The 115343-nt window shown below is 64.2% G+C and carries 97 protein-coding genes, 1 tRNA gene and 2 pseudogenes (2 of these 100 running past the window's edge); 49 read left to right on the forward strand and 51 right to left on the reverse strand.

Features of this window, described 5'->3' with window-relative positions:
• The 11 genes from dapB to LV28_RS27505 all read left to right on the forward strand — a co-directional run.
• A protein-coding gene (gene dapB / locus LV28_RS27455; RefSeq protein WP_031627068.1) for a 4-hydroxy-tetrahydrodipicolinate reductase crosses the window boundary here: on the forward strand, positions 1-773 show its 3' portion. Its footprint begins 25 nt before the window's first position; 773 of the gene's 798 nt are visible here — the last part of the coding sequence; the start codon falls outside the window, past its left edge; the stop codon is at positions 771-773.
• Between the two features lie 316 nt (positions 774-1089).
• On the forward strand, positions 1090-3681 hold the full coding sequence (leuS, locus tag LV28_RS27460) for a leucine--tRNA ligase (RefSeq protein WP_038621626.1): 2592 nt from the start codon (positions 1090-1092) through the stop codon (positions 3679-3681).
• A gap of 95 nt (positions 3682-3776) precedes the next feature.
• Entirely contained in the window at positions 3777-4292 is a 516-nt protein-coding gene (locus LV28_RS27465; RefSeq protein WP_023872334.1) for an LPS-assembly lipoprotein LptE, read from the forward strand.
• A gap of 19 nt (positions 4293-4311) precedes the next feature.
• Positions 4312-5391, forward strand: a complete 1080-nt coding sequence (holA, locus tag LV28_RS27470) for a DNA polymerase III subunit delta (RefSeq protein ID WP_038618827.1) — start codon at positions 4312-4314, stop codon at positions 5389-5391.
• Positions 5392-5589: 198 nt separating this feature from the next.
• Complete coding sequence (locus tag LV28_RS27475) at positions 5590-6858, forward strand: glutamate-5-semialdehyde dehydrogenase (protein ID WP_038618824.1); 1269 nt, start codon at positions 5590-5592, stop codon at positions 6856-6858.
• A gap of 59 nt (positions 6859-6917) precedes the next feature.
• Complete coding sequence (locus tag LV28_RS27480; RefSeq protein WP_052408616.1) at positions 6918-7562, forward strand: HutD/Ves family protein; 645 nt, start codon at positions 6918-6920, stop codon at positions 7560-7562.
• 267 nt (positions 7563-7829) lie between these two features.
• A complete protein-coding gene (locus tag LV28_RS27485; protein ID WP_023872331.1) occupies positions 7830-8771 on the forward strand; it encodes an AraC family transcriptional regulator in 942 nt (313 codons plus the stop codon).
• A 206-nt stretch (positions 8772-8977) separates the two neighbouring features.
• Complete coding sequence (locus LV28_RS27490) at positions 8978-9421, forward strand: (2Fe-2S)-binding protein (RefSeq protein ID WP_023594202.1); 444 nt, start codon at positions 8978-8980, stop codon at positions 9419-9421.
• A gap of 100 nt (positions 9422-9521) precedes the next feature.
• The gene (locus LV28_RS27495; RefSeq protein WP_169834583.1) at positions 9522-11717 is read left to right on the forward strand and encodes a xanthine dehydrogenase family protein molybdopterin-binding subunit; all 2196 of its coding nucleotides are present in this window, start codon (positions 9522-9524) and stop codon (positions 11715-11717) included.
• Positions 11717-12748, forward strand: coding sequence for an XdhC family protein (locus LV28_RS27500; RefSeq protein WP_069106814.1), 1032 nt, complete (start codon positions 11717-11719; stop codon positions 12746-12748). Before LV28_RS27495 ends, LV28_RS27500 begins: the two co-directional genes overlap by 1 nt.
• Positions 12749-12873: 125 nt before the next feature.
• On the forward strand, positions 12874-13929 hold the full coding sequence (locus LV28_RS27505; protein WP_025250253.1) for a porin: 1056 nt from the start codon (positions 12874-12876) through the stop codon (positions 13927-13929).
• Between the two features lie 129 nt (positions 13930-14058).
• Here the strand turns inward: LV28_RS27505 and purH are convergent, their stop codons facing one another.
• The 7 genes from purH to LV28_RS27540 all read right to left on the reverse strand — a co-directional run bounded on the left by purH (position 14059) and on the right by LV28_RS27540 (position 21618).
• Positions 14059-15624 carry a bifunctional phosphoribosylaminoimidazolecarboxamide formyltransferase/IMP cyclohydrolase gene (gene purH / locus LV28_RS27510; protein WP_025250254.1) on the reverse strand — a complete coding sequence of 522 codons (1566 nt, stop codon included), beginning with the start codon at positions 15622-15624 and terminating at the stop codon, positions 14059-14061.
• A 72-nt stretch (positions 15625-15696) separates the two neighbouring features.
• Positions 15697-15930, reverse strand: coding sequence for a Fis family transcriptional regulator (locus tag LV28_RS27515; RefSeq protein WP_023594207.1), 234 nt, complete (start codon positions 15928-15930; stop codon positions 15697-15699).
• A complete protein-coding gene (gene dusB, locus LV28_RS27520; protein ID WP_023594208.1) occupies positions 15927-16955 on the reverse strand; it encodes a tRNA dihydrouridine synthase DusB in 1029 nt (342 codons plus the stop codon). The genes LV28_RS27515 and dusB overlap by 4 nt, the downstream gene beginning before the upstream one ends.
• Before the next feature lie 107 nt (positions 16956-17062).
• Positions 17063-18400, reverse strand: coding sequence for a UbiH/UbiF/VisC/COQ6 family ubiquinone biosynthesis hydroxylase (locus tag LV28_RS27525; protein WP_081326805.1), 1338 nt, complete (start codon positions 18398-18400; stop codon positions 17063-17065).
• Complete coding sequence (locus LV28_RS27530; RefSeq protein WP_115344581.1) at positions 18400-19731, reverse strand: aminopeptidase P N-terminal domain-containing protein; 1332 nt, start codon at positions 19729-19731, stop codon at positions 18400-18402. The genes LV28_RS27525 and LV28_RS27530 overlap by 1 nt, the downstream gene beginning before the upstream one ends.
• Positions 19732-19772: 41 nt before the next feature.
• Complete coding sequence (murU, locus tag LV28_RS27535; protein WP_023872324.1) at positions 19773-20513, reverse strand: N-acetylmuramate alpha-1-phosphate uridylyltransferase MurU; 741 nt, start codon at positions 20511-20513, stop codon at positions 19773-19775.
• Between the two features lie 19 nt (positions 20514-20532).
• Positions 20533-21618: an aminoglycoside phosphotransferase family protein gene (locus tag LV28_RS27540; protein WP_023872323.1), complete on the reverse strand. Its 1086-nt coding sequence runs from the start codon at positions 21616-21618 to the stop codon at positions 20533-20535.
• Positions 21619-21781: 163 nt separating this feature from the next.
• Between LV28_RS27540 and LV28_RS27545 the strand changes: the two genes are divergently transcribed.
• Genes LV28_RS27545 through rsmA form a run of 4 tightly spaced genes read left to right on the forward strand, consistent with a single transcriptional unit; the run spans position 21782 to position 27495 of the window.
• Positions 21782-24142 carry an LPS-assembly protein LptD gene (locus LV28_RS27545; RefSeq protein ID WP_023872322.1) on the forward strand — a complete coding sequence of 787 codons (2361 nt, stop codon included), beginning with the start codon at positions 21782-21784 and terminating at the stop codon, positions 24140-24142.
• A complete protein-coding gene (locus LV28_RS27550) occupies positions 24135-25502 on the forward strand; it encodes a peptidylprolyl isomerase (protein WP_023594214.1) in 1368 nt (455 codons plus the stop codon). The genes LV28_RS27545 and LV28_RS27550 overlap by 8 nt, the downstream gene beginning before the upstream one ends.
• Before the next feature lie 42 nt (positions 25503-25544).
• Positions 25545-26651 carry a 4-hydroxythreonine-4-phosphate dehydrogenase PdxA gene (pdxA, locus tag LV28_RS27555; protein WP_038618815.1) on the forward strand — a complete coding sequence of 369 codons (1107 nt, stop codon included), beginning with the start codon at positions 25545-25547 and terminating at the stop codon, positions 26649-26651.
• Positions 26652-26661: 10 nt separating this feature from the next.
• The gene (gene rsmA / locus LV28_RS27560; RefSeq protein WP_023594216.1) at positions 26662-27495 is read left to right on the forward strand and encodes a 16S rRNA (adenine(1518)-N(6)/adenine(1519)-N(6))-dimethyltransferase RsmA; all 834 of its coding nucleotides are present in this window, start codon (positions 26662-26664) and stop codon (positions 27493-27495) included.
• Here the strand turns inward: rsmA and LV28_RS27565 are convergent.
• Entirely contained in the window at positions 27470-28360 is an 891-nt protein-coding gene (locus tag LV28_RS27565; RefSeq protein WP_023594217.1) for a DMT family transporter, read from the reverse strand. The genes rsmA and LV28_RS27565 overlap by 26 nt on opposite strands.
• A 299-nt stretch (positions 28361-28659) precedes the next feature.
• Between LV28_RS27565 and LV28_RS49460 the strand changes: the two genes are divergently transcribed.
• Positions 28660-29085 carry a rubredoxin gene (locus LV28_RS49460; RefSeq protein ID WP_081326806.1) on the forward strand — a complete coding sequence of 142 codons (426 nt, stop codon included), beginning with the start codon at positions 28660-28662 and terminating at the stop codon, positions 29083-29085.
• 49 nt (positions 29086-29134) lie between these two features.
• On the opposite strand, the gene gloA is transcribed toward LV28_RS49460, so the two are convergent.
• From gloA to LV28_RS49245, 16 genes and pseudogenes are all read right to left on the reverse strand, one after another.
• Positions 29135-29536: a lactoylglutathione lyase gene (gloA, locus tag LV28_RS27575; protein ID WP_023594219.1), complete on the reverse strand. Its 402-nt coding sequence runs from the start codon at positions 29534-29536 to the stop codon at positions 29135-29137.
• Positions 29537-29689: 153 nt separating this feature from the next.
• Positions 29690-30553: a M48 family metallopeptidase gene (locus LV28_RS27580; RefSeq protein WP_023872318.1), complete on the reverse strand. Its 864-nt coding sequence runs from the start codon at positions 30551-30553 to the stop codon at positions 29690-29692.
• An 84-nt stretch (positions 30554-30637) separates the two neighbouring features.
• On the reverse strand, positions 30638-31408 hold the full coding sequence (locus LV28_RS27585) for a lysophospholipid acyltransferase family protein (RefSeq protein ID WP_023594221.1): 771 nt from the start codon (positions 31406-31408) through the stop codon (positions 30638-30640).
• Positions 31409-31507: 99 nt separating this feature from the next.
• Positions 31508-32101 carry a D-glycero-beta-D-manno-heptose 1,7-bisphosphate 7-phosphatase gene (gene gmhB, locus LV28_RS27590; RefSeq protein WP_048806746.1) on the reverse strand — a complete coding sequence of 198 codons (594 nt, stop codon included), beginning with the start codon at positions 32099-32101 and terminating at the stop codon, positions 31508-31510.
• A 53-nt stretch (positions 32102-32154) separates the two neighbouring features.
• Complete coding sequence (gene glyS / locus LV28_RS27595; RefSeq protein ID WP_023594223.1) at positions 32155-34266, reverse strand: glycine--tRNA ligase subunit beta; 2112 nt, start codon at positions 34264-34266, stop codon at positions 32155-32157.
• Complete coding sequence (gene glyQ / locus LV28_RS27600; RefSeq protein WP_023594224.1) at positions 34263-35201, reverse strand: glycine--tRNA ligase subunit alpha; 939 nt, start codon at positions 35199-35201, stop codon at positions 34263-34265. The genes glyS and glyQ overlap by 4 nt, the downstream gene beginning before the upstream one ends.
• 213 nt (positions 35202-35414) lie before the next feature.
• The gene (lnt, locus tag LV28_RS27605; protein ID WP_048806745.1) at positions 35415-36962 is read right to left on the reverse strand and encodes an apolipoprotein N-acyltransferase; all 1548 of its coding nucleotides are present in this window, start codon (positions 36960-36962) and stop codon (positions 35415-35417) included.
• 49 nt (positions 36963-37011) lie between these two features.
• Entirely contained in the window at positions 37012-37887 is an 876-nt protein-coding gene (locus tag LV28_RS27610) for a CorC family transporter (protein WP_023872316.1), read from the reverse strand.
• 165 nt (positions 37888-38052) lie between these two features.
• A complete protein-coding gene (locus LV28_RS27615) occupies positions 38053-38706 on the reverse strand; it encodes a gamma-glutamylcyclotransferase (RefSeq protein WP_028731047.1) in 654 nt (217 codons plus the stop codon).
• A 189-nt stretch (positions 38707-38895) separates the two neighbouring features.
• Positions 38896-39354: pseudogene (ybeY, locus tag LV28_RS27620) on the reverse strand (rRNA maturation RNase YbeY); the annotation flags it as partial.
• Positions 39351-40451, reverse strand: coding sequence for a PhoH family protein (locus LV28_RS27625; protein WP_080685183.1), 1101 nt, complete (start codon positions 40449-40451; stop codon positions 39351-39353). The pseudogene ybeY and the gene LV28_RS27625, both read right to left, overlap by 4 nt.
• A 67-nt stretch (positions 40452-40518) precedes the next feature.
• Positions 40519-41862: a tRNA (N6-isopentenyl adenosine(37)-C2)-methylthiotransferase MiaB gene (gene miaB, locus LV28_RS27630; protein WP_023594229.1), complete on the reverse strand. Its 1344-nt coding sequence runs from the start codon at positions 41860-41862 to the stop codon at positions 40519-40521.
• A 206-nt stretch (positions 41863-42068) separates the two neighbouring features.
• Positions 42069-42998, reverse strand: coding sequence for a metal ABC transporter solute-binding protein, Zn/Mn family (locus tag LV28_RS27635; RefSeq protein ID WP_023594230.1), 930 nt, complete (start codon positions 42996-42998; stop codon positions 42069-42071).
• 11 nt (positions 42999-43009) lie between these two features.
• Positions 43010-43822: a metal ABC transporter permease gene (locus LV28_RS27640; protein ID WP_048806744.1), complete on the reverse strand. Its 813-nt coding sequence runs from the start codon at positions 43820-43822 to the stop codon at positions 43010-43012.
• 47 nt (positions 43823-43869) lie between these two features.
• On the reverse strand, positions 43870-44649 hold the full coding sequence (locus tag LV28_RS48980; protein ID WP_048806449.1) for a metal ABC transporter ATP-binding protein: 780 nt from the start codon (positions 44647-44649) through the stop codon (positions 43870-43872).
• The gene (locus LV28_RS49245) at positions 44646-44768 is read right to left on the reverse strand and encodes a hypothetical protein (protein ID WP_255315185.1); all 123 of its coding nucleotides are present in this window, start codon (positions 44766-44768) and stop codon (positions 44646-44648) included. Before LV28_RS49245 ends, LV28_RS48980 begins: the two co-directional genes overlap by 4 nt.
• 1015 nt (positions 44769-45783) lie before the next feature.
• Here LV28_RS49245 and LV28_RS27650 point away from each other — a divergent pair.
• The 4 genes from LV28_RS27650 to LV28_RS27665 are packed head-to-tail and all read left to right on the forward strand — an operon-like array spanning position 45784 to position 50995.
• The gene (locus tag LV28_RS27650) at positions 45784-47706 is read left to right on the forward strand and encodes a PrkA family serine protein kinase (protein WP_023594235.1); all 1923 of its coding nucleotides are present in this window, start codon (positions 45784-45786) and stop codon (positions 47704-47706) included.
• 15 nt (positions 47707-47721) lie between these two features.
• A complete protein-coding gene (locus tag LV28_RS27655; protein ID WP_023594236.1) occupies positions 47722-48984 on the forward strand; it encodes a YeaH/YhbH family protein in 1263 nt (420 codons plus the stop codon).
• A 47-nt stretch (positions 48985-49031) separates the two neighbouring features.
• The gene (locus tag LV28_RS27660) at positions 49032-50576 is read left to right on the forward strand and encodes a SpoVR family protein (protein WP_023594237.1); all 1545 of its coding nucleotides are present in this window, start codon (positions 49032-49034) and stop codon (positions 50574-50576) included.
• The gene (locus LV28_RS27665; protein ID WP_023594238.1) at positions 50576-50995 is read left to right on the forward strand and encodes a VOC family protein; all 420 of its coding nucleotides are present in this window, start codon (positions 50576-50578) and stop codon (positions 50993-50995) included. The genes LV28_RS27660 and LV28_RS27665 overlap by 1 nt, the downstream gene beginning before the upstream one ends.
• 124 nt (positions 50996-51119) lie before the next feature.
• On the opposite strand, the gene LV28_RS27670 is transcribed toward LV28_RS27665, so the two are convergent.
• A complete protein-coding gene (locus tag LV28_RS27670) occupies positions 51120-52490 on the reverse strand; it encodes a GGDEF domain-containing protein (protein WP_023594239.1) in 1371 nt (456 codons plus the stop codon).
• Between the two features lie 891 nt (positions 52491-53381).
• On the opposite strand from LV28_RS27670, the gene LV28_RS27675 reads away from it, so the two are divergent.
• The 5 genes from LV28_RS27675 to LV28_RS27695 all read left to right on the forward strand — a co-directional run bounded on the left by LV28_RS27675 (position 53382) and on the right by LV28_RS27695 (position 58406).
• Positions 53382-54116, forward strand: coding sequence for an ABC transporter permease (locus tag LV28_RS27675; RefSeq protein WP_023872309.1), 735 nt, complete (start codon positions 53382-53384; stop codon positions 54114-54116).
• Between the two features lie 80 nt (positions 54117-54196).
• Positions 54197-55081, forward strand: a complete 885-nt coding sequence (locus LV28_RS27680) for a glycine betaine ABC transporter substrate-binding protein (protein ID WP_023872308.1) — start codon at positions 54197-54199, stop codon at positions 55079-55081.
• Between the two features lie 34 nt (positions 55082-55115).
• Positions 55116-55763, forward strand: coding sequence for an ABC transporter permease (locus LV28_RS27685; RefSeq protein WP_023594242.1), 648 nt, complete (start codon positions 55116-55118; stop codon positions 55761-55763).
• Positions 55760-56959: an osmoprotectant ABC transporter ATP-binding protein OsmV gene (locus LV28_RS27690; protein WP_038618808.1), complete on the forward strand. Its 1200-nt coding sequence runs from the start codon at positions 55760-55762 to the stop codon at positions 56957-56959. The genes LV28_RS27685 and LV28_RS27690 overlap by 4 nt, the downstream gene beginning before the upstream one ends.
• Positions 56960-57167: 208 nt before the next feature.
• The gene (locus LV28_RS27695) at positions 57168-58406 is read left to right on the forward strand and encodes a mechanosensitive ion channel family protein (RefSeq protein WP_024788623.1); all 1239 of its coding nucleotides are present in this window, start codon (positions 57168-57170) and stop codon (positions 58404-58406) included.
• A 64-nt stretch (positions 58407-58470) separates the two neighbouring features.
• Here LV28_RS27695 and LV28_RS27700 read toward each other — a convergent pair whose 3' ends face one another.
• The gene (locus tag LV28_RS27700) at positions 58471-59604 is read right to left on the reverse strand and encodes an alkene reductase (protein ID WP_023594245.1); all 1134 of its coding nucleotides are present in this window, start codon (positions 59602-59604) and stop codon (positions 58471-58473) included.
• A 209-nt stretch (positions 59605-59813) separates the two neighbouring features.
• Positions 59814-61100: an MFS transporter gene (locus LV28_RS27705; RefSeq protein ID WP_023594246.1), complete on the reverse strand. Its 1287-nt coding sequence runs from the start codon at positions 61098-61100 to the stop codon at positions 59814-59816.
• 236 nt (positions 61101-61336) lie between these two features.
• Here LV28_RS27705 and LV28_RS27710 point away from each other — a divergent pair, with 236 nt between their 5' ends.
• Entirely contained in the window at positions 61337-62020 is a 684-nt protein-coding gene (locus LV28_RS27710; RefSeq protein WP_048806743.1) for a TetR/AcrR family transcriptional regulator, read from the forward strand.
• 38 nt (positions 62021-62058) lie between these two features.
• Here LV28_RS27710 and LV28_RS27715 read toward each other — a convergent pair whose 3' ends face one another.
• Complete coding sequence (locus LV28_RS27715; protein ID WP_023594248.1) at positions 62059-63678, reverse strand: methyl-accepting chemotaxis protein; 1620 nt, start codon at positions 63676-63678, stop codon at positions 62059-62061.
• A gap of 267 nt (positions 63679-63945) precedes the next feature.
• Positions 63946-64533, reverse strand: coding sequence for a helix-turn-helix domain-containing protein (locus tag LV28_RS27720; protein WP_023594249.1), 588 nt, complete (start codon positions 64531-64533; stop codon positions 63946-63948).
• 259 nt (positions 64534-64792) lie between these two features.
• Between LV28_RS27720 and kbl the strand changes: the two genes are divergently transcribed.
• Entirely contained in the window at positions 64793-66010 is a 1218-nt protein-coding gene (gene kbl, locus LV28_RS27725; protein ID WP_023594250.1) for a glycine C-acetyltransferase, read from the forward strand.
• Positions 66011-66012: 2 nt separating this feature from the next.
• Positions 66013-66975, forward strand: a complete 963-nt coding sequence (locus LV28_RS27730) for an NAD-dependent epimerase/dehydratase family protein (protein WP_023594251.1) — start codon at positions 66013-66015, stop codon at positions 66973-66975.
• Positions 66976-67129: 154 nt separating this feature from the next.
• Here the strand turns inward: LV28_RS27730 and LV28_RS48630 are convergent, their stop codons facing one another.
• Complete coding sequence (locus LV28_RS48630; RefSeq protein WP_023594252.1) at positions 67130-67273, reverse strand: hypothetical protein; 144 nt, start codon at positions 67271-67273, stop codon at positions 67130-67132.
• Between the two features lie 445 nt (positions 67274-67718).
• Between LV28_RS48630 and LV28_RS27735 the strand changes: the two genes are divergently transcribed.
• Positions 67719-68603 carry an outer membrane protein gene (locus LV28_RS27735; RefSeq protein WP_141572444.1) on the forward strand — a complete coding sequence of 295 codons (885 nt, stop codon included), beginning with the start codon at positions 67719-67721 and terminating at the stop codon, positions 68601-68603.
• Positions 68604-68646: 43 nt separating this feature from the next.
• Here LV28_RS27735 and LV28_RS27740 read toward each other — a convergent pair whose 3' ends face one another.
• Positions 68647-69963 carry an ABC transporter ATP-binding protein gene (locus LV28_RS27740; protein ID WP_023594254.1) on the reverse strand — a complete coding sequence of 439 codons (1317 nt, stop codon included), beginning with the start codon at positions 69961-69963 and terminating at the stop codon, positions 68647-68649.
• A gap of 10 nt (positions 69964-69973) precedes the next feature.
• Positions 69974-71713: an ABC transporter permease gene (locus LV28_RS27745; RefSeq protein ID WP_023594255.1), complete on the reverse strand. Its 1740-nt coding sequence runs from the start codon at positions 71711-71713 to the stop codon at positions 69974-69976.
• A 500-nt stretch (positions 71714-72213) separates the two neighbouring features.
• Here LV28_RS27745 and LV28_RS27750 point away from each other — a divergent pair, with 500 nt between their 5' ends.
• Positions 72214-73785 carry a tetratricopeptide repeat protein gene (locus tag LV28_RS27750; RefSeq protein WP_025250269.1) on the forward strand — a complete coding sequence of 524 codons (1572 nt, stop codon included), beginning with the start codon at positions 72214-72216 and terminating at the stop codon, positions 73783-73785.
• Between the two features lie 110 nt (positions 73786-73895).
• Here the strand turns inward: LV28_RS27750 and LV28_RS27755 are convergent, their stop codons facing one another.
• Together LV28_RS27755 and LV28_RS27760 are read right to left on the reverse strand one after the other, a co-directional pair.
• Positions 73896-74969 (reverse strand): AI-2E family transporter, encoded by a 1074-nt coding sequence (locus LV28_RS27755; RefSeq protein ID WP_023872302.1) that lies wholly within the window; start codon positions 74967-74969, stop codon positions 73896-73898.
• Positions 74956-75915 carry a LysR substrate-binding domain-containing protein gene (locus LV28_RS27760; RefSeq protein WP_038618803.1) on the reverse strand — a complete coding sequence of 320 codons (960 nt, stop codon included), beginning with the start codon at positions 75913-75915 and terminating at the stop codon, positions 74956-74958. The genes LV28_RS27755 and LV28_RS27760 overlap by 14 nt, the downstream gene beginning before the upstream one ends.
• A 193-nt stretch (positions 75916-76108) precedes the next feature.
• Between LV28_RS27760 and LV28_RS27765 the strand changes: the two genes are divergently transcribed.
• Positions 76109-76897 carry a TerC family protein gene (locus tag LV28_RS27765; protein ID WP_023594259.1) on the forward strand — a complete coding sequence of 263 codons (789 nt, stop codon included), beginning with the start codon at positions 76109-76111 and terminating at the stop codon, positions 76895-76897.
• A 227-nt stretch (positions 76898-77124) separates the two neighbouring features.
• Entirely contained in the window at positions 77125-77460 is a 336-nt protein-coding gene (locus tag LV28_RS27770) for a TFIIB-type zinc ribbon-containing protein (protein ID WP_023594260.1), read from the forward strand.
• Positions 77461-78131: 671 nt separating this feature from the next.
• On the opposite strand, the gene LV28_RS27775 is transcribed toward LV28_RS27770, so the two are convergent.
• Both LV28_RS27775 and LV28_RS48635 read right to left on the reverse strand, forming a co-directional pair.
• On the reverse strand, positions 78132-78860 hold the full coding sequence (locus LV28_RS27775; RefSeq protein WP_048806446.1) for an Nmad2 family putative nucleotide modification protein: 729 nt from the start codon (positions 78858-78860) through the stop codon (positions 78132-78134).
• Positions 78857-79720 (reverse strand): Nmad3 family putative nucleotide modification protein, encoded by an 864-nt coding sequence (locus tag LV28_RS48635; RefSeq protein ID WP_147291582.1) that lies wholly within the window; start codon positions 79718-79720, stop codon positions 78857-78859. Before LV28_RS48635 ends, LV28_RS27775 begins: the two co-directional genes overlap by 4 nt.
• 1012 nt (positions 79721-80732) lie before the next feature.
• Here LV28_RS48635 and LV28_RS27785 point away from each other — a divergent pair.
• Entirely contained in the window at positions 80733-81470 is a 738-nt protein-coding gene (locus LV28_RS27785; RefSeq protein WP_038618797.1) for an FRG domain-containing protein, read from the forward strand.
• Positions 81467-82528: a DUF262 domain-containing protein gene (locus tag LV28_RS27790; RefSeq protein WP_038618794.1), complete on the forward strand. Its 1062-nt coding sequence runs from the start codon at positions 81467-81469 to the stop codon at positions 82526-82528. Before LV28_RS27785 ends, LV28_RS27790 begins: the two co-directional genes overlap by 4 nt.
• 671 nt (positions 82529-83199) lie before the next feature.
• Here the strand turns inward: LV28_RS27790 and qatD are convergent.
• The 11 genes and pseudogenes from qatD to LV28_RS27845 form a co-directional block, all read right to left on the reverse strand.
• The gene (qatD, locus tag LV28_RS27795) at positions 83200-83934 is read right to left on the reverse strand and encodes a Qat anti-phage system TatD family nuclease QatD (protein WP_038618791.1); all 735 of its coding nucleotides are present in this window, start codon (positions 83932-83934) and stop codon (positions 83200-83202) included.
• The gene (gene qatC, locus LV28_RS27800) at positions 83931-85217 is read right to left on the reverse strand and encodes a Qat anti-phage system QueC-like protein QatC (RefSeq protein ID WP_038618788.1); all 1287 of its coding nucleotides are present in this window, start codon (positions 85215-85217) and stop codon (positions 83931-83933) included. Before qatC ends, qatD begins: the two co-directional genes overlap by 4 nt.
• On the reverse strand, positions 85214-86035 hold the full coding sequence (gene qatB, locus LV28_RS49465) for a Qat anti-phage system associated protein QatB (protein WP_038618785.1): 822 nt from the start codon (positions 86033-86035) through the stop codon (positions 85214-85216). The genes qatC and qatB overlap by 4 nt, the downstream gene beginning before the upstream one ends.
• The gene (locus tag LV28_RS27810; protein ID WP_038618782.1) at positions 86035-87921 is read right to left on the reverse strand and encodes a KAP family P-loop NTPase fold protein; all 1887 of its coding nucleotides are present in this window, start codon (positions 87919-87921) and stop codon (positions 86035-86037) included. The genes qatB and LV28_RS27810 overlap by 1 nt, the downstream gene beginning before the upstream one ends.
• Before the next feature lie 419 nt (positions 87922-88340).
• Positions 88341-90224: a DEAD/DEAH box helicase gene (locus LV28_RS27820; RefSeq protein ID WP_169834575.1), complete on the reverse strand. Its 1884-nt coding sequence runs from the start codon at positions 90222-90224 to the stop codon at positions 88341-88343.
• Positions 90225-90237: 13 nt separating this feature from the next.
• The gene (locus tag LV28_RS27825; RefSeq protein WP_038618779.1) at positions 90238-91488 is read right to left on the reverse strand and encodes an IS256 family transposase; all 1251 of its coding nucleotides are present in this window, start codon (positions 91486-91488) and stop codon (positions 90238-90240) included.
• 48 nt (positions 91489-91536) lie between these two features.
• Positions 91537-91770 (reverse strand): annotated as a pseudogene (locus LV28_RS49255) (site-specific integrase); the annotation flags it as partial.
• A gap of 144 nt (positions 91771-91914) precedes the next feature.
• A tRNA-Met gene (locus LV28_RS27830) sits at positions 91915-91991 on the reverse strand.
• A 225-nt stretch (positions 91992-92216) separates the two neighbouring features.
• A complete protein-coding gene (locus LV28_RS27835) occupies positions 92217-93875 on the reverse strand; it encodes an MFS transporter (protein ID WP_023594261.1) in 1659 nt (552 codons plus the stop codon).
• Between the two features lie 171 nt (positions 93876-94046).
• Positions 94047-95690: a sensor histidine kinase gene (locus LV28_RS27840; protein ID WP_023872301.1), complete on the reverse strand. Its 1644-nt coding sequence runs from the start codon at positions 95688-95690 to the stop codon at positions 94047-94049.
• Positions 95691-95844: 154 nt separating this feature from the next.
• Entirely contained in the window at positions 95845-96534 is a 690-nt protein-coding gene (locus LV28_RS27845) for a response regulator transcription factor (RefSeq protein ID WP_023594262.1), read from the reverse strand.
• A 202-nt stretch (positions 96535-96736) separates the two neighbouring features.
• Here LV28_RS27845 and recA point away from each other — a divergent pair, with 202 nt between their 5' ends.
• From recA to LV28_RS27885, 8 genes are all read left to right on the forward strand, one after another.
• Positions 96737-97798, forward strand: coding sequence for a recombinase RecA (gene recA / locus LV28_RS27850; RefSeq protein WP_023594263.1), 1062 nt, complete (start codon positions 96737-96739; stop codon positions 97796-97798).
• A gap of 97 nt (positions 97799-97895) precedes the next feature.
• Positions 97896-98441: a recombination regulator RecX gene (recX, locus tag LV28_RS27855; protein ID WP_023594264.1), complete on the forward strand. Its 546-nt coding sequence runs from the start codon at positions 97896-97898 to the stop codon at positions 98439-98441.
• Positions 98442-98760: 319 nt separating this feature from the next.
• A complete protein-coding gene (locus LV28_RS27860; protein ID WP_023594265.1) occupies positions 98761-99447 on the forward strand; it encodes a DUF2889 domain-containing protein in 687 nt (228 codons plus the stop codon).
• Positions 99444-100610 (forward strand): ADP-forming succinate--CoA ligase subunit beta, encoded by a 1167-nt coding sequence (sucC, locus tag LV28_RS27865; protein ID WP_023594266.1) that lies wholly within the window; start codon positions 99444-99446, stop codon positions 100608-100610. The genes LV28_RS27860 and sucC overlap by 4 nt, the downstream gene beginning before the upstream one ends.
• Before the next feature lie 81 nt (positions 100611-100691).
• On the forward strand, positions 100692-101573 hold the full coding sequence (sucD, locus tag LV28_RS27870) for a succinate--CoA ligase subunit alpha (RefSeq protein WP_023594267.1): 882 nt from the start codon (positions 100692-100694) through the stop codon (positions 101571-101573).
• Between the two features lie 202 nt (positions 101574-101775).
• Positions 101776-102504, forward strand: coding sequence for a TerC family protein (locus tag LV28_RS27875; RefSeq protein WP_023594268.1), 729 nt, complete (start codon positions 101776-101778; stop codon positions 102502-102504).
• A 235-nt stretch (positions 102505-102739) separates the two neighbouring features.
• Entirely contained in the window at positions 102740-103261 is a 522-nt protein-coding gene (locus LV28_RS27880; RefSeq protein WP_023594269.1) for a pilin, read from the forward strand.
• Between the two features lie 84 nt (positions 103262-103345).
• Positions 103346-105115: an O-antigen ligase family protein gene (locus LV28_RS27885; protein ID WP_147291581.1), complete on the forward strand. Its 1770-nt coding sequence runs from the start codon at positions 103346-103348 to the stop codon at positions 105113-105115.
• A 69-nt stretch (positions 105116-105184) separates the two neighbouring features.
• On the opposite strand, the gene thiD is transcribed toward LV28_RS27885, so the two are convergent.
• Positions 105185-106024 carry a bifunctional hydroxymethylpyrimidine kinase/phosphomethylpyrimidine kinase gene (gene thiD, locus LV28_RS27890; protein WP_023872296.1) on the reverse strand — a complete coding sequence of 280 codons (840 nt, stop codon included), beginning with the start codon at positions 106022-106024 and terminating at the stop codon, positions 105185-105187.
• 210 nt (positions 106025-106234) lie between these two features.
• Between thiD and LV28_RS27895 the strand changes: the two genes are divergently transcribed.
• The 7 genes from LV28_RS27895 to LV28_RS27925 all read left to right on the forward strand — a co-directional run bounded on the left by LV28_RS27895 (position 106235) and on the right by LV28_RS27925 (position 112253).
• A complete protein-coding gene (locus tag LV28_RS27895; protein ID WP_006400971.1) occupies positions 106235-106405 on the forward strand; it encodes a rubredoxin in 171 nt (56 codons plus the stop codon).
• Positions 106406-106444: 39 nt separating this feature from the next.
• Positions 106445-107995 (forward strand): hypothetical protein, encoded by a 1551-nt coding sequence (locus LV28_RS27900; protein ID WP_038618771.1) that lies wholly within the window; start codon positions 106445-106447, stop codon positions 107993-107995.
• Positions 107996-108129: 134 nt separating this feature from the next.
• On the forward strand, positions 108130-108699 hold the full coding sequence (locus LV28_RS27905; protein WP_023594273.1) for a YqgE/AlgH family protein: 570 nt from the start codon (positions 108130-108132) through the stop codon (positions 108697-108699).
• Positions 108696-109124: a Holliday junction resolvase RuvX gene (gene ruvX, locus LV28_RS27910; protein ID WP_023594274.1), complete on the forward strand. Its 429-nt coding sequence runs from the start codon at positions 108696-108698 to the stop codon at positions 109122-109124. The genes LV28_RS27905 and ruvX overlap by 4 nt, the downstream gene beginning before the upstream one ends.
• Positions 109125-109144: 20 nt before the next feature.
• Positions 109145-110122 carry an aspartate carbamoyltransferase catalytic subunit gene (locus LV28_RS27915; RefSeq protein ID WP_023594275.1) on the forward strand — a complete coding sequence of 326 codons (978 nt, stop codon included), beginning with the start codon at positions 109145-109147 and terminating at the stop codon, positions 110120-110122.
• Positions 110123-110129: 7 nt separating this feature from the next.
• The gene (locus tag LV28_RS27920; RefSeq protein ID WP_023872291.1) at positions 110130-111410 is read left to right on the forward strand and encodes a dihydroorotase; all 1281 of its coding nucleotides are present in this window, start codon (positions 110130-110132) and stop codon (positions 111408-111410) included.
• Positions 111411-111422: 12 nt separating this feature from the next.
• A complete protein-coding gene (locus tag LV28_RS27925) occupies positions 111423-112253 on the forward strand; it encodes a lysophospholipid acyltransferase family protein (protein WP_038618768.1) in 831 nt (276 codons plus the stop codon).
• 5 nt (positions 112254-112258) lie between these two features.
• Here the strand turns inward: LV28_RS27925 and LV28_RS27930 are convergent, their stop codons facing one another.
• The 3 genes from LV28_RS27930 to LV28_RS27940 form a co-directional block, all read right to left on the reverse strand.
• Positions 112259-113377 (reverse strand): symmetrical bis(5'-nucleosyl)-tetraphosphatase, encoded by a 1119-nt coding sequence (locus LV28_RS27930; RefSeq protein ID WP_081326809.1) that lies wholly within the window; start codon positions 113375-113377, stop codon positions 112259-112261.
• A gap of 100 nt (positions 113378-113477) precedes the next feature.
• Entirely contained in the window at positions 113478-114569 is a 1092-nt protein-coding gene (locus LV28_RS27935; RefSeq protein ID WP_023594279.1) for an MraY family glycosyltransferase, read from the reverse strand.
• A protein-coding gene (locus LV28_RS27940; RefSeq protein WP_038618765.1) for a glycosyltransferase family 4 protein crosses the window boundary here: on the reverse strand, positions 114563-115343 show its 3' portion. 377 nt of this gene lie beyond the right edge of the window; only the last 781 of its 1158 coding nucleotides appear in the window; the start codon falls outside the window, past its right edge; the stop codon is at positions 114563-114565. Before LV28_RS27940 ends, LV28_RS27935 begins: the two co-directional genes overlap by 7 nt.

Genomic DNA, 115343 nt, shown 5'->3' on the forward strand with positions numbered 1-115343 from the left:
CTGGCCGTATGGGCCGGATGCTGATCGAAACCGTGCTTGCCGCCGACGACGCCAAACTGGTTGGCGCGCTCGACCGTGCGCAAAGCCCGGCGCTGGGCCACGATGCCGGAGCATTCCTCGGCCGCGAAACCGGGGTGAAGATCACGGACGATCTGGACGCCGCGCTCGCCAACGCCGAGTATCTGATCGACTTCACGCGCCCTGAAGGGACGCTCGCCCACCTGGCGGCCGCCGAGAAGCATGGCGTGAAGATGATCATCGGCACGACCGGTTTCTCCGAGGCGGACAAGGCGCGTCTGGCCAAGGGGGCTGAGCGCGTCGCCGTGGTGTTCGCGCCGAACATGAGCGTGGGCGTGAACGCGACGTTCAAGCTGCTCGAAGTGGCCGCGAAGATTCTGAACACCGGCTACGACATCGAAATCATCGAGGCACACCACCGCTACAAGGTCGATGCGCCTTCGGGTACGGCGTTGCGCATGGGCGAAGTGGTTGCCGAGGCGCTGGGGCGCGATCTGAAGGAGTGCGCGATCTACGGCCGTGAGGGGGTGACCGGGGAGCGCGATCCGTCGACGATCGGTTTCGCGACCGTGCGCGGCGGTGACATCGTGGGCGATCACACGGTGCTGTTCGCCGGTATCGGCGAGCGCATCGAGATCACGCACAAGTCGTCGAGCCGGTTGTCCTATGCCCAGGGCTCGCTGCGCGCGGCCCGCTTCCTCGCGAAACACAAGACCGGCCTGTTCGACATGCAGGACGTGCTGGGTCTGCGCTGATCCCATCGGACCCGCCGGCCCCGCCGGGGCGGCCAGTGCGCCGCACCGCTCGCACCGCTCGCACGGGTCGCCGCACGTCCGGGTGCCTTCACGGCGGGGAGTACTCCGCGCCCCGCCATCGAGACGGCGCCTCCCGCGCCGGGCGCCATGGTGCTTCCTTCGCGCCTCCCTCGCCGCCGTGACGCCGAATCGGCACCCGGCGGCGTTATAATCATCGTTTTCCCCGGATTCACCCCGAAACACCTGCATGCCGCGCCTCGATCGCCGCGCGCCGGGCGGGAGCGAAGCCGAGCCGAATCCTATCCGCCGACCCATCATGCAAGAAAAATACGTTCCCGCCGACGTCGAAGCCTCCGCCCAGTCGCACTGGCAGGCGATCGACGCCTACAAGACCACCGAGCGCGAGGACAAACAGAAATTCTATTGCGTCTCGATGCTGCCGTATCCGTCGGGCAAGCTGCATATGGGGCACGTGCGCAATTACACCATCAACGATGTGATGTACCGCCAGATGCGCATGCGCGGGTACAACGTGCTGATGCCGATGGGCTGGGACGCTTTCGGCATGCCGGCGGAAAACGCGGCCATGGCCAACGGCGTGCCGCCGGCCAAGTGGACGTACGACAACATCGAGTACATGAAGAAGCAGATGCAGGCGATGGGCCTGGCGATCGACTGGTCGCGCGAAGTCGCCACCTGCAAGCCCGAGTACTACCGCTGGAACCAGTGGCTGTTCCTGAAGATGCTCGAGAAGGGCGTCGTCTACCTGAAGACCGGGACCGTGAACTGGGATCCGGTCGATCAGACCGTGCTCGCCAACGAGCAGGTGATCGACGGCCGCGGCTGGCGCTCGGGGGCGCTCGTCGAAAAGCGCGAAATCCCGATGTACTACATGCGTATCACCGAGTACGCCGACGAATTGCTCGGCGACCTGGACGACCTCGGCTGGCCCGAGCGCGTGAAGGTGATGCAGCAGAACTGGATCGGCAAGAGCTTCGGCGTGAACTTCGGCTTCCCGTACGAGCTCGACGGCGAGCGGAAGCTCCTGCGCGTGTTCACCACGCGTGCCGACACGATCATGGGCGTGACCTTCTGCGCCGTCGCGGCCGAGCATCCGCTTGCCACGCGTCTGGCCGAAGGCCGTGCCGATCTGCAGGCGTTCATCGCCGAGTGCAAGCAGGGCGGCGTGGCCGAGGCGGACATCGCCACGATGGAAAAGAAGGGCATGCCGACGGGCTTCTTCGTCACGCATCCGCTCACTGGCGACAAGGTCGAAGTGTGGATCGGCAACTACGTGCTGATGGGCTACGGCGAAGGCGCCGTGATGGGCGTGCCGGCGCACGACGAACGTGACTTCGCATTCGCGCGCAAGTACAACCTGCCGATCAGGCAGGTCGTCGCCGTCGAGGGCGAGACGTATTCGACCGAAGCGTGGCAAGCCTGGTACGGCGAGAAGGATGGCACGCTGATCAACAGCGGCAAGTACGATGGCCTGGGCTTTGCGGCCGCCGTCGACGCCATCGCGGCGGATCTGAAAGCACAGGGCGCGGGCGACAAGCAGGTCACGTTCCGTCTGCGCGACTGGGGGATCTCGCGTCAGCGTTACTGGGGTACGCCGATCCCGATCATCCATTGCGAATCGTGCGGTGCCGTGCCGGTGCCCGAGAAGGACCTGCCGGTGGTGCTGCCCGAAGACCTCGTGCCGGACGGCACCGGCAATCCGCTGGCCAAGTCCGAAGCGTTCCTGAAGTGCGATTGCCCGAAGTGCGGCAAGCCGGCGCGCCGCGAGACCGACACGATGGACACGTTCGTCGATTCGTCCTGGTACTTCTCGCGCTACGCCTGCCCGGACGCCGACACCATGGTCGACGCCCGCACCGATTACTGGATGCCGATGGACCAATACATCGGCGGTATCGAGCACGCGATCCTGCACTTGCTGTACTCGCGCTTCTGGACCAAGGTCATGCGCGATCTGGGCCTGGTGAGCTTCAAGGAACCGGCGCAGAACCTGCTCACGCAGGGCATGGTGCTCAACGAGACGTTCTATCGCGAAGACGCCACCGGCAAGAAGACGTGGTTCAACCCGCTCGACGTGCAGGTGCAGTTCGACGACAAGGGACGCCCGGTCGGCGCCACGTCGAAGGCCGACGGCGCCGATGTGGCGCTCGGCGGCATCGAGAAGATGTCGAAGTCGAAGAACAACGGGGTGGATCCGCAGTCGCTCATCGATCAGTACGGTGCCGACACCGCACGCCTGTTCGTGATGTTCGCGGCGCCGCCCGAGCAGCAGCTCGAATGGTCGGGGGCGGGGGTGGAGGGCGCAAGCCGCTTCCTGCGTCGCCTGTGGGGATTCGGCCAATCGCAGGCGGCGTTGCTGCGCCAGGCCGATGCGGCGATCGACACGTCGAGCGCAGCCGCGAAGGCGCTGCGTCTCGAGATCCACGGCGTGCTCAAGCAGGCCAATTACGACTATCAGCGTGTGCAGTACAACACGGTCGTGTCGGCGGCGATGAAGATGCTCAACGCCATCGAAAGCGACAAGGGTGCCGCTGGCGCCGGCGCGGTGCGCGAATGCTACGGAATTTTGCTGCGCGTGCTCTACCCGGTGGTGCCGCACGTCACGCACGGCCTGTGGGACGCATTGGGTTACGCCGCGCAGATGGGCGACCTGCTCGACGCACCGTGGCCGGAAGTCGACGAGGCGGCACTGGTGCAGGACGAGATCGAACTCGTACTCCAGGTGGCGGGCAAGGTGCGTGGTGCGGTACGCGTGGCGAAGGATGCATCGCGCGAAGCCATCGAGCAGGCCGCACTGGCGCATGAAATGACCGCCAAGTTCGGCGAAGGCAAGCCGGTGAAGAAAGTCATCGTCGTGCCGGGTCGATTGGTGAACGTGGTGGTGTGAGGCGGCGTGGATTGCCGCCGCTCGACGAATTGATGACGTTTGGTGACAAGAGGGCACATCACGTGCAAATGACATCCGGGCAACGAGGCGTCGGCATGACGCGCAGGATCTTCGGTTGGATGGCCTTGCTGGGCTGCGCGCTGGCATTGTCCGCCTGCGGCTTCCAGCTGCGCGGCGCCAGCGAATACGCGTTCAAGCGGCTGTACATCTCGGGCGGTGGCCTGATGGCCATCGACATCTCGCGTTACGTGCGCTACGGCAGCAAGGGCACCGTGGTGGTGACCGAACCCAAGGATGCCGACGCTCGCCTCGAGATTCTGAACACGACCTCGTCACGTACGGCGGTCAGTCTCGATGCCAACGGCCAGGCGCGCGAATACGAGATTCGCAACTCCTACACGTTCCAGCTGGTCACGCCTGACGGCCGGCCGATCATTCCGCTGAGCACCATTCGTCTGACGCGCAATCTGCCCTATAGCGACAGCGAAGCGACGGCGCGCGACACGGAAGCGGCGCTGCTGGCCCGCGACATGCAGAAGGATGCGGTCGATCAGATCATCCGGCGCATGGAAGCGGTGAAGTCCATGCCGGCCCCGAAGCCGGAAGAATAACGCCCCCCGAATCCCGTTCATGCAACTGCGTCCCGACGCGCTCGACGCGCACCTTGCCAAGTCGCTCTCGCCGATCTATACGATCCACGGCGACGAGGGCCTGCTCGTGCAGGAGGCGGTCGATCGCGTGCGGGCAGCGGCGCGTGCGGGCGGTTTCACCGAACGCGACGTGCTCAGCGTTGAACGCAGCTTCGATTGGGGGGCGCTCGCGAACGCCGGCCAATCGATGTCGCTGTTCGGCGATCGCAAGCTCATCGAATTGCGCATTCCGGGCGGCAAGCCGGGCAAGGAGGGCGGCGCGGCGCTCAAGGCGCATGCCGAAGCCGCGAACGGCGACGTGCTGACCATCATCACGCTGCCCCGGCTCGATGCCGCGGCCAGCAAGTCCGACTGGTTCACGGCGCTCGATCGCGCCGGTGTGACTGTCAAGGTCGACCCGGTCGATCGGGCGCGTCTGCCGGACTGGATCGCCCAGCGTCTGGCTGCGCAGGGCCAGCGCGTCGAAGCCGGCGAGCCGGGTCGGCGCGTGCTCCAGTTCATTGCCGATCGCGTCGAGGGTAACCTGCTCGCCGCGCATCAGGAAATTCAGAAGCTCGGTCTGTTGTACCCCGAAGGTGTGCTCACCTTCGAACAGGTGCAGGATGCCGTGCTCAACGTGGCGCGCTACGACGTCTTCAAACTGAGCGAAGCCGTTCTCGCGGGCGATGCCGCCCGACTGGTCCGCATGCTCGACGGCTTGCGCGGCGAGGGTGAAGCGGCGCCGCTCGTGCTCTGGGCACTGACCGAGGAAGTCCGCACGCTCGCGAAGATCACGCGAGGCATGGCGGCGGGCAAGCCGCTTGCCGTGTTGCTGCGGGAGTTCCGCGTGTGGGGGCCGCGTGAGCGCTTGATGGAGCAGGCTGCGGGCCGCGCCACGCCGGCCATGCTGGCGCAGGCGCTGCAACTGGCCGCACGTCTGGACCGACAGGTCAAGGGGTTGCGCGCCGAAGGCCTGCCCGGCGATCCGTGGGACGGCATGCTGCAACTTGGCCTGCTGCTCGCGGGCGAGCGACCGCCGGTGGCGCGCTCCGCCCGCGCACCACGCCCGGTGCCCGCGTAGACCGCGCCCGACGCCGCTCAAGCCACGAACACCACGAAAGCCGCCAATGCCGGTATTGCGCCTCCCGGGGAACGGGAGCCGCAGCAGCAAGATCCCCGCAATTAACGGACAATCTGTCACATGACCGGCGAGCCTTCGCGGCAGCCAACCCGAATTCAAGGGCAACACAGCCGCCCATCGAAACCGCCGAACGACGATATGGATATCAAAGCCTACATGCAATCGCTGGGTCAGCGCGCCCGCGAGGCATCGCGCGCCATGGCGCGTGCCGACACCGCCGCCAAGAATCGCGCGCTGCTCGCGATCGCCGACGCCATCGAGCGCCAGGGCGCGACGCTGCAGGACGTGAATCGCCGTGATCTTGAGCGCGCGCGCACCAACGGCCAGGATGCCGCGTTCATCGACCGGCTCACGCTGTCCGACAAGGCGTTGCGAACCATGATCGAAGGGTTGCGCCAGATTGCGGGGCTGTCCGATCCTATCGGGGAGATCAGCAACGTGCGCGTGCAGCCGAGTGGTATTCAGGTCGGCCAGATGCGCGTGCCGCTGGGCGTGATCGGCATCATTTACGAGTCGCGCCCGAACGTGACGATCGACGCGGCGGCGCTTTGCCTGAAGTCGGGAAATGCGACGATCCTGCGCGGCGGTTCGGAGGCTATCGAGAGCAACACGGCATTGGCGGCGCTGATCGCGGACGCGCTGGCGGCCAGCGGCTTGCCCGGCGATGCCGTTCAGGTCGTGAACACGCCTGATCGCGCCGCCGTGGGAGAACTCATCACGATGACCGACTATGTCGACGTGATCGTGCCGCGCGGTGGGAAGAGCCTGATCGCACGTCTGATGCAGGACGCGCGCGTCCCGATGATCAAGCATCTGGATGGCATCTGCCATGTCTACGTCGACGCTCGCGCAGACGCGTCGAAAGCGCTGGCGATTTGCGAGAACGCCAAGACGCACCGCTACGGCACCTGCAACACGATGGAGACGCTGCTGGTCGATCAGCGGGCCATCGATCAGTTGCCTGCCATCGCGCGCATGTTCCAGAGCAGGCAGGTCGAGCTGCGCGGCTGCGAACGTACGCTTGCGGCACTCGCCGAAGCCGGCGTTGACGGCGCCATCGCGGCGACCGAGGAAGACTGGTCGACCGAGTATCTGGCACCCGTGCTGGCCGTGAAAATCGTGGACGGCCTTGCGCCCGCCATCGCGCACATCAATCGATACGGTTCGCATCACACCGACGCCATTGTGACCGAGGACTACACCGCCGCCATGCAATTCCTGCGCGAGGTGGACTCGGCAAGTGTGATGATCAACGCGAGCACGCGATTCGCCGACGGCTTCGAATTCGGCCTGGGCGCGGAAATCGGTATCTCGAACGACAAGCTTCACGCGCGCGGTCCGGTGGGACTCGAGGGGCTGACGAGTCTGAAGTACGTCGTGTTCGGTCACGGCGAAGTTCGCAAGTAACGCCGCATTCCGATCGATCCTGCATTTTCGCCAACGTCTCACTCGCCTCGACAGTGCTCATGCAATTGCAAGTCCTCGGCCCGGCCGATTTCGTGAAGATGCCGTGGAAAAACGGTCAGGGTGTGACGACCGAACTCGCCGTGGCGCGACGCCCTGGCGAGGACGGATTCGATTGGCGCATCAGCACCGCGACGGTGGCGAACCCGGGGCCGTTTTCGGTCTTTGCCGGCATCGATCGGTCGTTGGCTATCGTGAGGGGCGGCGCGTTGACGCTCAATGTCGAAGGGCGTCCTGACGTGACGCTCACCCCGCGCACGCCCCCCTATGCCTTTGGCGGCGAACTGGCCGTGAGCTGCACGCCCGCGTTGGACGCGGCCGGCGTGCCCATCGACGACTTCAACGTCATGACGCGCCGCGTCGGTTGGCAACACGCGCTCACGCAACATCGTCTCGAGAGCGCGCCGTTGAGGTGGTCGCTGCCGGCGAACGATGGCGCGATCGGTTTTCTCTACTGCGCCGAGGGGCAAGTGACGACCGCCTTGCACGATGGCCAGACCGTGACGGTGCCGGCGGGCCATGCCCTGCGCATCGAAGGAATGGACGGAAAAGAGAGGGCCGACGGCGCGGTGGCCAGCGTGATGTGTGAATTGCGCGCGAATGGCGGTCCGGCAGACGTGTTCCTGGCGTCGATCTCGCGTCGCTGATCGCCGAGGTTCCCGCCCGCCGAACCCTGGCCCTCGATGTCGCCAGGACCTCCACGCCGGCCTGCATTTCTGTCTGCACTTCGGCCTGCACTTCGGCCGTATACCGAGTGTTTCGCGCCCGTCCCACCCACCGCCTCCCGGTATTTTCCCTAAGCGGAAGTCGATTCTTTTCCAGCCTGCGAAACGGCATACTGTGAATATTCATAGATAAATCGACGTTTCACATATGGAACATTTGCCGAGTTACGTCGAACCGGGCAGGGCGCCGTGGATCCGCTGAGCGATGTGCTTGGCGATCTGCGCGCGGACGCGGTCGTCACCGGACGATTCACCTTCGGTGCCCCATGGTCGCTGCGCAAGCCGGCGCTCGACGGCGCGCCCTTTCGCACGGCGATGGGGGAACCGTTCTGGCTCGTTGTGGCGGGCATGGCGCCGGTGCGCATCGAGCCCGGCGACTGCGTGCTGCTGCCGCACGGGCACGAGCATGTGATGTGCTCGTCACTGGACGAACCGCCGGTGTTGTTCGAGGACATGATGTCCGCGCAGGGCATCGAGCCCAAGCTGGATACACCACTCGCGTTTCGCGCGGGTGGGCCCGGCGCCGTAAGCGATCTCTACACCGGCGTGGTGATGTTCCGCGAGCGGGCGCGTAATCCGCTGCTCGCTGCGCTGCCGCCACTGATCCATATCCGCGCCGGCGACCCGGCCGTGCCGGCCTTGCTCACGACCACCATCGCGGGGTTCATCGAAGAGTCGATGCAGCGCGGCTCGGGATGGCGCGTGGCGGTGGCGCGTCTGGCCGACGTGCTGTTCGTGCAGATTCTGCGCGCGTATCTCGGCGCGCACGGCGGCGCGAGCACGCACTGGCTGCGCGGCATGTCGGACCCGCAACTGGGGCGTGCCATCGCGTCGATGCACGAAATGCCACAACGCGCGTGGACGGTCGAGCAACTGGCCGACATCGCCGGCATGTCCCGTTCGAAGTTCTGTCTGCGCTTTCGCGAACTGGTCGGCGAGTCGCCGATGTCGTATCTCACCGCGCATCGCATGTACCTCGCGGCCGACCGGCTCGCGGGCGCGGGCGCACGCGTCTCCGACGTGGCCGACGCCGTGGGCTACGCCTCGGAGAAGGCGTTCACGCGCGCCTTCCGTCGTTGTTACGGCCTGCCGCCGCGCGAATACCTCCGAAGCTGCGAGCCGGGCAACTGACGCCCGCCCCTCGCCCCCTCGCTCCCCTCGCTCCCCTCGCTCGTCCGATCCTTCCTGAGGGTTTTCCCGTCTCTGGACGAACGGCATCCTTTTCGGGCCGCCCGGCCGTTGTTCGCCAATTTTCTCGTGGTGAGAATTCAATCGCCATCTGCCGGCCACCGTGAAGGTGTTTGTGCAGAGGGCAGCCAGTCACAACGGGAGAGTCAATGGAATTCCAACTCAACGGGCGCCCCTTCGTCTTCGACGGCGATGACGACACGCCTTTGCTGTGGGTCATCCGCGATGCGGCGGGACTGACCGGGACCAAGTACGGCTGCGGCATCGGGGCGTGCGGCGCCTGCACGGTGCACGTCGACGGCGAAGCCACGCGTACCTGCGTTCTGCCGGTTTCGGCCGTGGCAGGCAAGCGCATCACCACCGTGGAGGCGCTCTCGCCCACGCGCTCGCATCCGATTCAGCAAGCCTGGATCGCGAAGGACGTGCCGCAGTGCGGCTACTGTCAGTCCGGCATGGTCATGGCGGCGGCAGCGCTGCTGCGCAAGCATCCGCGGCCGACCGACGCCCAGATCGACGAGGCCATGACCAACCTGTGCCGTTGCGCGACCTATCACCGCATCCGGGAGGCGATCCATGACGCAGCAAAACGCTGAGCCGACGGTGCGTCCGGCGCATCCGCAAGATCCCGCCTGCGGCACCGCACCGCACGCGAACGCGCCGACCTCGCCCGCGCGACGCCACTGGCTCAAGGGCATGTCGCTTGCGGCGGGCAGCCTGCTGATTCCGGTCACGGCGACGTGGGTGGGCAGCCCGTCGGCGCGCGCGGCCGGCGCGAATCTCGTCGAGGTCAACGACTGGATCCGTATCGACGCCGACGGCACCACGGTGCTCGGCCTGTCGCAATGCGAGGTGGGGCAGGGGGTGTACACCGGCCTGCCGCAGGTACTGGCCGACGAACTCGATGCCGACTGGCGCCGGGTGCGCGTCGAGTTCGTGACCGCTCGCGACGCCTATCGCACCGCCGCCGCCAACGAAGCCCTGCAGCAGTTCGTGGGCGCATCGATGTCGGCGACACTGTTCTACGAACGGCTTCGCGTCGCGGGGGCGCAGGCGCGTGAGGCGCTCGTCGCGGTCGGGGCAAAGCGACTCGGCGTGCGTACGTCGAATTGCGTGACGCGCGACGGCCGTGTCATCCACCCGCAGTCGGGCCGCTCGATCGGTTACGGCGAGCTGGTCGCCGACGCCGCGAAGCAACCGCTCAATCCGCATCCGCATCTGAAGAACGACGCGGCACACCGCCTGATCGGACAATCGCTGGCGCGTCTCGACACGCCTTCGAAGGTCGACGGCTCTGCCATCTTCGGCATCGACGTGAAGGTGCCCGACATGCTCGTGGGCGCCGTGCGCATGGCGCCCACGTCGGGCGGCGCGCCGCGCTCGGTGCGCAATCGCGACGCGATCAGGGCGCGCAAGGGCGTGCACGACGTCGTGCTGGCGAAAGACGCCGTGATCGTCGTGGCCGACGATTACTGGCGCGCGAAAACCGCGTGCGACGCGCTCGACGTCGAATGGAAGGCGGGTCCGGCCGCCGACAGCGCGACGATCCTCGCCGAGCGTCGCGCGGCCCTCGTCGGCGGCAAGGCGGGCGTGGCCACCGATATCGGCGACGCCACCGGGGTCATTGCAGCCGGGGGCAAGGTTGTCACGAGCGAGTATCACACCCCGTACATCGTCCACGCGACGATGGAGCCGGTGAACGCCACCGTGCACGTGCGCAAGGACAAGGGGGAAATCGAGGTCTGGGGACCGATTCAGGGGCAGGACAAGGTGCGTTGGGCGCTCGGTGGCATCTTCAAGCTGCCGCCCGAGAAGGTCACGGTGCACACGACGTTCCTTGGTGGCAGCTTCGGCCGCAAGTACGTGCCTGATTTCGTGATTCATGCGGCGGTGGCCTCGGCGGCCGTGGGGCGTCCCGTGAAAGTGATCCGCTCGCGCGAAGACGATATCCGTCATGGGTTCTACCGTCCGTGCGCCTCCGCGCGCTTCCAGGCCGCGCTGGGCAGCGACGGATTGCCGGTCGCCCTGCACATGCGGGTGGCGGGACAGTCGCTGTACAACGTCATCAAGAAGGATCACTTCGAGAAAGCGGGCTACGACGAGACGATGCTCGACGGGCTTTACGATCTGGCGTACGCGGTGCCGAACCTGCGCGTGGAAGGCGTCGATGTGCCACAGCCGAATATTCCCGTGAGCTTCATGCGCTCGGTCGGCTCGACATCAAGCGTATTTTTCCTCGAAAGCTTCATCGACGAGATGGCCGAGGTCGCGGGCATCGATCCGGTGGACTATCGCAAGCGCATGCTCCGGCACGACCCGCTCGCCACGCGCGTGATCGAGACGACGTTCGCCTCGGCCGGCTGGCAGCGCAAGGCGAAGCCCGACGTGCATCGCGGCTTCGGCTATTGCACGTACACGGGACGTGGCACGGCGTTTTCGACGTACGTGGCCGTGGCGGTGGAGCTGCGGGTCGTGAACGATCGCTTCAAGATCGAGCGCGTCGTCTGTGGTGTCGATTGCGGGCGCGCGATCAATCCGAACCTCATTCGCGCCAACATCGAGGGCGGAATCGGGTTCGCGCTCACCAACACGTTCAAGAGCCGCATCACCTTCGCCAACGGCGGCGTGGCGCAGAGCAACTTCGGTGACTATCCGCTGTTGTATCTGGTCGAGATGCCGAAGATCGAAACGGTGATCCTGCCGAGCGATCGTCCGCCACAGGGCTGCGGTGAAGTGTCGTTGCCACCGATGGCGCCGGCCGTGGCGCAGGCCATCCGGCGTGCGACGGGCGTGCGTGCGCGCACGATGCCGCTGCCGCAGACGGTCGCCGAGGCGCGTGCGCTGGTGCACGCCGGGACGCCGGGCGCAACGCCGGTGCCGGGAGCCGCCTGATGGACGGGGTCGACGCCGAAGTGCTCGAAGCGGTTGCGCGCTGGCAGGCACAGGGCGACGAAGTGTTGCTCGCCACGGTCGCCCGCACCTGGGGCTCGGCGCCGCGCCCCGTGGGCGCGATGATGGCGCTGGCGTCGCGCGGACGCGTTGCCGGCTCCGTGTCGGGGGGCTGTATCGAGGACGACCTGCTCGCCAAGGTCGCCGCGGGCTTTCGCCCCGGTTTGCGCCCGCATGTGCAGGTCTACGGTTTGAGCGCCGACGAGGCGCACCGTTTCGGCCTGCCGTGCGGCGGCACGCTGGAACTGGTCATCGAGCGCGTGACGCCACGCAGCGCGCTCGATGCCATGCGCGACGCCATCGACGGCGGCAGGCTCGGGGTGCGAGAACTCAACTTGCGTACCGGACTCGCCCGCGTGCGCACCGTGCGCCAACCCGAGGCGTTCGCCTATTCGCCGACACGCCTGGCGGTGCCGTTCGGGCCGCGCTGGCGAATCGTCGTGATCGGCGACGGCCAGCTCACGCGCCACCTCGTGAGCATGGCGGTGCCGCTGGGCTACCGGGTCGTGATCTGCGATCCGCGCGACATTCACGACACCATGCATGACGGCGATCTCGCCGCACACATCACCCGCACGAGGGAAATGCCCGACGACCTGATCGCGCGGCTGCGTCCCGACGGGAACACCGCCATCGTGGCGCTCACCCACGATCCGAAGCTCGACGACATGGCATTGCTCGAGGCGCTCAGGTCGGATGCCTTCTATGTCGGCGCGATCGGCTCGCACCGCAATCAGGCGGCCCGGCGCGAGCGGCTCGCCATGTTCGACCTGAGCGCCGCGCAGATCGGGCGTCTGCATGGCCCCGTGGGGCTTGCGTTGGGCGCACGCACGCCGCCGGAAATCGCGCTGGCGATCCTCGCGGAGATGACCGCATTGCGCAATGGCGTGATGTCAGACCTGACATCGACCCGGCCCTGTACTCCCCCGCGGGCGGCACCTCCCGCCGTCCCGGGCACCTCGCGCGCCGCCTGAGGAAGCGAGCGTACAGAACCTCCACGAAACACCGGTGGGCGGGTCGCTTGCATCGCCTCGGTGCGTGCGCATGCGCGACCCGAAACCATAATTAGTTTGTAGTCCAATATAAAATGGGGAATGTCATGAAACACAAGGTTTGGATGGCAATGGCGCTCACGGTGGCCGCAGGTTGCGCAAAGGCCGACGGGGTGCAGATTTACGGCATCGTGGACAACAGTCTGGAATACCTGAGCAATGCAGGCGCAGGCGCGAACGGCAGCAAGGCATCGCTCTTTCGCGTGAGCAACGGTTCACAGGCGCCCAATCGCTTCGGCTTCAAGGGATCGGAAGACCTTGGCGGCGGACTCAAGGCGATCATGCAGCTCGAAGCCGGCTTCAATCTGGATTCCGGCCAGTTGCAGCAGAACGGCCGGATGTTTGGTCGTCAGGCTTACGTGGGCCTGCAGAACGCCTGGGGTGCGGTGACCATCGGCCGTCAGAAGAACCTGATCTATGATGCGTTCCTCGAACTCGATCCGTTGTCGTACTACAGTTACTCGCTGCCGGCGCTGGATCCGCAGTTCGTCGGCAAGGCGGACAACTCGATCAAGTACGCCGGTAATTTCAGTGGCTTCAAGGTTGCCGGACTGTTCTCGACGGGCTACGACGCCACCATCGCCAACGGCGCGCAGGTGCCGGGGCAGTGGCGTGTGGGCAAGGAGTACAGCGTGTCGGTCGGATATGCGAACGGGCCGCTCAATGTGTCGCTCGTCTACGATCAGCAGCGCGGCACGGCCGTCGCGACTCAGGGCAACACGTCGCAGCGGGTTGCGGCCGGCGCAAGCTACGCACTTGGCAACTTCAAGCCATTCGTGGGCTATCAGTGGTATCTGAGCGATGTCCCGGGCGTGGCCGGACGCAACGAACTGTATTTCGCCGGATTGCAGTATCGGCCCGTCACGGAGGTCATTCTGTCGGGCGCGATTTATTACAACAACATCACGTCGGCGAACCAGCATCCGTATCTGCTCGCGGCCAACGCGGCGTACCTGCTCTCGAAGCGCACGCAGTTGTTCGCGCAAGTCGGCTTCTCGCGCAACCAGAATCAGTCGAATCTGGGTGTCACGGGTTACGGCATGACCATCGTGCCGGGCAGCAATCAGGTGGGTGTGGCCGTGGGCCTCGCGCACTACTTCTGAAGCTCGCGACGCGGGCGCCGGGCAAAAAGAAAGGACACCCTCGAGTGTCCTTTCGCGCTTTCATGCGGTCGCGCGCTCGCGCATTCACGACGCGCGCCGATGGCCCGCCGGGCCATCGAGCCAGTCGGCTTAGTGACGGAAGTGACGCGTACCCGTCATCAGCATGGCGACATTGCGCTCGTCGGCCGCGGCAATGACTTCGTCATCGCGCATCGAGCCGCCCGGATGAATCACGCAGGTCGCACCGGCGTCGACGACCACGTCCAGGCCGTCGCGGAACGGGAAGAAGGCGTCCGACGCCACGGCCGAGCCGTTGAGCGACAGGCCGGCGTTCTGGGCCTTGATGCTGGCGATACGGGCCGAATCGACACGGCTCATCTGACCCGCGCCCACGCCGAGCGTCATGCCGCCGGCGCAGAACACGATCGCGTTCGACTTCACGTACTTGGCCACGCGCCAGGCGAAGAGCAGGTCTTCCATTTCCTTGGGCGTCGGATGACGCTTGGTCACCACGCGCAGTTCGTGCGGCGCCACGTTCTTGGCATCCGGCGACTGCACGAGCAGGCCGCCGCCCACGCGCTTGAAGTCATACTGGTTCACGCCGTTGCCCAGCGGCACTTCGAGCAGACGCACGTTCTGCTTGGCGGCGAAGACCTGCTTGGCGCCTTCGGTGAACGACGGTGCGAGCAGCACTTCCACGAACTGCTTGGCAACCGCTTGCGCGGCCGCCTCGTCGACTTCGCGGTTGAACGCGATGATGCCGCCGAAGGCCGACGTCGGATCGGTCTGGAAGGCCTTGGCGTAGGCCTCGGACGGCGACGCCGCCACGGCCACGCCGCACGGGTTGGCGTGCTTGATGATGACGCAGGCGGGCGCGTCGAACGTCTTCACGCACTCCCACGCCGCATCGGCGTCGGCGATGTTGTTGTACGACAGTTCCTTGCCCTGGAGCTGGCGATAGTTCGCGAGCGAACCCTCGGGCGTAACGATATCGCGATAGAACGCGGCGCTCTGATGCGGATTCTCGCCGTAGCGCATGTCCTGCACCTTCGTGTAAGCGAGATTCAGCGTGGCCGGGTACGGCGAACGCTCGTCGTGGCGCAGCGACTCGCCCAGGCTCGTGAGGTAGTTCGTGATGGCGCCGTCGTACTGCGCCGTGTGGGCGAACACCTTCGTGGCCAGGCGGAAGTTCGTGGCGTAGCCCACGGTGTTGCCATTCGCCTTCATTTCGTCGAGCACCACGGCGTAGTCGGCCGGATCGACGATGACGGTGACGTCACGATGGTTCTTCGCGGCGGAGCGAAGCATCGTCGGGCCGCCGATGTCGATGTTCTCGATGGCGTCCTCGAGCGAGCACTGGTCCTTGGAAATCGTCTGCACGAAGGGGTACAGGTTCACCACGAGCAGGTCGATGGTCGGAATGCCGTGCTGTTCGAGCGCGGCCATGTGCTCGGGCAGGTCGCGGCGGGCCAGGATGCCGCCGTGAACCTTCGGATGCAGCGTCTTCACGCGGCCGTCGAGCATTTCCGGGAAACCGGTGTAGTCGGCGACTTCGGTCACCTTCAGCCCGGCATCGGCCAGCAGCTTGGCGGTGCCGCCGGTGGAGAGGATCGACACGCCTTGCGCAGCGAGCGACTTGGCGAAGTCGACGATGCCGGTCTTGTCGGAGACGGAAATGAGAGCTTGCTTGATCATGACGGACGAAAGTGAAGCGGCAAAAACGGACGGATCGAACGAAGGGGGCGAACCTGACGGGCGCGCCGGCGTTTACAGCAGGCCGTGCTGCTGCAGTTTCTTGCGCAGCGTGTTGCGGTTGATCCCCAGATATTCGGCGGCGAGCGACTGGTTGCCGTCGGCCTTGCCGAGCACGAACTCGAGCAGCGGCTTTTCAACGACGGAGACGACCATATCGTAGACATCGTGTGGACGTGCGCCATCCAGATCGCGGAAATACGAATCCAGACTGTCGCGCACGGATTGTTCTATGTTTGCTTTGCTCATGCGGCTAATAGCTCCCTCGGAGATTCTTGTTCATAGCAGAGACGGTCCGAGTGCGCCTTCTGCTGTTCGAAAAACTCGTTGACCGCGGCCAACTGTTCCTGCGTGGTGTCGAGCGTATTCATACGCTGTCGGAACGTGGCTGCCCCCGGCAACCCCCGTGAATACCATGCAATATGCTTGCGTGCGGTCCGCACGCCTGTGTATTCCCCGTAGAACTCGTAGTGGTCCACGAGGTGTTCATTCATGATCTGCTGGATTTCGTCGACACGCGGCGCCAGGGCGATCTCGCCCGTCGCGAGGTACAGCTCGATGTCGCGGAACAGCCAGGGCCGTCCCTGCGCGGCGCGGCCGATCATGATGGCGTCGGCGCCGGTGACTTCCAGCACGTGCTTTGCCTTCGGCGCCGAATCGATGTCGCCGTTGGCGACGACCGGAATACGCGCCGCGGCCTTGACGGCGGCGATCGTTTCGTACTCGGCATCGCCGTGATAAAGATCGGCGCGCGTGCGGCCGTGCACCGTGAGCATGCTGATGCCGCAGTCCTCGGCGATGCGGGCCACCGTGAGCGCGTTCTTGTGCTCGCGATCCCAGCCCGTGCGAATCTTGAGCGTGACCGGCACGACATCGCCGACCGCGCCGACGACGGCCGACACGATGCGCGCGACCAGCGGCTCGTTCTGCAGCAGCGCCGAGCCGGCCGCGACGTTGCAGACCTTCTTGGCCGGGCAACCCATGTTGATGTCGATGATCTGCGCGCCGCGCTCGACGTTGTAGCGGGCGGCCTCGGCCATCATGGCCGGATCCGCGCCCGCGATCTGCACCGAGATGGGCGCGACCTCGCCGGCATGGTTGGCGCGGCGCATCGTTTTTTCGCTCTTCCAGAGTTGGGCGTTCGACGCCACCATCTCCGAGACGGCGTAGCCCGCCCCCAGTCGCTTGCACAACTGGCGGAACGGCCGATCCGTCACACCCGCCATGGGGGCGACGAACAGGTTATTGCGGAGTTCGTGGGGACCAATACGCACGATGAAGGGAAAAGCCGGGAAAAAGTTTGTATTTTACTGCGAAAACCCGTCCCCGTCGCCTAAAAAATGTGCAAATTGTCCGGCGGCCCAGCGGCCGGGCCCCGCCCTCAGCCGCGCTGGCCGAACATCATCTGACGCGCGAAGGCGGTTTTGAGTGGCGGCACGAGGTCGAGGCCCGCCAGGGCCATGCCGCGCAACAGGGCGACCGGCGTGGCGTCGATGCCGAACACGCGCGGGAGAAGGTCGGTGATGCGGATGGTGAGGCCACGGTCGGCGCGGCGACGGCGCGCAAAGGCCATGAGCGCAGCCGGACCGGGCGTGCCGTGGCGTGCGTCGCGCACCAGGGTCTCGGCCAGATCGAAGGCGTCTCTCAGGCCGAGATTCAGGCCTTGCCCGGCCACCGGGTGTAGGGTCTGCGCCGCGTTGCCGATGGCCGCGACGCGGCCGTCGACGACATGGCTTGCCGCATTCAGGCCCAGCGGGAAGCCGGCGCGTCCGGTGATCGCGGTGAAGCGTCCCATGCGATCGCCGAATGCGGCATACAGCTCCGCGAGGAAGGCAACGTCGCCGAGCTCGCGGCGACGCCTGGCCTCGTCATGCGAGCAGCACCACACCAGCGCATACCCGTGTTCCTGCGGTAGCAGCGCGAGGGGGCCGTCCGGCGTGAACCGTTCCCAGGCCCAGCCGGCACGCGGCCGTTCGCAGGTCACGAAGCCGACCAGCGCGGTTTGCCCGTAATCGCGTGAGCGCGCACGGGCCGTCTGGCCCTCGAACAAGCCGCCTTCGGCATTGACGGCGAGCGTGGCGTGCAGCGTCTGGGCGTGATCGTCGATCGAGGTGCCGAGCGTGAGCGTGACCTCTCCGGCGTCCTGCCGCAGGGCGATCGCCCGGTAGGGGCGGAAATGATGCAGCCCTGCGGAGTCGTCGGCTTCCAACGATTCACGGGGCTCGTCGGTATGGCCGATCTCGCCGGGCGGCGCGTGCGCGATGCGAGACGGCAAGCGCGACATCGCGGCGTCGAGCGCGCGCATGAGCGCGCCGTATCGCACCACGTAGCCGAGCGCCGGCACCTGGTGATCGAGATAGTCGATTTCGGTGCTGCCGAAGCGGCGCGCCTGCGAGACGTGGATATGCCGGATCGGCGTGCAGTCCAGTCCTGCGCCCTGATGTGGCCAGGCGCCGGCACGGGCGAGAATCTCGCGGCTACCGTGCGAGAGCGCCAGCGTGCGCGGATCGTCGTAGCCGGCCTGCGGCCCGCGCCCATCGACCAACGCAATGCGCAATTGCGGAGCGCGCTGGGCCAGCAGCAATGCGAGCGCCGTGCCCACCGGGCCGGCACCAACAATGGCCACGTCGAAGCGCCGCGCAGTGCGAGGCGTTCCCTCGAGACGCGATCCCAGGATCGCGGCCGGCACGGCGGTGGGAGTGACTTGCGGCCCGGTCATCAGCCGCGCATCAAGGCTTCGATCTCGTCGGCATCGACGGGCACGTCGCGTGTGAGCAACGTGCAGCCGGTGGGCGTGACGACGGCGTCGTCCTCGATGCGAATGCCGATGTTCCAATAGCGCTCGTCGATGTCGGGGGCCGGCCGCACGTAAATGCCGGGCTCGATCGTCGTGACCATGTTGGCGCCGAGCGTGCGCCACGGGCGCTCGCCGTTCGGACCGTCCTCGCGGTATTCGCCGCAGTCGTGCACGTCCATGCCGATCCAGTGGCCGGTGCGGTGCATGTAGAAGCGGCTGAACGACTTGTTGGCGATCACGTCCTCAAGGCTCCCCACGGTGTCGCGCTTGAGCAGGCCGGTATCGAGCATGCCCTGCGCGAGCACACGTACGGCAGCGTTGTGCGGCGCGTCGAACGGCACCCCGGCGCGCGTGGCGTCGATGGCGGCTTGCTGCGAGGCGAGCACGATGTCGTACAGCTCGCGTTGCGCGGCGGTGAACTTGCCGTTGGCCGGGAACGTACGGGTGATGTCCGAAGCGTAGCCGTCGAGCTCGCACGCGGCGTCGATGAGCACCAGATCGCCGTCGCGCAGTTCGGCGTCGCCGGCACGGTAGTGCAACACGGTAGCGTTCGCCCCGGTGGCGACGATGGAGCCGTAGGCCGGGAACTGCGACCCGTGGCGACGGAATTCGTACAGCAGCTCCGCTTCGAGATGGTATTCGCGCAGTCCCGGACGCGACGCCTTCATCGCGCGCACGTGGGCATCGGCCGAAATCTTGCCGGCGCGGGCCATGATCGCCAGTTCGGTGCTGTCCTTGACCAGACGCATCTCGTCGAGCATCGCGCGGATGTCGTGCGCGGCGCTGGGTGCCGAGACGCCCGTGCGGCTTTGCGCACGCACGGCGTTGAGCCAGTGGCGCACCTGCCGGTCCTGCTGCGCGGACGCGCCGAGCGCATAAAAGAGGGCGGGCGCGTCGGCCAGCAACTGCGGCATGCGCGTATCGATTTCGTCGATGGCGTAGGCGGCGTCGAAGCCGAACGTCTCGCGCGCGGCTTCCGGGCCATAGCGATAGCCGTCCCAGATCTCGCGCTCTTCGTTCTTGGCGCGGCAGAACAGGATCGACTGGCCCGTGCGGCTGTCGAGCACCACGACGGCTTCGGGCTCCGTGAAGCCCGAGAGGTAATAGAAGTAGCTGTCGTGGCGATACGGGAAGTCGCTGTCGCGGTTGCGCGGCACTTCGGGGGCCGTGGGCACGACGGCGACGCCGCCACCGGCCTTGCGCATCTGTTCGATGACTCGCTCTCGGCGGGCACGGTACGGGGAATCAGACATCGCGGGCTCCATTTCGGGGATTCGGTGGGTGAGGGGCGTATTCAGGCGATTCTACTGCCGGGGACGCTGCCGTGCCCGGCGCGGATCTCGGCATCGAGCGCAGCCAGTTGCGCCGGCGTACCGACGTTTTCCCAGACGCCGTCGAAGCGCTCGCCGGTCGCGCGGCCGGCGGCGATCGATTCACGGTACATCGGCGTGAGCGCCATGCGCGTGCCGGGAGCGATCCCGTCGAACAGGCGCAGGTCGTAGAGCGCGATGCTGCCGAACGTCAACGCGGTGGCGCCGGCCGGCGCGCGATCGGGCAGGTGCAGTGCGCCCGCGGCGTCGAGCGAGAAATCGCCTTTCGGATGAAACGTCGGATTCGGCACCATCACAAGGTGCATGCCGGGCGCGGATTGCGCACGCATGCGCTCGGCGTGCGGGCGAAGGCTGGCGTAATCGAACGCGGTGAAGATGTCGCCCGCGATCGCCAGAAACAGGTTGCCGGCACCTTCGAGCAGGTCGCGCGCATAGGCGATGCCGCCGGCCGTCTCCAGCGCGTCCGTCTCGGACGAGTAGGCGAGCCGCACGCCGAACGCGCTGCCGTCGCCGAGCGCGGCCTCGATCCGCGCGCCAAGCCAGGCGTGATTGATGACGATGTCGGTGAAGCCCGCGCGCGCGAGCGCCTCGATCTGCCAGACGATGATGGGCTTGCCGCCCACGGGGAGCATCGGCTTGGGCGTCGTGTCCGTGAGCGGACGCATGCGCTCGCCGCGTCCGGCGGCGAAGATCATCGCCTTCATTCGGCTCATGCGGCGGACCTCAGAACGTGTAGCCGACGTCGACCTGCTGCCCGGTCAGCTCGTCGAGCAACTTCGCCAGCGGGCGCAGCGGCGCGTAGCGATCGGCCACCTTGCGGGCATAGCGGATGAAGCGCGGCGTGTCGGCCAGATAGCGCGGTTTGCCATCACGATAATTGATGCGCGCGAAGATGCCGAGGACCTTCAGATGCCGTTGCAGCCCCATCCATTCCGCCTGGCGGTAGAACTCGCCGAAGTCGGCGTCGACCGGCAGGCCGGCCTTGCGGGCCCGTTCCCAGTAGTACGCCAGCCAGTCGAGCTCGCGTTCTTCGTCCCAGCTCAGGAAGGCGTCGCGCATCAGGCAGATGACGTCGTAGGTGAGCGGGCCGTGGACGGCGTCCTGGAAGTCCAGAATGCCGGGGCCGGTCGTGCCGGGTTGGCCGGGCATCAGGTTGCGCGGCATGTAATCGCGGTGTACGAACACTTTCGGCTGCGCGAGGGCGTTGTCGATCAGCAACCGATTGATGCCCTCGAGCGTTGCCCGCTGATCCTCGCTCAACTCGACTTTCAGATGCTTGCCGACGTACCAGTCGGGGAAGAGATCGAGCTCGCGCCGCAGCAGCGCCGTGTCGTATTCGGGCAGCACGCCGGGCCGGGAGCTCTTTTGCCACACGATCAGCGCGTCGAGCGCATCGCGCATGAGGGCGCGGGCGTTGTCGTCGTTGAGGACGTCGAGGTACGTTTCGCGCCCCAGATCCGTGAGCAGCAAAAAGCCCTGGGTCAGGTCTTCGGCCAGCACCTTCGGGGCATGCAGACCCGCTTCGTCGAGCAGCTGCGCCACGTGCACGAACGGGCGGCAATCTTCCTGTGGCGGCGGGGCGTCCATCACGATGAGACTCGGATGCGCGGGATCGTGGCTGCCGATACGGAAGTAGCGCCGGAAGCTCGCGTCCGCCGAAGCGGGTGCCCACTGTGCGAGGTCGAGCGAGAACGGCTCTGCAACGCTGGCGAGCCATTCGCCGAGGGCCTGGAGGCGCGGATCGGCGGCGTTGGAGAGGGCGCCGGAAGCGCCGGAAATATGCGCGGAGGCGGTGGGTTGTGCGGTCATGATGGGGGCCGTAAACGTCTTGCCATATAATACCCGATCATGTTTTCCCGACGCCCTGTTTCTCGACCTCGATCGACCGTCCCGAATGTCCCGGCAATGCCTGGCAGACGTACGGGATTGGCTGCCCGCAAGCGGCGCCACGATTGTTTCGCTGTTTGCGTACATGCCGGATAAACAAGTCCATACGAATGATGTTTCGTCGCTGCGCCGCCTGATGCGCACGCGGCGCAAGCCGCTGGCTCTGCTGCTCTCCCTGCCGGGAGTGTGGTGCTCGCTCGCGGCCGCTCAGGAAGCTCCCCCACCCGATATTGCGAAGAGCGAAGGTCTCGAGCTGCGCACGGTGCCCGCGCTGGTCGACAACCCGCTGGCCGCCGGCGAAGATGTGCCGATGTACGTGCGCGGCATGCATCTCACCGGACGCACCAATGTCGACGCGACGGTCGACGGCGATGCCGAGGCGCGCAAGTACCGGTCGTTCGTGAAAGGCGATCGGCTGACTTACGATCAGGACACGGACGAAGTCGTGGCGCGCGGCAATGCGCGACTGTCGCAGGGCGGCAATCTGTTCATCGGCCCCGAGGCGCATATGTATACGGGGGCGGGCGACGGTTACATGCTCACGCCCACGTACAAGCTCGTGTCGGGCGGTGGCGGCAAGTCGGAACGCGCGGACGTCGAGGCAAGCAACCTCGTGACGCTGAAGCGCGGCACGTACTCCGCCTGCGCGTGTACCGAGGACGGCAAGACGCCCGCCTGGTACATCAAGGCATCGGAGTTCGAGTTCGATCAGGACCAGCAGGAGGGCACGGCGTACAACGGCGTGCTGTTCTTCCAGAATGTGCCGATCCTGGCCAGCCCGTACCTGTCGTTCCCGACGTCGAACGAGCGTCGTTCGGGCTTTCTCGCACCGACCTTCACGCAGTCGAGCCGTACCGGTTTCGAACTGGCCACACCGTACTATTTCAACATCGCGCCGAACCGCGATCTGACGATCACGCCCCGCTTCATGACCAAGCGCGGCGTGATGCTCATGGGCGACTTCCGCTACCTCGAGCCGACGTACGCGGGCCTGTTCCACCTCGAATATCTGCCGAAGGATCGTGTGACGGGCGACGCCCGGTACACGTTCACGTTCCAGCACAGCCAGTCGCTCGGCTACGGCGTGAACGCGTACGTCAACTTCACGAAGGTCTCGGACGACACCTATCCGGATGATTTCGGATCGGGAACCAACTTCCAGACCGGTGTGCAGCGTGTCTACAACCGCGAAGCCGGATTGACGTGGAATTACGGCGACTGGTCGTTCCTTGCCCGCGTACTGAAGTATCAGACGCTTGCGCCAAGTACGCCCCAGTACGAGTCGGTGCCCGAGCTGTCGGCAACGTACAACAAGTTCGATTTCCACGGCTTCGACTTCTCGATGCCGATCCGGTACAACCGGTTCCAGATCGCCAGCTCCACCGGCCAGCCGAACGGCGAGCGCCTCTATGCGCAGCCCACGTTGAGTTACCCGATTCTCACGCCGGGTTACTTCGTCGTTCCGAAGGTCATGTTCAACGCGGCTGCGTACAACGTCGACTATCCGAACGGATCGATGATGCAGTCGTCGATCACCCGCACGGTGCCGACCGTCAGTCTCGACACCGGGCTGACCTTCGAGCGCCCGGTGAACCTGTTCGGCACGTCCATGAAGCAGACGCTGGAGCCGCGCCTGTTCTACGTCTACACGCCGTACCGGAACCAGAGTTCGATCCCGATCTTCGACAGCGCCGTGTCGGACTTCAACCTCGCCGAAATCTTCAGCGAGAACTCGTTCATCGGGGAAGACCGCATTCAGGACGCCAACCGCGTCACCATGGCCCTGACGTCGCGCCTCATCGATGCGGAGTCGGGCATCGAGCGCGCACGCATCTGGTACGCGCAGCGTTACAACATCACGCAATCGCGTGTGACGATGCCCGGTGGCGTGCCGGAAGATGCCGGCGTGTCCGACTTCCTCGTTGGCGGATCGGCGCTGCTGTACCAGAACATCACGTTCAGCACGGCTGTCCAGTACAGTCCGAGCACGTCGCAGTTCAACCGCTCGGACGTCGGCGTCACGTGGCGCCCCGGCGAGCGGCGCGTGTTCAACCTGTACTACCGCTACTTGCGTAACCCGCCGCCCGTCGTGGGGCAAACGACGCTAACCACGACGCCGATCAATCAGATCGAACTTTCGGGGCAATGGCCGATCACACCGCGGTTCGGGGTTGTCGGGCGCCTGAACTACAGCATCACGGACAAGACGTTCGTCGATGCCCTTGCGGGTTTCGAGTATGATGCCGACTGCTGGGCCTTCCGGGTCGGGCTGCAGCGCTACGCCACTAACGCCACGACGACAACTTCGCGCATCTTCGCGCAACTGGAGTTGAAGGGGCTGACCAAGTCCGGCAATAGCGCCACAGAAGCCTTCAAGGTCGGGGTACCGGGATATCAACCGCCACCGACGAACCAGATTCCTTCTCGATTCAGCAACTATGAATGACATGTTTGTGAAGCGTGCCTCGCTGCTGGCGAGCCTGTGTCTTGCCGCCGGGGTGGCGGTGGCGCAGCCCGCGCCGGTCGGCGCCAGGGCCGCGGGAGCGCCTGCGTCGTCCGTGCGTCCGGTGGATTCGATCGTTGCCGTGGTCAACGACAGCGTCATCACCCGCAAGGAGCTCGACACGCGCATCGAGGAGGCAAAGCACCAACTGACGCTCGCCAAGCGCCCGATTCCGGATGCCGACATGCTCCAGCGCCAGGTGCTAGAGCAGATGATCGTCACGCAGGTCCAGCTCCAGCGTGCCAAGGAAGACGGCATCGTCGTGAAGGACGCCGACGTCGAACAGGCATTGCAGCGCATTGCCGCCGACAATCGCCTGAGCGTCGACCAGTACAAGGCCCGTCTGTCGCAGGCCGGCGTGCCCTGGGATGCCTTCCGCAAGGAAGTGCGCGAGCAGATCATCATGGCGCGCCTGCGAGACCGCGAAGTCGACAGCCAGATTCAGGTGAGCGATTCGGAAATCAACACGTTCCTCGCCGCGCAGCGCGGCGCGTCGGCCACGCCGTCGGAGCCGGAATACCGCCTGAGCGAGATCATCGTGAAGCTGCCGGAAGGTGCCACGCCCGACCAGGTGAGCGCCGCGCAGAAGAAGGCGACAGAGGCGCTCGACAAGGCGAAGGCGGGCGGTGATTTCGCGGCCCTCGCCAAGGAATATTCGGACGCGTCGGACGCAGCGAACGGCGGCGACATGGGCTTTCGCATTCCCGAACGCATCCCCGACCTGTACCTCACGCAAATTCAGAAGCTTCAGCCGGGTACGGTCGTGCCGCAGGTGCTTCGCAGCAACAACGGCTTCCACGTCATCAAGCTGGTCGAAACCCGCAAGCAGGGCGGCGAGCAGGGCATGACGGTGCCGCAGATCCACGCGCGTCACATCCTCATTCGTGTGGGCGACGGTGTGTCGGAAGCCCAGGCACGCCAGAAGCTGCTCGACATCAAGGCACAGATCGAGGCAGGCAAGGGCGACTTCGCCGACTTCGCGCGTCAGTACTCTGTGGACGGTTCGGCGTCGCAAGGCGGCGATCTGGGCTGGATTTCCCCGGGGGAAACCGTGCCCGCGTTCGAGCGTGCCATGTCCGAACTCAAGGACGGCCAGATCAGCGATCCGGTGCGCTCCGAGTATGGCTATCACCTGATTCAGGTGCTGGGACATCGCGAGTCGCAGGTCTCCGGCGACCAGGAGCGCAACCTCGCCATGCAGGAACTGCGCGGCCGCAAGGCGGAGCAGCAGTATCGCGACTGGCTGCAACAACTGCGCGACAGCGCCTACGTCGACTATCGTCTGAACAACGCGCAGCAGTAAGCGCCGCGTGAGACGCATTCCGACACGACATTCTCTGCACGCATGACTACCGACCGGCCCTTCGTCCTCGCCATCACCACCGGTGAACCGGCGGGCGTTGGGCCGGAGTTGACGGTGCAGGCGCTCGTCAAGTGCCTGGCGCCGGCGACCACCGGCGGCATCGGCGCCGCCGCGGCGCTTCCCGAAGTCGACGCCTCCCTCCGCCCGCTCTCCCGATGTCGATTTGCCGTGATCGGCGACGCCTCGCTGTTGGCCTCGCGTGCGCAGGCCGTGGGTCTCGGCGACGCCTGGCAGGCGTTGCTCGCGGGCGATCGGGTACGTGTCGTGCACCATCCGCTGGCCGTCGCCGCGCAGGCGGGGCAGCTCGATGCCGCCAACGGTCGCTACGTGCTGGCGCTGCTCGACGATGCCATCGACGGCGCACTGGCGGGCACGTACGATGCCATCGTCACCGCGCCACTCCAAAAGAGCACCATCAACGATTGCGGCGTGGCTTTCACCGGGCATACCGAGTATCTCGCCGAGCGCACCGGCACACCCCGTGTCGTGATGATGCTCGCGGGCGGGGGGCTGCGCGTGGCGCTTGCCACGACGCACCTGCCGCTGGCGCAGGTGCCCGGTGCCATCCGTCGCGGCGATCTGCTCGAAACGCTGGTGATCCTCAACGCGGATCTGATGCGGCATTTCGGCGTGGCGCGACCGCGCATTCTCGTCACCGGCCTCAATCCGCACGCGGGTGAGTCGGGCTATCTGGGCCGCGAGGAAATCGACGTCATCACGCCGGCGCTCGACGATGCCCGCGCGGCCGGCATCGACGCCCGGGGGCCCTATCCGGCAGACACGCTGTTTCAGCCGAGACACCTCGAAGGCGCCGACGCCGTGCTGGCGATGTATCACGACCAGGGCCTGCCGGTGCTCAAGTACGCGAGCTTTGGCGCGGGCGTGAACATCACCCTGGGGCTGCCGATCATCCGGACATCCGTCGACCACGGCACGGCGCTCGACCTCGCGGGTACGGGCCGCGCCGAGAGCGGTAGTCTGCTCGAGGCCCTGCGCACCGCGGCGGCCATGGCGGGCAACGCCGCCGCACACGCAACATTGATCGCGGGCGTGGCCGGCGCACCGGACGCATCGCAACCGCGTTCATAAGGAATTTCACATGAGTAGCGCATCCAAGCGCACGGGCGTCCAACAGGGCCACGTGGCGCGCAAACGTTTCGGCCAGAACTTTCTCGTCGACATGGGCGTGATCGACGCGATCATCAGCGCCATTTCTCCGCGCACCGACGACCTGATGGTGGAAATCGGGCCGGGGCTGGGTGCGCTGACGACGCCGCTGACCGAGTGGCTCGCGCATTTGCACGTGGTCGAACTCGACCGCGATCTGGTGGCGCGCCTGACGCGCAAGTTCGGCGATCGCGTGAGCGTGCATGCGGGCGATGCGCTGGACTTCGACTTCGGGTCGCTGGTGCCTGCCGATCGCCGCGACGAGGCCCCGCTGCGCATTGTCGGCAACCTGCCGTACAACATCTCCAGCCCGCTGCTCTTTCACCTCATGCGCTACGCGGCCCAGGTGCGCGATCAGCACTTCATGCTGCAGAACGAGGTCGTGGAGCGCATGGTGGCCCCGGCGGGGTCGAGCAACTACAGCCGTCTGTCCGTCATGCTCCAGTACCGCTACTGGATGGACAAGGTGCTCGACGTGCCGCCGCAGGCGTTCAATCCGCCGCCGAAGGTCGACTCGGCCGTGGTGCGCATGATCCCGCGCGCGGTGGCCGATCTGCCGGAGGTCGATCTGGACGTGTTCGAAGCGGTCGTCGCTCAGGCGTTCTCGCAACGGCGCAAGATGCTGCGCAACACGCTGCACAGCTACCGTGACCGCGTCGACTTCGAGGCGATCGGCTTCGATCTCACGCGTCGCGCGGAAGATGTGCCGGTCGACGAATACGTTGCCCTGGCGCGCGCGATCAGCGCCGGCGGTTCACGAGGCTGATGCCCGCGAACACGAGCGCCACCGCGCCCGCAAAGCGCCAGCCGACCGATTCGCCCAGAATCAGCACGCCGAACGTCACGCCGAACAGCGGACTCAGGAACGAGAACGACGCGAGGCGGGCGGCGCTGTAGCGGGTCAGCATCCAGAACCAGATCAGATAGCTCGCGAACGCCACGCCCACGGATTGGTAAACGAGGCCGATCCATGCCGTGGCCGTCATCGCGCCGACGTGCGCGTGCCCCGTAAGCAGCGCCAGCGGGCACAGCAATACCGCCGACACCGCCAACTGATACAGCAGCGTCTTGGCCGGCGCGGCCGTCGCCAGACGCGAGGCGCGAACGATCACGGTCGTCATTCCCCAGAAAAATCCCGCGAGAATGCCGAGCAGGTCGCCCGGCCACGTCGTGGAGAGGTTGGCGCTGCTGCCGTCGGAAAACGCCACGACGATGCCGCAGAAGGCAACGGCCATGCCGAGCCATTGCAGCGGCCGAAGCCGCTCGCTCGGCACGGCCCAGTGCAGACCGATGGCGGTGAAGCACGGCGCCGAGTAGAGGAAGACCGCCATGCGCGAGGCCGTGGTGTACGTCAGTCCGACGAAGATGCAGTAGAACTCGACCGAGAACAACAGCCCGGTGAGAAGGCCGGCCGGCAACGTACCGTCGCCCGTGATCAGCTTCTGGCGGCGCCACAGCATCCACGCCCCCACGAGAATGGAGGCGATGAGCGAGCGCAGGCCCGCCTGAAGTACCGCCGGCACGGCCGGGATCGCGAGCTTGACGGCGACCTGCTGGCCACCCCAGACCATGCACAGGCCCAGCATGATGGCGAGCGCGCCGGCGTCGATCGGGCGAGGTGTGGTTTTCATAAAATTGGTTCGGATGACGATGCATCGTGGACATCGGCCCACGACGCGCATTGGCGCCTATTGTCCCCGATCCTGACACGTCGGGCGGGATTCCGGTGCGGGCAGCGTGGGTAATGTGACGGACATTGTTGCGTCATGCGGCACAATGTGTCCCCGTTTCGCGGGTTTATTGCGTGCATGCGCGCCGATACAATGCTCCGCGCGGGGGCTTCGTCTCCGCACTTCACCGCGACGACACGCCCCGGCACGCCGGTCAACGTGGGCGATTCGCATTCGCTTCGAACACCGCAGTATTCCGTATGTACAAGAAAGGCTCCGCCGTCGAATTGCAGTTTTCCCCGTCGCGACTCAACGATGGGGCGGGCGATCCCTACTGGGTCGATCTCACCCGGGAGGAAGCGCAGGCGTTGCTCGCCGCGCTGCAAACCCACCTCGATCGACCGCGGCAAGACGCCTCGGGCACCGAGTCGCCGTTGGTTTTCACGCTGCCCGACCCGGCGGGGGAGCACGCCCGCCCGCCCGCGAGCACGCCTGCGCCCGCGGCGCCGGCGCCGATGGCGTCACGCCAGTGGGTGTGTGTGATTTGCGGATGGATCTACGACGAGGCCGTCGGTTATCCGGAAGATGGCATTGCGCCGGGAACGCCTTGGGAAGACGTGCCGCAGGACTGGCGATGCCCGTTGTGCGACGTGGGCAAGGAAGACTTCGCGATGGTCGAGTTCTGAGGGCCGTGGCCCCCGGAACGGCCCGGCCCTTGCCGGGCCGGGTGATGTCTTACAGATCGCCTTTCGACGAGTGCTTCTGGATCAATTCGATCTTGTAGCCGTCCGGATCTTCCACGAAGGCGATCACCGTTGTGCCGCCCTTGACGGGGCCGGCCTCGCGCGTGACCTTGCCGCCCGCGGCGCGGATCGTGTCGCAAGCCTGATAGGCGTCGTCCACTTCGACGGCCAGATGCCCGAAGGCCGTGCCCATCTCGTACTTGTCCACGCCCCAGTTGTAGGTCAGCTCGAGCACGGTATTGCCCGACTCGGCGCCATAACCGACGAACGCCAGCGTGTACTTGTATTCGGGGTTCTCGCTCTGACGCAGCAGTTGCATGCCGAGCACGCGCGTGTAGAAGTCGATCGAGCGCTGCAGGTCGCCGACGCGCAGCATGGTATGGAGCATTCGCATGGTGTTTTCAGTGTGGGGACAACGAAAACCCGATTGTACCCGCGCTCACGGAAATGAGCAGGGTTCATGCTGCGTTGAGCCATTCTGACGGCCAGGCTATCCCAGCCATCCTGGTGACCCGGGGTATCCCGGTGATCCGGTGCGTCCCGCCGGTCAGAATTCGGGCAGCCACTCCGGGGCGTGCGATTTGAGCGTGTCGCGCGCGGCCTCGAATTCCGGGAAGATCGACGCCACGGCTTGCCAGAAGCGCGGGCCATGGTTCATTTCCTTCAGGTGCGCGAGTTCGTGCGCGACCACGTAGTCGATCACGCCGAGCGGGAAGTGGATCAGGCGCCAGTTCAGGCGAATGCGTCCGTCGGCGCTGCAACTGCCCCAACGCGTTGCGGCAGACGACAGGCCCAGTGCCGAGTGCCGCACACCCAGGCGCTCGCCATAGACTTCCAGGCGCGTGGTGAAGAGCTTGCGGGCTTCCTGCTGCAACCAGCCCTGCACGCGATCGCGCATCTGTTCGGCGGCGGCCTGGGGGGGCAGGTCGAGCCACAGGGTATGCGTGTGGATGTCGTACTGCGCGATACCGGCGCCTGCGCTCAGGCGCACTGTCAGCGTATGGCCGAGATACGGCAGCGTGGCGCCGTCGATCCAGTTCACACGCGGGATCACGCGGCGCGCCGCGCGTTCACGAAACTCGGCGATCTTGCTGAAGATCCAGCGTTTCTTCTCGACGATGGCGGCTTCCACGTCGGCGAGCGTGACCCATCGCGGCGCGGTCACCGCCAGTCCCGATTCGTCGATCATGAAGCCGATGGTGCGCCGCGACGAGCGTTTGAACCGATAGTAGAGCGCGTGACCGTCGAGCACGATCACGCGCTCGCCGTTGGCCGGTGTGCGGCGCGGCATCGTGGGTTGCAGGCCGTCGGTGTCGGTGGTGGCCTGATTCAGGGCTGCAGAGGCGCCCGGCACATCCGTGGCAACGCCGGTGACTTCCGCGGCGGGGCTGCCGAAAAGGTCGAGTTCCATCTGGGGAGCAGGCGTCTCATGCCGGGAGCGGATATCGCGGGTGGCGGGTTGGACTTTCGACATGAGACGGTCTCGGCGTATGGTTCAGGCCCGAGGCGTGGCGTCGGGCGTGGCGCTTGCCTTCGGCCTCGACGTGTAGGCCGCCGGGTCGATGCGCACCATTTCCCGCTCGATCCATTCGGCCACGTCGGCGTTGACGGCCTCGGCCGTGCGTCCCGCCGTCTCGATCACGGGGCCGATCGAGACGACCACTTCCCCGGGGTATTTCACAAACGAATTGCGCGGCCACACGCGTCCGGCGTTGTGCGCGACCGGCACCACCGGCGTGCCCGTCGTTGCCGCCAGCCGGGCGCCGCCGGACTTGTACTTGTTGCGCGAACCGGTCCGGGTGCGCGTACCTTCCGGGAACATGATGATCCATGCGCCCTCGGCCAGGCGTTCACGGCCCTGTGCCACGACCGACTGGAACGCGTCGGTGCCTTTGCTGCGATTGATGTGGATCATGCTCAGCAGACCCAGCGCCCAACCGAAGAACGGCACGTACAGCAACTCGCGCTTGAACACGTAACACAAAGGCTTCGGCATGAGGGCGGGCAGCGCGACCGTCTCCCACGCGGACTGATGCTTCGACAGGACGATCGCCGGCGTGTCGGGCAGATTCTCCCGTCCGATGACCCGGTAGCGAATGCCGCACAGCTTGTCGGCCACGCGAATCACGACGCGGCACCAGCCCACCGCGAACCAGTAGCGTTGCTCGCGCTTGAGGAACGGGAACGACACGATGCACGCGATGGCGTACGGGACCGTCCAGACGATCTGGAAGAGGAAAAAGAGAATCGAACGAAATTGCAGCATCGGGTCTTGGTGAAATGAGGGTGGCCGGAGCGATTGTCCTACAGGCATCGACGCGCGTCGCGCTGCGTGCATCGGAATGCACGGCGGGGCGGATGTCGCTCACGCATGTCGGCCGTCCTCGTCGGCGAGCAGGTCGTTGACGAACGCCTGCAGGCTGTCGTGGACCCGCGTGCCGTCGGGCAGGTCGCCGGCCGCGAGTGTCTTCCGACCCTTGCCGGTGAGTACCAGATGCGGGTGCGCGCCTACGGCGACTGCCGCCTGAAGATCGCGCAGCGAGTCGCCCACGGCCGGCACGCCGGTCAGGTCGATTTCGTAGCGCCGCGCGATTTCCTGAAACAGGCCGGGCTTCGGCTTGCGGCAGTCGCAGCCGTCGGCCGCCGTGTGCGGGCAGAAGAAAACCGCATCGACGCGCCCGCCGACGGCCGCGGCCAGCTTCGACAGCTTCGCGTGCATGGCACCGAGCGTGGCCATGTCGAACAGCCCGCGCCCCACACCCGATTGATTGGTCGCCACGACGACGCGATACCCGGCCTGATTCAGGCGGCCAATGGCCTCCAGGCTACCGGGCAGCGGCACCCACTCGTCCGTCGACTTGATGAACTGGTCCGAGTCGGCGTTGATCACGCCGTCCCGATCCAGAATCACCAGCTTGCGGGCGGCGGGGCCGGGCGCGCGGTCCTTGCGCGAATCCAGGGGGGACGTGAGGGACTTGGGCAACTCAGTTCACCTTTCTCGGAACACCGCCGTCAGGCGGCGAGCTTGGACAGATCGGCCACGCGGTTCATCTGCACGTGCAAGCGCGTGAGCAGCGCGAGGCGGTTGTTGCGCAGTGCTTCGTCGTCGGCCATCACCATCACGTCGTTGAAGAAGGCGTCGACCGCATCGCGCAGCTGCGCCAGGGCCGAGAGCGCCTGCGCGTATTCGCGCGCCTCGAACTTGTGCTGCACCACCGGGGCCACCTGGTCGAGTTCGGCGGCCAGCGCCTTCTCGGCAGGCTCCATCAGCAGTTCGGCGCGCACCACGCTGTCCGCGGGCGCCGAGGTCTTCTTCAGGATGTTGCCGATACGCTTGTTGGCGGCGGCCAGCGCTTCGGCCTGCGGCAACGCCGAGAACGCGCGCACGGCTTCCAGGCGCTCGATCAGGTCGCCCAGATATTTCGGCTGATCGGCCAGCACGGCTTCGATCTCATTCGCGGCGAAGCCGCGCTCGCGCAGGTAGCCGCGCAGGCGATCGAGCACGAACAGGTAGACGTCGTTCAGGTAGGCGCTGTCGGCCACGCCCGAGGTGAAGCCGTCGTAGGCCGCGCGCAGCAGGTCGGGCAGCATGACCGGCAGGCGCTTCTCGATGAGCATGCGCACGATGCCCAGCGCGTGGCGGCGCAGTGCGAACGGGTCCTTCTCGCCGGTCGGCTGCAGACCGATGCCCCAGATGCCCACGAGCGTCTCGACCTTGTCGGCCAGCGCGACCGCCGTGCCGGTGGGGCTCGCGGGCAGGGCGTCGCCCGCGAAGCGCGGCTGATAGTGCTCCGAGCAGGCGAGGGCGACGTCGTTGGCCTCGTTGTCGTGGCGGGCGTAATACGTGCCCATCGTGCCTTGGAGTTCCGGGAATTCGCCGACCATGTCGGTCAGCAGGTCGGCCTTGGCGAGCAGGGCGCCGCGCTCGGCGAGCGCCACGTCCGCGCCAGTCATCTTCGCGATGGCGCCGGCGAGTTTCACCAGACGCTGCGTGCGCTCGAGTTGCGAACCCAGTTTGTTGTGGTAGACCACGTTCGCGAGCAGCGGCACGCGATCGGCAAGCGCTTTCTTCTTGTCCTGCTCGAAGAAGAACTTCGCGTCGGCCAGACGCGGGCGCACCACACGCTCGTTACCCGTCACGATTTGCTCCGGCTTGCCGGTCTCGATGTTGGAGACGATCAGGAAGCGGTTCGTGAGGCGCCCGCCCTCGGCGAGCGGCTTGTCGGTCAGCGCGAAATACTTCTGGTTGGTCTGCATCGTGAGAATCAGACATTCCTGCGGCACCGACAGGAATTCCTTCTCGAAGTGGCAGGCGTAGATCGCGGGCCATTCCACGAGCGCGGTCACTTCGTCGAGCAGCGAATCGGGCATCACGACATGGTCGTCGCCGGCGGCGGCGAGCAGTCGCGCGCGAATCGCCTCGCGGCGGCCGGTGAAGCTGGCCAGCACCTTGCCTTCGGTCTCGAGCGTGGCGGCGTAGGCGTCGGCATTGGCGACAGTGACTTCCCCCTTCGAGAGGAAACGGTGACCCAGCGTCTTGTTGCACGACGCCAGGCCGATTGCCGTGGCGGGCACCAGCGTGTCGCCGTGCAGTGCGATCAGGCCGTGCACCGGGCGCACGAACTGCACCGTCTCGCCGTCCGGGCGCTGATAGCTCATGACCTTCGGAATCGGCAGCTTGCCGAGCGTCTCGTCGAGCGAGGCCTGCAATGCGTCGGCGAGTTGCGCGCCTGCGGCGGTGTAGGTGTGGAAGAAGGCTTCGGCCTTGCCGTCCATCGCGCGTTCGAGGCTGGCGACCGGCAGGTCGGCGAAGCCCATGGCGGCGAGCTTCTTGGCCAACGGGGGCGTGGGGTTGCCGTTCGCGTCGAGCGCGACGGACACCGGCAGCACCTTCGCACGGATGGTGGCGTCAGGCGCGCGCTCGAGCACGTGCGAGATCGTGACCGCCAGTCGGCGCGGTGTGGCATACGGCGTGACGACGCTCGCGTCGGTGGTCAGGCCGCGCGTGCGCAGGCCGTTGGCAATGCCGTCGGCGAACGCGTCGCCCAGACGCGCCAGTGCCTTCGGCGGCAATTCTTCGGTCAGCAGTTCGACCAGCAGGGTGCGTTGTGCGGTGCTCATCATGCGGCTTGCGTTGGGTGTTGGGCGGCGGAGGCGTTCAGCATCGGGAAGCCGAGCTTCTCGCGCGAGGCGTAGTAGGCCTGTGCGACCAGGCGCGACAGCGCACGGATGCGGCCGATGTACGCCGCGCGCTCGGTCACCGAGATGGCGCCGCGCGCGTCGAGCAGGTTGAAGGTGTGCGCGGCCTTGAGAATCATCTCGTAGGCAGGCAGTGCCAGCTCGGCTTCGATGAGGCGCTTCGCCTCGCTCTCGTAGTTGTCGAAGAAGCCGAACAGCATCGGCTGGTTCGAATGCTCGAAGTTGTACGTCGACTGTTCGACTTCGTTCTGATGGAACACGTCGCCGTAGGTCAGGCGACGCTTGACCGGACCGTCGGCGGTTTGCTCTTCCCACTCCGTCCACACCAGGTCGTAGACATTCTCGACCTGCTGCAGGTACATGGCCAGACGCTCGATACCGTAGGTGATCTCGCCGAGCACCGGCTTGCAGTCCAGACCGCCGACCTGCTGGAAGTAGGTGAACTGGGTCACTTCCATGCCGTTGAGCCACACTTCCCAGCCCAGGCCCCAGGCGCCGAGCGTGGGGTTCTCCCAGTCGTCCTCGACGAAGCGCACGTCGTTTTCGGTCAGATCCAGGCCGAGCGCGCGCAGCGAACCCAGGTACAGGTCGAGAATGTTCTCCGGCGCCGGCTTGAGCACCACCTGGTACTGGTAGTAGTGCTGCATGCGGTTCGGATTCTCGCCATAACGGCCATCCTTGGGACGTCGCGACGGCTGCACATAGGCGGCACGCCACGGCTCCGGGCCGATCGCGCGCAGGAACGTGGCGGTGTGCGAGGTACCGGCGCCGACCTCCATGTCGTAAGGCTGGAGCAACGCACAGCCTTGCTTGTCCCAGTAATCCTGCAACGTCAGGATGACTTGTTGAAAGGTAAGCATGATGAATTCGCGCGGACGAACAGGAAAAAATGCGGATTTTGCGCAGTCTCTCGGCCCGGCCGCGAGCGCGCCCGAAAGACTAAAACATTGAATTTTAGCGGGAATTCGACCCGAATGGGGCGCCGATGGCCAACGGTGGTGGCATGGGGGGATTTTCGCGTCCCCCCGCGCGTCACGTTCCTGCCGACGAGGTGCCGGCGCGGGTCTGGCCGATCAGCGTGCGCGGCGCGTCATGAGCAGTCCGAGACCCAGCGCCGCGAGCGCCAGCAGCAGCGCGGGCGCGTTGCCGAAGCGGATGTACGGCGTGAGTCCCGCGTACGGCTGCACGGTGCCGGTGAGCACGCCCGTCGTCATGGCCGGCAGACGGGCCTGCACACGGCCCTGTGCGTCGATGATCGCCGTGGTGCCCGTGTTCGTGGCGCGCAGCATCGGGCGTCCGGTCTCCAGCGAGCGCATGCGGGCGATCTGCAAATGCTGGTCGAGCGCAATGGTGTCGCCGAACCAGGCCAGGTTCGTCGAGTTCGCCAGCACGGTGGCGGGCTCGGGCATGCTGCGAAGTGTCTGCGCGATCTCTTCCCCGAACAAGTCCTCGTAGCAGATATCGAACGCCACCCGCTGGTCGCGCACCACGAACCCGGCGGGGGTGGCCGTGCCGCGCAGAAAGTCGCCCAGCGGAATGTGCATCATGTCGACGAACCAGCGAAAGCCCCACGGCACGAACTCGCCGAAAGGCACCAGATGGTGCTTGTCGTATCGGTAGAGCGTGCGATCGCGCGGCGTCACGCCGAACAGGCTGTTGGTCAGGTCCGTCGGCCCCCGGTCGGTGAGCGTGGCCCCCACGGCGCCGAGCGCCACGTGCGAGCCGGTGCGGTCCGCGAATTCGCGGATCGACGTGGCGATGTCGGGCGGAATGCCTTGCAGCAGCACCGGGAAGGCCGTCTCCGGCGTCATGATGAAGTCGGCCGGCGCCGCCACGATCATGTCGCGGTACAGCGTCATGGCGTGGTCGATCCCGGCGCGCTCGAACTTCATGTCCTGCGCGACATTGCCTTGCAGCAGGCGCACGGTGATCGGCTTGCCCGAAGGTGCGGTCCATGCGTGGCGCGATAGCCCCGCACCCGCGCCCAGCAGGGCGAGCACGCCGATGACCATGGCCAGACGCCGCCCGGGCCGCACGGTCGCGACGGCGGGCAGCACGGCCTGCGCGACGCCCGCAGCCGCCAGTGCGGCCAGACCGCCGATGCCATACACGCCGACGAGCGGTGCAAAGCCCGCGAGCGGGCCGTCGACATGGGCGTAGCCGGGCGAGAGCCACGGAAAGCCGGTGAAGACGGTGCCGCGCAGCCATTCCGCGAGGGTCCAGGCGCCGGCGAACGCCAGTGCGCGCCATGGGCCCGCCGGCCCCACCCAGCGGGTGGCCCAGGCAGCGAGCGCGGGGTACAGCGCGAGATAGATCGAGAACAGCACGACGGCGGCGCCGGCCATGATGCCGGGCATGCCGCCGTAAGTGTGCATGCTGATATAGAGCCACCAGATGCCGCAGACGAAAGACGCGACGCCGAAGCAGCCGCCGAGCCACGCGGCGTCGCGCCGCGAGGCGCTGCGCGCCACGAGCGCGAACAGGCCCGCCATGGCAAGCAGTTGCAGCCACCAGACGTCGCGCGGCGCGAAGGCCAGCATTTGCGCGATTCCGGCCAGACCGGCGAGCGCGCGCGCACGCCAGGCCGGCCACGTGCGCCGCTCGGGCGCGTGGACGGTCATTTCCTGCATGGATCGATCAAGGGGTTAATCGGGAGTCGGTCCAGGCCGGCTATTCGGCCTGAACGGCGGGCGCCGGTTCCACGCGCCGCAGGAGCAGCATGTGGACCTGACGGCCGTCGGCGCGCTGCACCTCGAACACGAGATTGCCGATACGCATGCGCTCGCCCCGGCGCGGCACGCGGCCGAACTGGTGCGTGATCATGCCGCCGATCGTGTCGTTCTCGTCATCGTGGAACTGGGTGCCGAACGCTTCGTTGAATTGCTCGATCTCGGTGAGCGCACGAATGCGGTAAGTGCCATCCGGCGCCGCGATGATGTTGTCTTCCTCTTCATCGAAGTCGTATTCGTCCTCGATGTCACCGACGATCTGTTCGAGCACGTCCTCGATGGTGATGAGGCCCGCCACGCCGCCGTACTCGTCCACGACGATGGCGATGTGGTTGCGATTCACGCGAAAGTCGTGCAGCAGCACGTTGAGACGCTTCGACTCGGGAATGAACACCGCCGGGCGCAGCATGTCGCGCACGTCGAAGTCGTGATTGGCGTAGTAACGCAGCAGGTCCTTCGCGAGCAGAATGCCGATGATGTTGTCGCGATTGCCTTCGTACACCGGATAGCGCGAGTGCGCCTGTTCCAATACGAAGGGCATGAATTCTTCAGGCGTCTGCTCGATATTGACGGCGTCCATTTGCGCGCGCGGCACCATGATGTCGCGTGCGCACAGATCGGCCACCTGGAATACGCCCTCGATCATCGCCAGCGAATCGGCGTCCATCAGGTTGCGGGCGTGAGCGTCTTGCAGAATTTCGAGCAACTCCGCACGCGACTCCGGTTCCGGGGAAATCAGATCGGTCAGGCGTTCGAGCAGAGAGCGAGGTTTGTCGGTGTTTTTTCGACCGGGTCGACTGGGATAAGGGTCGTTCATGACGGCGCGTCCAAGTTGGGCGGACGCCGAGCTGTTACAGGAACCCCAAGGATACACCAGATGTGTGGCAACGCCGCGTGAGCCGCGTGCGGCTGGCCTGCGCGAGATCGGGGCACCACCGGCGGCCATCCCGCGCGACGCCGGAGGAAAGGCGCGACGGGACGCTTAGTCGCCGTGATGCGCACCGCAACGGTGCAGTATTGCTTCGAGTGCGGGGTCGGCCATGCCTGCCTCGCGCAGCGCCTTGACGGTACGGGCGACGTAGTCGCGCGTTGTGCCGTAGCGGCCCTGCGCGCAGTCGAACACCTCGCGGATGATGGCGTCGGGCAATCGGCCTGCGTAGCTTTTCACGTCGCGCCGCATCACGAATGCGAGCGCCGGCTGCGTGCGGCCGTCGGCGAGACGGCAGTTCAGCCATGCCGGGCGATACGACCCCATGGCCATCTCGCGATACCAGAGCGTTTCGAATTCCTCTCTAACCCTGGCCGCCGCGAGCCGCAGCGCGACTCCGGCGCAGGAGCCGCCCCGATCGAGCGCCAGCACGAGGCCCGGCTTTTCGGGGGTGCCGCGGTTCACGCGCGACCACAGGTATAGCCCGCGATGGTAGCCGTGCACGCGGGCATGCAGGCTTTCCTCGACCGGCATGCCGGGGTTCCAGATGAGCGAGCCGTAGGCAAAGATCCAGAGATCCTGGCGACCGTCCCAACCCTCGAGCGCGGCGTCGAGCGAGCCGAGGAGTTCGTCGCGGCTCAGATGCCGCGACACGCCGAGATCCGGCGGGTAGCGGTCGCAGGCCGGCCCGCCCGTTGCGCCGGACATCGGGGCGTCCGGAGGTGTCGAGGCGTCGGGAGTGCGATCCATGGGCGAAGAAGGTTCGGGGATTCGGATGCGGGCTCAGGCGCGGCGCGGCCGCGCCGGGGCGGAGCGTGCTGCGCGTGGGGATTTCGGCGAAGCGGCTGCCCCGGCCGTGGCAGACGCCTTCGGCGTCCTGGTGGACTTCTCGGCGGCATAGGGATCCGCGTAACCCAGTCCGGCGAGAATTTCCGTCTCAAGGCTTTCCATTTCCACCGCCTCGTCGTCTTCCTCGTGGTCGTAGCCCTGCGCATGCAGCACGCCGTGCACGATCAGGTGCGCGTAGTGCGCTTCGAGCGTGATTCCCTGTTCGTTCGCTTCGCGCTCGACCACCGGGCAGCACAGCACGATGTCGCCCGTCACCGGATCGCTCTCGTCCTGCGCGTAGGCAAACGTGAGTACGTTAGTCGCGTAGTCCTTGCCGCGATAGCCGCGGTTGAGGGCCTGACCTTCCTCGGCGTCGACGAAACGCAATGTGAGTTCGGCGTCGGCCAGCAGCGCGGCTTGCACCCAGCGGCGCAGGGCCGCGCGCGAAAGCAGCGCCTTGTGCGCGGCGAACGCCGGTCCCGCGACGAACTGACTCGTGAGCGTGAGCGCGTGGCGCGCGGTGCTCATGCGTTGCCTCGCGAGGACCGCGCGGCCGGCGCTTCAGGCAGGTCGAGACCGGCCTCGGCGTGCTGGGCGTGCGCGTCGTACGCCTCGACGATGCGCGCGACCAGCGGGTGACGCACCACGTCCACGCTCGTGAAGCGGGTCACGGCAATGCCGCGCACATTCTTCAGGATCACCTGTGCTTCCATCAGCCCGCTCTTCTGCCCGCGCGGCAGATCGACCTGCGTCGTGTCGCCGGTCACGACGGCCTTGCTGCCGAAGCCGATACGGGTGAGGAACATCTTCATCTGCTCGGGCGTGGTGTTCTGCGCCTCGTCCAGAATGATGAAGGCATGGTTGAGCGTACGCCCGCGCATGTACGCGAGCGGTGCGATCTCGATCATCTGCTTCTCGAAATACTTCTGGGTCTTGTCGAAACCCAGCAGGTCGTAGAGCGCATCGTAAAGCGGACGCAGGTACGGATCGACCTTCTGCGCCAGGTCGCCGGGCAAAAAGCCCAGTCGCTCGCCCGCCTCGACGGCCGGGCGCGTGAGCACGATGCGCTTGACGGCGTCGCGCTCGAGCGCATCCACGGCGCAGGCGACCGCCAGATAGGTCTTGCCCGTGCCCGCCGGGCCGATGCCGAACGTCACGTCGTGCGAGAGGATCTGCTTTAGGTACTCGCGCTGGGCGGGCGTGCGGCCATGCAGGTCGCTGCGGCGCGTGTGCAGCACGGGCGAGCCGTCCTGCGTTTCGCCCGCGGCGAAGGGGTTGTCGTCGCCATGGCGCACGGTCGGGGCCAGGCCCTGGCGCGTTTCCACGAGGCCGAGCTGGATGTCGTCGACGGACAGGGGTTCGGTCGCGCGGTTGTAAAAGCTCTCGAGGGCCTGCGCGGCGATCACGGCGCTCTTGCCGCGAACGGAGAAGCGATGCCCGCGGCGGGAAATCGCCACGTCGAGCGCCTGTTCGATCTGGCGCAGGTTTTCGTCGAGCGGGCCGCAAAGGTTGGCCAGACGGCGATTGTCGTCGCGCGGGGCGGTGAATTCTTGGACGGGTGCTTTCAAGATGATCCGGTCGGGTGCCTGTTCAGGTCGTTCGATGGTGTCGCCGGCGTGCGGCATCGGGCAGGCACCGCGTTTGGGTGGCGTGTCCGATGCGGCCGGGTCCGGTCATGGTCGCAAATTTCGCTCAGTGCGTGGTGACGAGTTCGCCGCGCAGCGAGTGCGGGTAGGCGAAGGTGATCACAACGTCGGTCATCTGGCCGATCAGGGCCGCGCGCTGCGCTTCCGGTACGGGGAAGTTCACCACGCGGTTGTTCTCCGTGCGGCCTTGCAGCTCGTTCGGGTCCTTGCGCGACACGCCTTCGACCAGAATGCGCTGGCGCGAACCGACCATGCGCTGGCTGATGCGCGCGGCGTTCTCCTCGATGACCGCCTGCAGGTGTTGCAGGCGCCGCAGCTTGACCTCGCGCGGCGTGTCGTCGGGCAGGTTGGCCGCCGGGGTACCGGGGCGCGGGCTGTAGATGAACGAGAAGCTCGTGTCGTAGCCGATCTCGTGAATCATCGCCATGAGCTTGTCGAAGTCTTCCTCCGTCTCGCCCGGGAAGCCGACGATGAAGTCTGACGACATCGACATGTCCGGTCGCACCTGGCGCAGGCGGCGAATGATCGACTTGTACTCGAGCACCGTGTAGCCACGCTTCATGGCCGACAGCACGCGGTCGGCGCCGTGCTGCACGGGCAGGTGCAAATGGCTCACGAGCTTGGGCACCCTGGCGTAGGTGTCGATCAGGCGCTGCGTGAATTCCTTCGGGTGGCTGGTCGTGTAGCGGATGCGTTCGATGCCCGGCACTTCCGCCACGTATTCGATGAGCAGCGCGAAGTCCGCGATCTCGCCGTCGGCCATCAGGCCGCGGTAGGCGTTCACGTTCTGGCCGAGCAGGGTGATTTCACGCACGCCTTGTTCGGCCAGACCGGCGATTTCGGTGAGCACGTCGTCGAACGGGCGCGAGACCTCGTCGCCGCGCGTGTACGGCACCACGCAGTAGCTGCAATACTTGGAGCAGCCCTCCATGATCGAGACGAAGGCGGTCGCGCCCTCGACCTTCGCCGGCGGCAGATGGTCGAACTTCTCGATTTCCGGGAACGAAATGTCGACCTGCGAGCGGCCGGTCGAGCGGCGCGCTTCGAGCATTTGCGGCAGGCGGTGCAGGGTTTGAGGGCCGAACACGACATCGACGTACGGCGCGCGCTGCACGATGGCCGCGCCTTCCTGACTGGCCACGCAACCGCCGACGCCGATCACCAGGTCGGGCTTGATTTCCTTGAGCGCGCGCATGCGGCCCAGATCCGAGAACACCTTCTCCTGCGCCTTCTCGCGCACCGAGCAGGTGTTGAACAGAATGACGTCGGCGTCTTCGGGGGTGTCGGTCTTTTCGAGGCCTTCGGCTGCGCCGAGCACGTCCGCCATCTTGTCGGAGTCGTACTCGTTCATCTGACAGCCGAACGTCTTGATGTAAATCTTCTTTGCCATTGAGTGTGCGCCGTTCGCAGTGGTTGACCTGGGGGCGTCCGTATTGATGTTTCAGGGGTTGGGCCCGCGCCGGCGGGCCGGGCCGCGGAACAAAAGCGGCGGCCCAAACGCAAAAGCCGGCGTGGCCGGCCTGTCCGGACCTCCGTGGCGGGGCCGGTGTATGGTGCACGCATTATACCGCGTGCACCGTCGGGGACGTGCGAGGACTAGCGGTTGTCCTTCATCGCCGCGGCCAGCGCGCGAATGTTGTGCTGGAACAACTGAAGGTAGGTCGACGCTTCCGGATTCTGCGACAGGGCGTCGGAATACAGCTTGCCGTCGACCGTGACCCTGGCGTCTCGCGCGATGCGCTGCACCAGGCGCGGGTTCGAGATGTTTTCCATGAACACCGCCTTGATGCCGGTGCGGCGGATCACGCGAATCAGGTTGGCCACGTCCCGGGCGCTCGCTTCGCTCTCCGTCGACACCCCTTCCGGTGCGAGGAACCGGATGCCGAAGCGCTGGCCGAGGTAGCCGAAGGCGTCATGCGAGGTCAGCACCACGCGGCGCGACGCGGCGATCGGTGCCAGTTGCTTGTTCGCCCAGGTAATGAGGTCGTCGAGCGCGCCGCGATAGTTCCTGGCACGATCGGCGTAATACGTGGCGCCGGCCGGATCGGCCTGCGACAGCGCCGCGGCGATGTTGTCGACCATCGTTTTCACGCGCTCCGGATCCTGGAACATGTGCGGGTCGGATACCGTGTGGCCCTCGTCGACCATCGTGCGGGGCTTGAGGCCCTTGGTCACGGTCACCAGCGTGCCGGGATAGTGGCTCGACTTCATCAGACGCGGCAGCCAGCCCTCGAAACCCAGGCCGTTGACGAAGAAGAGTTTCGTACCGGAGATTTTCGCCACGTCCGCCGGGGTGGGCTCGTAGACATGGGTGTCCTGATCGGGGCCGACGAGCGTCGTGACATCGACCCGGTCGCCGCCGACCACCTTCACGATGTCGGCCAGGATGCTGAAGCTCGCGCCCACGGGCAGGCGCGTATCCTGCGCGCGGGCCGGGCTGGCGAGGCTCAGCGCGAGGGCGACCATCGCGGCGAAGAACCCTGCGCCCAGCCACGATTTGCCGCCCGTTTTACCCAATCCGAACATGTTTTCCTCTCTTAAAGCGCGGGGGCCTTCGCAGCGGATGCGCCGCCCGACGAAATCAGCAGGGCGCCCAGGTAGGCGACTCCCGCCGTCAATACGATGGCCGGCCCGGAAGGGCAGGCCAGGTAATACGACATCAACAGGCCGATCACGCTCGACGCACTGGCTATCAGCCACGCCACGAGGAGCATGCCCGGCAACGTGCGGGCGACGAGCCGCGACGTGGCCGCCGGCAGCATCATCAGCCCGACGGCCATCAGCGTGCCCATGGCCTGAAAGCCCGCAACGAGGTTCATGACCGTGAGCACCGTGAAGCCGAGGTGATACCGCATCACGGTCTTGCCGCGGCTCTGGCCGAGGAACGTCGGGTCGGCGCTGTCGAGCACGAGACCGCGATAATGCCACCCGAACCACAACAACGTCACTGTCGCGATCGCGGCCACCAGGATCAGCGACGGGTCGTCGACCGCCAGCACCGAGCCGAAGAGCAGGTGCATCAGGTCCACGCTGTTGCCCCACTTCGACACGATGACCACACCGCCCGCGAGCGCGAGCAGGTAGAAGCCGGCGAACGAGGCGCCCTCGTCGAGCCGCGTGCGGCGACTCGACAGGCCGGCGAGCAGCGCGACGAGCAGACCCGCCACCATGCCGCCGCCGGCCATCCACGGCAGCGACAGGCCACCGATCAGATACCCCACGGCCGCCCCGGGCAGCACGGCATGCGAGAGCGAGTCGCCCATCAGGCTCATGCGGCGAAGCAACAGGAAGACGCCGACCGGCGTGCAGCCGATCGACAGCGCCAGGCTGCCGACGAGCGCGTGCCGCATGAAGTCGAATTCGGCGAACGGGCCGACCAGCCAATCGAGCAGTGCAGTCACCGTCGATCTCCCCGCGTTGCCATGATCGACGCATCCGGGGCCGCGGCGCGGGCCGCGCGCGCCGTGTAGCCGCCCGCGCCGGACAGCGCGACGGCGGCACCGCCGGCCGCGCGTTCGCCGGACGGAAAGGCGCCGTGCAAACACGCCGCCGGCGCACCCGACGAGACCAGTCGGCCGGCCATCACGGCCACGTGCGCAAAGCGCTCGAGCACCAGTGGCAGGTCATGCAGCACCGTCACCACCGTGCGACCTTCGTTGCGCCATTGATCCAGCAAGGCCAGCAACAGTTCCGCCGACGGTACGTCGATGCCGGTCAGCGGTTCGTCGAGCAAAACGATCGGCGCGTCCTCGACGATCAGCCGGGCGAAGCGCGCACGCTGCCATTGCCCCCCGGACAGGACTTCCAGCGGCTGGGTACACCGGTCGGCGAGACCGACGCGCGCCAGGGCGTCGTGAGCCCGTGCGAATTCGTCGCGGCCGAGGCGGCGTGCGTCGCCGGTGCGCCGCCACGTGCCGGTGAGCACGTACTCCTCGACGCACATTGGAAACCGATGGTCCGTTTCCGGTCGTTGCGACAGATAGGCCACCGGCCCGTCGCTCACGATCCTGCCCCGCGACGCCTTCTGCAGTCCCGCCAGCGCGCGCAGCAAGGTCGTCTTGCCCCCGCCGTTGGGGCCGACGACGGCCGAGAGCACGCCGGGCGCGAACGTGACGTCGACCCCCTCGAGCGCCGCATTGGCGCCGAAATGCACCGAAAGATCCTGACAGCCGATCACGACGCGACTCCCAGCAGCGCCCAATAGACGAGCGCCCACATCGGCAGGAGCACGAGCAACGTCAATGCGGTGCGTTCCCAGCCGGCAAGACGGTATAGCCAAACGGAAAAACGAATCATGGAGGCGGCGGGCGATGCCCGGACACAGTTTGCAACTGTGTAATAAATGCAACAAAGTTGCATTATTGCACGAAATGAACCGGAAGCGGTGATGGCGCGGGAGTGCCGGGGCGACACAGGGCGTTACACAATCAACGCAGCACATTTCGGCGAACCGGCGTAACATGAGTTCACGCACGATCGACTGGCACGCTGTTCGCTTCATTCCAGAGATCGGCAATATGCAAGGTATCGATGCGACGGTGGCATGGTGCGGTGCCGCGGCCCGGCCGGAACCTCTGGCAGGCACGGGCGCGAAGCGCGACATCCATGGCCGATTCGTCCCGTCCGGTACGATTTCGCCGAGGAGGTTCGCCCGTTCAGACATCCGGCAATCGTCGACTTTCCGCCTGCGTCCGTCGGGTGCCGCACCCGCCGCCCGCACGACCTTCGCGACCTCGCGCCGTCGCGATGCTTCGTCAGGAACGCCCTCCGTCATGCGCCCACGTCTTCGCGTTCGTCGACGTCGTCGGGCCCCCCACTTTTTTCCGCAGAATACGATACGACGCTCATGGGAAAATCCGTCAAATACATAGGATTCCGTAATGAATTGCGCGTATGAAAAATCGGTGGTGCGTGCAGGCAAACCCGAGTGCGCAATGCGTGGGATGGTGCTTGAAAAAACGCTCGAATTTCGACGCAACGGCATGGCCGTGCGCAATGCGTAGATCGTGCAAGAACCCTTGTGGAATGCGGGTTATCGTGGAGGCCTAGAGATGCGGAAAATATCTAGCGACAGTTTTTTTGTTTTGAGCATATGATGAGTTAACGGTTGCAATTTTCGGTAGCGCGTTTAAAGTCAACCTAAACGGATTTTGAGTCGTTCATGTGAGGGAGGGGACAGTGCGAATGGTTTCGCAATCGTCGCTCCGGCATGCAGTGAGCCAGGTCGAAACCATTGCGCAGTCATCCGGGTCTTGGGTAACAGGGCGGGCATCGCGTTGTGATGCTTTCCGATGAAGCGGGGGTGAGGCATATGGATATTTTCAGCCACTACACGACACGTTTCGAAGCACGCAGGGAAGAGGAATACAGCATCCAGGAATACCTGGAGATCTGTAAGAAGGATGCGACGGCATATGCGACGGCCGCCGAGCGCATGCTGCGCGCCATCGGTGAGCCGGAGCTCATCGACACGCACCACGACCCGCGACTCTCGCGGCTGTTCTCCAACAAGATCATCAAGATCTATCCTGCCTTCCGTGACTTCTACGGCATGGAAGACACGATCGAGCAGATCGTCTCGTTCTTCAAGCACGCCGCGCAGGGCCTCGAGGAGCGCAAGCAGATCCTGTATCTGCTGGGGCCCCCGGGCGGCGGCAAGTCGTCGCTGGCCGAGAAGCTCAAGGCGCTGATGGAAGACGTGCCCATCTATTGCCTGAAGGGATCGCCGGTGCACGAGTCGCCTCTGGGTCTGTTCTCGCCCGAGGAAGACGGCAAGATTCTGGAAGAGGACTTCGGCATTCCGGTGCGGTATCTCAATACGATCCCGTCGCCGTGGGCCACCAAGCGCCTGAACGAATTCAACGGCGATATCACCAAGTTCCGCGTGGTGAAGGTGCGGCCGTCGGTGCTGCAACAGATCGCCATTGCCAAGACCGAACCGGGAGACGAAAACAACCAGGACATTTCGTCGCTGGTCGGCAAGGTCGACATTCGCAAGCTCGAGGAATATCCGCAGGACGACCCGGACGCGTACTCGTACTCCGGCGGCCTGTGCCTGGCCAACCGCGGCCTGCTCGAGTTCGTGGAAATGTTCAAGGCGCCGATCAAGGTGCTCCACCCGCTGCTCACCGCCACGCAGGAAGGCAACTACAAGGGCACGGAAGGGTTCGGTGCGATTCCGTTCGACGGCATCGTGCTAGCGCACTCGAACGAAGCGGAGTGGCAGAGCTTCAAGGGCAACCGGAACAACGAAGCTTTCCTCGACCGGATCTATATCGTGAAGGTGCCATACTGCCTGCGCGTGACCGACGAGGTGAAGATCTACGAGAAGCTCGTGAAGAACAGCTCGCTCGCCAATGCGCCGCGCGCGCCGAACGTGCTCAAGATGCTGGCGCAGTTTGCCGTGCTCACGCGACTGAAGGAGCCGGAGAACTCGAACATCTTCTCGAAGGTGCGCGTCTACGACGGCGAGAACCTCAAGGACATCGATCCGAAGGCCAAGTCGTATCAGGAATACCGCGACTACGCCGGCGTGGACGAGGGCATGACGGGCATGTCCACACGCTTCGCCTTCAAGGTGCTCTCGAAGGTGTTCAACTTCGACAACACTGAAGTGGCGGCCAACCCGGTGCACATGTTGTATGTGCTCGAACAGCAGATCGAGCGCGAACAGTATCCGGGCGAGGTCGAGAAGCGATACCTGGCTTATATCAAGGAATACCTGACGGCACCGTTCGTCGAGTTCATCGGCAAGGAAATCCAGACGGCCTATCTCGAGTCGTATTCCGAGTACGGCCAGAACATTTTCGATCGCTACGTGAACTTCGCCGATCTCTGGATTCAGGATCAGGAGTATCGCGATCCGAACACCGGCGAGATTCTCGATCGCACGGCGCTCAACGACGAACTGGAAAAGGTCGAGAAACCGGCCGGGATTACCAACCCGAAGGACTTCCGCAACGAGATCGTCAACTTTGTCCTGCGCGCGCGCGCCAACAACGCGGGCAAGAATCCGCTCTGGACGAGTTACGAGAAACTGCGCGCGGTCATCGAGAAGCGCATGTTCTCCACGACCGAGGACTTGCTGCCGGTGATCTCGTTCAACGCGAAGTCGTCCAAGGAGGATCAGGAAAAGCACGCGAACTTCGTCAACCGTATGGTGGAAAAGGGCTATACCCCGAAGCAGGTTCGCCTGCTCGTGGAATGGTATCTGCGCGTGCGCAAATCCTCGTAATCCATCGGGGCCACTATGTCAGCAATCATCGACAGACGGCAAAACGGCAAGAACAAAAGCGCCATCAACCAGCAGCGTTTCATCAAACGCTACCGCGAGCAGATTCGTCGCGCGGTCGCGAAGGCGGTGGGTGGGCGCAAGATTACCGATATCGATGGCAGCGGACAGGTCTCGATCCCGGTCAAGGACATTTCGGAACCGTTGTTCCACCACGGGCCCGGCGGGCGGCGGGAGATGGTGCATCCCGGCAACCGCGAGTTCGTGGTGGGCGACAACTTCGAGCGTCCGCCATCGGGCGCGGGTGGCGGCGGCAGCCGCGCCAGCGACTCGGGAGAGGGCGAAGACGATTTCGTCTTCAACCTCTCGCGCGAGGAGTTCCTGAAGTTCTTCTTCGAGGACATGGCCCTGCCGGACCTCGCCAAGCGCCGGCTCGCGCAGATTCCGGAGTTCCGCAAGGTTCGCGCGGGCTATTCCATCGACGGCACGCCGTCGAACCTCAACGTCATTCGTACGATGCGCAGCTCGCTCGGCCGCCGCATCGCGCTCACGGCGCCGTATCGCAAGCAGTTGCGCGAACTGGAAGCCGAGTACGCCGACGTGGTCTCGCGCGAGGGCGATACGTCGCCGCGCGCCCTGGCCCTGGCGCACGAGATCACGCACCTGCGCACTCGCGTCGAAGCGATTCCGTACATCGAGAAGCTCGATCTGCGCTACTCGAACCGGATCATGCAGCCGCGACCGCAGGCGCAGGCCGTCATGTTCTGCCTGATGGACGTGTCGGGCTCGATGGACCAGAGCCGCAAGGATCTGGCCAAGCGTTTCTTCATGCTGCTCTATCTGTTTCTGCGGCACAACTACGAGCGCATCGACCTGGTGCTCATTCGCCATCACACCACCGCGAAGGAGGTCAACGAGGACGACTTCTTCTACGCGCGGGAATCGGGCGGCACGGTGGTGTCGAGCGCGCTCAAGCTGATGACGGAAATCATCGCCGATCGCTACTCGCCGAGCGACTGGAACATCTACGGGGCGCAGGTCTCCGACGGCGACAACTGGGACGGCGACTCGCCCATCTGCCGCGACATCCTCAACCAGACGATCATGCCGGCCGTGCAGTACTTCGCCTACGTGGAGGTGGCGAGCGCCGAGCCGCAGAATCTGTGGAACGAGTATCTGTCGGTCAAGCAGCAGCACCCGAATTTCGCGATGCAACGCATCATGGAAGCGGCCGAAATCTACCCCGTGCTGCACGACCTGTTCAAGAAGAAGGCGGCCTGAAGGCGGTCGCCGCGTCGACGACGCAATGCGGGCAACGAGGACGCATCATGGCCTATATATCCACCGGATCGGAATGGACGTTCGAGCTGATTCAGCGCTACGAGCACGAGATCGCACGCATTGCGAAGGATTTCAGGCTCGATACGTATCCGAATCAGATCGAGATCATCACCGCCGAGCAGATGCTCGACGCGTACGCGACCGTAGGGCTACCCATCGGCTATCACCACTGGTCCTACGGCAAGCATTTCCTGTCGTCCGAGCGAGGCTACAAGCGCGGACAGATGGGGCTCGCTTATGAAATCGTCATCAACTCCAACCCCTGCATCGCGTATCTGATGGAGGAGAACAGCATGACCATGCAGGCGCTCACCATCGCGCACGCCAGCTACGGTCACAACTCGTTCTTCAAGGGCAATTACCTGTTCCGCACGTGGACCAGCGCCGACGCGATCGTCGATTACCTGCTGTTCGCGCGCAACTACATCACGGAGTGCGAGCAGCGTTACGGCGAGCAATCGGTGGAGTTGTTGCTCGACTCCTGTCACGCGCTCATGAATTACGGCGTGGACCGGTACAAGCGGCCGAAACGGCTGTCGCTCGCCCAGGAGCAGGCGCGCCAGAAGGAGCGCGAAAACTATCTGCAGATGCAGATCAACGACCTGTGGCGCACGCTGCCGAACCATGCGCTTCACGATGACGACGACGACGACGGCCTCGATCCCACGGAGTCGGAGGAGCCACCGTTCCCCGGCGAACCGCAGGAGAATCTGCTTTATTTCTTCGAGAAGAACGCCCCGAAGCTCGCTCCGTGGCAGCGTGAGATCGTGCGCATCGTACGCAAGCTCGCGCAGTATTTCTATCCGCAGCGCCAGACCAAGGTAATGAACGAAGGTTGGGCGACGTTCTGGCATTACACGATTCTCCAGCAGCTCTACAAGGAGAAGCTCGTCAACGACGCCTTCATGATGGAGTTCCTGCACGCACACACGAACGTGGTGTACCAGCCGTCGTTCGACAGTCCGTACTACAGCGGGCTCAACCCGTATGCGCTGGGCTTCGCGATGTTCCAGGACATCCGTCGCATCTGCGAGGCGCCGACCGACGAGGACCGTCGCTGGGCGCCGGATATCGCGGGCAGCGACTGGCTCACCACGCTCGACTTCGCCATGCGCAACTTCAAGGACGAGAGCTTCATCCAGCAGTTCCTCTCGCCCAAGGTCATCCGCGACCTGAAGCTCTTCTCGGTGCTCGACGATGATCGCGACAGTCGCCTGCGCGTGACGGCCATCCACAACGATTCGGGGTATCGCGAGATTCGCGAGATGCTCGCGCAGCAGTACAACCTGAGCCAGCTCGAGCCGAACATTCAGGTCGCGCATGTCGATCTGCATGGCGACCGTTCGCTTACGCTGCGCCACGTGCAGAGCGATCGCCGTCCGCTGGACGAAGGTTTCGAGGAAGTGCTCAAGCACGTGGCACGGCTTTGGGGCTTCACCGTACGGCTCGAGACGGTATTCGAGGATGGCCGCAGCGAAATGACGCACGAGACCAAGGTCGAGAAGCGGCGGCGCTACGCACTGAGCGCGTGATGAAGATTCCGTTTGTCGCGCTCGATCACGTGGTGCTGCGCACGAACGACGTCGCCCGCCTCGAGCACTTCTACATCGACGTGCTCGGCTGCACGCGAGAGAAAGTGCAGGCCGACATCGGCCTGGTGCAACTGCGAGCCGGCGACGCGCTGATCGATCTGGTCGACGTGAACGGCGCGATCGGACGTCAGGGCGGCGCGGCGCCCGGGCCGGAGGGGCGCAATCTCGATCACTTCTGTCTGCGCGTCGAGCCGTTCGATGCCGACGCAATCCGTCGTGGGCTCGCCACGCACGGGGTGACGCTGGGAGAGGTGGTGCAGCGCTACGGTGCGCACGGGGAAGGGCCGTCGTGTTACCTCAGCGATCCGGACGGCAACGTCGTCGAACTCAAGGGGCCGCCGTCGCCTCACCAGCGCTGACGCTCGGGTGCCATCGCCCCCACGGGAAATACGCTTCGCACGGGCCGCTCGAGGACTGGCGGGGTTGCGCCCCTTGTGCCTGCGTCCGTTGCTGCCGCAGCGCCCGTTGGCCCAGCGGTGATGGCTACGCCGCCATCTGCTGGCCCAGCACACTCTGGTCGCGCCCCTTGTGCTTGGCCTGGTAGAGCGCCTTGTCGGCCTGCTCCAGCATGGCACTGATGACGAGCGGCTCGCCCGGCTGCCATGACGCAATGCCCACGCTGATGGTAATCGCCTCGCCTTCGTCGCGGGCCTTGGCGGGAAGCAGGTCGGTACTTGCCCGCTTGACCGACTCGCGAATGCGGTCGGCGACGCGCAGCGCCGCGTGCTGGTCGATTTCCGGCAGGACCACCGCGAATTCCTCGCCGCCAAGTCGCACCGCGAAATCGCTCGGCAGCCGGATGCAATGCTGAATCGTGGTGGCGATGCGCTGCAGGACGGTGTCGCCGAACGGGTGTCCGTAGCGATCGTTTACCTGCTTGAAGAAATCGATGTCGATCAGCAGGACGGACAGGGGGATTGCGCGTTGTTGCACGCGGTCGGCCACCAGCCGAATGCGGTTGTCGAAGTAACGACGGTTATAGATGTGTGTCAGCGGATCGATGAAGACCTTCTCGACGAGATCGGTGTTGGTGAGCGCGAGCGACTGGTACTGACGCGTGATTTCCCACACGAGCGCGAGCGTGGCCACACCAGGCGAAGCCAGCGCGAGCAACCGCGCGGCATACCATTGATACGACGCCTCGCTCGGCGCCGTGAGCGAGAGCAGCAACTGGCACAGCGAAATGGTGACGACCACCCATACGAGCAGGAAAAGCTTGTGGGACAGGCGTGTCACTGCCGCCACGCGCCACCACAGGGCCACATACGTCGCGAAGAGCGCACCGAGCGCCAGTGTTTCGACATCGATGCCCGCGGCAAGATGCGGCGTGACCAGCGTGCGTCCGGCGCCGACGAGCGACAACGACACCACTATCCAGATGACGAGGACCGTTGCTCCGTAACGCGCCGCCTCCGTGTAGCCGGGGCGCGTATGCGGATCGCCGCGGGTGCGCGTGTAGCTTCGTACGCTGAGCATGACGTAAGCCGCGAAGCTGGCTTCGGCCATCAACCACAGCCAGAACGGCGCGCGCGTGACATGCGAGGCGATGCCCGCGAGCTGGTTCGCCAGCAGCACGCCTTCGGTGAACATGAACAGGCCGCGTAGCAAAAACGCGCATCCGAATTGCGCGAAGTAACGCTTGCCGTTGTAGAGGTATTGCACGCCGAGCAGGCATGCTGTCGACAGATTGAGAATGCCGCCGGCCGAGACGAGGAAGAAGGTCAGCAGCGGATTGACCGTGCCTTCGAGCGCACGCGTGAGGAACCCCGCGAGGGTGAGTGCGGCGCATGCGACCAGAATGGTGGTCGCGGCAATGCGATTGCCCTGTTCGGTACGGCTGATGGTACTTTTCATAATTGTTATTCGCCAATCAACGACCTCGTGCCTCGCGCACGATCGCGCTTTCCCAGCCTTCAACCCGCGCGTCGCGACTGGCCGCAAGGTCGTTGCCTCGCGTTACCGCCGCGTTTCCCCGATTTGCGCTAAATAGTTGAAAACTAAGATAAACCTCGGAGAATACACGAGTTTTTCGGCGTCCGCATCCGTTTCGAACGGCGAGTGGCCCTTTCCCGTTTCGGCCTCGTGGTCATGCGGATTTCGGCGCATTTCGAGGCGTGTCGGAACCCCTCGAAAGTGCGTCGGCATCCTGTCGGAAAATAATTCACTGCGGCACGGTGGACCGCTATGCGGAACCATGAAATTGAAGATTTCGGGACACAGGTGTGTCGCCGCGCGTCGATCCGCCCGAGGCCAGGCATCACGGGGGATTCGAGCGTGTGCTATTGATTCGGTGTCCGATTCATATGTGAAGATGGGGCGTGTAAGCGTGTGTAAATGCACCGGATCCCTCGCGAAAAGCGTGCTACGGGTTGGCATCGACGCACTATCTGTACTAGAATAAAAAAAGCCAATCGCCGAGATTGGCCAATAGAAACAAAAGCGTTGCCGGTGTTCCTCGTTGCGCCGGCGACCCGTTCCATCACGCAATGAGCTTGTGCAGTAAAACATTCGCGCGCTTTCAATAAGTGTGCACCGAGAGGCCCAGGCGCCCACGGCGTCGAAAGCTCGTCTCTCATGTCGCATTCGCGACGCCTGGTTCGTCACCGTTGTCTTTCACAGACCTTCGGAGCGAACACTTCACAATTCGCAAGGCAGCTATCAGTTGTCATGCTTGTTTGACCGCGTTGTCACGCGGGGCGATTGCTATTGCCTCGCGCCAGCGCTGCCAACCCATTCAAAGGGAGCATGAACGTGGCGAAGCAGTATCGCATTCTCTATCTGGCCGGCTTCGGACTGCTGGGCGTCGTCGCAGCAGTCGCCGGTCTGGTGTATTGGCTGGGCGTGGACGCGCTCGTCAAATACCGGGGCGACCTGGTGTACTACACCCAACAGCACCTGAAGCTCGTGGCGATATCGATGACGATGGCCATCGTCGTCGGCGTGCCGGCGGGGGTTCTGATCTCGCGGCCGATGTTCGAGAAGCATGCCGAGCGCGCCGTGCAGATTTTCAACATCGGCAATACGCTGCCCTCGCTCGCCGTACTGGCGCTGTCGATGGCGGTGCTGGGCATCGGCGATCGCCCCGCCATTCTGGCGTTGTGGCTGGCCTCGCTGCTGCCCATCGTGCGCAATGCGTACGAAGGGCTGCGGCAGGTGCCGCCCGCCTTGCGGGAATCGGCGCGCGGCATGGGCATGACCCCCGCCCAGGTGCTGTTTCGCGTCGACTTGCCCAACGCCATGCCGGTCATCGTCGGCGGCATTCGCACCGCGCTCGCGATCAACGTCGGCACCGCGCCGCTCGCCTTCCTGATCGGCGCGGACAGTCTGGGACAACTGATCTTCCCGGGCATCTATCTGAACGACCAGACCAAGCTGCTCCTCGGCGCCGCCGGGACCGCCTTGCTCGCGCTTGTGCTCGACGGCATCGTCGCCTTCGCGAGCGGTCTCTGGTTCGCACGTCACGGTGCGCCCGCGCGCTGAGACAAAGGAGACCTACCCCTATGCAACAGTCGAATTCCCAAATGCGCACGGGCGCGCTCTCGCGTTTGTGCTCGCGCTGGATGCGCCGCCTCGGCATGGCCTGCGTCGGGCTCGGCGTCATGGCCGCAAGCGCGACCGCCGGTGCCGCCACGCTGACCATCGGCGGCAAGAACTTCACCGAACAGTTGATCCTCTCGGAGATGACGGCCCAGTACCTGCGTAGCAAGGGCTACGACGTCGAACTCAAGAACGGCCTGGGCAGCGTGGTCATGCGCCAGGGCATGGAGAGCCATCAGCTCGACATCGTCTGGGAGTACACGGGCACGTCGCTGATCGTCTACAACAAGGTCACCGAGAAGCTTGACCCGCAGCAAACGTATGAACGCGTGAAGGCGCTCGACGGCAAGATCGGCCTCGTCTGGCTCAATCCGTCCACGCTGAACAACACTTACGCGTTCGCAATGCCGGGAAAGATCGCGCGCGAGGAAGGCGTGGAGACGGTGTCGCAGCTCGTTGAGAAGTTCCGTGCCGATCCGAAGATGCAGTTTGCGTTCGACATGGAGTTCGTCGGCCGCTCCGACGGACTGGAGCCGATGGAAAAGCTCTACGGCTTCCATCTCGAGCGCCGCAACATCAAGCAGATGGATCCGGGTCTGGTCTACACGGCGCTGAAGAACGAGCAGATCGACGCAGGTCTCGTTTATACGAGTGACGGCCGCAACAAGGGCTTCGATCTGAAGGTGCTTGCCGACGACAAGGGATTTTTCCCGGCATACGCCGCCACGCCCGTCGTGCGCCAGGAAGTGCTCGACGCCAACCCCAAACTCGCCGACGAACTCAACGCGCTGTCCGCGAAGATCAACGACGAGAACATGCGCGACATGAACGCGAAGGTCGACATCGACCATCAGGCCGTGTCGCGTGTGGCAAGCGACTTCCTCAAGCAGGAAGGCCTGGTGCAGTGACGCCGCACCGCATGCGCAACGACTGAGGAGTCCCATGATTGAATTTTTGACACATAACTGGCACCGCATCCTGACCCTCACGGGGCAGCATGCGTGGCTGGTGGCCGCTTCGGTAGGCGCGGCCATCGTGGTCGGCGTGCCGCTGGGCGTGCTGGTCACGCGCTTTCGCTGGCTCTCGGGCCTGGTGCTCGGGCTGGCGACGGTCGTGCTGACCATTCCCTCGATTGCCTTGTTCGGGCTCATGATCCCCGCACTGTCGGTCTACGGCATGGGCATCGGGCCGGCGCCGGCAGTCGCTGCCGTCTTCCTGTATTCGCTGCTGCCGATCATGCGCAACACGAGCCTCGCGCTGCGTCAGATCGAGCCGAGCATCCGCGAAGCGGGCATCGGCATCGGCATGACGTTCTGGCAGCGCCTGCGCCTGGTCGAACTGCCGCTGGCCGTGCCGGTGGTACTGGGCGGCGTGCGCACCGCCGTCGTGATGAATATCGGCGTGATGGCCATCGGCGCCATCGTCGGGGCCGGCGGTCTCGGGGTGTTGATCACCCAGGGGATCAGCCAGAGCGATACCCGACAGCTTGTCGTGGGTGCGGTCATGGTGAGTCTGCTCGCCATTGTCGCCGACACCTTGTTGCACCGCCTGCAGCGCGTGCTGACACCGAAAGGAATCCGAACCGTATGATTACACTCGACAATCTCACCAAAAGCTTCGTCCAGAAGGACGGTACGCCGGTCACGGCCGTGAATTCGGTCAGCCTCGAGGTGCCGCCGGGCGAGATCTGCGTCTTCCTCGGCCCGTCGGGCTGCGGCAAGACCACCACGCTCAAGATGATCAACCGGCTGATCAAGCCGACCTCCGGGCGCATTCTGCTCAACGGCGAAGACACGGGCAACATCAACGAAATCGAGCTGCGCCGTCACATCGGCTACGTGATTCAGCAGATCGGTCTGTTTCCGAACATGACCATCGAAGAGAACATCACTGTCGTCCCGCGTCTACTTGGCTGGGACAAGAAGCGCTGCCGCGAACGCGCGACCGAGCTCATGGGCATGGTCGCGCTCGATCCCAAGCGCTACCTGTCGCGCTATCCGCGCGAGCTCTCCGGCGGTCAGCAGCAGCGCATCGGCGTGATCCGCGCGCTTGCCGCGGACCCGCCCGTGCTGCTGATGGACGAGCCGTTCGGCGCCGTCGACCCGATCAACCGCGAGTCGATTCAGAACGAGTTCCTGCAGATGCAGCGTCAGTTGGGCAAGACCGTCATCATGGTCAGCCACGATATCGACGAGGCGATCAAGCTGGCCGATCGCATCGCGATCTTCCGCCAGGGACGGCTGGTGCAATACGCGCAACCCGACGCGTTGCTTGCCCGTCCGGTCGACGAGTTCGTCGCGAGCTTCGTGGGACATGACCGAATTCTCAAGCGCCTGTTGCTGGTGCGGGCGGAAGATGCCGCCACGCCGCTGCCGACCGTCAAGCCGCAGACCCCGCTGTCGGAAGCCTACGGCATGATGGACGAGCTCGATACGCGCTCGCTGGTCGTGGTGGACGAGAATGCACGTGCGCTGGGTTACGTTGCCCGCAGGGACACGCGTCACGCACAGGGCACGTGCGGCGAGCGGGTGCGTGACTTCAAGGCCTCTGCCGTGGCCAATGACAACCTGCGCGTGTTGCTCTCGCGCATGTATGAGCACAATCTGGCATCGTTGCCGGTGCTCGGCGACGATAATCAGTACCTCGGCGAGGTGACGCAGGACTCGATCGCGGACTACCTGAGTTCCGGCAAGTCGCGCGGCAATGGCGGCGGCACGATCACGCCCCCGTCGCTGCCGGGCGCGCCGAACGTGATCGCGAGCGTACCGTTCGGTGCGTCGGTGTAAGCTAGCGCCCTCGATGAAGGACCGATGAAGCACCCGTTGCCGGTTGCAGGATTCGGCAGCGAGCGGGATGGATGTACCGGCGATGCGCCCGGCCAAGTGTCCGGGGGCACGTCGGCAGGTTTGTGAATGACGGCCCGATGCGGCCGTCATTTTGCGTTTGCCTGCCCGTCCGGGCGGGCGGTGGCAAGGCGTGGCAAGGAGTGCTGGAATGACGTGGGAAGGAATGTTGGCGTGGCTCGACAACGTACCGTGGGCACGGCTGGCGGTGGCGTTGACGATACTGTTGGTGGTGGCGTTGCTCGTGCAGGCCCTGGCGCAGTACCTGATCGTGCGCGTCGTGCGCCTCGTGGTGCAGCGCACGGCCAATCGCTGGGACGATGCGCTGCTCGCTCACCGCGTGTTCCAGCGGGCGGCGCACATCCTCCCGTACCTCGTGATCCAGTTCGGGATTGCGTGGGTCCCGGATCTGCCGCCCAAGGCTGTTCTGCTGATCAGCAACATTGCGCTGGCCACCACGCTCCTTTACGCGACATTGACCATTGCCGGAGCCCTCGATGCCGCGCAAACGGTCTATGCCCTGTCGGAACATGCGCGCACACGCTCGATCAAGGGGTACGTGCAGCTAGGCAAGATCGCGCTGTACGTGGTGGCGGCGATCGCCATCGTGGCCACGGTCATCGACCGCTCGCCGTGGCTGCTGCTCTCCGGCCTGGGCGCGATGTCGGCGGTGCTGCTGCTGGTGTTCAAGGACACGATCATGTCATTCGTGGCTAGCGTGCAGCTGACGTCGAACGACATGCTGCGCGTCGGTGACTGGATCGAGATGCCGCAGGTCGGCGCGGACGGCGACGTGGTCGACATCGCGTTGCATACGGTGAAGGTGCAGAACTGGGACAAGACGATCACCACGATTCCGACGTGGCGTCTGATTTCCGAGAGCTTCCGGAACTGGCGCGGAATGCAACAGGCGGGCGGCCGTCGCATCAAGCGGACGCTGTGCATCGACGCCGGCAGCGTCGGATTCCTCGACGACGCGGAGATCGCGCGACTGTCCCGGCTGCATCTGCTCGAGCCGTACCTGATCGAAAAGCGTCGCTCGATTGCCGACGCGAACGCTGCGCTGGGCGTGGCTGCCGGCGTACCGGCGAATACCCGTCGCTTGACGAACATCGGCACGTTCCGCGCTTATGCGCTGGCGTATCTGAAGGCGCACCCGAACATCCACGAGGGCATGACCTGCATGGTGCGCTCGCTGGAACCGTCGTCGACGGGTATCCCCGTCGAACTGTATTGCTTCACGAACACGACTGTCTGGGCGGAGTACGAACGCGTGCAGGGCGATGTGTTCGATCACCTGCTCGCGATCCTGCCCGAGTTCGGCCTGCGCATGTACCAGAACCCGGCCGGTGCCGATTTCGCGCGCTGGCAGGCGCAGCGCGCGGCGTGAGCGGCGCGGCGTCGGCGGTGCGTTGCCGACGCCTGCGCGGCATGACGGTTACACGCTTACACCGTTATGCCGCGGATTCGTCGAGGGTCGGATAGTCGACGTAGCCACGCGCGTCGCCACCGTAGAGCGTATCCCGATCCAGCGCATTGAACGGTCCGCCGCGCTTGAGCCGTTCCACCAGATCCGGGTTCGCGATGAACGGCTTGCCGAACGCGATCAGGTCGGCAAGGTTCTCCTTGCGTGCCTTGAGCGCAAGCGCGAGGTCATAGCCGTTGTTCGCCATGAAGGTGCCCTTGAAGAGGCGCCGCAGCTTCTGCAGATCGAAACCGTTCTCCACCTCGCGAGGGCCACCCGTCGCGCCTTCGACCACGTGCAGATACACGAGGCCGAAGCGGTTGAGCTGCTCGACGGCGTACGTAAACACCGGCTCGGGATGGCTGTCGCCGCAGTCGTTTGCCGGGCTGACCGGTGAGAGACGAATCCCCACGCGATCCGCGCCCCACACGTCGACCACGGCCTGCGTGACTTCCAGCGTCAGGCGCACGCGGTTTTCGATGCTGCCACCGTACTGATCGGTGCGATGGTTCGTCTTGTCGCGCATGAACTGATCGAGCAGATAGCCGTTAGCCGCGTGAATTTCCACGCCGTCAAACCCGGCGCGCTTCGCGCATTCGGCCGCATGGCGGTATTGCTCGATGATGCCCGGGATCTCGTCGGTCTCCAGCGCGCGCGGCGTCGGGTGCGGCTGGAAGCCGCTTTCCGTGAACGCCTTGCCGGCGGGCTGCACTGCCGAGGGCGCGACGGGCAGTGCACCGCCCGGCTGCAGGGACGGATGCGAGATGCGTCCCACGTGCCACAACTGGCAGAAAATCTTGCCGCCCTTGGCGTGCAGTGCGTCCGTCACCTGTTTCCAGCCGGCGACCTGCGCTTCCGTGTAGATGCCCGGCGTGTAGGCGTAACCCTTGCCTTGCTGCGAGATGTTGGTGGCTTCGCTGATGATGAGTCCTGCCGAGGCGCGTTGTGCGTAGTATTCGGCGACCATCGGTCCTGGCACGTCGCCCGCACCGGCGCGGCTGCGCGTGAGCGGCGCCATGACGATGCGATTGCTCAGTTCGAGCGGGCCGAGCGTGTATGGCGAAAAGAGATCCGTATCCAGCGCGGCGAGCGCGCCCGTGGGTGCATGTTGCGAGTCCGTCATTGCTGAAGGTCCTGTGAAAGTGGGGGGATGCTGTGCTGCACAAAACCTGCACAGGTTACGGGAAATCCGCCGGTCTTGCAGACGGCGTCATCGTGACGCGTTGCACTGTCCGCCAGGCGTCGAGTCGCGCCTCGCGGGCGCCCCGCTGGCGCCGTGCGCCGCCGGGGCGTGGTGGTTTCGCGAGGCGGAATCCGGAATTGACCTGGCGTTCAGGCACCCACCGGCGCCGGGTTGACCGGGGCGCGACGGGCAATGCGCAGTACCATGAACGCACCGACGATACATACGCCGCCCGAGAGCATCGACGCCATGGTGTAGTTGCCGAGCGTGGCGCGCAGCGAGCCGGCCACCAGGGCCGCCGTTGCCGCACCGAGCTGGTGCCCGGCCACGATCCAGCCGAACACGATCGGCGCCATCGTCTTGCCGAACACGTCGGTCGTGAGGCGCACGGTGGGTGGCACCGTGGCAATCCAGTCGAGTCCGTAGAACAGCGCGAAGAGCGGCAGGCCGAAGAAGTCGAATCCGAAGGCGTACGGCAGGTAGATCAGCGACAGGCCGCGAAGACCGTAGTACCAGAAGAGCAGCACGCGGCTGTTGTAGCGATCGGAGAGCCAGCCCGACAGGGTTGTGCCCACGAGATCCAGCATGCCCATGGCGGCCAGAATGCCGGCGCCCTTGACTTCGGAGATGCCGTAATCGCCGCACATCGCAATGAAGTGGGTGCCGATATACCCGTTGGTGCTCGCGCCGCAGATGAAGAAGCTGAAGAACAACAGCCAGAAGTCGCGCTTGCCGGCGGCCATGCGCAATACCGACAACGCGTGGGCGAGCGGATTGCCCTGATTGAGCGGCGCGTCCGGAGTGTCTTCCGGCGCGCCGACCGGGCGCAGGCCCACCGAGCCGGGGCGCTCGGGCACGAGCAGCGCCACGAGCGGCAACACCAGCGCGGCGACCGCCGCCACGATCAGCACCACCGGGCGCCAGCCGTAGCGTTCGGTAATCGCCGCCATCATCGGCAGAAACACCATTTGTCCGGTTGCCGAGCTGGCGGTGAGAATCCCCATCGCCAGACCACGATGCGTGTGGAACCACCGATTCGAGACGGTCGCCGCCAACGTGACGGCGGCGACGCCGGTGCCGCCGCCGACCATCACGCCCCAGATCAGCACCATCTGCCATGGCGCGGTCATCAGCGAGGAGAGCGCCGTGCCGGAGGCGAGCAGCAGCAGCGCGACCATCACCGTCGGTCGAATGCCGAACCGCTGCATGGCGGCAGCGGCGAACGGACCGGTCAGGCCGTAGAGCGCCAGATTGACGGAAATGGCGAGCGAGACGGTGGCCCGACTCCAGCCGAAGTCATGTTCGAGCGGCACCATCATCACGCTCGGCGTCGCGCGGATGCCCGCCGACGCGAGCAGGACCAGAAAAATCACGCCGACCACGATCCACCCGTAGTGGAAGTGACCGTTGATGCGCCTTGCGAGTGCTGCCTTCATGGCGGAAATCCTTGGCGTCCGGCGGCGAACGGTGCGTGCCAGGCCGGGAACGATTGCGGGAGCCCGACTGTCTACGTTGATTCGTACATTTGTGACAGATCGGTAACATGAGGTTGCCATGTTATGAACCGATCGGTAACATGTCAAGTATTCCATTGTGGCGGCAGGGCTTTCCCGACGCCGCAGTTCACCGACCAGGGAGTGCCAGACGAATGGCCAAATCGACAACGCCGGGCATGCCGGGCAAGGCATCCGCCAAGGGCGAGGGCGCTGCGGCGACGACGCGACGTCGCAGCGCAGCGCCGCGCCCGGGCAAGGCGGGGCGGCATGTCACGCCCGCTCCCATTGCGCAGCAGCATCTGCTCGACGCCGCGGTCGAGTTGTTCCATACCGAGGGTGTGCGTGCCGTCGGGGTGGACGCCGTGGTCAAGCGCGCGGGCGTGAACAAGATGAGCCTGTATCGCCAGTTCGCCTCGAAGGACGATCTCATTCTGGCGTATCTCGATCACATGCAAACGGCAAGCCTGGCGCGGATCGACGCGAGCATCGCGAAGCGCGAGGGCGATCCGCGGGCGCAACTGTTGCAGATCTTCGTGGATCTCTCGGAGCGCGCGAGCCAGTGCGGCTATCGGGGATGTCCGTTCGTGAATGTGGCCGCGGAGTTTCCCGATCCCGAGCATGCGGCACGCAAGTCGGTCGTGAATTACAAGGCGGAGGTGGTGCGGCGCTTCACCGCGCTCGTGACGGCCGCCGGTTCCCGGCATCCGGCGCCGCTGGTCGATGCGCTGTCGCTGATTCTCGAGGGGGCCTATGCGGCGAGCCAGACGTTCGGCCCGGGCTCGGCGCCGCTGCGTATTCTGCCGACGGTTGCGCGGCAGATCATCGACGCCGGGCTCGCTGGCGCGCTTCAGGACGACTGAAGCCCGGCCCGGCGCTGGCCCGGGCCGGGTGCCGAAAGTCAGGCGGCGAGTCGCGCCCGCGCCACGCCGGCCGTGCCGCGCGTGACCGGGTGGTCGCCGCTCGGGGCGTCGTCCGACGTCATGCGAAAGGCCGCGACCGCCTGGTCGAGCATGTGCGCCTGGTCTTCCATCGACGCGGCCGCCGCGGCCGCCTGCTCAACGAGCGCCGCGTTCTGCTGCGTGACCTCATCCATCTGCGTGACCGCCCGGCCGACTTGCTCGATACCGTGGCTCTGCTCCTCGGACGCCGCCGAAATCTCGCCCATGATGTCGGTGACGCGACGCACGGCCTGTACCACGTCGTGCATCGTCTGGCCGGCCTGGGCGACGAGGGCCGAGCCGTCCTGGACGCGGCCGTTCGACGCTTCGATCAACTCCTTGATCTCCTTGGCTGCCGCCGCGCTGCGCTGCGCGAGCGTACGCACTTCGCCGGCCACCACCGCAAAACCTCGGCCCTGTTCGCCCGCGCGCGCCGCTTCCACGGCGGCGTTGAGCGCCAGAATGTTCGTCTGGAAAGCGATGCCGTCGATCACACTGATGATGTCGACCACCTTGCCCGAGCTTTGCGAAATGCCTTCCATCGTGGCCACGACCTGATCGACGACGTGCCCGCCGCGCACGGCGATGGCCGACGCGTTCTCGGCGAGCTGGCTGGCTTGACGCGCGTTGTCGGCGTTCTGTCGTACCGTGGAGGTGAGCTGCTCCATCGACGACGCCGTCTCTTCCAGTGCGGCGGCCTGCTGTTCGGTGCGAGCCGACAGATCGGTGTTGCCTTCGGCGATTTCCCGTGCCGAAAGCGTGATGGCGCGGGTGCCGCCGCGAATGCGTCCGATCATCTGCTGAAGGTTGGCCTGCATGCGCTGCATGGCGAACAGCAGGCTGGCGCTGTCGCCCTGGCGCAGACGGACCTGAGCGAGCAGGTCGCCGTCGGCGATGCGCGTGGCGATGTCGGCGGCGTACTCCGGCTCGCCGCCCAGACTGTGCTGCACGTTGCGGATGATGAGCAGCATGATTCCCGACACGGCCAGACCGACGATGGCCAGTATGGCGCCCCAGCGCAGCAACGCCCCCACGAACGCCGTGTTGATGTCATCGACGTAGACGCCGGTGGTCAGGTACCAGTCCCAGGGGGAATAGGCGCCCACGCGGCTGATCTTTTCGACGGGCTTATCCGAGCCGGGCTTCGGCCAGAGGTACGTAACGAAAGGATCGTCGGTGCGAGCCGCGGCAACGATGTCCGAGAACATGAGCTTGCCCGACGGATCTCGGAACTGGCTCATGTCCTTGCCTTCGAGCTTGGGGTTGACCGCGTTGAGCACGATGACGCGTTGCGAGTTGAGGATGCCGAAATAGTTGTCGCCGTCATAGCGGATGGCGCCGATCTGCTCGCGCGCGAGCTTCTGGGCTTCGGCGACGGTGATTTCGCCGCGCTGGGCACGCTCGGCGTAGTACTTGGCCAGACTCAGGCCCGCATCGACGACGTGGGTGAGCCCCTCGCGGCGCTCGGCAAGCATCGTGTCGCGCTGGGCCCACGCGCCCCAGACCGCCATGGCCAGCAGACTGACCCACATCAACGCAACGGCAGACCACAACTTCGCTTTCAAACTCAACTGCTGCATCACTTCGTCTTCCCCACTGGTTCCGCTTCGGTGTGACGGACTCGCTGCACGTTGGCGGCGGCCGCGCGAGACGTGTCGTCCGGGTCGCGCGGGCCGAATGTCGATCGAATGTCAGCGCCCTCGATGAGAAAGCACTGACCGAACGTGTGCTAACGGCAGTCCTAGCAAGGACTTGAGGTGCGCGTGGGGCGACGCGCGCGCGAGACAAAGGAAAAACCGGGCTAACCGCGGGTGAAAAGTGCGCGAAAACCGGGTGACGACAACCGCTCAGCCGTGGATGACCACCATCAGGCCGCGCGCGACGGATTTGCCCACATTGCGGATCGCATGCGCCCGGTCGGCGGGGTAGCGGGCGGTCTCGCCCGGCCTGGCACGTCGCGCGATGTGATCGACCTCGATGTCGATCTGGCCGTCGAAGACCGTGAAATGCTCGCGCGTGCCCGGATCGTGGGGCTCGGACACCAGCGCGGCGCCGGGTTGCAGCGTCAGCTCGTACCACTCGAATTTCCCGGCCAGCTCCATCGGGCCGAGGATTTTCAGTTGATAGGCCTGTTCGGCGCCGGCCAGCGTCGGTGTTTCGTGCTTGCCGAAGATGCGCACCGGTTCCGGATCGCCGGCCGGGGCACCCAGCAACTGATCGAGCCGCACACCCAGCGCGTTCGCCAGTCGCCACGCCACGGCGATGGTCGGATTGGCCTTGTCGCGCTCGATCTGGGAGAGCATCGACTTCGATACCCCCGAGGCGCGGGAGAGCGTCTCGAGCGTCATGCCACGCTCCTTGCGCAGCTGCTGGATCATGTCGCCGACCGGCGGCGGGGCGCTCGGCGGCAGGGCGGCGGACGGCGTGCTTGCCATAAGGATTCCGGGATATTAAAATTTTTCAATATATTGAAACTTGTTCAATATAAAGTATAGTTTTCGATAAGGTGGATGGCGCCATGGTAGCAGAGCCCGCCGCACGGCCGATGCGCGTTCAGGCAACGTCGCACCGGGCTGGGTCGGGGCGTGATCGTGCGTTGTCGACCGACATCGCTGCCGGCTCACCCGATGCCGGCCGACCTATCCGGCGAGGCCGCACGACGGCACCGCTGTCCGCACAAAGGAGATGCGCACGATGACCGCACAACAACCGGAAGCCCGCGAAGGCTTCTACCGGCAACTGACCGAACGACTCGAAGACACGCGCCGCCAGGGCCTTTTCAAGCAGGAACGCGTGCTCATGTCGCGGCAGGGGCCGGAGGTCATGTGCGACGACGGGCAGACCCGCATCAACCTGTGCGCCAACAACTACCTCGGGCTTTCCGGTAGCGAAACGCTCGTCAAGGCGGGGCAGAAGGCGCTGGAAGACTTCGGCTTCGGCCTGTCGTCGGTGCGTTTCATCTGCGGCACCCAAGGCCCGCACAAGGCGCTCGAAGCCCGCATCGCCGCCTATCTGGGGACGGAAGACGCGATCCTCTACGCCGCGGCGTTCGATGCGAACGGCGGCGTTTTCGAGCCGCTTTTCGACGAGCAGGACGCGATCATCTCCGACGCGCTCAACCATGCCTCGATCATTGACGGGGTACGGCTTTGCAAGGCGCAGCGGTTGCGCTACGCCCACAACGACATGGACGACCTGGCGCGCCAGTTACAGGCGGCGGCCGGGGCGCGTCATCGCATCATCGTCACCGACGGCGTGTTCTCGATGGACGGCACGATCGCCCAGCTCGACCGCATCGTGGCGCTCGCCGAGCAATACGGCGCGCTCATCATGATCGACGAGTGCCACGCAACCGGCTTCATGGGGCCGACCGGGCGCGGCACGCACGAGCATCATGGCGTGCTCGGCAGGATCGACATCATCACCGGCACGCTGGGCAAGGCGCTGGGCGGCGCCATGGGCGGCTTCACCGCAGGCCGTCGGGAAGTGATCGAAACGCTGCGCCAGCGCTCGCGTCCCTATCTCTTCTCGAACAGCCTCGCGCCGGCGATCGTCGGCACGTCGCTCGCCGTCTTCGACGAGCTGGAGCATTCATCCGCGCGACGCGAGCAACTGCATGCCAACACGGCGTTCTTCCGTCAGGAGGTGGCGGCGCTGGGCTTCACGATCAAGCCGGGCACGCATCCCATCGTGCCCGTCATGCTGTTCGACGCCACGCTGGCGCAGCGCTTCGCGCAGCGGCTGTACGAACTGGGCGTGATCGCCACCGGCTTCTTCTATCCCGTGGTGCCGCAGGGGCAGGCGCGCGTGCGCGTTCAACTCTCGGCGGCGCACACCCGCGAACACCTCACGCGGGCGCTGGCGGCGTTCGCGCAGGCCGGCAACGAACTCGGCATTCTCAAACAAGGTTGAACATGGAACGCATCCTCATTATCGGCGCCAACGGACAGATCGGCAGCGAACTCGTCGAAGCTCTTGCCGCGCAGTACGGCAAGGAGAACGTGATTGCGTCGGACATCGCGCCTGGTCCGTCGCGTCACGCGGTCCACTACGAGACGCTCGACGTGCTCGACGCCGCACGACTCGCGGCGCTGGTCGAGCGTTTCGGCATCACGCAGATCTTCCATCTGGCGGCGCTGCTGTCGGCGACCGGCGAAACGCGCCCCCTGCAGGCCTGGACGCTCAACATGAATGGTTTGCTCAACGTGCTCGAACTCGCGCGCGAGCGCAAGCTGCGCGTGTTCTGGCCGTCGTCGATCGCCGCGTTCGGGCCGCATACCCCGGCGGTGGAGACGCCGCAACTGGCCATCATGGACCCGACCACGATGTACGGGATCAGCAAGCAGGCGGGCGAGCGCCTGTGCGAGTACTACTTCACGAAGTTCGGCGTGGACGTGCGCAGCCTGCGCTATCCGGGCGTGATCAGTTACAAGACGCCGCCGGGCGGCGGCACGACCGACTATGCCATCGACATCTTCCAGGCCGCGCGCCGTGGCGAGACGTACACGTGCTTCCTGAAGGAAGACGCCACGCTGCCGATGATTCACATGCCGGACGCCGTGCGCGCCACGCTGGAACTGATGAACGCCGACGCCTCGCGGCTGCGCGTGCGTTCGTCGTATAACGTGGCGGGGGTCAGTTTCGATCCGGCGACACTGGCCGCGGCGATCGCGCGCCGGGTGCCGGACTTCAAGGTGACGTACGCGCCGGACTTCCGTCAGGCGATCGCCGAGACGTGGCCGCACACGCTCGACGACACCCATGCACGCTACGACTGGGGCTGGAAGCCCGCCTACGATCTCGATGCCATGGTCGACGACATGCTCGCCAATGTCCCGTTGGACTGGAGCGTGCCTGCCTTGGGAAACGCAGCATGAAGGGCGAGAGTGAAACTGGGCGAGAGCGAAACGAAGTGGAAAGACGATGACTGAAAGCGGCGACTGAAAAGCGAACGCGACAGTCCCGGCAAGGCGCGTGCGATGTCGAGTCGTACGCGCCTTGTGTTTTCAGACGCCCTGCCTGCCGTATCGCTTACTTCGGGTGATGGACCGCGTAGTAGGCGAGGGCTGCGAGGACCGCGCAGGTCACGGCAAATGCGCGACGGCGCCAGCGATAGGCGGGGGTCATGCTCATGGCACGGCCACGGCCTTCTGCTTTCGAATGGTAATAGCTCATGATGCGTCTTCTCGGGTCTGATACACGGTCTGCGCCGCGGAAAGAACCTGCGCGATGAATTGTCGATGCGCCCCCCGGGGGCATCCGCCGCAGGTTCTGAATCGATTATGCGACCGCACAAAAACGACCGCGAATCAGTATCTTTACCGATAGGTGTCGCCTTTTTGACACGGTCCGTCGCATGGTGATGGTCGTTTCGACGAAGCCTTCGGAACCGGCAGCGTGCATGCGCCGCCCCGCCGCAGCCCGACGCCACGGCCCGGTGACGGCGGTTCCCCGGGCGATGTCTCGATTGGCGTGATTCTCGTATTGCGAAGGTTGCGCAGAATCCCCATTTGCCCGCTTGCGTGCCGCGTGTCGCGCTGAAACAATGCACGAAAACGGTGGCCATGCCGATGGCCGCTTCCAAATCGTCGTTGAGATCACGCCTGGGGAGGGTCGTGCCATGACGCCGAAAACGCGCCGCACCATCGCTTGCGGCCATCGCGGAGTCGCCGTCCGGCGCGCCGCCATTGTCATTGCCGCTGCGAGTCTATGCACGGCTCACGTCCATGCGCAGGAAGCCATGCTGCGCGCCAACAACCAGGTCTGGCTCGGCGTGGGCGCCCAACCGCTCAACTACCGGGAAGACATCGGGCCAGGCAAAAGCGATTCCGAACGTGGGACCACCGCGGCGTTCGCATTGGGTGCGGCCACCCAGCGCCAGCTGTTCGGCATCTCGAACCTTTATTTCAGCGGTTCGGTGCGCGTGTCGCACGGCAATGTCGATTACAGCGGCTATTTGCAGGACTTCGCGGGTCGGGTCGTGCAGCCGAATTACCAGATGACCACACGCTCCACGAACACCGACGTCACGCTCAAGGCGGGCAAGGCGATCCCGTTTCGTCTCGGCACGTGGAGCGCGCAAGTGGTGCCGTACCTGAGTTACAGCTATCACGACTGGATTCGCGACAGCAGCCGCGACCCCTACGGCTTCTACGAACGCTATCGGCACCACGTGGTCGGCGGCGGGCTGATGGGGCAGCTGGAAGTCACGCCGAGGCTCGTGGCGACGGCCGATGTCCGGGCCGGGGCGATGGTCGGGGCCTCGATGACCCAGGCGGGATCGCAGAATACGTTCAGCCTGGGCAACAAGCCCGTGGTCGTGGCCGGGCTCGGCCTCGACTACGCCGTGGCCCGAAACTTCCACATCAACGCCTCGTACGAATGGTCGCGCTTCCAGTACGGCCGTTCGAGCGTGACACAGGTGGCACCGGGCACGGCCGCCTACGAGCCCGATTCGAGAACGATCACGCAGACCTGGATGATCGGCGCGGGCTACGCGTTCTGAGCCCAAGCCGTCCGCGTTTGGCCGGGGACGGCGACCGGGGCGGTCAGGTCGCGCCTTCGACGTCCTCGAGACTGAACGTTTCCGTGTGGTCGTTGTACGAGAAGATCTCGGCGTAGCGCCCCCAGTTGATGGCGGTGTCGAGCGTTTCCTGTGCGAGGTCGTCCGACATCGAATCCTCCAGCTCCTGTTCGAAGCGCACGCGCGGCGCGCGTTGGCCACGACGCTCCTGCAACACCGCGCGAATCTTCGCGGCAAGCGGCACATGGCGCAGCAGGTGCTCGGCAAACAGCACCTTGCGCTCCTGCGTGCTCACGTCCACGAACCGCTTGCCGGCGGCGGTCAGCAGAATGTCGCCTTCCTTGAGTTCCGCGAAACCGAGCTGATCGAGAATTTCCGCCACGGGGAACAGATCGTCGACTTCGAGCAGCAGCGTCTGCGCGATTTCCGGCAGGTCGGCACGACCGTTGTACGGCGGCACGGCGAGTGCTTCGAGCAGACCGGCCATCAGGTTGGTCGAGACTTCGTGCAGCGGACTGGACAGCTCCAGCGGCATCTTCTGCGTGGTGTGCGCGTTGCGGCGCGAGGTCATCAGCGCATAGATGTCGTCGACCATCTTGCGGAAGGCGGGGTCGAGACGGTTGCGACGGTGCGCGAACGGCACCTTGATCTCGGCGACCACGCGACCCGGATTGGACGACAGCACCAGAATCCGGTCGCACATGAATACCGCTTCCTCGATGTTGTGCGTGACGATCAGGATCGACTTGATCGGCAACTGACGCTGGCTCCACAGATCGAGCAGATCGGTGCGCAGCGTTTCCGCCGTGAGCACGTCGAGCGCGGAAAAGGGCTCGTCCATGAGCAGCAGCGTGGGGTTGACCACGAGGGCCCGCGCAAAACCCACGCGCTGGCGCATGCCACCCGACAGTTCGCGCGGATAAGCGTTTTCGAAACCGTCCAGGCCGATCAGGTCGATCGCCGCGAGCGCGCGGCGACGTCGCTCCTTGGGCTCGACGCCCAGCGCTTCGAGCCCGGCTTCCACGTTCTGCAGCACCGTCAGCCATGGGAACAGGGCAAAGGTCTGGAACACCATCGCCACCCCTTCGGGCGGGCCCGCGAGTGGCTGCCCCATGTAGCGGATATCGCCCGAGCTCGGCTGGATCAGGCCGGCAATGATGCGCAGCAGCGTCGACTTGCCCGAGCCGGAGCGGCCGAGCAGGCCGACGATTTCGCCTTCGTGCAGTTGCAGGTTCACGCCGTCGAGCACCTGGCGCTCGTCGCTGCCCTTGCGGAAACCGCGGCTGACGTTGGCGAGCGAAAAGATCTCTTTTCCGGCAATCGTATGGGTATCGTTCGGCATCACGGCCCCTTCAATTCAGACGAAGCTTGTTTTCGGCGATGGCGTACATGGGGCGCCACAGCAAGCGGTTGAACAGCACCACGAACAGCGCCATCACGGCGATGCCGAGCAGAATACGCGGGTAGTCGCCGTCGGCGGTGGTCTGCGCGATGTACGCGCCCAGGCCGTGCGCGGCGACCTTGTCGTCGCCCCACTGCACCCATTCCGAGACGATGGACGCGTTCCAGGCGCCGCCCGACGCCGTGATCGCACCGGTCACGTAGTACGGGAAGATGCCGGGCAGCATCACCTGGCGCCACCACTGCCAGCCGCGAATGCGGAAGTTGGTGGCGGCCTCCTTGAAGTCGTTCGGGAAGGCGGTCGCGCCGGCGATCACGTTGAACAGGATGTACCACTGCGTGCCCAGCACGATGAGCGGCGAGAGCCAGATGTCCGGGTTCGCGTGGAAGTGGACGATCGCCATCACGAAGATCGGGAACAGCAGGTTCGCCGGGAATGCGGCGAGGAACTGCGCCAGCGGCTGGATGCGCTCGGCCAGTTTCGGACGCAGCCCGATCAGCACGCCCAGCGGCACCCAGATCGCCGACGCAATCGCGATGAGCACGACAACGCGCACCAGCGTGATCAGGCCGAGGCCGAAAACGCGCAGCACCTCGGAGAAGCCGACTTCGGAGAGCACGAAGTCGCAGATCTTCCATGCGGCCCATACCCCCATGACCACCAGCAGCAGCGCCCACAGCCAGTCGATGGCGCGCGAGAGCCGGGTGTTCGATTCCGAGTGAATGGCCGCGGGCAGCGACAGCGGCATGCGCATACGAGCAATCGTGCGCAGCAGCTTGCCGAACGGGCGCAGCAGGAACTGGATCGCGCGCGTGCGCTGGATCACGTTGAGCACCCACGATTCGGGCGCCGCTTGCGAGACGGTGTCTTCGAGACGGAACTTGTCCGCCCAGGCCACCATGGGGCGGAACAGGAACTGGTCGTAGATGACGATGACGACGATCATCGCCAGGATCACCCAGCCCACCGCATGCAGGTCGCGCTGCAGGATGGCCGTCGCGAGATACGCGCCGATGCCCGGCAGCGTGACCGTCTTGTCGCCCACCGTGATCGCTTCCGATGCCACCACGAAGAACCAGCCGCCCGACATGCTCATCATCATGTTCCAGATGAGGCCGGGCATCGAATAGGGCACGTCGAGCTTCCAGAACCGCTGCCAGGGCGACAGACGCAGATTCACCGCGACTTCGGACAGGTCGCGCGGCTGCGTTCGCATCGACTGATAGAACGAGAACGTCATGTTCCACGCCTGGCTCGTGAAGATCGCGAAGATGGCGGCGCATTCGGCGCCGAGCACGCGTCCCGGGAAAAGCGCGAGGAAGAAGGTGACCGTAAACGAGATATAACCCAGCACCGGCACTGACTGGAGGATGTCGAGCATCGGCACGAGCAGCTTCTCGGCGCGCCGGCTCTTGGCCGCGAGCGTGCCGTAGACCAGCGTGAAGAGCAACGATGCGACCATGGCCGCGAGCATGCGCAGCGTAGTGCGCAGGGCGTACTCGGGCAGGTTGGACGGGTCCAGCGATATGACTTCGGACTGCAGGTCGGCCAGCGGCGCCCAGGTCTGGCGAATGCCCGAAGAACTCACCATCAGGAACCCGATGATGAGCGGGAAGGCGATGAAATCCCAGCGGTTTGGCAGCAGGCGTCGCGCAGTGGCGGGGATGAACGGACGGGCTACGCGCGTCATCAGGACCTCGAGAGATTGAGGGGTCGGACGGTCGACAGGAGTTTGCGTCGCATTGCGGCACGGGCGGCCACGGGCACGTGTGCAGGGACGGCAGCGGATGCTACCAGATTGCCCTGCAAATTGATGTTAAAGCGCATGTCGCGGGCTGGCAAACCCGCTGCGCGGCGACTGACTGTGGTTTTTATGCTGCACCGCGTCAGGCGTCTCGTTTCGGTGGGTGATACATGGCGGTGCGGCGGTGCGCCTGATTCCTCGCGCGCGATTTCCGGAAGACGAGGCGAACGGTTTCGGGCAGGGAAAACGTTATTTTGAAGATGTGAACTTTATGGGCGCGCCACGGACCAATCCCCGCGGCTTGATTCGTGCCGTGCGGTCGTGTAGTGTGCACCGCTCGATCGGGCCACGGCGCCTGCTGCCATGGGGCAAGATGCCCTCTGCGGCCGTCGTGTGGCATGCCGGCCCGACCCCCTCCCATTCCCAGACAAGCAAGGATGCGCCGCATGACGACGCCATTGGACGCGCGTTGCGAGCGCGCACAACAACTGAGTGCCGCGGGCCGGCTCGACGAGGCGATTGCCGAGTTGCGCCAGGTGCTGAAGCAATCTCCCGAATTCGTCCCCGCCCTCGAGGGCCTGGCTTACGTCTCGCTGCGCATGCGCGCCTTCGAGGCGGCTGCCGACGCATTCGACCGTCTGCTCGCGCTCGTGCCGCAGCCCGGCGCGCAGCCCTGTTTCGACGCCGCGATGGCGAACTTGCAGGCGGGGCGTCAGATGCGAGCCGAAGCGTTGTTCGAGGCCACCGTGCAGCAGTCGCACGACGTCATCGGCACGATGCACACCGTGGGGCTCACGTGGGCGCAGGCAGGCGACAACGCCCGCGCACTCGTCTGGTTCGAGCGCACGGCGGCCAAGGCGCCGGCGCTTTGGCAGGCGCATTTCAACCGGGGTCGCGCGCTCGGCGCGCTGGGCCGGTATGACGAAGAGATCGACGCGTATCGTCTGGCGAACGCCATTGCGCCGCAGCAACCCGATCCCCTGGTGAACCTCGGTGTGGCGTTGCGAGAGCGACATGCGTTCGCCGACGCGCTGCAATGCCTGCACGAAGCGGTGAAGCGCTCGCCCGATCACGTGGGCGCGCGCACCAATCGCGCGCAGACCCACCTGCTGCTGGGCGACTACGAGCCGGGCTGGCATGACTACGAATGGCGCTGGCAGGAGGGCGTGCAGGAGCGGCGCTTTGCCGACCGGTTGTGGGACGGACATACGTCAGTCGAAGGCAAGACCGTGTTCGTCTACAGCGAGCCTGGCTACGGCGACACCCTGCAGTTCGTCCGGTTCCTGCCGCGCCTGGTGAAGATGGGCGCCAACGTAGTGCTGTCGGTGCAGGCGCCGCTCGTCACGTTGCTCGGCGGCGTGGCGCGCGGGGTGACGGTGCTCGGCGATCACATGCCGGTGCCGTCCTTCGACTGGCAGGTGCCGCTGCTCAGCCTGCCCCATCTGCTCAGGATCGGGGGCGACGTGGCCGTGCATTCGCCCTACCTGCGCTCCAGTGCGGGGCGCGAGATGGTCTGGCGCTCCGCGCTTGGCGCCAAGCCCGAGGGCGCGCTGCGCATCGGCTTCGTGTGGCGTGCGCGTGCGCTCCCGCCGCAACGGGATGTGCCGCTCGCGCACTGGGCGCCGGTGTTCGCGTCGGGCGCGCAATGCTACGCCCTGCAAGTCGATGCCACGGACGAAGAGCGTGCCGAACTCGCGCGGTATTCCAACGTGCACGACATCGGCGCCAAGCTCAGCGACTTTGCCGAGACCGCCGCCGTCATGGCCCAGATGGATCTCGTGATCTCGGTCGACACGGCGGCGCTGCATCTGGCCGGCGCCCTGGGCAAGCCGGTGTGGGGACTGATCCAGCACACGCCCAACTGGCGCTGGCAGCTCGATCGTCGCGACAGCGACTGGTACCCGTCGGTCACCCTGTACCGTCAGCCCGAGCGCGGCGACTGGGACGGCGCAATGGCGCAGGTAGTTCGTGACCTCGAGGTGTTGATGCGGGGCGCGCCGATGGCGCAGGTCGCCTGATCGGGCGGGGCCGATGACGACGTCGCTCCGGATCGTGCGGCGTCGGTCGTGCATGACGGCGATGCGGCCGCGTGCGACGCCCACCTGACGTCCCCTCTGGCCCGCCGGGATCAGCCGGCGTCGGCCTGGTCTTCCTCGACGTCGCGCAGCCGCGTATAGATGTTCCAGCTCGCGATGAACAGCGCGGCAATGAGCGGCCCGATCACGAAGCCGGTCAGGCCAAAGAGCGACATGCCGCCGAGTGTGGAGATGAGCACGACCCAGTCCGGCAGTTTGGTGTCCTTGCCCACGAGGATCGGGCGCAGCACGTTGTCGACGAGGCTCACGATGGTGCCGCAGAACGCGAACAGCACCACCCCTTTCCAGATCGCCCCCGAGAGCAACAGCCAGACGCCCACCGGCACCCACACCACCGCCGCGCCGACCGCCGGCAACAGCGACAGGAACGCCATCACCACGGCGGCGAGCACGTAGCCTTCGATGCCGAGCACCGCGAAGATGAATCCGCCGAGCATGCCCTGCGCGACGGCGACAGCGATGTTGCCCTTGACCGTGGCGCGCACGACCGTGGTGAATTGCCGGATCAACTGACCCTTGTGACGTTCGTCCAGCGGCAGCGCGCGGCGTACCATCGCGCCGAGCGCCACGCCATCGCGCAGCAGGAAGAACAGCATGTAGAGCATCACGCCGAAGCTCACGAGCAACTGCGCCGTGTTCTGGCCGATGCTCACGAGATAGACGGCCACGAGGCGCCCGATCTGCGCCGCGCCGTCACCGAGTTTCTGCTGGATGGCGTTGACGTCCTGCACGCCGGCGAGGTCCATGATGCGATGCACGCTAGCGGGCAGCCGGTCGAGCAATTGCTGAAAGGCGACGGTGAGCTGTGGCAGATCGGTGCGAAAGCGCACGAGCGCCGAACTGACTTCCTGCGTGAGCATGCCCACCACGACCGTGAGCGGCAGAATCACGATGAGCAGCACCAGCGCGAGGGTGGTGAGCGCGGCCAGGTTGGGGCGCCCGCGCATGCGGTGCAACACGCGGCGCTGCACCGGCTGGAACAGCAGGGCGAGGATCGTGCCCCAGAACACGGCGCCGAAGAGGGGGAACAGGATCCACCCGAACGCGACCGTCACCACGAACAGCATCAGGTGGAAGAATTTGCGCTGGTCGCTACGACTCGACATGAGGGTTCCTTGCAGATGGCGACGGCACGGGAGGTGCGTCAGAGGCTCTTATATCAGAATCGGACGCCTGCCCGATGGCCTCGATGATACGGAGCACGAGCGGATGTCCTTCGCCGCGTCGCGAGCGGATGGCGTGGATTTCCTCGTGAACGCCCTCGGGCCGCCCCAGCCAGCGCAGGCCGCGCAATATCGACACGTCGCCCGCGCCCGCCTCGCTCAGTGCGAAGACACCCATCCCGCGCGTGGCGAACACGGCCATGAGCGCGCTGTCTTCGAACTCGCCCACGACATTGGGCCGAATCCCCTGTGTCTCGAACCAAAGATCGAGGCGTGCGCGCAGCGCGGAGTGCCCCGTGGGCAGCAGCACCGGCAACTCGGCGAGGCATTGTGGAAACGCGTCGCGCGAGGCGTTGCGCACGACCGATGCCGGGCCGTACCAGTCCACCGGCGATTCCGCGAGACGTTCGCTGGCCAGACGCAACGTCGGGTTATAGGGGGCGGGCTGGCTGGCGAGCACCAGATCGAGTTTGTGCAGCGCCAGCTCGGCGAGCAATTGCTCGTGCTCGCCCTCGTGGCAGACCAGTCTGAGGGCAGGCGTATCGAGTACCGGGGCGAGGATCGCATGTGCGGCCAGTTTGGAGATGCCGTCGGCCAGCCCCACGGACAGACGCGCCACCCGGCCGCTCGCCGCCTCGCGGACTTCGTCGGGAATCGACTGGCCGAGACGGAAAATCTCTTCGGCACGTCGAAATGCCGCCTGCCCCGGCTCCGTCATCGTCACGCCCCGCCCGGCAGGCTTGAGCAACTGATGCCCCAGTGACTTCTCGAGCTCGCGCACCTGGGCGCTGATCGTCTGCACGGCCATGTCCAGGCGTTGCGCTGCTCGGGCGAAGCCGCCTTCCTTGACGACGACCCAAAAATAGTAAAGATGTCGGTAGTTCAACATGTTCCTGTATCTTCGGAAAAACCGAACTTTCATGAAGTATATAGATGGTTTTTGCGAAGCGTGAGTTCGACGATGATGCGGTTCTGAACCCGCAAGCTACGTTTGGTGCGGGTTGCGAGGGAAGGACTGGGGCGCGGCGTCGGGAAGTGCGAGGCGGGCGCTCCGACAACCATACGGAAACTCTGACGCACATATGGACTATTTACTTGCTTTGGCGGCTGACCCGGCGGTGTGGGCGGCCCTTGTCACGTTGGTGGTCATGGAGGTCGTGCTTGGCATCGACAACCTGATCTTCATTTCGATTCTGACCAACAAGTTGCCGTTGGCGATGCGGGCGCGTACGCAACGCATGGGAATTGCGCTGGCCCTGGTCATGCGTCTGGCGCTGCTTGGAACGGTGGCGTGGATCGCGAAGCTCACGACGCCGCTTTTCGAGTTGTTCGGTCACGGGTTTTCGTGGCGCGACCTGATTCTGGTCGCGGGTGGTCTTTTCCTGGTGTGGAAGGCGACCAAGGAGATGCATCATCACGTGGCGCACGGCGCGGGCGAGGACGATGAGGCGGGGCATGGCGACGGGGCGTCGGGGGCCGGTACGCTGGCGACGATCACCGCACGCGCGGCGGTCATGCAGATTCTGCTGCTCGATCTCGTGTTCTCGATCGACAGTATCGTCACGGCCGTGGGCATGACGGAACACATCCCGATCATGTTCATTGCGGTGATTGCCGCGGTGACCGCGATGCTTTTCATGGCGGGGCCGCTTTCGCGGTTCATTGCCGCGAACCCCACGGTCGTGATGTTGGCGCTGGGCTTCCTGCTGGTGATCGGTATGACGCTGATCGCCGAGGGCTTCGGGTCGCATGTGCCGAAGGGATACATCTACGCGGCGATGGCGTTCTCGGCATTCGTCGAGGGGCTGAACATGCTCACGCGTCGTGCGAAGGCGCGCCGCAACGCCCAGAAGGCGCGGGTGGTGCACTAAACGGCGCCGGCACGGCGCACATGCCGGCGCGTCTTTGAGACGCGCGCGGCGCGCGCCGGGAACTGAGCTGCCCCCAAGGGTTGGCGTCAACGCCAACCCTTGGGGGTTTTTTCATGGTGGTGGGGAGTTCGTTTTTTTCGAAGTTGAGTGAATGAAAATGCAGGTTTTTTCGTTGCGCTGCGCCCGATACATTGAGGGCGTTGTCTTTTCAGTGACGGAGCGAAACGATGAAGTGTCCTGTGTGCGGTACCCCGGATTTGTTGATGACGGAGCGTCAGGGCGTGGAGATCGACTATTGTCCGACGTGTCGTGGCGTGTGGCTCGATCGCGGCGAACTGGACAAGTTGATCGAGCGCACCGATGGCGGTCCGGCGATGACGTCGCCGCAATCGGCACGTCATCATGAGCGTTCGCAGCGGATGGAACGCGACACGCGAGAGCATCGCGACGATCGCCATTCGTACGACACGCACGACAGACATTATGGACACGACGATCGGCGACGGCATTACAGCCAGCCGCGCAAGAAGAAGTCGCTGTTCGAGATGTTCGATTTCGATTAATTGACGGCGTTGCGCAAATGCAAGGCGTCATGGTCGGCGCCTTGCGGGCGGCATTATGGAGTGATGGGGGCTGGCAATGGTTCGGGGTGCGTCCGCACGGACTGCGACCGATGTGGTCGTTCAGGTCGATATGACGCGCTCGCTGCTCGACGAATCCCGATGCGACGTTGGCGTTCGAGGATAAAAAAAACGGCTTCCATCGCTGGAAGCCGTTTTCAAATTTGGTGGCGAATCAGGGACTCGAACCCCGGACCTGCGGATTATGATTCGGCGTGTGACGCGGTAAGTTTTTGAAAAATAACGCAATCTGACCGTAAACGATCGAAATCAAAAGTTGTTTAGTGTCAGTAGTTTAGCGTAATTTCGGGCAAGCGAAAAAAACTGGCTACTGCACTTCCGGTGCACTGAGAACAGGGGACGAAGGAGTGTGTATGGCCGGATATATCAAACGTCACTGATCGACCCACTTGGGCCGTTCGAGGTACCGCCATGCCAACGGCAGCTTTCAAAGGTGCCACGGCCGTTGAGGCGGTGGTATCGGCCGCAGAATACTCGGCCTTATAAGTGCCTTCCCTCCATTTGCTTCGGCCGGCGCCACGCCGAACCACTGCACGAGCTGTCGTGCGTAGTCCGTCCACACTGGATGCTTAGGTTCAGCGGCGTGGTTTGGCTCAACCTCCGCAGGAACCCGATCTGCGGCGACCGCCCGGACGCATCGGCGGCGCAAAGCCTTCTCGCTCCTGGAGGGGAAAGACGAAGGGATTCTTCGGATGCACAGGCGTGTCATCGTCCATCAGAGAGGGAAGTGCATGCATCCCCTCGGCGATACCTTTTGCGTCCAAGTATCGAAGAATTTTTTCGGCAAAACCGTCCGGACAGCGGAACTGCCGGCCCGTGGACAGCGGGGAACCGGTCAGTGCAGCCCACCCACCGTCCGGCACGAAGCAGTGGCGTCCAAAGTAGTAGAAGCGTCCTGCGACCAGCGCATTCACGCCGGACGTGTCGCGGCGGATATCCTCTCGCGTGTGGTAACGGTTCTCCAGCTGCTCGTATTGCCCGAGGTGGTTGCGATAGTAAATGTTGTCTCCGCACAAGGCGACGGCGTCTGACGACTCGCGCGGCGGCTGTTTGACCGCGAAGCGGCTGTCGTCGAAGTACGCGTGCAGCGGCAGAATCTCCTGGATCTGCATGAGGTGCACGAGTCCGTCGCGCGGGATAGTCACGCCTCGGCGAGCTGCGCTCGTGACCAGTTCCTGAGAAGCAAATCCAGCCACCCAGTCGCCGGCGTTCCTGCATGCGCGGATTTTCGGCTTGCACGTGGCAAGCGTTAGCACGCCGTGAAACGGGTTGGGGGCGAATCCGGTGTCGTGGGTCATCTTATAGCCCATGGTGACGCTCATACCAACGCTCCTGTCGAGGTGCCATGACGGGACACCAGGCTCTCCAGCCACTGAGAGGCCTCCGTGCAGTTGCCCACGTCGATCACGAACTCTTGGCCCTTACCGACCGATTGCAAGATGGCCCAGTCGTTGTCGAGACGCCACCGGCCCGGATCCCGGTGGTAGCTAAGCGTCGGCTGCTCGGGGTTTTTGAGCAGCCAGCGTGGCACACGCCATACCGAGCGCGAACACCCAGGGGCAGTCAGCTGTAAATCAGGTCCCCAGTTCCGGAATACACCGGCCGCTGGTGCTCGTTGGCGCGAACCAGCTAAGCTCTCGCCGGCAACATAGATCGTGTTGTTCACACCGATGCGCGCGGCATGCTGTACGTGTGGATGATCCTCAAGCCACTCCGGGCACTCAGATGCGTCCACCTTGTGTACTTGTCCCACCTGCAGCCAGCCGAACAAGGCGTGGAGGTTCGGAGCGCCCGGTACATACCGCCACCGATCTCCAACGCGTTCAGCCTGACGGAACCATCCGAAGAACAGGAACACATCTCCCGGCCCCACGCCCTGTTTGGCAAGGTGTTTCTGCGCTGAGCCCACCTGCCCGAGCGAAGCCATCCATCCCGGTCGGCGCGCCACGCTGCCGGCATGCAGGTCAGGATCGAGATGGACGGAAGTGCGCGCTGTGATCGCACCTTGCGTAAGGTCGCTAGCCAGCTCGTGCATAGGACCGAGTGGACCTTGGATGTCTCCGAGCGGTCGGCCGTAGCGTGATGGGATGGGGAAGGTCAGAAGCGACCCATCGGAGAGAATTGGGCTCGGCACCCGGCCATACTGTGAATCAAATCCTTTGCGGCTAAAGATGATTTTCAAACGTAGCTCCTGACAACTACCTCGGTAGCCGGATTGAACTTCGAGAGACGCCGGCATTAACGGGAGGAAACTTGTAAAAGTTTAACCTTTCGAGGCAACGAAATGAAAAGCGCGCTCAAGTGCGGGCTGCTGTTGCAAGCTTTAACGAAGTTTGCAGGTTCAGGTTGCAACGTGACGCTTCGCATGACCCTCGATTCACCCGAAAGTTAGTCTCCATGCTCGGACCGACGCGAAATCTGCATCCCCCACCTCTTACCCTTGCAACCTATCTCTCAAGCAGCGCTGGTTCTCGTCGATGATTGGCCGCTAGCGGATGCGGAGCCGCCTCCTGTACGACCGGATAACTTTCCGGACCAACGTCCCATCATGGCCGGTAGCGGCCCTCTGCCGCCTGACCGTTTCCGACCCGTTTCCGCCGTTCAGCCTCAGGCAGTCCTATGCTCGCTTCCGAATGGTCAACGGCCATCCAGCGCACGCGGCGCGCTTAGTGTTCGGTCCGCGGCTCTCGTCCCCGAAGGCGGCTCAACTGGATCCTTTCGGTCGCGCAGGATTGCTTCGAGAGCTACTCATGCTGGTTTTATTCCGGCGGGTCTCAGCCTATCTTGATATCAACCGCATTCTCACGTTGACCGACAGCTCGCTGAGAACGCTGAGCAGATTTGGTGCACAACCACAGCACGTTGGAGTACTGTCACCTCCATTCATCGAAGGAGCGGAAACTTTCTGGCGCTTCGTGCCGCTAGCAACCCAACGCTTCCACACATGACAGGTCCATCTTGACAGCTGCTCCGCTTGGCAGCCCGTCGCGTCGCGCAGGGACTCGTTCCAGCCGCAGTCTTGACCGCTGACAAGGTGCGTTTTCGGGCCGGCAAATCGGGCGGGCGGTCGCGAACGCATAGCGTTGATGGTGCCAAGTAAAGTGAGGTGGCGTGGCCATCCGGCGGACGCTAAACTAGGGCCTCAAGAAGGTTAGTCTGCCCAACGGTTGTAAGAAAACATTAATAAAATTGCAATGGCCGACAAGAAAATTAACTCTATCGCCGACTTCATAAAGCACATGCGAGCTGTCGCTCAACCAGAAGGAGGACCTAGATGGTTCCGGGGACATGCCGATGTCTCCTGGAAACTTCTTCCACACTACGATCGCCTGCGAGCTCCAATGGGCGAGATAGAGCTCTTAGGGCGGTTTCGTCAAAACGCGAACCTTCTGCTCAATAGTGCACCGACGCTTCCATACGACTTCGGTTGGATGTTCTTAATGCAACACTATGGCGTGCCGACGCGTTTGCTGGACTGGACCGAGGCTCCCCTGATAGCACTCTATTTTGCGGTAGACGATTTAACGCATCACGACAAAGACGGTGCTATATGGATACTTTCTCCAATGGATTTAAATAGGCACTCAACGAAAGACGACGTATATATTCCGTCGTTCGAGGACGAGTGGCTTGCAAATTACTCCGTCACCGAATATGCACGTGGTCGTGACAACGGAATATTACCTATCGCTGCGATCGCCACCCGTAATAACCCTAGAATCCAGGCGCAGCTTGGCGTCTTTACCATCAGCCATCTCAAAAAAATTCCCATCGAAGAAATCGAGGACCGCAAGCACTGTCTCAAGATGGTTATTCCAGCCCAAGCGAAAAAACAAATCAAAGATGAGCTTAAGCTGCTCGGACTTTCGAGATTTCAAGTGTTCCCAGAGCTTTCCAGCATTGGTGCGGGACTGAAGGAGATTCTGAATTGAACTACATTGAAACACACCCGTTGCAACACAGCACGATCCAAAGCATTTATAGTGACTGGGACCTGATCGTCAAGGACCCATCCTATCAAAGAAATGGCGACGTCTGGTCTAAAGAAAAGAAGCAGTTATTAATAGATTCGGTGATCAATCGATACGATATACCAAAAATATACTTTCACCGATTCGACCGGGATCAAGCAAGGAAGACGGGCAAGCAGTATGCGGTTATCGATGGCCGTCAGCGACTTGAGACAATAGTTAAATTCATGGAGGATGAATTTTCTCTGAGCGATGATTTTAGATATTTGGAGGATCCGAGCGTTATAGCCGCGGGAATGAACTATAGCGAGTTGGCGAAGAGATACCCTCGGATTAAAAGCCGATTCGATTCGTTTAGCTTGCCGATAATCACGGTCGAGACTGATGACCTTGAGTTGATCGATGATATGTTTTCTCGGCTGAACGAAGCTGTTCCTCTTAACGCCGCCGAGAAGCGGCGTGCCATTGGTGGCGACTTAGTGAAAGCCGTCGACGAAATCTCGAAGAACGCGTTTTTCGCAAAGAAAGTACGCTTCTCGGACGCTCGTTACCAATGGAAAGAGTCAGCGGTTCGTTTGCTTTTTCTGGCGCATCATCTGAGATCTGAAAAGGTCGTTGACACGAAGAAACCGTTCCTTGATGCATTTGCGTTGAAATACAAGGCCGGCGAGTCCAAATATGTGAAATCCTTGAAAGAAGAAGTCAAGTCACTGCTTGACGCGATATTTCCTGTGTTTGTGGACAAGGACAGTCTTCTTCAGTCTCAAGCTTCAGTTCCAGTTTATGTATTTGTTTTCCAGCGGATGCGGGCCCGAGGTTTAGAAGATAAATTCTCGCGAAGTAAGCTTGAAGAATTCAATCGTCTCCGAATGAAAAATCGCGTACAGGCCGAGGATGATATTTCTAGCGCGAATTTCGAGCTACTGGAATATGACAGGTTATCGCAACAGGGCACGAACGATGCAAACTCCCTCCGAGAACGGTGGCGCATACTCGAAGGGTGGCTGGCCGAAGCGTAGGCCCATCCAACGAGGAAATCGTCTGGAATGAGTGGGGAATCGCGCCGGCACGCTTTCAGCTGCGAGACGCGCTTGCTGACCGAGCCCGGCTGAACCAACGAGATGCACTCGTTGACGAAACCGTCTACGCGAGGCAGACGTCGAAGGCCTACTGGCGAGACATTGAAGCATCTACGCGTGGCAGTGGGATCAAGGCCTCGAGTGTGAAGCACGTGGTCGTCAGTCGCCGCCTTGACGACGACAGCTACGTGGCGAACTGCAGCCGCATGAAGGATCAACGGCGAACATCAGCATTGGCCAACGACACGAAGCCGGCTCTCGGCGAGCGAATGACCGCTTGCTGAAGGTAAGGGCCGTCTGAATGTCTGGCGGCGCAATCGGACGAAGATCTCCTCTTGGCCGGTAGCGGCCCTCTGTCGCCTGACCGTTTCCGACCCGTTTCTGCCTTTCGACATATACCCATGAGCGTCTCAAAGTCGTCCCACAGCAGACGGTCACGACTCGACGCCCGCGACCCACGACGGATCCCCGCTAGCGCATCGAGTCCGGATTTCATATCCACAGACCGATTGCTGACCAGCAAGCTATACGGAGATGCTCTTGCGCGTGTCGGGCGGCCGACCAAGTTTCGAAAGCTTTTAATGAAGTCCCACGATTGGCCGAAGCCCTGTTCAACCTGATAGCCGCAGCAAGTGGTGAAGGTTCTGCTTCAGTTGCTGTCCTACCTCATCTGCCTGCATGCCCCAGATTGCCGCCAGAGGGGCTCGCACGGACCATGCATCCCATGGCTGCAGTTGTACCCCCCCCACGGTCGTAAAGGGACCGTCCGTTTCAGGTAGCACTCGGTGTTGAGGCATTCGTGCCACCAGCGCCCGCCCCTTCGCCCCATGAAGCATCGAAGGGCCAACGCTAAACCAACAACCAATACGAACAGCAGTCTCGAGTTCTGCGAACCCGCCCGAGAACCAATGAAGCACCGGCACGCCGGCATGGTTCGTCGTCGCCAGCAGCTCCACGACTCGACGTTCAGCACCGCGCGAATGAATGCTCATCACCCGTCCTTGCCACTGACCGCACTCAGCGAGAGCCGCCCGAAAGATGGACTCCTGCACGGGAATTGATCCTCGAAATCTGGGTGAACCATCCATTCCAATCTCGCCAACAAAACGCGCGCGGGAGATTCCCTCGACGAGATCGTCCAGCTCTCCTTGTTTAGCAACAGCCACTTCCGGATGCAGACCGATCCCAACCTTGATGTTCTTCAGACCCTGAAACACACGTGACGTTGCCCGGTAGGCGCGCGGACTTGTGGTGACCACGAGGGTGAACTCATTTCTCCTGTTCACCTCCTGCGCAAGCTTGAGGCCATCGGGGTACAGGTCAAGGTGAGAATGGAAGTCAATCACAGGATTTGTTCCTGCCGCAACAGCACGCCCAGTTCCGCCAGGCCACGCTCCACGACGCCTTCAAACTCTCTTCGACGGCTCGGTTCCGCGAAGGATAGCTGGCCAGCAGTGAAGGAGCGGACGCCATTCAGCTCCACCTTCAGAACGGCACCCGCAACAGCACCGATGTCATTGGGATCGTCTTCCAGTTGTGCTATTCGAAGTGAGGGATACTTGTAAGTCGTGTTGTCTGGGAGGTTTGCCCGAATAAATGATGCACGGCGAACCAAACATGGAACACAGCGGCCGCAATGTTTGTAGCCGCTTCGAACGAAACGGCCGCAGCTCGTGGCGTCCGAGGCAACCTCAGCTAGCAGAGCAGATGCGCGGCATCCGGCCATCATCTCACCCTTGGTCATCGCCGCATACGGAAGACGCAGCACGGCTGGAATTCCAAGCTCGTCCCACAGCGCTTGTAATCGCTCCATGAACATCGGATGTGTGGTCTTGGTACTGAGGCTTCCAACCCGACCGGGGTTGAGTGGTACGTTTAAGCTGATAAGACCGTTTTCCGGAACGAAGACTTCGATGGGTCTCTGCAATTCAGCGATCGTAGTCGCAAGATGGTCTGCAGCAACCGCCGCGAACGCGAAGAAGCCAATGGACCGCCCACGCGTTGAACCTTCAATCTCTTCCACCTTCGTACGGATGTTCTGATTCCATTGCAGATGCCGGTCGTTCCCGCCCAGTCCGCTCGCAAAGCGGCTCTGCGTCTCCTTATCGCCCTTGGCGATCTGGGAGACAAGCAACGGGCGCCGACCTTCTTCGGTCAAATCAAGCGCTCCCACAAGGCTGTCCAGGCCACCGGATAGCAAGCAAACGCAGTCGGCGTTGAAGATGGCGGGCACCGTCGGGCGCGGAGGGGGATAGCCGCCGTCGGTAAAGGTGAGCCTCCAGAAGTCGCCGGTCAGAAAACGCAAGGCCTCTTCAATCTTCGCGGTCATTGCCTGGTACGGCTCGGGTTCGTAGAGCACCACTTCAAGCTCTATCTGTCGCGTCCAGCCGTCCGGACTTAGCGCGCGCTTGAGGACGTTGTCAGCTGCGTTCACAGCCAGCGCCAGTGTCAAGAAATCCCAGCTCCGGGCGCCCGGAGCAACACCAGAGGCGACGATGTCCTTGATGAGCGCGGTTCCAACCGTGCTCACGTCCGCTAGGCCATCGTGCTCATACATCGAAACGTAGTCGACTCCGAACTCCCGTTCGGCAGGAATGCAATCCTTGGGGCCACAAAACACGCGCGTCATAAGTCTGCCTCGAAGAGTTCGAAGGTCATCTTCAGGGTCTCCTGGAAGATGGCGTCCAGGTCCGCTCGCGTCGGGTTTGGCCTACTGCCACGAAGCAGATCAAGGTGTTCGCCAATCTCTAACGTGATAAAGAGGCGCATTTCGCGCTCGCGCTGGACAGCGGTAGTCGGGTCGACCTTCGCGCTCTCCAGGAGTGGGCCGAGGTCAAAGCAGACCCGATGAGTTACCTCCGATGCGAGGTAATGCTTCATAAGCTCCCAGATGTCGGTCATCTGCAGATGCATCAGGTCTATGTCTGGATTTTCCACGACAAGCTTGGTTAGCGCCGACGCCATTGAATCGCGAAGCGCCTCTTCATCGGCACTGCCGCCCGGTGGAGAAAGCTCCCGGACAATGGCGTCCACGATGTCATCCGCGGTCGGATTGCCGCTTTGCAGGTCCTGCACCCACTGTCGTGCCTCAACGGAGCGGCCTTGGCTGACTGCGTTGAGAAAGGAGAATAGCTCTGCACCGGCTCGCGTCGAGGCGCGCATTCGGGTCGACGCTGCGCCGGCCCCTCCGCTGCCCTTACGTGAGTAGTGTCCGATAGCCTTACGAAGGCTGTCGGTGTCACCGCTCTTGATGAATTTCTTCAGCTCGCGCCTCGCCTCAGCGAAGCGAGCAGGCGGAGCCGTTCCGAGCGCGCCCTCTGGAGGAACTGGTTCGTCATCCGCAGGCGGGACCGTATCGCCCCCAAGCCCCTCAAGCACGTCGTCAAGCCAGGGAGGGTCAAGACTTACATTCGGGCCGGGTCCACTGCTCGAAGTCGAAGTTCCCATTACTTCCCCCCCTTCTGCGGCTTAAGGTATTTTTTGACCTGCTCCGTCGACTCCGGGTCGTCGCGCCAGTCTGCAAGCAGCATCGCTGCCCAGGGTTTGTTTTTCAGTTTGGGGAGGATTGCGACGGGCCTCTGAGCCGGCGGGATTTCCTCCAGCGCCTGAACAAACTGCTCTCCAAGCTCAGGATGAGCGTCGGTACAGTTCAGGCAGCGCAGAAGATCGACGGTGTCCCACTGGCTATCTCGAGCCTTTCGAATGACGCGGATGAGGATGCGCGATACGTCCGCCTGGCTCAGCGCCGTAAGTTGACTTACCAGAACATTGGAGACTTCCTTTGCCTCCATCGTCGCTTCCAGAAGCCGCTTGGCCTCCTCAGACAGCTCGTCGTAGGCCGCCAGCCCAAGCGAGCGGTCTCGACTCAGATGCAGAAGGGCTCGCAAGTCCTCGCCTGCCAAGCGAGGACTCAACCGCACCCACTGCTGGTAAAAGGACGTTGACCACGAGGGGTGCGGCGCAACGTACTCTTCGTCCGCCTGCGCGGCAGCTTCCAGTGTCCCCAAGAACTCGGCGTCGCCATCAAGGCCAGAGGCGACTGCTTTGACGAAAAATTCAAACGCCGCTGGTGATGCAACGCGCTCGAGTAGCTGCACCTTCACCAATTGCTCGATGGCGATAGGCATATTCATCGCCTTCGCGATGGTCAGCCGAATCATGAGGTTATTCAGGAAACGTTTGATGAGTCGCGGATTGCCGGCGATATCACTCGCACTGACTAAAAGCGGTGCAAGCTGGTCTGCCATATCCAGTGCGCTCGCGATGCTCTTGGTCTCGCTGCCGTACGCCTTTGCCAGGTCGTCGCGCGTGATGCCCTTTCCCCACGCAGTCTTCAGAAGTTGAAGAAGCGCGCGCTGCCCTTCCGTCTGGACCTCGGGAGTCAGTTCCCCTTGCCTCACGGCCAGTTCGGCCATTAGCAACGCGAGGTACACCTTCACCTCGTTCACACCGAGTCGAGGCACTTTAAGCGGAATCTGGATCAGCTTGTCGAAGTAGCTCGTCACCAATCCGTTCTCAATATCGACTCCTGCAAAGTGCGCGCGGACCGCGCCGCGAATCATGCTTTCATCCGCTGCGATTACGAAGGCCGTATTCTTCACGTGCAGCAGGAGCCGCATGGCCTCAAGGGTTGCGATGGCAGTGTGAGGTAGGCAGCGGTCCAGGTCGTCGACGAACACGACGAGGGTGACACCCATGTCGGCGAGCAGCTTTGCGAAGGCCTCCCTGAGCGCGTGAATCTCCTTCGGCAAGGAATCCTCTTGACGTTCAGCAATCAGCTCCTTCAGCTCAGGTTTGAGATCAGCGTAGGCATCCTTTAGTGCTTTCAGCTGTTCATCCCTCTTCGCCTCGTCGGAGAGGCCCTTCACGAAACCAGTCGCCGCGCCGATGAAAGCGCCAAGAGGGCCGCCGGCAACCGAGCCAGCGCCAGCGTGCGCGAAAATCGGTGCGGTGATGCGCGCCACCTTCAGCAACCGAACCCGCTTTACGAAATCCAGCGCTTTGTCGACAAACGTCTTGCGCTCTTTTGCCTCTTCGAGCAGCCGGTCAGAGACCGCCTGCAGAAGTGCCTGGCGCGCATCCTCATACCCTTGATAGAGCCACGCGTTGAACTCCATAACGACATAAGCGCTTGAACCAGAGGCTTCCTTCGCCCCTCCGGTTTCGAGGTCAGTCTTGATCAACTTTACGAGTGTCGACTTGCCAGCACCCCAGCCGCCCGACACGCCAATGGTCAGCGGTGCATCGCCTGCCTGTCGAATCAAATCCGCTGCCGCGCGAGCAACCACTCCGAAGTTGAGCAAGTCAACTTCGGCCTCAATGTCGTGCCACATGTCGTCTTTCCCCTAAGGTGCTTTTATTGCTTTCCACGGATATTGCCACATTACAGGCAGACGGCCAGGCCTCATCTACCAGCGTGGCTAGACCAAGCGGAATCTCCCCCTATACTCTTGCTCGCTGTCAAGTAACACATGCCTAAAGACAGCAGGTCGGCAGTTCGTCATGGCGAGTACCGGGAGCTTAAAGATTTCTGATTTCGGCGAGGTCGTCGTCTGTCTTGCGCAAAATGAGCTTGAAACACGCGTCGCACACACGCCGATCGGTCGAATAGGCCTGACCAAGCTTTGGAATTTCGATACACGTCGTTCCCGCGACGAGGTCATCATGGCACCGATAGCATTCGCTCAGGCGCTTGACGAGGATCCGTTTAGGGCGGCCGTTGGCTCCTCCAATTAGGGAAGGTGTAGGCCCTTTAGGAGTGGTTTTTGTCATATTCCGCCTTTGCTTTGCGAACACGCCTTACAAGCACCTGCAGCAGATCGTCCAGATTATCGAGGACCGACCGGAATTCTTCCGTTGTGGCCTGTTGTCTCTCTTTGCCTAAGCGCTGCTCCATTTCCTTGTTCACCATCATCAGCGCGCAGATGTAGTTGTTCCGCCCGGTGAGCTTCAGGGATTTGTACTTGTAGACCATTTCGTTGCCGGTCTGCTTGAGCTCAAGGTGGTTCAGCAATACATTCGCGAGGCGCTTGGCCTGCTCCTGCATCCGTTTCCTCGCCTCTTCCCATTCCCGCTGCGGCTGGACCATGAAGGGCTCGGTGGGAGAATTCTTGCGTAAGGGTGACTGCTGCGCTAGCCGAACCATTTCCTCAGCTTTGCTGTCGTCGAGGCCGAGAAGCTTCAAACGTTCACGGAGGTCGGCCACGATCTGCGTGTCCTCGACTGATGTGAAGTCTTCCTCCCACAAAGAATCGACAATTTCTCCATGGACCACGACCTGATCGCCGGCACGGAGGCGTGCGGTACCGTCGAGCACCCCTTGAGGCACTTCTGGTTCGTCACCCCCAATGACCTTGTCCCAAAAGGCTTGGTCATCGTTCTCGAACTGCTTGAATTCCTTCAGGCGTTCGTCCAGATTCATCCCCAGATGGGTGACTATATGGCCGACATTGTCGGGATGACTCGGATCGTTCTGCACAACGACCCTCATGATGCGTCCGACAAATTGGATGTATGGAGCCAACGACCGGAACGGGCGGAAAATCGCTGCGACGCTCAACTTGGGATGATCGAATCCCTCGCCCAACATCTGCACCTGGATGATGCAATCGAGAGACCCGTTACGTAGGGCCGCAAGAATGGCAGCCTGCTCATCCTCCGTCTGCTTGCTATGGATAACGTCAGCGTTGAAGCCGCGCTCTTGATATAGCGAACGGATTTCTCGCGCGTGGTTGATGGAGCATGCGACTGCGATGAGTTGGTGTTGCGTCCCGCCTTGCCGAAGCTCCTCAAGCTTCTGCAGGCTACTATCGACGATGTGTTTGTTGCAAAGTCTAGCGAGTGCCACGCCGCGGCTGAACCATTCCTCTTCTTTGAGCTTCAGCACTTCTTCCAAGGTGTATGTTCGCCCCCCCACATCCGAAAAGCCGAGCTCAATGGTCGAGGGAGCGACGTAGCTTGCCTTTAGGCGTTTGATATAGCCTTTTAGAGTGGCGTTTCGGAACGGATACCGAAATACCAATTCGCCATCGAGTTCTTGGCGATCGCTTCTAAATGGGGTCGCCGTAAGCAGGATGACCTTCGCGTTTGGAAAGCGCTCAATGACTTTCTGCCAACTAGCCGCCGCGCTGTGGTGCGCCTCATCCACGATGATCATGTCGAAAAAGTCATCGGGAAATTGAGTCAACCACTTATCGACGTTGGTTGCGAGTTGATGGACGTTCGTGATGACGATGTGAGACTTTGTCGCGACCGAAATGTTGCCGCTATCAAGCGTGCAGGCCAACGGCCCAGACAACATCTGGTCGGCGCTCAGCACGCCCGCTTTCCGCCAAAAGCATTTCTGGCGGTTGGTGATGTCCATCGCTTCGTAAAGGCCGTCCTTGATGGTGAGATTTGGCGCGATAACAATGACCCGGCCTGCGGAGAGTCCAAACGGCAGCAGAGACGCTAGGCCAGTCTTGCCGCATCCGACCGGAATTTGGAGGATTGCCTTATTCTTTCCAGCCCGGAAGAATTCATAAGTGCGCAAATAGCCGTCCCGTTGCGGGTCGCGAAGATGGTCATTTCCGTCGATTGTGAAATCAGCGTCAAGGAAGAACGACTGCAGGCAGGGTGTCAGAAATTCCGTGTTCAAGGCGGGTTGGGAATCACACGGACGGTCGCACGAAACGATCGGCGTAGAGGATAGCGAATTGGTTCATGGCCGCTTTCCAGTCTTTGGCTGCACGCCCCCAATCAGCGGTGATATTGCGCAGTGCCAGCCAAATGAGTTTCGTCGCTGCATCATCCGTCGGGAAGTGACCTCGCGTCTTGATGATCTTGCGCAGTTGCGAGTTGATATTCTCGATGGCGTTCGTAGTGTATATAACCTTGCGGATGTCCGGTGGAAACGCAAAGAACGGAATCACGCGATCCCAGGCATTGCGCCACGACGTGCTCACAGTTGGGAATTTCTGGCCCCAAGGCCCGTGGGCAAACGCATCCAATTCGGCCTGGGCCGCCTCGGCGCTGGGCGCGGTGTAGATCGGTTTGAGCGCGGCAGCCAGACCCTTGCGATCCTTCCAGCTCGCGTAGTCGAGGCTGTTGCGGATCAGATGGACGATGCAGGTTTGCAGCGTCGTTGCCGGAAACACGGCGGCCAGGGCTTCAGGCATGCCTTTGAGGCCGTCGGTCACGGCGATCAGGATGTCATTGATCCCACGCGTTTTCAGGTCGTTGAACACTTTCATCCAGAACTTGGCACCTTCGGTGTTCTCGATCCACAGGCCCAGGATGTCGCGTGAGCCGTCAGGCAACACGCCCAGTGCCAGATAGACAGCCTTGTTACGCACCACGGCGTCTTCGCGAATCTTGACCCGCAGCGCGTCGAAGAACACGACCGGATACATCGGCTCCAGCGCCCGGGCCTGCCAGGCAGTGACCTCGGCCATCACCTCGTCGGTCACGGAACTGATGAAGTCGGGTGAGACCTCGGTGCCGTACTGCTCCAGCAGGAAGCCCTGAATCTCGCGCACAGTCATGCCTCGGGCATACATGGCGACAATCTTGTCGTCGAAGCCCGTGAAGCGGCGTTCGTGCTTGGGAATCAGCTGCGGCTCGAAGCTGCCGTCACGGTCGCGGGGCACCTCGATGCGCATCGGGCCGTCCTCAGTCAGCACCGTCTTGGCACCTCGGCCGTTGCGCTGATTGGTGACGTTGGCCGGTTTGGCCCCGCCGGCCGGGTAGCCGAGATGGTGGTTCATCTCGCCGCCCAGCGCGCGTTCGATGAGCGCCTTCTTGAGCGCCATGGTCGCGGCATTGATGGCTTCGGCCGTCATCGGACCATTGCCGAACTGCTCAAGCAGCTCGGCGGGAATTGCCGGCAGCTCTGCCAGCGGGGCTTTCGGTTTGTGAGGCATACATTCTCCTTGGGAGCATCATATGCCTTGAACACGAAATTACTGACAGGCCCTTTTCGTGGGGACGATTTCTTTGACGTACCGTTCCAGCGCCGACGCAACGGTGGTGCGTTCGGATGGCGCGCGTTGAATAAACACACCTCGGACCATTTCGTCTTCGGTCCGGCGGGCCCAATCCTCTGCGTCGCGTTTTGTTCGGAATGTCTTGGCTGCGGTGGGCCAACCCACTCGACGAATCGTCGCTTTCCAGGTTCCTGAGGGTGTTTTTGTGAGTGCTGCCATGGTGCTCCTTCCTTGAGGTCTGCACCGCGTATTGCACCGAATTTGCACCGTGAGGAGCTGGTAAAAGAAAAGGGCTCGCGGCGAAGCCGCAGAGCCCTTAGTGAAAAAGCCCCGTAAATCAGAGATTTACAGGGCTTTCGCATTTGGTGGCGAATCAGGGACTCGAACCCCGGACCTGCGGATTATGATTCCGTCGCTCTAACCGACTGAGCTAATTCGCCGTAGAAGAAAGATTATAGGTAGGCCCCCATAGGCTGTCAACATCTTTTTTGCGAAACGATAAAGATCGTTCGGTAGCCTTTTGCACGGCTCGCTCGTCCGTCGCGGCAGGGGTTGCCCGGACGCACCCCGAAAGCCCGCGCAATCCCCATGGCACAAATGAAAACGCCGGGACCCGAAGGCCCCGGCGCTCACCGATCGGTCGATCGGTCGATCGAGGACACCCGTCAGTCGTTGGCGTAGATATCGACGTCCTTGGTTTCCTTGATGAACAGCGTGCCGATCACGAAGGTCACGAGCGCGATCACGATCGGGTACCAGAGGCCGGAGTAGATGTCCCCCTTGGCGGCCACGATGGCGAAGGCGGTTGCCGGCAGGAAGCCGCCGAACCAGCCATTGCCGATGTGATACGGCAGCGACATCGACGTGTAGCGAATGCGCGTCGGGAACAGCTCCACCAGCATTGCCGCAATCGGACCGTACACCATCGTCACGAAGATCACCAGAATCGCCAGCAGGACCACGATCATCGGCTTGTTCATCTGGGCCGGGTCAGCCTTCGGCGGATAACCGTCGGCCTTGAGCGTGGCCGCCATGTTCGCCTCGAAAGCCTTGACCTGATCCTTGGCGTCCGCAGCCTTGCCATCCACCGACGCGATGACCTTGTCGCCGATCTTCACCGTCGCCATGGTGCCCGCCGGGGCGGTCTCGTTGTGATAGTTCAGGCCCGCGCGCGAAAGGAAGCTCTTCGCAATGTCGCACGAACTGGTGAACTTCGACGTACCCACCGGGTTGAACTGGAACGAGCACTCGTTCGGATCCGCGATCACCGTGATCGGCGAGCGCGCCGTCGCCGCTTCGAGGGCCGGGTTCGCATAGTGCGTCAGTGCCTTGAAGATCGGGAAGTACAGCAGTGCCGCGAGCAGGCAGCCGGCCATGATGATCGGCTTGCGACCGATCTTGTCCGACAGCGCCCCGAAGAACACGAAGAACGGGCTGCCGATCAACAGGCCCAGCGCCACCATGATGTTCGCGGTGTTGCCGTCGACCTTGAGCACCTGCGTCATGAAGAACAGCGCGTAGAACTGGCCCGTGTACCAGACCACGGCCTGACCGGCGGTCAGACCCACCAGCGCCAGAATCACGATCTTCAGGTTCTTCCACTCGCCGAACGACTCCTTGAGCGGCGCCTTCGATGCCTTGCCCTCGGCCTTCATGCGCTGGAATGCCGGCGACTCGCTCAATTGCAGACGAATCCACAGCGAGATCAACAAGAGCACGATCGACAGCACGAACGGCACGCGCCAGCCCCAGTCGGCAAACGCTTCCTCGCCCATGATCATGCGGGTGCCCAGAATCACGAGCAGCGACAGGAAGAGACCCAGCGTGGCCGTCGTCTGAATCCACGACGTGTAGAAGCCGCGACGGCCGTGCGGTGCGTGCTCCGCAACGTACGTGGCAGCACCACCATACTCGCCGCCGAGCGCAAGACCCTGCAGCAGGCGCATGGCGATGAAGATCACCGGAGCGGCGATGCCCCACGAGGCATAGCCCGGCAGCAGACCGACCACCAGCGTCGACAGACCCATCAGCGTGATGGTCACGAGGAACGTGTACTTACGCCCCACCAGATCGCCGATCCGGCCGAACACGATCGCGCCGAACGGACGCACCGCGAAACCTGCCGCAAACGACAGCAGCGTGAAAATGAACGCCGCCGTGGGGTTGATGCCGGAGAAGAATTGCTTGCTGATGAAGGCGGCCAACGAACCGGCCAGGTAAAAGTCGTACCACTCGAACACCGTGCCCAGCGACGACGCAAAGATGACCTTTCTTTCTTCTGCGGTCATCGGCGCGTGGGAGGTGGCTGTCGTTGCAGTAGCCATGCGGTTGTCTCCTGTAATGTAAGCACGCCCCTGGGACGCACCCGGGCCGTTGCAACTGATTATTGGAGCGCAACCTTACCGCCGTCTGACGCCAAACTGACTCGAAGCTTACGCCGCTAGGGAATTACCCTCGGCTTTCGCATGAAATTGAACGTATTTCGCGTGTTTTCGTCACGCATGAGGGTTTTCGATAGGCCCATCGGCGAGCGGTAACGTGACCCGGATGAGCGTGCCGGTCGCTTCGGGATGCTGCGCATCGACATGGTCGAGTACGCTCACGTCGCCGCGATGGATCTGCACGATCTCGCGCACGATCGCCAACCCCAGACCGCTGCCGTCACTGTCGCTGCCAAGAATTCGATAGAAGCGTTCGAACACGCGCGGGCGTTCCGTCGAAGGAATGCCGGGCCCCGTATCTTCGACCTCGAGATGAACGAAGCCGTCGGACGCTTCATGCCGCAGACGCACCGTCACCTTGCCGCCAACGGGCGTATAGCGGATCGCGTTGTCGATCAGGTTGTTGAGCATCTCGCGCAGCATCACGGGCTGGCCCGACAGATGCACCGGGAACGGCGGCTCCTCGAAACCCAGATCGATGCGCTTGGCAAAGGCGGCCTGAAACCAGTCCTGCATCGCGCTGCGGGCCAGCAGGCTGAGGTTGACCGGCGTGAACGCGGCGGCGTCGTTCGCGCTGTTCTCCGCCCGCGCGAGCGCGAGCAACTGGTTGACGAGCCGCGCGGCCTGCTCGGAGCTCACCGCGATTTGCGAGAGAGAGCGACGCAGCTCATCCGGCGAGGTCTGGCGCAATGCCAGTTCGGCCTGCATGCGCAGCCCGGCGAGCGGTGTCTTGAGTTGATGCGCGGCGTCGGCAATGAAACGTTGCTGCAGCTTCATGTTCTGTTCGAGACGTTCGAGCAGATCGTTGAGCGAATTGACGAGGGGCGCGATCTCCGGGGGCGCCTGGCGTGCCTCGAGCGGCGACAGGTCGTCGGGGCGCCGGGCGCGAATGTGTTCCTGCAACGCATGCAACGGCGCGAGGCCGCGCGACAGGCCGAACCAGACGAGCACGATCGCCAGCGGCAGGATCACGAACTGCGGCAGGATCACGCCCTTGATGATTTCGTTGGCCAACTGACTCCGCTTGTCGAGCGTCTCCGCCACCTGTACGAGCGCCATGCTGCCGGGCGGCGCCATGCGCGGCAGGTCGACATAGGTAAAGGCCACGCGAATGTCGTTGCCTCCCACGGTTTCGTCGCGGAACTGGACCACGCCGGGTTGCGGACGGTCGTCTTCGTGCGGCAGCGGCAGCTCGGCGGTTCCGGCGACGAGTTCTCCCTTGGCACCGAGCACCTGGAAGTAGACGTTGTCCGTGGTGTCGGCGCGCAGCAGATCGCGCGCGGGCATGGGTAGCGTCAGCGTGACCTGGCCGCGATCGGTGTGCACCTGCTGGGCGAGGACGTAGGTGTTGGTCTCGAGCGCCCGATCGAACGGGCCGTTGGCAATCGATTTCGCAACGAGATACGTCACGGCGATGCTCATCGGCCAGAGCAGCAGCAGCGGCGCGAGCATCCAGTCGAGAATTTCGCCGAACAGCGAGCGCGGCGGCGGCTCGGCTTCGCGCTCGAGCGGTGCGCCGAATCCCGGGCGCACGAAGGGATCGGCGTAGGGGTCGAAGGGATCGGCGGCCTCGGGCGCAGACACGTCGTGGTCGGGCGTTGCCTTGTCGCGGCGGGCGGATGCGCGCGGCGCGCCGTGGGACGTCGCGTCCGGGGTCGCTTGCGCGGTGCGATTGGAATGGCGGAAGCTCAGGCGCATCGGACAGGAGAACGAAAGGAGGCGAGACCGAAACCGGGGCCGAAACCGGAAAGGGGAGTCACACCGGGATCGCGGAGATTCGTCGCGGGCCCCGCCGCGCCGGGGACGCGGCAACGCCATACACGTCCTTTCCGTCGAGACCGCACCACGGTCGTCAGGCGGCGGTGGCGGGCGCGGTGGCCGGCTTCTCCAGACAATACCCCAGCCCGCGGATCGTGGCGATACGCACGCCGCTCGGCTCGATTTTCTTGCGCAGCCGGTGCATGTACACCTCGATGGCGTTGTTGCTCACCTCCTCACCCCAGCCGCAAAGGTGATCGACGAGTTGCTCCTTGGAGACGAGTCGGCCTGTACGCAGCAGCAATACCTCGAGCAATTCGAGCTCGCGCGCGGACAGGTCGAGCATCTGCTCATTGATATAGGCGGTGCGCCCGACCTGATCGAAACTGAGCGGCCCGTGACGGATGACGGTCGAGCCGCCGCCGGCACCGCGTCGCGTGAGCGCGCGCACGCGAGCTTCGAGCTCGGCCAGCGCGAACGGCTTCGCCATGTAGTCGTCGGCGCCGAGATCGAGACCTTTGACGCGCGCATCGACACTGTCGGATGCCGTCAGGATCAGCACGGGCAAATGGGAATTGCGGGCACGCAAGCGACGCAGCACTTCGTGACCGGGCAGGCGGGGCAGGCCGAGATCGAGAATCAGCAGATCGAACGTCTGGGCGGAGAGTGCGGAGTCGGCCTCGAGCCCGGTCTTGACGTGATCGACGGCGTAGCCCCCCTGGCGCAGTGAGCGGGTCAGGGCGTCGGCCAGAATGCTGTCATCCTCTGCGATGAGAATTCGCATGGGCGTGATAGGCTGGTTTAGGCACCGGCGCCTGACGGCGGCGGTGTGTCTCCTGTGATGTTGCGGCGCGTGGTTCGCGGCTTTTTTTGTCGTTTCGGCGTTTTCGGACAACAGGGGCTTGCAAATAGCACTGGTTTTTTATACAGTACCGGCAATCACGCGTCACTCGAGCCGTCTCGCTCATCATATCAAAGGACGATTCATGGAAGAAAGCAAGAAAGGGTCTGCCAATCTGTCGGCCGAGAAAGGCAAGGCGCTTGCCGCCGCCCTCGCGCAGATCGAGAAGCAATTCGGCAAGGGCTCGATCATGCGTCTGGGCGACGGCGAGGTCGAAGCGGACATCCAGGTCGTCTCGACCGGCTCGCTGGGGCTGGACATCGCGCTCGGCGTCGGCGGCCTGCCGCGCGGCCGCGTGATCGAAATCTACGGCCCGGAATCGTCGGGGAAAACCACGCTCACGCTGCAGGTCGTTGCCGAAATGCAGAAGATCGGCGGCACGTGCGCGTTCATCGACGCGGAGCACGCGCTCGACGTCGGCTACGCCAGCAAGCTGGGCGTCTCGGTGCCGGATCTGCTGATCTCGCAGCCGGACACGGGCGAGCAGGCACTGGAGATCGCCGACGCCCTGGTGCGTTCGGGCTCCATCGACCTCATCATCATCGACTCGGTGGCGGCACTGGTGCCCAAGGCCGAAATCGAAGGTGAAATGGGCGATTCGTTGCCGGGTCTGCAGGCGCGTCTGATGTCGCAGGCGCTGCGCAAGCTGACCGGCACGATCAAGCGCACGAACTGCACGGTGATCTTCATCAACCAGATTCGCATGAAGATCGGTGTGATGTTCGGCAACCCGGAAACGACCACGGGCGGTAACGCGCTGAAGTTCTACTCGTCGGTGCGTCTGGATATCCGCCGTATCGGTTCGATCAAGAAGGGTGACGAGGTGGTCGGCAACGAAACCCGCGTCAAGGTCGTGAAGAACAAGGTCTCGCCGCCGTTCCGCGAGGCAATTTTCGACATCCTCTACGGCCAGGGCATTTCGCGCGAAGGCGAGATCATCGATCTGGGCGTGAATGCAAAGATCGTCGAAAAGGCCGGTGCCTGGTACAGCTACAACGGCGAGAAGATCGGTCAGGGCAAGGACAACGCGCGCGAGTTCCTGCGCGAGAATCCGGATATCGCCCATGAGATCGAGAACAAGGTCCGCGCATCGCTTGGCGTGACCGCGATCAACGAGACCGGCGAGATCGAAGCAGACGAGGCCTAATCCTCCTCAGTCGAAACGGCAACGCGACGCCACATGGCTTCGCGTTGCCGTTTTTGTTTTCTGACTGCGTTCGCGCGATTTGCGCCACGATGAGCTCATGATTCAGCGACGTCCTCCCCGAGATCCGAACGCTGCGCCGCCGCCGCCCGGCGACGAAGCCGTTGCGGCAAAGCCGTCGCGCAAACCCGTGCTGAGCCTCAAGGGGCGCGCGCTGTCTTACCTCGCGCGTCGCGAATACAGCCGTGCGGAGTTGCGTCGCAAGCTGGCGCCTTATGCCGATGCGGAAGATCCCGAAGCACTCGATCGCCTGCTCGACAGCCTCGAGCACGAGCGCTGGCTATCCAATGAGCGGTTCGCGGAAAGCGTGGTGAACCGACGCGCGTCGCGCCTGGGGACGACGCGTATCGTGGGCGAGCTCAAGCAACATCAGGTCGATCCCGAGACGGTCGCCACGCTCACCGAGCAGCTCCGCGCCACGGAACTCGCCCGCGCCCGCGCCGTATGGCAAAAAAAGTTCGGTGAAGTCGCCACCACCCCGGAAGCGCGGGCCAAGCAGATGCGGTTTCTGGCTGCACGGGGCTTTTCAAGTACCGTTATCAGCAAAATCGTGCGTGGCGCCGACGAGTTTTCGGACGACGCCTGACGCGCATACCTTCGCTTTCGTCATGAATCGATGGCGATTCATCGGCATTTATCGGCAACAGGCGCGTGCGGTGCATTGCTTCACAACCCGCATGAACGCTGACATGACGACGACATGAAACTCGCGTGACGCGTCGTGCCTCGCTTATCGCGATATGGCGTTGCACCATGCGTGCGTCTCCCCATCAATTTTGATAAACCGACCGACGGGTCGGCGAATTCCCCCTTATGCAGCGGGCGTCTGCTGCACTGCGGCAGGACACGCCGCTGCCTATGCTAGAATCAAGATCTTTCCGCGTTCATGCATTGCACACTCTCGCATGCCGCTCTCTGAGCCCGCCCCTCGTACCCTGCGTCACCGCCGCACGATCGCTGTCGAAGCGTATTCGCGCGACGACGGCCTATGGGACATTGAAGCCTGCCTGACCGACCACAAGGATCGGGACTTTGCATTGGCGACGGGGCTTCGCAAGGAGGGCACGCCGATTCACGAGCTCTGGCTGCGTGTCACGATCGACGAGAATTTCGAGGTGCGTGACGCCGAAGCCGTCTCCGATTGGGTGCCATATCCCGGCATTTGCGACCGGATCGGCCCGGATTACCGTCAGTTGATTGGCCTGAACCTGCGACGCGGCTTTCGCCATGCGGTTCGCGAGCGCCTTGGCGGCGCGGCGGGTTGTACGCATCTGACCGAACTTTGCAGTGTCCTGCCCACGGCAGCGATTCAGGCCTTTGCCGGCGTGGTGATTCACACGCCCGACACGGCGCTCAAGGCCGCCAATGACGCGCAGGCGTCGGCCCCTCCTTTCCAACTCGGACATTGTCACGCCCTTCGGTTTGATGGCGAGGCAGTGCGCCGGTTTTACCCGCGCTGGTTCAACGGCCGCGCAAACGATCGAGCGAACGAGCCCACGACGCCCGTCACAACAGAAGCGGTGCGCGATGGTGCCTCGACTCGCAAGCTCGAACCCAAACTTCCAACTCAGCAAGAAGGGAATCACGCATGAAGATTCATGAGTATCAAGGCAAGGAAATCCTCCGGAAATTCGGAGTCGCGGTGCCCCGCGGCATTCCGGCGTTTTCCGTGGACGAGGCCGTTAAGGCAGCCGAAGAACTCGGCGGTCCGGTTTGGGTGGTCAAGGCCCAGATTCACGCAGGCGGTCGCGGCAAGGGCGGCGGCGTGAAGGTTGCCAAGTCGATCGAGCAAGTGCGCGAATACGCCGGCCAGATCCTCGGCATGCAACTGGTCACGCATCAGACCGGTCCGGAAGGCCAGAAGGTCAATCGCCTGCTGATCGAAGAAGGCGCCGATATCAAGAACGAACTGTACGTCAGTCTGGTGGTCGACCGCGTCACGCAGAAGATCGTGCTGATGGGTTCGAGCGAAGGCGGCATGGACATCGAAGAAGTCGCCGAAAAGCACCCGGAACTGATCCACAAGGTCATCGTCGAGCCGTCGGTCGGCCTGACCGATGCCCAGGCCGACGACCTGGCCAAGAAGATCGGCATCCCCGACGCTTCGATCCCGCAAGCCCGCACGATCCTGCAGGGTCTGTACAAGGCCTTCTGGGAAACGGACGCCTCGCTGGCCGAAATCAACCCGCTGAACGTGAGCAGCAACGGCACGGTCACCGCGCTGGACGCCAAGTTCAACTTCGACTCGAACGCCCTGTACCGTCACCCGGAAATCGTGGCCTACCGCGATCTGGATGAAGAAGATCCGGCCGAAGTCGAAGCCTCGAAGTTCGACCTGGCCTACATCTCGCTCGACGGCAACATCGGCTGCCTGGTGAACGGCGCCGGCCTGGCCATGGCCACGATGGACACCATCAAGCTGTTCGGCGGCGAGCCGGCGAACTTCCTGGACGTGGGCGGTGGCGCCACGACGGAGAAGGTCACCGAAGCGTTCAAGATCATGCTGAAGAACCCGAACCTGACCGCCATTCTGGTCAACATCTTCGGCGGCATCATGCGTTGCGATGTGATCGCGGAAGGCGTGATCGCAGCCTCGAAGGCCGTCTCCCTGAAGGTGCCGCTGGTCGTGCGCATGAAGGGCACGAACGAGGACCTGGGCAAGAAGATGCTCGCCGAATCCGGCCTGCCGATCATTTCTGCGGACAGCATGGAAGAAGCTGCCCAGAAGGTTGTCGCGGCCGCCGCAGGCAAGTAACCAGAACAGTCGAAGCCTGACGCGGTGCGCCGCCCCGAGGGGTGAGCGTACGCCGGGCAACCAGACGAAGGAAATCAAGCAATGTCGATTCTGATCAACAAAGACACTAAGGTCATCACCCAGGGTATCACTGGCAAAACCGGCCAGTTCCATACCCGCATGTGCCGCGAATACGCGAACGGCAAGAACGCGTTCGTCGCCGGCGTGAACCCGAAGAAGGCCGGCGAAGACTTCGAAGGCATTCCCATTTTCGGTTCGGTCAAGGACGCCAAGGCGCAAACCGGCGCCACCGTGTCGGTGATTTACGTGCCGCCCGCGGGTGCCGCCGCCGCCATCTGGGAAGCCGTCGAGGCCGATCTGGACCTGGCGATCTGCATCACGGAAGGGATTCCCGTTCGCGACATGATCGAAGTGAAGGACCGCATGCGTCGCGAAGGTCGCAAGACCCTGCTCCTCGGCCCGAACTGCCCGGGCGTGATCACGCCGGACGAGCTGAAGATCGGCATCATGCCGGGTCACATCCACAAGAAGGGTCGCATCGGCGTGGTCTCGCGCTCGGGCACGCTGACGTACGAAGCCGTCGGTCAGTTGACCGCGCTGGGTCTGGGTCAGTCGAGCGCCGTCGGTATCGGTGGCGATCCGATCAACGGTCTGAAGCACATCGACGTCATGAAGATGTTCAACGACGATCCGGAAACGGACGCCGTGATCATGATCGGTGAAATCGGCGGTCCGGACGAAGCCAATGCCGCCGAGTGGATCAAGGACAACATGAAGAAGCCGGTCGTCGGCTTCATCGCAGGCGTGACGGCGCCTCCGGGCAAGCGCATGGGCCACGCTGGTGCGCTGATCTCGGGCGGCGCCGATACGGCCGAAGCCAAGCTGGAAATCATGGATGCCTGCGGTATCAAGGTGACCCGCAACCCGTCGGAAATGGGCCGTCTGCTCAAGTCGATCCTGTAATTTCCGCTGGATGACCGAAGCGCGCTTGCCGGAAACCGGCAGCCGCGCCGCCGGTCAGGAAAAAGGGAGCCCGGAGCATCGGGCTCCCTTTTTTGCTTTGGCGTTTTTCAGACGGCACGCGGAATTTACGTGAGCCGTTTGGCCGGCGCTGTGCGCCGCATGGGGCGCATCCGTTTTATTCGTTCCCGAGGAAAATCTCGCAATGCTTGAGTTTTTTGCCGAGCTGAACTGGGCCGCGGTCCTGCAGATCATCATGATCGACATCCTGCTGGGTGGCGATAACGCCGTGGTGATCGCGCTCGCCTGCCGCAACCTGCCGGCCAAACAACGACTGCAAGGCATTGTCTGGGGCACCGCCGGCGCGATCGTGCTGCGCGTGGTGCTGATCGCGTTCGCCGTGACACTGCTCGCCGTGCCGTATCTCAAGGCATTGGGCGGCCTGCTGCTGCTCTGGATCGGTATCAAGCTGCTCGTGCCCGACCCCGATGCCCATGACAGCGTGAAGCCCGCCGACAAGCTGTGGACGGCGGTGAAGACCATCATCGTCGCCGATCTCGTCATGAGCATCGACAACGTAATCGCCATTGCCGGTGCCGCCGAAGGCGCGGCGGGGCATCACCAGTTGCCGCTGGTCATCTTCGGGCTGCTCGTGAGCATTCCGCTCATCGTCTGGGGCTCGCAACTGGTGCTCAAGGCGCTCGACCGCTTTCCGTTCATCGTCCTCGTCGGCGCCGCGCTGCTCGGCTGGATCGCCGGCGGGTTGATCGTCTCCGACCCCGGCATCGGTCATCTGCTCCGCCTGCCGGGCGACGCCGGCGAATACACCCACTACGTGGGGGCCACCGTCGGCGCCGCGCTGGTGGTGATCGTGGGCCTCGCACTCAAACGTCGCAGCGAGGCTCGCCAGGCGCGTGCAACCTCTTCGGAATAATCGGGTCCATTTCGAATTCGCCGGTTCTTGTGGCGGATGTTCCGGGAGAATCTCGCCCGATCCGGACGACAATTCGGACGAATCGTCCTGTCTTTGGATAAGACGATTCTGACCGTCCACGCGGCGCCGCCCGATTTGATCTGTGGCAGGGCGCCGGCCGACGGGGTATGGCATACTCCGCCCACTTCCCCCCGAAGTCCCTTTTGTTTTCATTGCTTTCGCAGGGAGTTACACAATGCGTCGTTTCGGCCACCGGACCACCGGTCTCGCCAAATCCCGGGGATTCACCCTGATCGAGCTGATGATCGTGCTGGCGATCATCGGCGTGTTGGTCACGGCAGGGGTTCCATATCTGCAAAACTATCTGGTGCGTGCGCGTGTCGTCGAGGGACTGGGCGCGGCCGCGTCGGCCAAGGCGCTCGTGAGCGAGAACGCCATGCACGGCGCCCCGTTCAATAGCGGTTGGCAAGCGCCGAGTGCGACCGACAACGTGAACGCCGTGACCATCGACTCGGTGAGCGGCAACGTCACGGTCGCCTACACCCAGCGCGCTGGCGACGGTGCTCTGGTGCTGGTGCCCACGAGCGCCGGTCCCGACGGCAAGCCCATGGCGCTGACGGTCGGCAAGGCGCCTGAAGGCCAGATCGTATGGACGTGTTACGCACAAGGTCGCGAGGGCGCACCCGGCGGTGCCACGCTGCCCGCGAAGCTCGCGCCTCCCGAGTGCCGTGGCGCGGCGACCCAGCGGGGCGCCTGACGAACGGGTAAATGGCTGCCCCCGGGCGGCCATTTTTCGTTATGCTTGCGCATCTTCCAACCGGTGCATCGCACGGCGGCGATCTTGTTTCCTCCTCTGCTTCTATCGTTGATCGGGCTCACGCTCGCCCTGATCTGGGCTCTGCCCTATAACCTCGTCAAGCACACGTACCCGATCTCCACTTTTTACTCGGAGTCGCTGGCCTTTTCGTTGTTTGCTTGCCTAGGCGTGCTGTCGATGATTGCCGTATGGCAACGCGACGCACGCGCCTTGCGCATGCCGCGCGTGAGCTGGATGCCGCTCGCGTTCGTGGCGGTGATTCTCGTGCAGCGCGCCATCATGCCGACCGAGCTGCCGCAATTGATGCTGACGGCGCTGCTCTATGGCGTGGGCATGATCGTCGCGGTCAGTACCGGATTCTGGCTGGCGCAGTTGGGTTGGCGCGGTGTGCTCATGCGCTGGAGTGCGGCCGCGCTCACGCTTGGCGGGTTATACGCGGTGGGAGCGCAACTGGTGCAGGCGTTTCATCTCGAGGCGCATGTGCCGTGGCTGGTCGCCAGGTACACCGTGACGGTTGCGCGGCGCCTGTTCGGCAACATGTACCAGCCGAATCATCTGGCGACGTATCTGTCGCTCGCCAGCGCCGGCGCGTTCTACCTGTGGTATCAGCGCAAGTTGCCCGCATGGGCCTGGGTGCTCGTTTGCGCGGCGTTCGACGTCGGTATCTGCCTGACCGGCTCGCGCACGCCGTGGCTGCAACTGACTTTGCTCTCGGCGTTCGGTGCGTGGATGGTGTGGGCTGAGCGGACGGATCCGGCGCGCTCGATGCGCCGCTCCATGCGATGGTTCGTGCCGGTGGCGATCCTGCCGCTGCTCGCGCTTATGACGATGTTCGTCGGCTGGGCCAACGTGGCGTGGGGATGGCAGCTCGACGGCAGCGCCGTCGCACGCATGCATCAAGCGGGGCAGGTGACCGGGCGACTGAACCTCTGGGAATACGGATTCGCGATTTTCCGGGAGCACTGGTGGCTGGGGGCCGGTTGGTCGAACTATATCGATGCACAGTTCGCCCTGGTCGACAAGCTCGGTCCGGTGGAAATGGCGGACAACGCCCATAACGTGCTGCTCGACCTGCTCGCGAAGACCGGCATCGTCGGCACGCTGGCGGTGCTCGTGCCCCTCGCGTTCTGGTTCGCGCGCGCCGTGCGCGAGATCCGCAATGCGCCGATCGCGCTCGCATTCGTGCTGCTCGGCATGCTGGCCATCCACGCGATGCTCGAATATCCACAGCATTACGCGTTCTTCCTGCTGCCCGCGCTGTTCCTGCTGGGGCTGTGCGACACCCGGGCGATCGACAGTGTCTCGCCGACCGCGACGGCGGCCATCAACGGCGTGATCGTGCTTTTCGCGTGCGTGGCGATTCCGTGGCTGATCGGTGACTACCAGCGTGTCGAAGTCGCCTATCGGGCGGGCAAGATCGATACGTACCGCACCGATCCGGCGCTGTTCTTCGCGCCGTACGGCGACTATGCGGTCACCGGCGCGCTGTATCTCGATCGCGACCGTCTGGACGAGAAGCTGGCCGCGCACCGTGAGGCGCTGGCCTTGGGCGCGGGGCCCACGATGATCAAGCGCTACATCGTGTTGCTCGCGCTCGCGGGCCGCGATGACGAGGCGCTGCGCGACATTCAGCGGCTGAAGAACTACAACTCGGCGATCTTTCCGGGACAATATGCCGCGCTGATTCGCATGTTGCGCGAGCAGGGCGACGATCTGAAGCCGTTCGTCAAACGGGTGATCGAGGTGTGGGGACGCCCGAAGGGCCAGTCGGGCGACGCGAGCGACGATGCCTGAGCGCGATGCCTGAGCGCGATGCGGGATGCCCCTTGTCGTGATTCCCCCTGCGCCCAGGCCCTCAGGCCCTCAAGCGCCGGGTGCGGCGCCTTCTTCCGGTTCGTTCTCGTCGCCGCGCGCCCAAAAGAAGCGGTCGGGAAAGTGGCGTCCCATTCCGGGGCGGAACGCATTCTCGAGCACCTGTTGCAGATATTCCTGCGCTTCGCGCACGGCTTCCGGGACTGCCAGGCCGTTGGCAAGCATGGCGGTAACGGCGGCGGCGAGCGTGTCGATGGCGCCAGCCACGTTATGCGCAGGGCGGTCCCACGCATCTTCGCGGATAATGCCGCCGTCCGAATATAGCGTGTGGGTGAATTGCGGCGCGTTGTTGTCGCTCACGAGCACGAACTCGCAGCCGTTTTCCAGCAGGACCGATACCGCTTCGTCGAGCGACAGACTCTCGTTTTCCGTGATCGTCTGCGCGAGCGACACCGCGCTGGCCGGATTCACGACCAGCACACTGGCTTGCGGCACGAGCAGGCTGGCCGTCGCCTCTCGCAGTTCGTCGGCCGAGAGCAGGTGCTCGCCGGCCAGCCCGAAGTCGGGCGCGACCACGAGCGGCGTCTCGTCGTAGTCGGCCACGATCTCGGCAATGGCCGCCACGTTTTCGGCGTTCACCGCGCTGCCGACCTTGAAGGCTGCCACCGGCATGTCTTCGAGCAGCATGCGCGCCTGGTCGGCGATCCAGTCCGGGTCGATCGGTTGCACTTCGTCGCAGGTGCGCGAGTCCTGCGACGAATAGCCGGTCAGCACCGAGACGCCATAGCCGCCCATGCTCGCAAAGGTGAGCAGGTCGGCCTGGACGCCGGTCGCCGAAGTGGGATCGGCCAGGCCGAAGGTCAGCAGAATGGGAGGGGATTCGATGTGCATGGAGGCAGGATAGACGGCGATCTGGTCAGGCTTGGGGTTCGTTGGTACCATCACGCCTTAAATGCCCGTTTCGGAGCGCTGGCAAGCGCCGTGGGCCTGACCCGCCGGACAATGCACCGGCTGGGTTCTCACAACACCGCGCGACCTCGTCGCCGGGACCCGAAGCGGTTGACAAGCCATTGTAACGGAACGCCCGTCGCTGAAGAAAGCATGGAATACAAGAGCTGGATGTGCCTCATTTGTGGTTGGATTTACGACGAAGAGGCCGGACTGCCCGACGAGGGCATCGCACCCGGAACGCGTTGGGAAGACGTGCCCATCAACTGGACCTGTCCCGAGTGCGGCGCGCGCAAGGAAGATTTCGAGATGGTGCAGATCTGAGGACGCACCGAGAACGGCCGCACGCCCAGGAGATGGCCCATGGTGACGCCGCAATCGCCGTCCGAAACGTTGGGTATGTCCGACAAGCCCGACACGTCTGACACGTCTGATACGTCTGATACGTCGGACACGCCCGACCGCTTCGATACGTCTGATACCTTCGGCATGTCCGCCATGTCCCGTACACCGGACGTCGCCAACACGCCTGACGTTCCCGAGAACGCCGTCATCGCCGCCGCCGCCGCCGGTTCGCCAGCGCGGGAGGCGCGCGACCTGCCGCTGTGGCGGCTGCCCGAGGTGGCTGACGCCCTGACCGAGGCGTCCGACGCCTGGTCGAACGGCCCCGCGGCGGCGCTCGGGCCGTTGCGGCGGGCCAACCGTTTGCTCCAGTCCAGCGGCCATGCCGACTGGGCGTTGCAGGGCGAGCGGCTCGTTCAGGCGATCGCCGAGGCGGCCTACGGGCAGCCGGGCGCGCAGGACTCCGCGCAGCGCAACGCATTGCGTCAGTTCGAGCGCGATATCTGGCAGGCGGGCGTGGCGCCCGTAGTGTCTCCCGGCACGGGCGACGCTGGCACCGTTGCCGAAACCTGGCCGGGTGCGCCCACACCCGGCGAGCTTCGCATGGCGGGCTGGGCGATCGCTCAGCCGCGATTGCACGGGCTGCCGGCGGGCACCGCGCCCCTGCGGGCGGACGTAGAGCGTGTGCTGCTGCGGCTGCTGCGTTCCGATGCGGACGTCGTCGATACCACGGCGGCGCTGGGCCAGTTGGCCGATCTGGCCGCCGATTTGCACCGCGCGGGTGCGACGGCGCCCCTCGATTACTGGCGGCTCGCCGCCGCATGGCTGCGTTTCGCGCGCGCTCCGCTCAGTCTGGCCGACAAGCGCCAGATCGGGCGCATGAACATGGCACTGCGCAAGCAGTTGGCGCGCCCTGCCGTCACGGGCGACACGTCGCCGGGCAGTGCCGTCGCAGCGTCCGAGGCTCGCCAAGGCGGCAAGGCATCGGCCGATGCGATTCCCGGTCACGATCTGCTCGAGGCGCTGGCAACGTGGCACGCGCAGGCGCCCGACAGCTGGCTCGGCACGTTATTGGCCGATTTCGGCGTGCTGCGCCGTCCGGGTCATCTTCCCGAGCCGTTGGCCGATGCCGCGCAAGCGGCGCAAAAACAGGGCGTGGGCAACAGTTCGCGCGATTGGCTGCGTATCGGACCGCTCGCAGTGCGTCAGGACGTGTGCCAGACCTACCTGAGCCTGGCGGACGAGGCGCTTCCGAATCTGAACGATCCGGCGGTCGCGGCGAAGGTTGCCGAATACTCGGCAGCCATCGGGCTGGCGCCCGTTGCGCGGCTTGCGGCGGCGGTGGCCGCCACCGGCGAACGCCTGGCGGCGTCGCCCCCGGCGGAGCCGGGCGGCCCGGCGGCGCTGGCGATGACGGTCAAGGCGTTGCGCGGCATGCTGCATCAGTTTGCCGCGGATACCTACCCCGAAGCACGCCCCGATCTGATTGCCGAAATGGCGATGTGGCGCGAACGTGCGCTGGACGCCAGCGTGTTCGGACAGAGGCTCGTCACCGGGCGCGACGTTCCGTGATAAAGTCGGCGCAAAGGCTGCCGTTGGCGGCCGATGGCCGTACCACGATGCGGAAAAAGTTCGTCTGCTGACCCGCCGCGGCCCGCGGCACCGGACGGCAGACCGTCAAACAGGTTCCGACAAACTCTGGCCCTATGCCGAACGACCGTATCAATCTCACGAATCAGTTTCTCATCGCCATGCCGGGCATGGCCGATCCGACCTTTTCCGGCACTGTCGTCTATCTGTGCGAGCACAGCGAGAAGGGGGCGATCGGGCTGGTCATCAACCGTCCCACCGACATCGACCTGCAATCGCTCTTCGAGCGGCTCGACCTCAAGCTCGAAATCGATCCGCTGGCCCATCAGCCGGTGTTCTTCGGCGGCCCGGTGCAGACCGAGCGCGGCTTCGTGCTGCATGAGGCCACGGGCGCGTCGTACAGTTCGTCGCTGTCGGTGCCGGGCGGTCTGGAGATGACGACGTCCAAGGACGTGCTCGAAGCCGTGGCCAACGGGCAGGGGCCGAACCGTTTCCTGCTCACGCTGGGGCATTCGGGCTGGAGCGCCGGCCAACTGGAAGACGAAATCAGCCGCAACGGCTGGCTCACGGTGGCGGCCGATCCGGGCATCGTGTTCGACGTCCCGCCCGCCGAGCGCTTCGACGCCGCGCTGGCGTTGCTTGGCGTGACGTCGTCGATGCTCTCCGCCGACGCGGGTCACGCATGACGGCTGGCAGCGCCACGGTGCTCGCCTTCGATTACGGCGAGCGCCGGATCGGCGTGGCGATCGGCAATCTCCTGTTGCGCGAGGCCCGCGCGCTCACTGTCGTGGCCAATCTCAACCGCGAAGTCCGGTTTGCCGAGATGGGCAAACTCATTACCGAGTGGCAACCCGAGCGCATCGTCGTCGGGCTGCCATGCCATCCCGATGGCACTCCGCACGAAATGACGCAGCAGGCCAAACGCTTCGGCAATCAGCTCAACGGACGGTTCGGCGTGCCCGTATTCTGGGTCGACGAACGTTATTCCTCGGTGGCGGCCGCCGCGGCGCTGGCCGAAGCCGGCGTCAAGGTGTCGCAGAAGACATCGCTCGATGCCGAGGCCGCCCGCATCATCCTCCAACAGTATTTCGACGAGCATGTGCCTGCCTGATTCCCGCCTGGAGCGTGCGCATGGCTAACGGCATGCTCGGCCGACGCGGTCACCCGCAACTCAACCGAAACGGCGAACTGAAGCATCTGCTCACGGTCGAGGGCCTGCCCCGCGCCGTGCTCATGCATATCCTCGACACGGCCACGCAGTTCGTCGGCGTGAACGATGCCGACGTCAAGAAAGTGCCGCTGCTGCGCGGCAAATCGGTCTTCAACCTGTTCTTCGAAAACTCGACGCGTACGCGCACCACGTTCGAGATCGCGGCTGCGCGGCTCTCGGCGGATGTGCTGAATCTGAACATCAACGCGTCGTCGACGAGCAAGGGCGAGACGCTGCTCGACACCATCGGCAATCTGTCGGCCATGCATGCGGACCTGTTCGTCGTGCGTCACGCGCAATCGGGGGCACCGTACCTGATCGCCGAACACTGCGCGCCGCACGTACACGTGATCAACGCGGGCGACGGCCGTCACGCGCATCCGACGCAGGGCCTGCTCGACATGTACACGATTCGCCATCACAAGGGCGAATTCCAGAACCTGACGGTCGCGATCGTCGGCGACATCCTGCATTCGCGAGTGGCGCGATCGGATATTCATGCGCTCACCACCCTGGGCGTGCCCGAAGTCCGCGCCATCGGTCCGCGTACGCTGCTGCCCGAGGGGCTCGAGCAGCTTGGCGTGCGCGTGTTTCACGATATGGACGAAGGGCTGCGCGACGTGGACGTGATCATCATGCTGCGTTTGCAGAACGAGCGCATGAGCGGCGCGTTGCTGCCGTCCGCTGCCGAATATTTCCGTTACTACGGGCTGACGCCCGAGCGCCTGGCGCTGGCCAGGCCCGACGCCATCGTGATGCACCCGGGCCCGATGAACCGGGGCGTGGAGATCGATTCGGCGGTCGCCGACGGGCCGCAGTCGGTCATTCTCGAGCAAGTGTCGTTCGGCATCGCCGTGCGCATGGCGGTGATGAGTATCGTTGCCGCAAACCACGGGTGAACGCGCCATGAAACTGCATGTGAAGGGGGGCCGCGTCATCGATCCCGCGACGCGGACCGATCAGAAGCACGACATTTTCATCGCCGACGGAGCCGTCGCGTCGATGGGGGCGCCGCCAGCCGATTTCACGGCCGATCGCGTCATCGATGCGACGGGATGTGTCGTGATGCCCGGGCTGGTCGATCTGGCCGCACGGGGTGTCACCACGGCGCGCGAGGCCGTGGCGGCGCTCGCGGGCGGCGTCACGCGCACGGTCTGCCCGCCCGATACCGACCCGGTGCTCGACGAACCGGACCTCGTCGAAATGCTGCAACTGCGCACGGGCGCCGCCCATCGGTCGCACGCGCATCCGCGAGTGCATCCCTTGGGGGCGCTCACGATCGGGCTCGCCGGACGTGAGCTCACCGAGATGGCGCAACTCGCCCGGGCCGGGTGTATTGGCCTGTCACAGGCGAACGCGCCGGTCGCCGACAACCGGACCTTGCTGCGCGCATTGCAGTACGCGGGGACTTTCGGCCTGACAATCTGGCTGCGTGCGCAGGACGCGGCGCTGGCCGAGGGCGGCGTGGCCGCCAGCGGAGCGGTGGCGTCGCGGCTCGGCCTGGCGGGCATCCCTGTCGCGGCGGAGACGATCGCGCTTCATACCATTCTCGAACTCGTGCGGGTGACCGGCACGCGCGTGCATCTGTGCCGCCTGTCGTCCGCCGCCGGGATTGCACTCGTGCGCGCAGCCAAGGCCGAAGGGTTGCCGGTGACGTGCGACATTGCCGCCCATCATCTTCACCTGACGGACATGGACATCGGGTATTTCGACGCCCAGTACCGGCTCGATCCGCCGCTGCGCTCGCAACGCGATCGCGACGCGCTGCGCGACGCCGCGCGTGACGGTACCGTCGATGCCATTTGCTCGGACCACACGCCGCTTGGCGCCGACGCGCGTCTCGTGCCATTCGCGCAGGCGCTGCCCGGTGCGAGCGGGCTCGAGCTGCTACTGTCGCTGGTGGTGAAATGGGCGGACGAGGCACGCGTGCCGTGGGTCGATGCGTTGGCGCGAGTCACGCATGGGCCGGCACAGCGGCTGGCCGCGGTGGCCCCGGGCGCCGGACGGCTCGCTCCCGGTCTGCCGGCCGATCTGTGCGTCTTCGCCCCGTCGGAGCACTGGACCGTGTCCGCGCAGCAGATGCGCAGTCGCGGTCACAACACCCCATTCTTGGGATACGAATTGCCGGGGCGTGTACGCCTCACGCTGGTCGGTGGCCGCGTGGCGTACGAAAGTCCCACCGTCTAGGATGCGATTGCCGTGCTGTTGATCAAGAAACTACGTCTGGGGCTGCATCTTGCGCGTGGCCTGCTGGTGGCACTGCTGATCTTTCCGTTCCTGTCGGAAGCGGCGAAGCATCGCCGCATCCGCCTGTGGTCGCAAAAGCTGCTGAGACTGTGCGGCATGCGTCTCGAAGTCGAGCAGCACGCGCCCCTGCCCGAATCCGGGGTGATGCTGCTGTGCAATCACGTGTCGTGGATCGACATTTTCGCGATCAATGCGTGGCGTCCGGTTCGCTTCGTGGCCAAGGCGGAGATTCGCCACTGGCCGTTGGTGGGCTGGCTGTGCGTGCAGACGCGGACGATCTTTCTGCAGCGCGAACGCCGCGCGGACGCGCGCCGCATCATGCATTACCTCTCGGACTGTCTGCGCGACGGGGACATCATCACGGTGTTTCCGGAGGGCACGACCACCGACGGACGCAGCCTTCTACCGTTCCATGCCAATCTGCTTCAGGCGCCGGTCACGACCGGCAAGCCGGTGCAGCCGCTGTGCCTGTTCTATGCGGATGAGGCGAGTGGGCGTCACACCATGGCGCCGGCATATATTGGCGAGACGAGCCTGATCGAGTCGATCGACATGATTCTGCGCGCCCCGCCCATGGCGGTGCGCCTTTCGGTGGGGGCGCCGCAATATCCGCAGGAAGGACAGCATCGGCGAGCGTTTGCGCTGGGTGCCCAGAAGGCGGTCGGCGAGGCGCTGCAGGCGTTTCTGCCCGAAGCCGTGCTGCCGGCCAACGGGTCGGTCGGATCGCGCGATGCGGCGTTCGACGGCGAAGCGGGTGACTCAGCCGAGGCAGTGCGCATCTGACGCGCTCAATCGCCCTTGCGTTTCGCGCCTTTGTCCGTCGCTTTGCCGATGGTCTTGGCGGACCGCTTTGCCGTCCCCTTGTTGATCGCCTTGCTCGCTGCTTTCCTCGCCGCCTTTCCGGGGAGCTTTTCCGCCTTGCGAGCACCGTTGCCGGGCTTCTCGGCCTTCTGGGCTTTTTCGCCTTTCTCGCCTTTCTCGCCCTTCTCGCCCTTCTCGCCTTTCTCGGCCCTCGCGGCCTTGAGCGCGTCTTCCGCCCCGTCCGCCTTTCTGATCTTGTTGCGCGACTTGCCATCGAGCGGGGCCAGGGGATCGCGGATCTGCGGGCAGTCGATCTGAACCAGTTCGCGCCCGGCAGGTACGTCGGCGAGCTTCACGGCCGTGAGTCGCCCGCCCCACACGCAGCCGGTATCCAGACCGAGCACGTTCTCGCGCATCACCAGACCCAGTGCCGACCAGTGACCGAACACCATCGTGACGTCGGAGGTGCGGCGCCCTGGCGCATCGAACCACGGCTTGAGCGCGTCCGTGGCCGCGTCGGCTCCTTCCTTGATCTTGAAGTCGATGCGCCCGTCGGCCGTGCAGAAGCGCATGCGGGTGAGGGCATTGATGGTCAGGCGTTGACGATCCTCGTCGCTCAGCGCGTCGTGCCATTGGTCGGGCTGATTGCCGAACATGCGTGAAAGGAACGTTTTCCAGTCGGGGCCGCGAAGCTGTGTCTCGACGTCGCGGGCCAGCGCGATGACTTGTGCCGCATCCCACTGTGGCAGCACCCCGGCGTGCACCATCAGGTACCCGCGCGCGAAATGCGCCAGCGGCTGACGGCGGACCCAGTCGATGAGGGTGTCGCGGTCGGGGGCGGTGAGAATGTCATCGAGGGTGTCGCTGCCGTGGGCCTGACGCACGCCGGCCGCGACAGCCAGCAGGTGGAGGTCGTGATTGCCGAGCACGGCGGTGGCGCGATCGCCCAGGGCGATGACCTGTCGCAGCGTGTCGAGCGAGCGCGGTCCGCGGTTGACGAGGTCGCCCGCGAGCCAGAGATCGGCGTCTTGCGGCAGGCGAGCGAGCAATTGTTCAAACGACGTTTGGCAACCCTGGAGGTCGCCGATGGCATAGATGTCACGCATCGCGTTGGTGGCGCTGTCTTGTCTCGTTGTCCCGATCAGGGGGCTTCCGTGTGCCGCGGCTGCGCATGTCGGTCGACCCTGCGCGGCGCCCCGTGGTCGTTCATTTCTTGTAGATCAGCCAGCGCGGCGCCTTGAAGCGGACAATGCGCAGATACAGCCAGACGTAAGTCACCATGAAGGCGACACAGCACAAGGCGAGTACCAGACTATGCCGCCAGAAGACCGTCGCCGGGATCACTGCCAGCAAGCATAGCAGCCAAAGGTACGGAGAGGTCAAGGAATTGCGCTGCGTGAGCGCACTGGCCGTTCGCGCGCCCGCGGCCCAGCGCAACAGCCGCTTGTAGACGAGCATGTGCAGGTGCACGCCGTCGGGAATGCCGGGCGAGATACCGCGCACGAAGCGCTTGCGATAGATCGAGAAGCACACCTCGAACGCCGGATAGATGACCATCAGCGCGGGATACCACGGCGACACCTGCGGGTTGCGCATGACCAGCAGCACGGCGATTTCGGCCAGCATGAAACCGAGGAAGTAGGCACCGCCGTCGCCGAGGAAGATCAGTCCGCCGGGAAAATTGAAGATGAAAAAGCCGAGAATGGCGCCGACCATGATCATCGACGTCGTGAGCACGACCGGGTCCTGCACCTGGAACCCGACATAGCCGAGCGAGGCGAACATGATCATCGCGACCATCGCGGCCAGGCCGTTGAAGCCGTCGATGATGTTGACGGCGTTGGCCATGCCGGCCACGCAAAGTACCGTGAGGGGCACCGACACCGCCGCGAACCCCAGCGCGCGGTCCGCCAGGCCGATGTCCACGCGGTTGATGTGGATGTCGAGCATCAGCCAGGCGAGCAGCGCGGCGACCATCGTGCAGAGCAGCCGAACCGTCGGTGTCACCCGTTTGGTCAGGTCTTCGATGAAGCCGGAAAGAAAGGCGGGCAGGCCGCAGGCCACGAGCAGGAGGATGTCGCGGGCCACCTTTGGGTAGGGGAAGCCCAGGGCGGTGGCGGCCACCACCAGTCCGGCCAGAATGCCCACGCCACCGATGCGCGGCACCGGCACCACGTGGAATTTCTGCACGCCCGCGACATCGCTGTCACCCGAAAAACGGGCATGGACGTGCGCGTAGCGAACGATCAACAGCGTCGCGATGAACGACACGACGAGAGCGATGGCGAGACTCAGCATGAGGCGGGAAGGGACCCGAGGATCCGAAAATACTCTGCAATGACGACGTGTTCGTCGAATTCGCGCGCTACTTTAGCACGCCCGGCGTCGCCCATCCCTTCGAGCGCCGACGCCGGCATCAGGGCGACCTCGCGCATGCATTCGGTCAGCGCGGCCGCATCTCGCGCGGGCACCAGGCGGCCCGTCACGCCGTCGTCGATCACGTCGCGACACCCTGGCACGTCGGTGGCGATCAGCGGGCGTCCCATGGCGCTCGCTTCGAGCAGCGTACGCGAGAGCCCTTCGCGGTACGACGGCAGCACCACACAGTGGGCGTTCGCGATGCACGGACGCACATCGTCCGTGGTACCGAGATACTCGATGACGCCTTCGCGCTGCCAGGCCTCGACCTCGCCGCGCGTGATAGCGGTCGGATTTTCGACGTCGGCGGCGCCGAGCAGCTGGCAGGTCACATGCGGCATCGCGGTGCGCAGCGCGCGCGCGGCTTCCACATATTCGAGCACACCCTTGTCGCGCAGCAGGCGCGCGATCAGCAGGAATCGCATCGGCGAGGGCGGCGCATCGGCGGCATCGGCGGCATCGGCCACATGGGCGCGGGGCCACGGCGCCTTGGCGAAGTGGGCAAGATCCACGCCTTCGCCGGGCAGCAGGCGCGTCTTGCCGAGCGCCACGAGTCCGTGTTGCACGAACGCGCGGTGGTCCTCGGCGTTGAGAAACCAGTTCTCCCGCGTATGGCGGAAGGCCACGCGGTAAAGCTGCCGGGCGAGCCGTGTG

Source organism: Pandoraea pnomenusa (genome assembly GCF_000767615.3).
Lineage (GTDB): Bacteria > Pseudomonadota > Gammaproteobacteria > Burkholderiales > Burkholderiaceae > Pandoraea > Pandoraea pnomenusa.

What these genes read in the sequence shown, in the direction of transcription:
- purH (WP_025250254.1), bottom strand. Translation starts at nt 15,624, where the DNA reads ATGATCAAGCAAGCTCTCATTTCCGTCTCCGACAAGACCGGCATCGTC.
- LV28_RS27530 (WP_115344581.1), bottom strand. Translation starts at nt 19,731, where the DNA reads ATGTCTGATTCCCCGTACCGTGCCCGCCGAGAGCGAGTCATCGAACAG.
- LV28_RS27735 (WP_141572444.1), top strand. Translation starts at nt 67,719, where the DNA reads ATGACGCCGAAAACGCGCCGCACCATCGCTTGCGGCCATCGCGGAGTC.
- rsmA (WP_023594216.1), top strand. Translation starts at nt 26,662, where the DNA reads ATGAGTAGCGCATCCAAGCGCACGGGCGTCCAACAGGGCCACGTGGCG.
- lnt (WP_048806745.1), bottom strand. Translation starts at nt 36,962, where the DNA reads ATGACCGTCCACGCGCCCGAGCGGCGCACGTGGCCGGCCTGGCGTGCG.
- LV28_RS27500 (WP_069106814.1), top strand. Translation starts at nt 11,717, where the DNA reads ATGGACGGGGTCGACGCCGAAGTGCTCGAAGCGGTTGCGCGCTGGCAG.
- LV28_RS27710 (WP_048806743.1), top strand. Translation starts at nt 61,337, where the DNA reads ATGCCGGGCAAGGCATCCGCCAAGGGCGAGGGCGCTGCGGCGACGACG.
- qatC (WP_038618788.1), bottom strand. Translation starts at nt 85,217, where the DNA reads ATGACGCGCGTGTTTTGTGGCCCCAAGGATTGCATTCCTGCCGAACGG.
- LV28_RS27845 (WP_023594262.1), bottom strand. Translation starts at nt 96,534, where the DNA reads ATGCGAATTCTCATCGCAGAGGATGACAGCATTCTGGCCGACGCCCTG.
- LV28_RS27905 (WP_023594273.1), top strand. Translation starts at nt 108,130, where the DNA reads ATGCCGAACGACCGTATCAATCTCACGAATCAGTTTCTCATCGCCATG.
- LV28_RS27825 (WP_038618779.1), bottom strand. Translation starts at nt 91,488, where the DNA reads ATGCCTCACAAACCGAAAGCCCCGCTGGCAGAGCTGCCGGCAATTCCC.
- LV28_RS27650 (WP_023594235.1), top strand. Translation starts at nt 45,784, where the DNA reads ATGGATATTTTCAGCCACTACACGACACGTTTCGAAGCACGCAGGGAA.
- LV28_RS27635 (WP_023594230.1), bottom strand. Translation starts at nt 42,998, where the DNA reads ATGTTCGGATTGGGTAAAACGGGCGGCAAATCGTGGCTGGGCGCAGGG.
- LV28_RS27675 (WP_023872309.1), top strand. Translation starts at nt 53,382, where the DNA reads ATGAACGTGGCGAAGCAGTATCGCATTCTCTATCTGGCCGGCTTCGGA.
- LV28_RS27840 (WP_023872301.1), bottom strand. Translation starts at nt 95,690, where the DNA reads ATGCGCCTGAGCTTCCGCCATTCCAATCGCACCGCGCAAGCGACCCCG.
- LV28_RS27580 (WP_023872318.1), bottom strand. Translation starts at nt 30,553, where the DNA reads ATGGAACTCGACCTTTTCGGCAGCCCCGCCGCGGAAGTCACCGGCGTT.
- LV28_RS27900 (WP_038618771.1), top strand. Translation starts at nt 106,445, where the DNA reads ATGGTGACGCCGCAATCGCCGTCCGAAACGTTGGGTATGTCCGACAAG.
- LV28_RS27465 (WP_023872334.1), top strand. Translation starts at nt 3,777, where the DNA reads ATGACGCGCAGGATCTTCGGTTGGATGGCCTTGCTGGGCTGCGCGCTG.
- LV28_RS27730 (WP_023594251.1), top strand. Translation starts at nt 66,013, where the DNA reads ATGGAACGCATCCTCATTATCGGCGCCAACGGACAGATCGGCAGCGAA.
- LV28_RS27655 (WP_023594236.1), top strand. Translation starts at nt 47,722, where the DNA reads ATGTCAGCAATCATCGACAGACGGCAAAACGGCAAGAACAAAAGCGCC.
- LV28_RS27860 (WP_023594265.1), top strand. Translation starts at nt 98,761, where the DNA reads ATGCCGCTCTCTGAGCCCGCCCCTCGTACCCTGCGTCACCGCCGCACG.
- LV28_RS27545 (WP_023872322.1), top strand. Translation starts at nt 21,782, where the DNA reads ATGCCGGATAAACAAGTCCATACGAATGATGTTTCGTCGCTGCGCCGC.
- LV28_RS27705 (WP_023594246.1), bottom strand. Translation starts at nt 61,100, where the DNA reads ATGAAGGCAGCACTCGCAAGGCGCATCAACGGTCACTTCCACTACGGG.
- glyS (WP_023594223.1), bottom strand. Translation starts at nt 34,266, where the DNA reads ATGATGAGCACCGCACAACGCACCCTGCTGGTCGAACTGCTGACCGAA.
- LV28_RS27715 (WP_023594248.1), bottom strand. Translation starts at nt 63,678, where the DNA reads ATGCAGCAGTTGAGTTTGAAAGCGAAGTTGTGGTCTGCCGTTGCGTTG.
- LV28_RS27490 (WP_023594202.1), top strand. Translation starts at nt 8,978, where the DNA reads ATGGAATTCCAACTCAACGGGCGCCCCTTCGTCTTCGACGGCGATGAC.
- LV28_RS27775 (WP_048806446.1), bottom strand. Translation starts at nt 78,860, where the DNA reads ATGAGCGTCACCATGGGCTATAAGATGACCCACGACACCGGATTCGCC.
- LV28_RS27695 (WP_024788623.1), top strand. Translation starts at nt 57,168, where the DNA reads ATGACGTGGGAAGGAATGTTGGCGTGGCTCGACAACGTACCGTGGGCA.
- LV28_RS49460 (WP_081326806.1), top strand. Translation starts at nt 28,660, where the DNA reads ATGTACAAGAAAGGCTCCGCCGTCGAATTGCAGTTTTCCCCGTCGCGA.
- LV28_RS27680 (WP_023872308.1), top strand. Translation starts at nt 54,197, where the DNA reads ATGCGCCGCCTCGGCATGGCCTGCGTCGGGCTCGGCGTCATGGCCGCA.
- LV28_RS27585 (WP_023594221.1), bottom strand. Translation starts at nt 31,408, where the DNA reads ATGCTGCAATTTCGTTCGATTCTCTTTTTCCTCTTCCAGATCGTCTGG.
- LV28_RS27785 (WP_038618797.1), top strand. Translation starts at nt 80,733, where the DNA reads ATGGCCGACAAGAAAATTAACTCTATCGCCGACTTCATAAAGCACATG.
- LV28_RS27930 (WP_081326809.1), bottom strand. Translation starts at nt 113,377, where the DNA reads ATGCGTGACATCTATGCCATCGGCGACCTCCAGGGTTGCCAAACGTCG.
- LV28_RS27810 (WP_038618782.1), bottom strand. Translation starts at nt 87,921, where the DNA reads ATGTGGCACGACATTGAGGCCGAAGTTGACTTGCTCAACTTCGGAGTG.
- ruvX (WP_023594274.1), top strand. Translation starts at nt 108,696, where the DNA reads ATGACGGCTGGCAGCGCCACGGTGCTCGCCTTCGATTACGGCGAGCGC.
- LV28_RS27525 (WP_081326805.1), bottom strand. Translation starts at nt 18,400, where the DNA reads ATGACCGGGCCGCAAGTCACTCCCACCGCCGTGCCGGCCGCGATCCTG.
- recA (WP_023594263.1), top strand. Translation starts at nt 96,737, where the DNA reads ATGGAAGAAAGCAAGAAAGGGTCTGCCAATCTGTCGGCCGAGAAAGGC.
- LV28_RS27480 (WP_052408616.1), top strand. Translation starts at nt 6,918, where the DNA reads ATGCAATTGCAAGTCCTCGGCCCGGCCGATTTCGTGAAGATGCCGTGG.
- LV28_RS48630 (WP_023594252.1), bottom strand. Translation starts at nt 67,273, where the DNA reads ATGAGCTATTACCATTCGAAAGCAGAAGGCCGTGGCCGTGCCATGAGC.
- pdxA (WP_038618815.1), top strand. Translation starts at nt 25,545, where the DNA reads ATGACTACCGACCGGCCCTTCGTCCTCGCCATCACCACCGGTGAACCG.
- LV28_RS27740 (WP_023594254.1), bottom strand. Translation starts at nt 69,963, where the DNA reads ATGCCGAACGATACCCATACGATTGCCGGAAAAGAGATCTTTTCGCTC.
- sucD (WP_023594267.1), top strand. Translation starts at nt 100,692, where the DNA reads ATGTCGATTCTGATCAACAAAGACACTAAGGTCATCACCCAGGGTATC.
- LV28_RS27660 (WP_023594237.1), top strand. Translation starts at nt 49,032, where the DNA reads ATGGCCTATATATCCACCGGATCGGAATGGACGTTCGAGCTGATTCAG.
- thiD (WP_023872296.1), bottom strand. Translation starts at nt 106,024, where the DNA reads ATGCACATCGAATCCCCTCCCATTCTGCTGACCTTCGGCCTGGCCGAT.
- LV28_RS27685 (WP_023594242.1), top strand. Translation starts at nt 55,116, where the DNA reads ATGATTGAATTTTTGACACATAACTGGCACCGCATCCTGACCCTCACG.
- LV28_RS27615 (WP_028731047.1), bottom strand. Translation starts at nt 38,706, where the DNA reads ATGTCCGGCGCAACGGGCGGGCCGGCCTGCGACCGCTACCCGCCGGAT.
- LV28_RS27750 (WP_025250269.1), top strand. Translation starts at nt 72,214, where the DNA reads ATGACGACGCCATTGGACGCGCGTTGCGAGCGCGCACAACAACTGAGT.
- qatB (WP_038618785.1), bottom strand. Translation starts at nt 86,035, where the DNA reads ATGGGAACTTCGACTTCGAGCAGTGGACCCGGCCCGAATGTAAGTCTT.
- glyQ (WP_023594224.1), bottom strand. Translation starts at nt 35,201, where the DNA reads ATGCTTACCTTTCAACAAGTCATCCTGACGTTGCAGGATTACTGGGAC.
- LV28_RS27935 (WP_023594279.1), bottom strand. Translation starts at nt 114,569, where the DNA reads ATGCTGAGTCTCGCCATCGCTCTCGTCGTGTCGTTCATCGCGACGCTG.
- LV28_RS27640 (WP_048806744.1), bottom strand. Translation starts at nt 43,822, where the DNA reads ATGCGGCACGCGCTCGTCGGCAGCCTGGCGCTGTCGATCGGCTGCACG.
- recX (WP_023594264.1), top strand. Translation starts at nt 97,896, where the DNA reads ATGATTCAGCGACGTCCTCCCCGAGATCCGAACGCTGCGCCGCCGCCG.
- LV28_RS27505 (WP_025250253.1), top strand. Translation starts at nt 12,874, where the DNA reads ATGAAACACAAGGTTTGGATGGCAATGGCGCTCACGGTGGCCGCAGGT.
- LV28_RS27475 (WP_038618824.1), top strand. Translation starts at nt 5,590, where the DNA reads ATGGATATCAAAGCCTACATGCAATCGCTGGGTCAGCGCGCCCGCGAG.
- LV28_RS27670 (WP_023594239.1), bottom strand. Translation starts at nt 52,490, where the DNA reads ATGAAAAGTACCATCAGCCGTACCGAACAGGGCAATCGCATTGCCGCG.
- LV28_RS27755 (WP_023872302.1), bottom strand. Translation starts at nt 74,969, where the DNA reads ATGTCGAGTCGTAGCGACCAGCGCAAATTCTTCCACCTGATGCTGTTC.
- LV28_RS27760 (WP_038618803.1), bottom strand. Translation starts at nt 75,915, where the DNA reads ATGTTGAACTACCGACATCTTTACTATTTTTGGGTCGTCGTCAAGGAA.
- leuS (WP_038621626.1), top strand. Translation starts at nt 1,090, where the DNA reads ATGCAAGAAAAATACGTTCCCGCCGACGTCGAAGCCTCCGCCCAGTCG.
- LV28_RS27770 (WP_023594260.1), top strand. Translation starts at nt 77,125, where the DNA reads ATGAAGTGTCCTGTGTGCGGTACCCCGGATTTGTTGATGACGGAGCGT.
- LV28_RS27515 (WP_023594207.1), bottom strand. Translation starts at nt 15,930, where the DNA reads ATGAGCAAAGCAAACATAGAACAATCCGTGCGCGACAGTCTGGATTCG.
- LV28_RS27920 (WP_023872291.1), top strand. Translation starts at nt 110,130, where the DNA reads ATGAAACTGCATGTGAAGGGGGGCCGCGTCATCGATCCCGCGACGCGG.
- murU (WP_023872324.1), bottom strand. Translation starts at nt 20,513, where the DNA reads ATGAAGGCGATGATCTTCGCCGCCGGACGCGGCGAGCGCATGCGTCCG.
- LV28_RS27665 (WP_023594238.1), top strand. Translation starts at nt 50,576, where the DNA reads ATGAAGATTCCGTTTGTCGCGCTCGATCACGTGGTGCTGCGCACGAAC.
- LV28_RS27565 (WP_023594217.1), bottom strand. Translation starts at nt 28,360, where the DNA reads ATGAAAACCACACCTCGCCCGATCGACGCCGGCGCGCTCGCCATCATG.
- LV28_RS27720 (WP_023594249.1), bottom strand. Translation starts at nt 64,533, where the DNA reads ATGGCAAGCACGCCGTCCGCCGCCCTGCCGCCGAGCGCCCCGCCGCCG.
- LV28_RS27835 (WP_023594261.1), bottom strand. Translation starts at nt 93,875, where the DNA reads ATGGCTACTGCAACGACAGCCACCTCCCACGCGCCGATGACCGCAGAA.
- LV28_RS27495 (WP_169834583.1), top strand. Translation starts at nt 9,522, where the DNA reads ATGTCGCTTGCGGCGGGCAGCCTGCTGATTCCGGTCACGGCGACGTGG.
- LV28_RS27765 (WP_023594259.1), top strand. Translation starts at nt 76,109, where the DNA reads ATGGACTATTTACTTGCTTTGGCGGCTGACCCGGCGGTGTGGGCGGCC.
- LV28_RS27895 (WP_006400971.1), top strand. Translation starts at nt 106,235, where the DNA reads ATGGAATACAAGAGCTGGATGTGCCTCATTTGTGGTTGGATTTACGAC.
- miaB (WP_023594229.1), bottom strand. Translation starts at nt 41,862, where the DNA reads ATGGCAAAGAAGATTTACATCAAGACGTTCGGCTGTCAGATGAACGAG.
- kbl (WP_023594250.1), top strand. Translation starts at nt 64,793, where the DNA reads ATGACCGCACAACAACCGGAAGCCCGCGAAGGCTTCTACCGGCAACTG.
- LV28_RS27610 (WP_023872316.1), bottom strand. Translation starts at nt 37,887, where the DNA reads ATGAACGACCCTTATCCCAGTCGACCCGGTCGAAAAAACACCGACAAA.
- gloA (WP_023594219.1), bottom strand. Translation starts at nt 29,536, where the DNA reads ATGCGAATGCTCCATACCATGCTGCGCGTCGGCGACCTGCAGCGCTCG.
- sucC (WP_023594266.1), top strand. Translation starts at nt 99,444, where the DNA reads ATGAAGATTCATGAGTATCAAGGCAAGGAAATCCTCCGGAAATTCGGA.
- LV28_RS27690 (WP_038618808.1), top strand. Translation starts at nt 55,760, where the DNA reads ATGATTACACTCGACAATCTCACCAAAAGCTTCGTCCAGAAGGACGGT.
- LV28_RS27700 (WP_023594245.1), bottom strand. Translation starts at nt 59,604, where the DNA reads ATGACGGACTCGCAACATGCACCCACGGGCGCGCTCGCCGCGCTGGAT.
- LV28_RS27875 (WP_023594268.1), top strand. Translation starts at nt 101,776, where the DNA reads ATGCTTGAGTTTTTTGCCGAGCTGAACTGGGCCGCGGTCCTGCAGATC.
- LV28_RS27915 (WP_023594275.1), top strand. Translation starts at nt 109,145, where the DNA reads ATGGCTAACGGCATGCTCGGCCGACGCGGTCACCCGCAACTCAACCGA.
- holA (WP_038618827.1), top strand. Translation starts at nt 4,312, where the DNA reads ATGCAACTGCGTCCCGACGCGCTCGACGCGCACCTTGCCAAGTCGCTC.
- LV28_RS27550 (WP_023594214.1), top strand. Translation starts at nt 24,135, where the DNA reads ATGAATGACATGTTTGTGAAGCGTGCCTCGCTGCTGGCGAGCCTGTGT.
- LV28_RS27540 (WP_023872323.1), bottom strand. Translation starts at nt 21,618, where the DNA reads ATGACCGCACAACCCACCGCCTCCGCGCATATTTCCGGCGCTTCCGGC.
- LV28_RS27625 (WP_080685183.1), bottom strand. Translation starts at nt 40,451, where the DNA reads ATGCCGCACGCCGGCGACACCATCGAACGACCTGAACAGGCACCCGAC.
- LV28_RS27745 (WP_023594255.1), bottom strand. Translation starts at nt 71,713, where the DNA reads ATGACGCGCGTAGCCCGTCCGTTCATCCCCGCCACTGCGCGACGCCTG.
- LV28_RS49245 (WP_255315185.1), bottom strand. Translation starts at nt 44,768, where the DNA reads ATGATTCGTTTTTCCGTTTGGCTATACCGTCTTGCCGGCTGGGAACGC.
- LV28_RS27880 (WP_023594269.1), top strand. Translation starts at nt 102,740, where the DNA reads ATGCGTCGTTTCGGCCACCGGACCACCGGTCTCGCCAAATCCCGGGGA.